Annotated in this window: 110 protein-coding genes, 17 tRNA genes and 1 pseudogene (1 of these 128 only partly in view); 44 read left to right on the forward strand and 84 right to left on the reverse strand. The window is 37.1% G+C overall.

The genetic code is table 11. The annotated features are described in order from the left end of the window. Positions 1 to 162: 162 nt before the first annotated feature. Positions 163 to 678 (forward strand): shikimate kinase, encoded by a 516-nt coding sequence (locus ACE3RB_RS05530; protein WP_374463334.1) that lies wholly within the window; start codon positions 163 to 165, stop codon positions 676 to 678. An 18-nt stretch (positions 679 to 696) separates the two neighbouring features. Here the strand turns inward: ACE3RB_RS05530 and ACE3RB_RS05535 are convergent, their stop codons facing one another. Next, the gene (locus ACE3RB_RS05535) at positions 697 to 1,134 is read right to left on the reverse strand and encodes an RNA-binding S4 domain-containing protein (RefSeq protein ID WP_374463335.1); all 438 of its coding nucleotides are present in this window, start codon (positions 1,132 to 1,134) and stop codon (positions 697 to 699) included. Between the two features lie 55 nt (positions 1,135 to 1,189). Here ACE3RB_RS05535 and ACE3RB_RS05540 point away from each other — a divergent pair, with 55 nt between their 5' ends. Beyond that, positions 1,190 to 1,942 (forward strand): hypothetical protein, encoded by a 753-nt coding sequence (locus tag ACE3RB_RS05540; protein WP_374463336.1) that lies wholly within the window; start codon positions 1,190 to 1,192, stop codon positions 1,940 to 1,942. 77 nt (positions 1,943 to 2,019) lie between these two features. On the opposite strand, the gene ACE3RB_RS05545 is transcribed toward ACE3RB_RS05540, so the two are convergent. From ACE3RB_RS05545 to ACE3RB_RS05565, 5 genes are all read right to left on the reverse strand, one after another. Then, a complete protein-coding gene (locus ACE3RB_RS05545) occupies positions 2,020 to 3,537 on the reverse strand; it encodes an FMN-binding glutamate synthase family protein (RefSeq protein ID WP_232722284.1) in 1,518 nt (505 codons plus the stop codon). Positions 3,538 to 3,590: 53 nt separating this feature from the next. After that, positions 3,591 to 4,937, reverse strand: a complete 1,347-nt coding sequence (gene mtaB, locus ACE3RB_RS05550) for a tRNA (N(6)-L-threonylcarbamoyladenosine(37)-C(2))-methylthiotransferase MtaB (RefSeq protein WP_374463337.1) — start codon at positions 4,935 to 4,937, stop codon at positions 3,591 to 3,593. A 66-nt stretch (positions 4,938 to 5,003) separates the two neighbouring features. Beyond that, positions 5,004 to 5,594, reverse strand: a complete 591-nt coding sequence (locus ACE3RB_RS05555) for a DUF1572 domain-containing protein (RefSeq protein ID WP_374463338.1) — start codon at positions 5,592 to 5,594, stop codon at positions 5,004 to 5,006. 83 nt (positions 5,595 to 5,677) lie between these two features. After that, positions 5,678 to 7,780, reverse strand: coding sequence for a T9SS type B sorting domain-containing protein (locus ACE3RB_RS05560; protein ID WP_374463339.1), 2,103 nt, complete (start codon positions 7,778 to 7,780; stop codon positions 5,678 to 5,680). Positions 7,781 to 7,978: 198 nt separating this feature from the next. After that, positions 7,979 to 8,776, reverse strand: coding sequence for a hypothetical protein (locus ACE3RB_RS05565; protein ID WP_374463340.1), 798 nt, complete (start codon positions 8,774 to 8,776; stop codon positions 7,979 to 7,981). A 206-nt stretch (positions 8,777 to 8,982) separates the two neighbouring features. Between ACE3RB_RS05565 and glgP the strand changes: the two genes are divergently transcribed. Then, positions 8,983 to 10,647 (forward strand): alpha-glucan family phosphorylase, encoded by a 1,665-nt coding sequence (gene glgP, locus ACE3RB_RS05570; protein WP_374463341.1) that lies wholly within the window; start codon positions 8,983 to 8,985, stop codon positions 10,645 to 10,647. A 62-nt stretch (positions 10,648 to 10,709) separates the two neighbouring features. Here the strand turns inward: glgP and ACE3RB_RS05575 are convergent, their stop codons facing one another. After that, the gene (locus ACE3RB_RS05575; protein ID WP_002984739.1) at positions 10,710 to 10,898 is read right to left on the reverse strand and encodes a DUF6496 domain-containing protein; all 189 of its coding nucleotides are present in this window, start codon (positions 10,896 to 10,898) and stop codon (positions 10,710 to 10,712) included. 11 nt (positions 10,899 to 10,909) lie between these two features. Next, a complete protein-coding gene (locus ACE3RB_RS05580) occupies positions 10,910 to 11,383 on the reverse strand; it encodes a hypothetical protein (protein WP_374463342.1) in 474 nt (157 codons plus the stop codon). Between the two features lie 120 nt (positions 11,384 to 11,503). On the opposite strand from ACE3RB_RS05580, the gene ACE3RB_RS05585 reads away from it, so the two are divergent. Continuing rightward, positions 11,504 to 13,633, forward strand: a complete 2,130-nt coding sequence (locus ACE3RB_RS05585; RefSeq protein ID WP_374463343.1) for a S9 family peptidase — start codon at positions 11,504 to 11,506, stop codon at positions 13,631 to 13,633. Positions 13,634 to 13,699: 66 nt separating this feature from the next. Here ACE3RB_RS05585 and ACE3RB_RS05590 read toward each other — a convergent pair whose 3' ends face one another. Beyond that, the gene (locus ACE3RB_RS05590) at positions 13,700 to 14,497 is read right to left on the reverse strand and encodes a GLPGLI family protein (RefSeq protein WP_374463344.1); all 798 of its coding nucleotides are present in this window, start codon (positions 14,495 to 14,497) and stop codon (positions 13,700 to 13,702) included. Positions 14,498 to 14,586: 89 nt separating this feature from the next. After that, positions 14,587 to 14,760: a hypothetical protein gene (locus tag ACE3RB_RS05595; protein ID WP_374463345.1), complete on the reverse strand. Its 174-nt coding sequence runs from the start codon at positions 14,758 to 14,760 to the stop codon at positions 14,587 to 14,589. A 266-nt stretch (positions 14,761 to 15,026) separates the two neighbouring features. Between ACE3RB_RS05595 and ACE3RB_RS05600 the strand changes: the two genes are divergently transcribed. The 6 genes from ACE3RB_RS05600 to recG all read left to right on the forward strand — a co-directional run bounded on the left by ACE3RB_RS05600 (position 15,027) and on the right by recG (position 23,971). Beyond that, a complete protein-coding gene (locus tag ACE3RB_RS05600) occupies positions 15,027 to 16,682 on the forward strand; it encodes a peptide MFS transporter (RefSeq protein ID WP_374463346.1) in 1,656 nt (551 codons plus the stop codon). A gap of 132 nt (positions 16,683 to 16,814) precedes the next feature. Further along, the gene (locus ACE3RB_RS05605) at positions 16,815 to 18,569 is read left to right on the forward strand and encodes a peptide MFS transporter (protein ID WP_374463347.1); all 1,755 of its coding nucleotides are present in this window, start codon (positions 16,815 to 16,817) and stop codon (positions 18,567 to 18,569) included. Positions 18,570 to 18,630: 61 nt separating this feature from the next. Continuing rightward, a complete protein-coding gene (locus ACE3RB_RS05610) occupies positions 18,631 to 19,623 on the forward strand; it encodes a YhcG family protein (protein WP_374463348.1) in 993 nt (330 codons plus the stop codon). 19 nt (positions 19,624 to 19,642) lie between these two features. Then, positions 19,643 to 21,154, forward strand: a complete 1,512-nt coding sequence (locus ACE3RB_RS05615; protein ID WP_374463349.1) for a peptide MFS transporter — start codon at positions 19,643 to 19,645, stop codon at positions 21,152 to 21,154. Positions 21,155 to 21,195: 41 nt separating this feature from the next. Beyond that, on the forward strand, positions 21,196 to 21,729 hold the full coding sequence (locus tag ACE3RB_RS05620; RefSeq protein WP_374463350.1) for a thioredoxin family protein: 534 nt from the start codon (positions 21,196 to 21,198) through the stop codon (positions 21,727 to 21,729). A gap of 154 nt (positions 21,730 to 21,883) precedes the next feature. Continuing rightward, complete coding sequence (recG, locus tag ACE3RB_RS05625) at positions 21,884 to 23,971, forward strand: ATP-dependent DNA helicase RecG (RefSeq protein WP_374463351.1); 2,088 nt, start codon at positions 21,884 to 21,886, stop codon at positions 23,969 to 23,971. Positions 23,972 to 24,574: 603 nt separating this feature from the next. Here recG and ACE3RB_RS05630 read toward each other — a convergent pair. The 4 genes from ACE3RB_RS05630 to dapA all read right to left on the reverse strand — a co-directional run bounded on the left by ACE3RB_RS05630 (position 24,575) and on the right by dapA (position 27,386). Next, a complete protein-coding gene (locus ACE3RB_RS05630) occupies positions 24,575 to 25,021 on the reverse strand; it encodes a response regulator (RefSeq protein ID WP_374463352.1) in 447 nt (148 codons plus the stop codon). Continuing rightward, a complete protein-coding gene (locus ACE3RB_RS05635) occupies positions 25,014 to 25,595 on the reverse strand; it encodes a helix-turn-helix domain-containing protein (protein ID WP_374463353.1) in 582 nt (193 codons plus the stop codon). Before ACE3RB_RS05635 ends, ACE3RB_RS05630 begins: the two co-directional genes overlap by 8 nt. 385 nt (positions 25,596 to 25,980) lie before the next feature. After that, complete coding sequence (locus tag ACE3RB_RS05640; RefSeq protein WP_374463354.1) at positions 25,981 to 26,394, reverse strand: N-acetyltransferase family protein; 414 nt, start codon at positions 26,392 to 26,394, stop codon at positions 25,981 to 25,983. Positions 26,395 to 26,513: 119 nt separating this feature from the next. Next, positions 26,514 to 27,386 (reverse strand): 4-hydroxy-tetrahydrodipicolinate synthase, encoded by an 873-nt coding sequence (gene dapA / locus ACE3RB_RS05645; protein WP_374463355.1) that lies wholly within the window; start codon positions 27,384 to 27,386, stop codon positions 26,514 to 26,516. A gap of 105 nt (positions 27,387 to 27,491) precedes the next feature. On the opposite strand from dapA, the gene ACE3RB_RS05650 reads away from it, so the two are divergent. The 4 genes from ACE3RB_RS05650 to recO are packed head-to-tail and all read left to right on the forward strand — an operon-like array spanning position 27,492 to position 32,152. After that, complete coding sequence (locus tag ACE3RB_RS05650; protein ID WP_374463356.1) at positions 27,492 to 28,250, forward strand: 5'-nucleotidase C-terminal domain-containing protein; 759 nt, start codon at positions 27,492 to 27,494, stop codon at positions 28,248 to 28,250. Then, positions 28,250 to 29,200, forward strand: coding sequence for a bifunctional UDP-sugar hydrolase/5'-nucleotidase (locus ACE3RB_RS05655; RefSeq protein ID WP_374463357.1), 951 nt, complete (start codon positions 28,250 to 28,252; stop codon positions 29,198 to 29,200). The genes ACE3RB_RS05650 and ACE3RB_RS05655 overlap by 1 nt, the downstream gene beginning before the upstream one ends. 1 nt (position 29,201) lies before the next feature. Beyond that, entirely contained in the window at positions 29,202 to 31,466 is a 2,265-nt protein-coding gene (locus tag ACE3RB_RS05660) for a hypothetical protein (protein ID WP_374463358.1), read from the forward strand. After that, a complete protein-coding gene (gene recO / locus ACE3RB_RS05665; RefSeq protein ID WP_374463359.1) occupies positions 31,466 to 32,152 on the forward strand; it encodes a DNA repair protein RecO in 687 nt (228 codons plus the stop codon). The genes ACE3RB_RS05660 and recO overlap by 1 nt, the downstream gene beginning before the upstream one ends. A gap of 21 nt (positions 32,153 to 32,173) precedes the next feature. Here the strand turns inward: recO and ACE3RB_RS05670 are convergent, their stop codons facing one another. The 5 genes from ACE3RB_RS05670 to ACE3RB_RS05690 form a co-directional block, all read right to left on the reverse strand. Then, positions 32,174 to 34,843 (reverse strand): glucosidase, encoded by a 2,670-nt coding sequence (locus tag ACE3RB_RS05670; RefSeq protein ID WP_374463360.1) that lies wholly within the window; start codon positions 34,841 to 34,843, stop codon positions 32,174 to 32,176. Between the two features lie 119 nt (positions 34,844 to 34,962). Further along, positions 34,963 to 35,772: a glucose 1-dehydrogenase gene (locus tag ACE3RB_RS05675; RefSeq protein ID WP_374463361.1), complete on the reverse strand. Its 810-nt coding sequence runs from the start codon at positions 35,770 to 35,772 to the stop codon at positions 34,963 to 34,965. A 73-nt stretch (positions 35,773 to 35,845) separates the two neighbouring features. Continuing rightward, on the reverse strand, positions 35,846 to 36,319 hold the full coding sequence (locus tag ACE3RB_RS05680; RefSeq protein ID WP_374463362.1) for a GNAT family N-acetyltransferase: 474 nt from the start codon (positions 36,317 to 36,319) through the stop codon (positions 35,846 to 35,848). A 6-nt stretch (positions 36,320 to 36,325) separates the two neighbouring features. Further along, entirely contained in the window at positions 36,326 to 36,589 is a 264-nt protein-coding gene (locus tag ACE3RB_RS05685; protein ID WP_374463363.1) for a DUF1684 domain-containing protein, read from the reverse strand. Between the two features lie 20 nt (positions 36,590 to 36,609). Beyond that, positions 36,610 to 36,942: a DUF1684 domain-containing protein gene (locus tag ACE3RB_RS05690; protein WP_374463364.1), complete on the reverse strand. Its 333-nt coding sequence runs from the start codon at positions 36,940 to 36,942 to the stop codon at positions 36,610 to 36,612. 130 nt (positions 36,943 to 37,072) lie between these two features. On the opposite strand from ACE3RB_RS05690, the gene ACE3RB_RS05695 reads away from it, so the two are divergent. Beyond that, positions 37,073 to 38,659, forward strand: coding sequence for a GMC family oxidoreductase N-terminal domain-containing protein (locus ACE3RB_RS05695; RefSeq protein ID WP_374463365.1), 1,587 nt, complete (start codon positions 37,073 to 37,075; stop codon positions 38,657 to 38,659). On the opposite strand, the gene ACE3RB_RS05700 is transcribed toward ACE3RB_RS05695, so the two are convergent. The 4 genes from ACE3RB_RS05700 to ACE3RB_RS05715 form a co-directional block, all read right to left on the reverse strand. Then, positions 38,656 to 39,522, reverse strand: coding sequence for an AadS family aminoglycoside 6-adenylyltransferase (locus tag ACE3RB_RS05700; protein WP_374463366.1), 867 nt, complete (start codon positions 39,520 to 39,522; stop codon positions 38,656 to 38,658). The genes ACE3RB_RS05695 and ACE3RB_RS05700 overlap by 4 nt on opposite strands. Position 39,523: 1 nt before the next feature. Further along, on the reverse strand, positions 39,524 to 39,925 hold the full coding sequence (locus ACE3RB_RS05705) for a hypothetical protein (RefSeq protein WP_002984777.1): 402 nt from the start codon (positions 39,923 to 39,925) through the stop codon (positions 39,524 to 39,526). 42 nt (positions 39,926 to 39,967) lie between these two features. Then, positions 39,968 to 41,473: a malate dehydrogenase (quinone) gene (gene mqo, locus ACE3RB_RS05710; RefSeq protein ID WP_374463367.1), complete on the reverse strand. Its 1,506-nt coding sequence runs from the start codon at positions 41,471 to 41,473 to the stop codon at positions 39,968 to 39,970. Positions 41,474 to 41,720: 247 nt separating this feature from the next. Beyond that, positions 41,721 to 42,761 (reverse strand): NAD(P)H-dependent glycerol-3-phosphate dehydrogenase, encoded by a 1,041-nt coding sequence (locus tag ACE3RB_RS05715; RefSeq protein ID WP_374463431.1) that lies wholly within the window; start codon positions 42,759 to 42,761, stop codon positions 41,721 to 41,723. A 225-nt stretch (positions 42,762 to 42,986) separates the two neighbouring features. Here ACE3RB_RS05715 and ACE3RB_RS05720 point away from each other — a divergent pair, with 225 nt between their 5' ends. After that, entirely contained in the window at positions 42,987 to 44,015 is a 1,029-nt protein-coding gene (locus tag ACE3RB_RS05720) for a M23 family metallopeptidase (RefSeq protein WP_374463368.1), read from the forward strand. A gap of 286 nt (positions 44,016 to 44,301) precedes the next feature. Here ACE3RB_RS05720 and ACE3RB_RS05725 read toward each other — a convergent pair whose 3' ends face one another. The 5 genes from ACE3RB_RS05725 to ACE3RB_RS05745 form a co-directional block, all read right to left on the reverse strand. Then, positions 44,302 to 45,474, reverse strand: coding sequence for an MBL fold metallo-hydrolase (locus tag ACE3RB_RS05725; protein WP_374463369.1), 1,173 nt, complete (start codon positions 45,472 to 45,474; stop codon positions 44,302 to 44,304). Between the two features lie 17 nt (positions 45,475 to 45,491). Continuing rightward, the gene (locus ACE3RB_RS05730; RefSeq protein WP_374463370.1) at positions 45,492 to 46,145 is read right to left on the reverse strand and encodes an NAD(P)-dependent oxidoreductase; all 654 of its coding nucleotides are present in this window, start codon (positions 46,143 to 46,145) and stop codon (positions 45,492 to 45,494) included. A gap of 56 nt (positions 46,146 to 46,201) precedes the next feature. Beyond that, the gene (locus tag ACE3RB_RS05735; protein ID WP_374463371.1) at positions 46,202 to 46,612 is read right to left on the reverse strand and encodes an Rrf2 family transcriptional regulator; all 411 of its coding nucleotides are present in this window, start codon (positions 46,610 to 46,612) and stop codon (positions 46,202 to 46,204) included. A gap of 65 nt (positions 46,613 to 46,677) precedes the next feature. Next, positions 46,678 to 47,628 carry a hypothetical protein gene (locus ACE3RB_RS05740; RefSeq protein WP_374463372.1) on the reverse strand — a complete coding sequence of 317 codons (951 nt, stop codon included), beginning with the start codon at positions 47,626 to 47,628 and terminating at the stop codon, positions 46,678 to 46,680. A gap of 142 nt (positions 47,629 to 47,770) precedes the next feature. Beyond that, positions 47,771 to 48,205 (reverse strand): FKBP-type peptidyl-prolyl cis-trans isomerase, encoded by a 435-nt coding sequence (locus tag ACE3RB_RS05745; protein WP_126358771.1) that lies wholly within the window; start codon positions 48,203 to 48,205, stop codon positions 47,771 to 47,773. Between the two features lie 296 nt (positions 48,206 to 48,501). Between ACE3RB_RS05745 and ACE3RB_RS05750 the strand changes: the two genes are divergently transcribed. Then, entirely contained in the window at positions 48,502 to 49,509 is a 1,008-nt protein-coding gene (locus tag ACE3RB_RS05750; RefSeq protein WP_374463373.1) for a catalase, read from the forward strand. Positions 49,510 to 49,664: 155 nt separating this feature from the next. On the opposite strand, the gene ACE3RB_RS05755 is transcribed toward ACE3RB_RS05750, so the two are convergent. The 9 genes from ACE3RB_RS05755 to ACE3RB_RS05795 all read right to left on the reverse strand — a co-directional run bounded on the left by ACE3RB_RS05755 (position 49,665) and on the right by ACE3RB_RS05795 (position 56,955). Beyond that, on the reverse strand, positions 49,665 to 50,078 hold the full coding sequence (locus ACE3RB_RS05755; RefSeq protein WP_374463374.1) for a DUF1348 family protein: 414 nt from the start codon (positions 50,076 to 50,078) through the stop codon (positions 49,665 to 49,667). 3 nt (positions 50,079 to 50,081) lie between these two features. Then, positions 50,082 to 50,609 (reverse strand): TetR/AcrR family transcriptional regulator, encoded by a 528-nt coding sequence (locus ACE3RB_RS05760; RefSeq protein WP_374463375.1) that lies wholly within the window; start codon positions 50,607 to 50,609, stop codon positions 50,082 to 50,084. Positions 50,610 to 50,952: 343 nt separating this feature from the next. After that, positions 50,953 to 51,996: a TerC/Alx family metal homeostasis membrane protein gene (locus tag ACE3RB_RS05765; RefSeq protein WP_374463376.1), complete on the reverse strand. Its 1,044-nt coding sequence runs from the start codon at positions 51,994 to 51,996 to the stop codon at positions 50,953 to 50,955. An 85-nt stretch (positions 51,997 to 52,081) separates the two neighbouring features. Next, positions 52,082 to 52,690: a TerD family protein gene (locus ACE3RB_RS05770; protein WP_374463377.1), complete on the reverse strand. Its 609-nt coding sequence runs from the start codon at positions 52,688 to 52,690 to the stop codon at positions 52,082 to 52,084. Between the two features lie 76 nt (positions 52,691 to 52,766). Then, the gene (locus ACE3RB_RS05775) at positions 52,767 to 53,714 is read right to left on the reverse strand and encodes a hypothetical protein (protein WP_374463378.1); all 948 of its coding nucleotides are present in this window, start codon (positions 53,712 to 53,714) and stop codon (positions 52,767 to 52,769) included. Further along, positions 53,666 to 54,904 carry a toxic anion resistance protein gene (locus ACE3RB_RS05780; RefSeq protein WP_374463379.1) on the reverse strand — a complete coding sequence of 413 codons (1,239 nt, stop codon included), beginning with the start codon at positions 54,902 to 54,904 and terminating at the stop codon, positions 53,666 to 53,668. Before ACE3RB_RS05780 ends, ACE3RB_RS05775 begins: the two co-directional genes overlap by 49 nt. 2 nt (positions 54,905 to 54,906) lie before the next feature. Next, positions 54,907 to 55,464, reverse strand: coding sequence for a TerD family protein (locus tag ACE3RB_RS05785; protein WP_374463380.1), 558 nt, complete (start codon positions 55,462 to 55,464; stop codon positions 54,907 to 54,909). Further along, a complete protein-coding gene (locus ACE3RB_RS05790; protein ID WP_374463381.1) occupies positions 55,454 to 56,278 on the reverse strand; it encodes a phosphoribosyltransferase family protein in 825 nt (274 codons plus the stop codon). Before ACE3RB_RS05790 ends, ACE3RB_RS05785 begins: the two co-directional genes overlap by 11 nt. An 8-nt stretch (positions 56,279 to 56,286) precedes the next feature. Next, positions 56,287 to 56,955, reverse strand: a complete 669-nt coding sequence (locus tag ACE3RB_RS05795) for an HAD family hydrolase (protein WP_374463382.1) — start codon at positions 56,953 to 56,955, stop codon at positions 56,287 to 56,289. Positions 56,956 to 57,568: 613 nt separating this feature from the next. Between ACE3RB_RS05795 and fusA the strand changes: the two genes are divergently transcribed. Next, entirely contained in the window at positions 57,569 to 59,635 is a 2,067-nt protein-coding gene (gene fusA, locus ACE3RB_RS05800; RefSeq protein ID WP_374463383.1) for an elongation factor G, read from the forward strand. A 157-nt stretch (positions 59,636 to 59,792) separates the two neighbouring features. On the opposite strand, the gene ACE3RB_RS05805 is transcribed toward fusA, so the two are convergent. Continuing rightward, positions 59,793 to 61,331 (reverse strand): SulP family inorganic anion transporter, encoded by a 1,539-nt coding sequence (locus tag ACE3RB_RS05805; protein ID WP_374463384.1) that lies wholly within the window; start codon positions 61,329 to 61,331, stop codon positions 59,793 to 59,795. Between the two features lie 604 nt (positions 61,332 to 61,935). Here ACE3RB_RS05805 and ACE3RB_RS05810 point away from each other — a divergent pair. From ACE3RB_RS05810 to ACE3RB_RS05820, 3 genes are read left to right on the forward strand one after another with little or no spacing between them, the layout of a single operon-like run. Continuing rightward, complete coding sequence (locus ACE3RB_RS05810) at positions 61,936 to 62,364, forward strand: transposase (RefSeq protein ID WP_374463385.1); 429 nt, start codon at positions 61,936 to 61,938, stop codon at positions 62,362 to 62,364. Between the two features lie 11 nt (positions 62,365 to 62,375). Beyond that, on the forward strand, positions 62,376 to 62,714 hold the full coding sequence (locus tag ACE3RB_RS05815) for a helix-turn-helix domain-containing protein (RefSeq protein WP_374463386.1): 339 nt from the start codon (positions 62,376 to 62,378) through the stop codon (positions 62,712 to 62,714). After that, positions 62,701 to 62,850 carry a hypothetical protein gene (locus ACE3RB_RS05820; RefSeq protein WP_374463387.1) on the forward strand — a complete coding sequence of 50 codons (150 nt, stop codon included), beginning with the start codon at positions 62,701 to 62,703 and terminating at the stop codon, positions 62,848 to 62,850. Before ACE3RB_RS05815 ends, ACE3RB_RS05820 begins: the two co-directional genes overlap by 14 nt. 843 nt (positions 62,851 to 63,693) lie before the next feature. Here ACE3RB_RS05820 and ACE3RB_RS05825 read toward each other — a convergent pair. Continuing rightward, a complete protein-coding gene (locus ACE3RB_RS05825; protein ID WP_374463388.1) occupies positions 63,694 to 64,221 on the reverse strand; it encodes a DUF6584 family protein in 528 nt (175 codons plus the stop codon). 131 nt (positions 64,222 to 64,352) lie between these two features. Beyond that, positions 64,353 to 65,870: a TROVE domain-containing protein gene (locus tag ACE3RB_RS05830; RefSeq protein WP_374463389.1), complete on the reverse strand. Its 1,518-nt coding sequence runs from the start codon at positions 65,868 to 65,870 to the stop codon at positions 64,353 to 64,355. Positions 65,871 to 66,298: 428 nt separating this feature from the next. On the opposite strand from ACE3RB_RS05830, the gene ACE3RB_RS05835 reads away from it, so the two are divergent. Continuing rightward, positions 66,299 to 66,736: a VOC family protein gene (locus tag ACE3RB_RS05835; protein ID WP_374463390.1), complete on the forward strand. Its 438-nt coding sequence runs from the start codon at positions 66,299 to 66,301 to the stop codon at positions 66,734 to 66,736. A gap of 122 nt (positions 66,737 to 66,858) precedes the next feature. Here ACE3RB_RS05835 and ACE3RB_RS05840 read toward each other — a convergent pair. Both ACE3RB_RS05840 and ACE3RB_RS05845 read right to left on the reverse strand, forming a co-directional pair. Beyond that, positions 66,859 to 69,561, reverse strand: a pseudogene (locus ACE3RB_RS05840) (DUF6493 family protein). Positions 69,562 to 69,778: 217 nt separating this feature from the next. After that, positions 69,779 to 70,045, reverse strand: coding sequence for a hypothetical protein (locus tag ACE3RB_RS05845; protein WP_374463391.1), 267 nt, complete (start codon positions 70,043 to 70,045; stop codon positions 69,779 to 69,781). 355 nt (positions 70,046 to 70,400) lie between these two features. Between ACE3RB_RS05845 and ACE3RB_RS05850 the strand changes: the two genes are divergently transcribed. The 4 genes from ACE3RB_RS05850 to ACE3RB_RS05865 are packed head-to-tail and all read left to right on the forward strand — an operon-like array spanning position 70,401 to position 72,502. Continuing rightward, a complete protein-coding gene (locus ACE3RB_RS05850; protein WP_374463392.1) occupies positions 70,401 to 70,826 on the forward strand; it encodes a MarR family winged helix-turn-helix transcriptional regulator in 426 nt (141 codons plus the stop codon). A 6-nt stretch (positions 70,827 to 70,832) separates the two neighbouring features. Next, positions 70,833 to 71,171, forward strand: coding sequence for a GIY-YIG nuclease family protein (locus tag ACE3RB_RS05855; protein WP_374463393.1), 339 nt, complete (start codon positions 70,833 to 70,835; stop codon positions 71,169 to 71,171). A 55-nt stretch (positions 71,172 to 71,226) separates the two neighbouring features. After that, complete coding sequence (locus tag ACE3RB_RS05860) at positions 71,227 to 71,616, forward strand: DUF1330 domain-containing protein (RefSeq protein ID WP_374463394.1); 390 nt, start codon at positions 71,227 to 71,229, stop codon at positions 71,614 to 71,616. Then, the gene (locus tag ACE3RB_RS05865; protein ID WP_374463395.1) at positions 71,597 to 72,502 is read left to right on the forward strand and encodes an alpha/beta fold hydrolase; all 906 of its coding nucleotides are present in this window, start codon (positions 71,597 to 71,599) and stop codon (positions 72,500 to 72,502) included. Before ACE3RB_RS05860 ends, ACE3RB_RS05865 begins: the two co-directional genes overlap by 20 nt. Before the next feature lie 49 nt (positions 72,503 to 72,551). Here ACE3RB_RS05865 and ACE3RB_RS05870 read toward each other — a convergent pair whose 3' ends face one another. The 28 genes from ACE3RB_RS05870 to ACE3RB_RS06005 all read right to left on the reverse strand — a co-directional run bounded on the left by ACE3RB_RS05870 (position 72,552) and on the right by ACE3RB_RS06005 (position 87,688). Then, positions 72,552 to 73,103, reverse strand: a complete 552-nt coding sequence (locus tag ACE3RB_RS05870) for an exonuclease domain-containing protein (protein WP_374463396.1) — start codon at positions 73,101 to 73,103, stop codon at positions 72,552 to 72,554. 93 nt (positions 73,104 to 73,196) lie between these two features. Continuing rightward, on the reverse strand, positions 73,197 to 74,213 hold the full coding sequence (locus ACE3RB_RS05875; protein WP_374463397.1) for an RNA ligase, Rnl2 family: 1,017 nt from the start codon (positions 74,211 to 74,213) through the stop codon (positions 73,197 to 73,199). A 6-nt stretch (positions 74,214 to 74,219) separates the two neighbouring features. Further along, a complete protein-coding gene (locus tag ACE3RB_RS05880; protein ID WP_374463398.1) occupies positions 74,220 to 74,783 on the reverse strand; it encodes a DinB family protein in 564 nt (187 codons plus the stop codon). Then, positions 74,783 to 75,154 (reverse strand): cyclic-phosphate processing receiver domain-containing protein, encoded by a 372-nt coding sequence (locus tag ACE3RB_RS05885; RefSeq protein WP_374463399.1) that lies wholly within the window; start codon positions 75,152 to 75,154, stop codon positions 74,783 to 74,785. The genes ACE3RB_RS05880 and ACE3RB_RS05885 overlap by 1 nt, the downstream gene beginning before the upstream one ends. 59 nt (positions 75,155 to 75,213) lie before the next feature. Continuing rightward, a complete protein-coding gene (locus ACE3RB_RS05890) occupies positions 75,214 to 75,699 on the reverse strand; it encodes a ribonuclease H-like YkuK family protein (protein WP_002983458.1) in 486 nt (161 codons plus the stop codon). A gap of 138 nt (positions 75,700 to 75,837) precedes the next feature. Beyond that, positions 75,838 to 75,909 (reverse strand) — tRNA-Gln (locus tag ACE3RB_RS05895). 82 nt (positions 75,910 to 75,991) lie between these two features. Continuing rightward, positions 75,992 to 76,067: transfer RNA gene (locus tag ACE3RB_RS05900), tRNA-Leu, on the reverse strand. Between the two features lie 364 nt (positions 76,068 to 76,431). Beyond that, a tRNA-Glu gene (locus ACE3RB_RS05905) sits at positions 76,432 to 76,503 on the reverse strand. A gap of 78 nt (positions 76,504 to 76,581) precedes the next feature. Continuing rightward, positions 76,582 to 76,668, reverse strand: a tRNA-Tyr gene (locus tag ACE3RB_RS05910). Positions 76,669 to 76,878: 210 nt separating this feature from the next. Then, positions 76,879 to 76,960, reverse strand: a tRNA-Cys gene (locus ACE3RB_RS05915). Between the two features lie 218 nt (positions 76,961 to 77,178). Then, a tRNA-Asn gene (locus tag ACE3RB_RS05920) sits at positions 77,179 to 77,250 on the reverse strand. Between the two features lie 4 nt (positions 77,251 to 77,254). Further along, positions 77,255 to 77,328 (reverse strand) — tRNA-Ile (locus ACE3RB_RS05925). Between the two features lie 2 nt (positions 77,329 to 77,330). Continuing rightward, a tRNA-Glu gene (locus ACE3RB_RS05930) sits at positions 77,331 to 77,405 on the reverse strand. A gap of 3 nt (positions 77,406 to 77,408) precedes the next feature. Then, a tRNA-Pro gene (locus ACE3RB_RS05935) sits at positions 77,409 to 77,483 on the reverse strand. 66 nt (positions 77,484 to 77,549) lie between these two features. Beyond that, positions 77,550 to 77,623 (reverse strand) — tRNA-Arg (locus ACE3RB_RS05940). An 8-nt stretch (positions 77,624 to 77,631) separates the two neighbouring features. After that, positions 77,632 to 77,705: transfer RNA gene (locus ACE3RB_RS05945), tRNA-Lys, on the reverse strand. Between the two features lie 74 nt (positions 77,706 to 77,779). After that, positions 77,780 to 77,853: transfer RNA gene (locus ACE3RB_RS05950), tRNA-Ile, on the reverse strand. A gap of 8 nt (positions 77,854 to 77,861) precedes the next feature. Next, a tRNA-His gene (locus tag ACE3RB_RS05955) sits at positions 77,862 to 77,929 on the reverse strand. Between the two features lie 62 nt (positions 77,930 to 77,991). Next, a complete protein-coding gene (locus ACE3RB_RS05960) occupies positions 77,992 to 78,117 on the reverse strand; it encodes a hypothetical protein (protein ID WP_374463400.1) in 126 nt (41 codons plus the stop codon). Positions 78,118 to 78,506: 389 nt separating this feature from the next. Continuing rightward, entirely contained in the window at positions 78,507 to 78,635 is a 129-nt protein-coding gene (locus ACE3RB_RS05965) for a hypothetical protein (RefSeq protein ID WP_047428305.1), read from the reverse strand. A 281-nt stretch (positions 78,636 to 78,916) separates the two neighbouring features. Continuing rightward, positions 78,917 to 79,936, reverse strand: a complete 1,020-nt coding sequence (locus ACE3RB_RS05970; protein WP_374463401.1) for a hypothetical protein — start codon at positions 79,934 to 79,936, stop codon at positions 78,917 to 78,919. Next, on the reverse strand, positions 79,929 to 81,623 hold the full coding sequence (locus ACE3RB_RS05975) for an APC family permease (protein WP_374463402.1): 1,695 nt from the start codon (positions 81,621 to 81,623) through the stop codon (positions 79,929 to 79,931). Before ACE3RB_RS05975 ends, ACE3RB_RS05970 begins: the two co-directional genes overlap by 8 nt. Continuing rightward, positions 81,613 to 83,991, reverse strand: a complete 2,379-nt coding sequence (locus tag ACE3RB_RS05980; RefSeq protein WP_374463403.1) for a hypothetical protein — start codon at positions 83,989 to 83,991, stop codon at positions 81,613 to 81,615. Before ACE3RB_RS05980 ends, ACE3RB_RS05975 begins: the two co-directional genes overlap by 11 nt. Then, positions 83,982 to 84,725 carry a hypothetical protein gene (locus ACE3RB_RS05985; protein ID WP_374463404.1) on the reverse strand — a complete coding sequence of 248 codons (744 nt, stop codon included), beginning with the start codon at positions 84,723 to 84,725 and terminating at the stop codon, positions 83,982 to 83,984. The genes ACE3RB_RS05980 and ACE3RB_RS05985 overlap by 10 nt, the downstream gene beginning before the upstream one ends. Continuing rightward, positions 84,698 to 85,831 carry an AAA family ATPase gene (locus tag ACE3RB_RS05990; protein ID WP_374463405.1) on the reverse strand — a complete coding sequence of 378 codons (1,134 nt, stop codon included), beginning with the start codon at positions 85,829 to 85,831 and terminating at the stop codon, positions 84,698 to 84,700. Before ACE3RB_RS05990 ends, ACE3RB_RS05985 begins: the two co-directional genes overlap by 28 nt. A gap of 11 nt (positions 85,832 to 85,842) precedes the next feature. Beyond that, entirely contained in the window at positions 85,843 to 86,424 is a 582-nt protein-coding gene (locus ACE3RB_RS05995; RefSeq protein ID WP_374463406.1) for a DUF4919 domain-containing protein, read from the reverse strand. Continuing rightward, entirely contained in the window at positions 86,411 to 87,067 is a 657-nt protein-coding gene (locus ACE3RB_RS06000; protein WP_374463407.1) for a hypothetical protein, read from the reverse strand. Before ACE3RB_RS06000 ends, ACE3RB_RS05995 begins: the two co-directional genes overlap by 14 nt. A gap of 228 nt (positions 87,068 to 87,295) precedes the next feature. Further along, on the reverse strand, positions 87,296 to 87,688 hold the full coding sequence (locus ACE3RB_RS06005) for a VOC family protein (protein WP_374463408.1): 393 nt from the start codon (positions 87,686 to 87,688) through the stop codon (positions 87,296 to 87,298). Between the two features lie 262 nt (positions 87,689 to 87,950). Here ACE3RB_RS06005 and deoD point away from each other — a divergent pair, with 262 nt between their 5' ends. Continuing rightward, complete coding sequence (deoD, locus tag ACE3RB_RS06010) at positions 87,951 to 88,661, forward strand: purine-nucleoside phosphorylase (protein WP_374463409.1); 711 nt, start codon at positions 87,951 to 87,953, stop codon at positions 88,659 to 88,661. A gap of 130 nt (positions 88,662 to 88,791) precedes the next feature. Here deoD and ACE3RB_RS06015 read toward each other — a convergent pair whose 3' ends face one another. The 7 genes from ACE3RB_RS06015 to ACE3RB_RS06045 form a co-directional block, all read right to left on the reverse strand. Beyond that, on the reverse strand, positions 88,792 to 89,577 hold the full coding sequence (locus ACE3RB_RS06015) for a TatD family hydrolase (protein WP_374463410.1): 786 nt from the start codon (positions 89,575 to 89,577) through the stop codon (positions 88,792 to 88,794). Positions 89,578 to 89,692: 115 nt separating this feature from the next. Then, a tRNA-Asp gene (locus ACE3RB_RS06020) sits at positions 89,693 to 89,766 on the reverse strand. 3 nt (positions 89,767 to 89,769) lie between these two features. Further along, positions 89,770 to 89,841: transfer RNA gene (locus ACE3RB_RS06025), tRNA-Gly, on the reverse strand. Positions 89,842 to 89,848: 7 nt separating this feature from the next. Then, positions 89,849 to 89,920: transfer RNA gene (locus tag ACE3RB_RS06030), tRNA-OTHER, on the reverse strand. 9 nt (positions 89,921 to 89,929) lie between these two features. Beyond that, the gene (locus tag ACE3RB_RS06035; protein WP_374463411.1) at positions 89,930 to 91,294 is read right to left on the reverse strand and encodes an SDR family oxidoreductase; all 1,365 of its coding nucleotides are present in this window, start codon (positions 91,292 to 91,294) and stop codon (positions 89,930 to 89,932) included. 144 nt (positions 91,295 to 91,438) lie between these two features. Then, a complete protein-coding gene (locus tag ACE3RB_RS06040) occupies positions 91,439 to 92,089 on the reverse strand; it encodes a hypothetical protein (protein WP_374463412.1) in 651 nt (216 codons plus the stop codon). 3 nt (positions 92,090 to 92,092) lie between these two features. Beyond that, entirely contained in the window at positions 92,093 to 92,806 is a 714-nt protein-coding gene (locus ACE3RB_RS06045; protein ID WP_374463413.1) for a DUF434 domain-containing protein, read from the reverse strand. Positions 92,807 to 93,089: 283 nt separating this feature from the next. On the opposite strand from ACE3RB_RS06045, the gene ACE3RB_RS06050 reads away from it, so the two are divergent. Further along, entirely contained in the window at positions 93,090 to 93,929 is an 840-nt protein-coding gene (locus ACE3RB_RS06050; RefSeq protein WP_374463414.1) for a DUF4822 domain-containing protein, read from the forward strand. A gap of 167 nt (positions 93,930 to 94,096) precedes the next feature. Here ACE3RB_RS06050 and ACE3RB_RS06055 read toward each other — a convergent pair whose 3' ends face one another. The 3 genes from ACE3RB_RS06055 to ACE3RB_RS06065 form a co-directional block, all read right to left on the reverse strand. Next, positions 94,097 to 95,146, reverse strand: a complete 1,050-nt coding sequence (locus tag ACE3RB_RS06055; RefSeq protein WP_374463415.1) for an MBL fold metallo-hydrolase — start codon at positions 95,144 to 95,146, stop codon at positions 94,097 to 94,099. A 148-nt stretch (positions 95,147 to 95,294) separates the two neighbouring features. Continuing rightward, positions 95,295 to 95,933: a hypothetical protein gene (locus tag ACE3RB_RS06060; RefSeq protein ID WP_374463416.1), complete on the reverse strand. Its 639-nt coding sequence runs from the start codon at positions 95,931 to 95,933 to the stop codon at positions 95,295 to 95,297. A 154-nt stretch (positions 95,934 to 96,087) separates the two neighbouring features. After that, complete coding sequence (locus tag ACE3RB_RS06065) at positions 96,088 to 97,839, reverse strand: alkaline phosphatase (protein ID WP_374463417.1); 1,752 nt, start codon at positions 97,837 to 97,839, stop codon at positions 96,088 to 96,090. Between the two features lie 222 nt (positions 97,840 to 98,061). Between ACE3RB_RS06065 and ACE3RB_RS06070 the strand changes: the two genes are divergently transcribed. Beyond that, positions 98,062 to 98,568 (forward strand): hypothetical protein, encoded by a 507-nt coding sequence (locus ACE3RB_RS06070; RefSeq protein WP_374463418.1) that lies wholly within the window; start codon positions 98,062 to 98,064, stop codon positions 98,566 to 98,568. Between the two features lie 115 nt (positions 98,569 to 98,683). On the opposite strand, the gene ACE3RB_RS06075 is transcribed toward ACE3RB_RS06070, so the two are convergent. Beyond that, on the reverse strand, positions 98,684 to 98,878 hold the full coding sequence (locus ACE3RB_RS06075) for a hypothetical protein (RefSeq protein ID WP_374463419.1): 195 nt from the start codon (positions 98,876 to 98,878) through the stop codon (positions 98,684 to 98,686). Positions 98,879 to 99,350: 472 nt separating this feature from the next. Here ACE3RB_RS06075 and ACE3RB_RS06080 point away from each other — a divergent pair, with 472 nt between their 5' ends. Then, positions 99,351 to 99,659, forward strand: a complete 309-nt coding sequence (locus ACE3RB_RS06080) for a DNA methyltransferase (RefSeq protein WP_374463420.1) — start codon at positions 99,351 to 99,353, stop codon at positions 99,657 to 99,659. 613 nt (positions 99,660 to 100,272) lie between these two features. Here the strand turns inward: ACE3RB_RS06080 and ACE3RB_RS06085 are convergent. Both ACE3RB_RS06085 and mce read right to left on the reverse strand, forming a co-directional pair. After that, positions 100,273 to 100,346: transfer RNA gene (locus ACE3RB_RS06085), tRNA-Ile, on the reverse strand. A gap of 62 nt (positions 100,347 to 100,408) precedes the next feature. Next, on the reverse strand, positions 100,409 to 100,807 hold the full coding sequence (mce, locus tag ACE3RB_RS06090) for a methylmalonyl-CoA epimerase (protein WP_374463421.1): 399 nt from the start codon (positions 100,805 to 100,807) through the stop codon (positions 100,409 to 100,411). A gap of 93 nt (positions 100,808 to 100,900) precedes the next feature. Between mce and rbfA the strand changes: the two genes are divergently transcribed. The 7 genes from rbfA to ACE3RB_RS06125 all read left to right on the forward strand — a co-directional run bounded on the left by rbfA (position 100,901) and on the right by ACE3RB_RS06125 (position 108,808). Continuing rightward, complete coding sequence (gene rbfA, locus ACE3RB_RS06095) at positions 100,901 to 101,260, forward strand: 30S ribosome-binding factor RbfA (protein WP_002983518.1); 360 nt, start codon at positions 100,901 to 100,903, stop codon at positions 101,258 to 101,260. Between the two features lie 3 nt (positions 101,261 to 101,263). Then, positions 101,264 to 102,469 carry an ABC transporter permease gene (locus tag ACE3RB_RS06100; RefSeq protein ID WP_374463422.1) on the forward strand — a complete coding sequence of 402 codons (1,206 nt, stop codon included), beginning with the start codon at positions 101,264 to 101,266 and terminating at the stop codon, positions 102,467 to 102,469. A 79-nt stretch (positions 102,470 to 102,548) separates the two neighbouring features. Further along, positions 102,549 to 104,339 carry an endonuclease gene (locus tag ACE3RB_RS06105; RefSeq protein WP_374463423.1) on the forward strand — a complete coding sequence of 597 codons (1,791 nt, stop codon included), beginning with the start codon at positions 102,549 to 102,551 and terminating at the stop codon, positions 104,337 to 104,339. A gap of 62 nt (positions 104,340 to 104,401) precedes the next feature. Beyond that, the gene (locus ACE3RB_RS06110; RefSeq protein WP_374463424.1) at positions 104,402 to 105,139 is read left to right on the forward strand and encodes a shikimate dehydrogenase; all 738 of its coding nucleotides are present in this window, start codon (positions 104,402 to 104,404) and stop codon (positions 105,137 to 105,139) included. Positions 105,140 to 105,213: 74 nt separating this feature from the next. Then, complete coding sequence (locus ACE3RB_RS06115; RefSeq protein WP_374463425.1) at positions 105,214 to 107,016, forward strand: DUF349 domain-containing protein; 1,803 nt, start codon at positions 105,214 to 105,216, stop codon at positions 107,014 to 107,016. 64 nt (positions 107,017 to 107,080) lie between these two features. Continuing rightward, positions 107,081 to 108,127 carry a bifunctional diaminohydroxyphosphoribosylaminopyrimidine deaminase/5-amino-6-(5-phosphoribosylamino)uracil reductase RibD gene (gene ribD, locus ACE3RB_RS06120; RefSeq protein ID WP_374463426.1) on the forward strand — a complete coding sequence of 349 codons (1,047 nt, stop codon included), beginning with the start codon at positions 107,081 to 107,083 and terminating at the stop codon, positions 108,125 to 108,127. 75 nt (positions 108,128 to 108,202) lie between these two features. Beyond that, positions 108,203 to 108,808 (forward strand): YigZ family protein, encoded by a 606-nt coding sequence (locus ACE3RB_RS06125; protein ID WP_374463432.1) that lies wholly within the window; start codon positions 108,203 to 108,205, stop codon positions 108,806 to 108,808. Here the strand turns inward: ACE3RB_RS06125 and ACE3RB_RS06130 are convergent. Then, positions 108,805 to 109,515, reverse strand: a complete 711-nt coding sequence (locus ACE3RB_RS06130) for a zinc metallopeptidase (RefSeq protein ID WP_374463427.1) — start codon at positions 109,513 to 109,515, stop codon at positions 108,805 to 108,807. The genes ACE3RB_RS06125 and ACE3RB_RS06130 overlap by 4 nt on opposite strands. A gap of 104 nt (positions 109,516 to 109,619) precedes the next feature. On the opposite strand from ACE3RB_RS06130, the gene ACE3RB_RS06135 reads away from it, so the two are divergent. From ACE3RB_RS06135 to nuoE, 7 genes are all read left to right on the forward strand, one after another. After that, a complete protein-coding gene (locus ACE3RB_RS06135) occupies positions 109,620 to 110,750 on the forward strand; it encodes a GNAT family N-acetyltransferase (protein ID WP_374463428.1) in 1,131 nt (376 codons plus the stop codon). Between the two features lie 43 nt (positions 110,751 to 110,793). Beyond that, positions 110,794 to 110,970, forward strand: coding sequence for a hypothetical protein (locus tag ACE3RB_RS06140; RefSeq protein ID WP_374463429.1), 177 nt, complete (start codon positions 110,794 to 110,796; stop codon positions 110,968 to 110,970). A 264-nt stretch (positions 110,971 to 111,234) separates the two neighbouring features. Then, a complete protein-coding gene (locus ACE3RB_RS06145; RefSeq protein ID WP_002983537.1) occupies positions 111,235 to 111,606 on the forward strand; it encodes an NADH-quinone oxidoreductase subunit A in 372 nt (123 codons plus the stop codon). A 98-nt stretch (positions 111,607 to 111,704) separates the two neighbouring features. Beyond that, a complete protein-coding gene (locus tag ACE3RB_RS06150) occupies positions 111,705 to 112,265 on the forward strand; it encodes an NADH-quinone oxidoreductase subunit B (RefSeq protein ID WP_002983540.1) in 561 nt (186 codons plus the stop codon). A gap of 5 nt (positions 112,266 to 112,270) precedes the next feature. Then, complete coding sequence (locus ACE3RB_RS06155) at positions 112,271 to 112,765, forward strand: NADH-quinone oxidoreductase subunit C (protein ID WP_002983541.1); 495 nt, start codon at positions 112,271 to 112,273, stop codon at positions 112,763 to 112,765. 62 nt (positions 112,766 to 112,827) lie between these two features. Beyond that, the gene (gene nuoD / locus ACE3RB_RS06160) at positions 112,828 to 114,051 is read left to right on the forward strand and encodes an NADH dehydrogenase (quinone) subunit D (RefSeq protein WP_002983543.1); all 1,224 of its coding nucleotides are present in this window, start codon (positions 112,828 to 112,830) and stop codon (positions 114,049 to 114,051) included. 102 nt (positions 114,052 to 114,153) lie between these two features. Continuing rightward, positions 114,154 to 114,618, forward strand: the 5' portion of a protein-coding gene (gene nuoE, locus ACE3RB_RS06165) for an NAD(P)H-dependent oxidoreductase subunit E (protein ID WP_002983545.1). 45 nt of this gene lie beyond the right edge of the window; the window shows 465 of its 510 coding nt (coding positions 1–465); the start codon lies at positions 114,154 to 114,156; its stop codon lies off the right edge, out of view.

Consider the following 114,618-nt stretch of genomic DNA (forward strand, 5'->3'; position numbering starts at 1 on the left):
CCCATACATTAAAAGTGTATTGCTCTACCAGCTGAGCTACCGAGTCGGCCACTTATTATAACAAGTTTTCATTTAAGTAATGTCCCTTGTTTTAAGTGGTGCAAAGATATGACTTTTTTCTTTATCTCAAAACTTTTTCGCAAATTTGTTTAAAAAAAATTCATGGTAATTTCATTGATCGGATACATGGGAAGTGGCAAATCACACATTTCCAAAATATTAAGCGAAAAAATCGGTTTTAAACTGATCGATCTCGATAAAGAGATTTCCAGACGAAATAAATTAACCATCCCTGAGATTTTTGAAAAAAAGGGAGAGATTTACTTTAGAAAGCTGGAAAGGGAGGCTCTGGAAGAGATATTGGCTTCTGAAGAAAATGTGGTTTTAAGCCTTGGCGGAGGAACTCCTGTGTACTATAATAATATGGAGATCATTAACCACAATTCTAAGAGTGTTTTTTTAAGAACAGGTGTAGGAACACTGGCAGAAAGGCTTTCAAAACAGAAAGAAAAAAGACCGCTGATAGCCAATATATCTGATGAAGACCTGCCGGAATTTATTGCCAAACACTTATTTGAAAGAAATCAGTTTTACAGTAAGGCACAGTTCACAGTAGGAACTGACTCCCGGGAGCCAGAAGATATTGTTAACGAAATAATAGAAAAGCTCTATCTCTAGAGCTTTTTTACTTTTATATTAATCTTCGTTTTCGTCTTCACTGTCTGTCTCTCCAAAGAAATCATCCCAGTCTGTAAAATCTGAGTCGATATCATTTCCTACATATTCATCCATTTCTCTTCTGTCTTTTTTGGTAGGTCTTCCCTCACCTTTATTTCTATAGTAATCCTGTGACATCTTACGAAGTTTCAGCAATTCGTATTGTTCTTTATCCGTCACATCCTGGATATGAAGCGGTACCAGCTTGGCTCCTATCCTGCTCTTTGGAATTTGAATTACCTTTATTTTATAATCAATCTGATTTTTACGGATTTTAATTGTATCTCCTTCCTTTACCTCTTTAGATGACTTTACGGCAGACGTTCCTATAGAAACTCTGTTCTTTTTAATCTCCTCTGCTGCAATACTTCTCGTCTTATAAAAACGAATGCTCCATAAAAATTTATCTATTCTCATATTTTTTTATACTTTTGCCGTTATATTATTTGTAAAGTAATTAAAGTTTTTTGAAATGAAAAAAATATTTTTATATATCCTTGCAGGATCTTTGTGTTTTTCTGCTTGTAAGAAAGATGATGATGTATCAACGTATGTAGAGCCGGAAGATGTTGCTACACAAAACACATATGATGATCAGGCCATTAAAAAATTTATGGATGAGAATTATCTGGACGCGCAAGGTAATATAAAAGCTTTCAGTTCTACAGATACTTCGGATGATACTGAAAAGAAGCTGTCTGAACTGAGTCCTGTAACACTACCTTCAGGAACGATCTATATTGTCAGAAGCGGAGCTCAGCCTACACCGGCTGATTCTGCAAAAACCATTAAGGATGATGATATTATCAAAATTATGGGAAGAGCATACTCTTACCTGGCCGTTAATTCTGACGGAAACACTTCATTTACGTCAAAAACTGCATTTTTAAATACCATTGACGGAACAGGTGTTCCTGTTATTGACCCGATGTATTATTATGTAAAGAAATCAATACTAGAGGCTGGAACAACTGATGCAGCAAAACAACCTGGTTATTATCAAATATCAGGTTTCAGAGAAGCTTTACAGAAATTTAAAGCATTTAATAACCTTACCAGTGAGACACCTTATAACTTACAGGGGGTCATTATTGTTCCTTCCAGAGCTGCTTTTGCAAGAAACCCTCATTATCCGTATTTAAACATGTCTTACAGAAACAGATCTTTTGTATTCAACTTTCAGATTTATGGAAGAGCAGACAGACCTAGCGGAGAAAAACAGTAACAATACTATATAATAACAATAAATAAAATAGCCCCAAAATGATGATTTTGGGGCTATTTTATTTATATCAATGCAAATTACGATCTCGCTTTCTGTTTTACATTTCCTAAAATATCCGGGAAATAAAGGTCTGCAAGATGGTCAAACTCATCTCCCCTCATGAACATGGTGGCATCTACTTCTTCATAAGAACTTCTTCCCGCAGCAGCAATAAGTTCATTGCAGGTGTGAAGGGTATTTTTATGGAAATGATATACTCTTTCTGCCTTATCCGTTACATCAAGTCCTTTAATAAGCATTTTATCCTGTGTTGCTACTCCTGTAGGGCAGTTGTTTGAGTTACATCTCAACGCCTGGATACATCCTAAAGAGAACATAAACCCTCTGGCATTGTTACACATATCCGCCCCCATTGCAATGGCCCTCAGGATATCAAGACTGGTAAGAACCTTACCGCTGGCGATCACTCTTAATTTACTTCTTACATTATAGTTGTTAAGCGTCCTGTTCACAAATATTAAAGCTGGCTCCAATGGCATTCCTACCCCGTCAGAAAACTCCGGTGGTGCTGCTCCAGTTCCTCCTTCTGCTCCATCTATAGTAATAAAGTCCGGATAGATCTTCAAAACGTTCATTTGCACACAGATATCTTCAAATTCTTTGGTATCACCGATACAAAGTTTAAAACCGACCGGCTTTCCTCCTGAAAGATCTCTCAGCTGCTGTACAAACCTCAACAGTCCTGCAGCATCAGAGAAAGCGGTATGTGATGGTGGAGAAATAACGGTCATTCCTGGTGTTACGTGACGAATTGCTGCAATTTCCGGAGTATTTTTCACTCCTGGAAGCACTCCTCCATGGCCTGGTTTTGCACCCTGTGACAATTTGATCTCAATCATTTTCACATTAGGAAGGGTTGCATATTTGGTGAATAATTCAGGATTGAATTTTCCTTCATCATCACGGCACCCGAAATATCCGGTTCCGATCTGCCAGCATAAATCTCCTCCTTCCAGATGATAAGGCGAAATCCCTCCTTCTCCTGTATTATGATAAAAGTTTCCTTTTTTAGCCCCTCTGTTCAGAGATATCTGCGCTCTGTCACTCAATGCCCCGAAACTCATTGCTGAGATATTGAATAAGGAAGCGTGGTAAGGCTGTGTACACTGCTCACCGCCAACCCATACTCTGGGAAGTTCTTCTGATGGTGACTTTGCGTAAATAGAATGCTTGATTCCTTCATATTTTCTGTGGTTGACTTCCAGCTGTGTCCCGAAAGCTACCGTATCACTTAAATTTTTTGCACGTCTGTATACTGCAGAACGCTGGTTTCTTGGAAACGGTTTCCCGTCTGTTTCCCTTTCAATAAAATATTGCTGCATTTCGGGTGAAATGCTCTCGAAAAAATACCTGAAATATCCCAATACAGGAAAGTTCCTTAAAATAGCATGTTTCGATTGGTAAGCATTGTAAACACCCAATGCATAAATTGCGGATAACAGCGTCGGTATCCAGTAATGCGCTCTGATCAGTATTGCTATAATCCATGTAGCAACTACTAATACAATTCCCCAAGATAAAAACTTATCTCTCATGAATGTAGTATTTAAAGTTTAAAAATAAATTTAGTAGAATTTTTGCAAAGAGCCTATGCTTTTGCTAAAAAATTTTGGTAGGAAGATTGCACAGAAACCGTGCCATCTGACAGGATTTTTTCTAAATTCAGAAATTCGATTTGATTTACGGATGCAGGATCAAAGTCTTTCTGGACTCTCACATAGTTTTCTGTGAAGCCAAACATTTTCCCGTCTTTATTTTCGTGCTCCCAAAGAACAGGAAGCGTTTTTCCAAGTTGTGTCTGATAAAATGCCATTTTCTTCTTTTCAGAAAGAATTCTCAGCATTTTATTACGTTTTTTTCTTTCCGCTACAGGAACTACTCCGTCCATTGTTGCAGCTTCCGTATTTTCTCTTTCAGAATAGGTAAATACATGAAGATAGGTAATAGGAAGCTCATTCAGGAAATTATAGGTTTCCATAAATCTTTCCTCTGTTTCTCCCGGAAATCCTACAATAACATCTACACCAATAGCCGCATCAGGCATAACCTCGCGGATCTTGTTCACTCTGTCATTGTAAAGTCTGGTCAGGTAACGGCGTTTCATTTTTTTCAAAAGATCATCACTTCCGGATTGTAACGGGATATGAAAATGCGGAACAAAGCTTCTGCTTTTAGAAACCAGTTCAATACTCTCATCTTTTAAAAGATTGGGTTCAATAGAAGATATACGGATTCTTTCTATCCCTTCTACTTTATCCAGCTCTGAAATAAGATCAAGAAACGTATGTTCATGTCTTTTATTTCCAAACTCACCTTTACCGTAGTCACCGATATTTACTCCTGTAAGAACAATTTCTTTGATGTCTTTAGCAGCAATTTCCTTAGCATTTCTGAGAACATTTTCAATGGTATCCGAGCGTGAAATTCCTCTTGCTAACGGAATGGTACAGTAGGTACATTTGTAATCACAGCCATCCTGCACTTTGAGGAAAGCTCTGGTTCTGTCACCAATAGAATAGCTTCCGATAAAAAAGTCTGTTTCTTCAATTTCACATGAGTGTACTATACCTTCGTTCTCAGATTTCTCCAAATCATCAAGGTAACTCAGAATATTGAATTTTTCTTTTGCTCCCAGAACGAGATCAACGCCTTCAATCTGTGAAATTTCTTCAGGTTTCAGCTGTGCATAACATCCGACAATTACTACCAGCCCTTCCGGATTGGCTTTCATTGCTCTTTTTACGTGAAGTTTACATTCACGGTCAGCATTTTCTGTTACGGAACATGTATTGATAACGTACACATTCGCTTTTTCATCAAAACTTACCTTCTCATAACCTGCATCTGTTAATTGACGGGCAATAGTAGATGTTTCTGCAAAGTTCAATTTGCAGCCCAGTGTATGAAACGCGGCAGTTCTGTGAAAAGTAGACATTTGTTACTCCTGAATTTTATGGGTGCAAAGATAGTAATTTTAATAAGAATGCAAGATTGATTCAATCTATTGTTTATATTCGTCCCTCACTTCAGGACTGTTTTGAAAGCAGACAGGTGATGAATTGTTTTCCTGATCTGAACTTGAAAACCTGGTTTTCATTTCTGTATTAAACTGTCGGGAACGGTTTCTGGCAATAGAAAGTGTATTCCAGTCTTCATTTTTTATCATTTTGGCGATATAAACGATCTGGCCGATATGGTACGGATAATGAGCCAACTGACGAAAAACTGCATCCATCACGGAATGCCCCTCTCCTCTGATATATATTGTTGAATAAAGATTCTCATCATTTATTTTGTTAAGAGCATTAAAAAAACAGGTCCAGCCTTTTTCCCAATACTCAAGAACTTCTGCTTTAGTTGTAAAAGAGTTGACAAACTCGTCATCACGGTTACGATAAGATTTTTCTCCGTCTTCAGTAAGGAAATTGGTCCATCTTGAAAGCATATTTCCGGCAATATGCTTCACTATTACAGCAATAGAATTACTTTCTTCATTATACTGCAAGAATATCTGCCCGTCTGTGAGCTGATCAAAGGTTTTATCCCCAAGTGATTTATAGTATTCAAAACGTTTTATGAACAGGTCTTTCATGCTTTCTATTTTGCTGCCTAAATTAAAAACTTTAAAAATAAAACCACTTCAAAATGAAGTGGTTTTTTCTATCTGTTTTATTATTATTCTCTGTTTTTCACCAGAACCCAGCCTGTATATTTAATGGCTGTATTCTTTTTATCATTTTCATTCCATGTGATAGAATACCAGTAGGTTCCTGTAGGCACTCTTCTTCCGCCCTGGGTACCATCCCATTTATAACCATTTGATCTGTCTGCCTGGAAGATCTTATTTCCATACCGGTCAAAAACATTCATGATCAGATTTTGTTTGTTAGCCAGTGCAGAATAATCAATCACATCATTTATTCCGTCTGCATTAGGGGTAATTACATTGATCAGATTAGGCACAACGATGCCGATTTCTATCGGATCACAGTCATAGGCATCCTTTACATATACTTTGTGGTCTCCTCTTGAAAGGTTATTGAAAACATTGGAATCCTGCCAAGTGATATTATCTATGGAATATTTATAAGCCGGAGTTCCTCCGATTACGGATACTGTGATAGTATTATTCAAAATATCAATACCGGAAACAACCGGCTGCTCGGAAGGAAGCACTTTTACAGTCTGTGTCGTAATACATTCTCCTGTTTTAAGTTTCACCCAATAAACTCCTATCCCTGCTTTGATGGTTTGAGTTGTAGCTCCTGTGCTCCACTCATAACTTTTGAATCCAGGTCCTGCATCCAGCGTTGTCTGATCTTCGGCACAAATCGTCACATCTTTAAGTTTATCAGAATATACCGGTGGAATAACGACCAAAGTAATTCTGGCGATTGTATAACATCCCTGGGCATTCGAAACCCTTACATATACAAATCCATTAGGCGCAATATAATTATTGGCATTCAGGATCTCATTAGTTTGATTAAGAGCATCTGTCAATGAAGGATAATATTTTTTTGTCGGGTTGGTTTGTCCTGTTACTGAAGCATTGACAAGGTTGAAAGAAGCTGTGGATGGACTGGATTCGATGAAGCATGATCTTAAGGTTGCTTCATTTACTACCACAACCGGATAAAACTTCAGGGTAATCTGTGCTACAGCGCTACAACCGAATTCGGATATCACCTTCACATAGATAACGCCTTCTGCAGAAACAAATGCCATTGGATTGGTAATCTCATTAGTACCGGCATTAAGATCTGCCATCGTATGATAATACTTTTTGGTGACATTCGGGTTTGCGATAACGTCGGCTGTAGTCAGATCAAATAAAGCTGTACCTGCATTATTGTTGTTACACTCTGTCAATGTTACATTTTTAACTGTTATAGCTCCATTTTTGAATTTAAATGTTCCTACCTGCTTACACTTATTAAGCGGATTGGAAGCATTTGTAGGATCGGTATAACTGATACTGTAATAATAAACAGTGGTTGTATTGACAGTGATAGGGGTTGTAATCGGGTTATTCCCTGTTAAGGCATCATTCTGGCTCACATGGTAACTTACCCCAAAGTTTTGATTCCCGTTAAGAATTCCTGAGGATAATGTAGAAAAATCAAATAAAGCTGTAGGAGAACATATTACCACTTCTCTCGGATCAGCAGGATTGGCTGCCGGAATTCCGGGAGGATTAAATGGCTGAGTCTGGATACTTGGATCTGTGAACGGTGAAGCCAGTGTTGCAGTTCCGCCCCATGTTAAAGAAAACGGAGCCGTGGTAGAACTGGTGCTGCTTACCCAGTTATCAATAAACAAATAATAAGTCTGTCCCGGCAAAACATCAAGATACTTGCAATAAGGGGTCAGTGAACCTCCTGCTGCACTTAAAAGTGTACTTGTCATATTCAGGCCTGTAGCAGGACCAGGCCCGATAACCGTTGCAGCATTACAACGTATTGGCGAACCTAAACTTCCACAGGTTACATTAGGACCAAAAATTGCCCAGTCATAATCGGCATCAGGGTTGTTCGGGACGAGGTCGAAAGTAAGTGTTCCTCCTGTAGCAATGGTGATTTTATACCATATTGAGTTGTGCTCTCCGGTAAAGTCTATACAGCTTCCCGAGTTGACCAATTCTTTTATATTACCATATCCTGTGGGACTGTAAGTGATATTTGAGTTTCCGCAAACGGAAAGTGCAGTAGCACAATCGGCCTGGGCATAAAAAGTATGAGAGAGGCATAGAAGTATGAAAAGTAAAATTTTTCTCATAGATTATATGTTTATGGTTATATTAGTTATACATCACATTGATAGTCAATGCACACCAAATATACCTATATTTTAATTACAAACAATAAAATCTCAATAATTTTAAACTATTACAAATTAAAAAATGAAATAATTTAAAATTATTTATATTATTTTCAATTAAAACACAAAATAACTAAACATATAAAAACACTCACTTTATTTGATACTTGTAATATTTCCACAAAGATTTTCAAGGTGGAATATTTTATGGAAAGGGCTTTTCACTTCCTTCAGATGTTCTTTATCCTGAATGAAAGTATATCGCGAAGCAATGGAATTCATGTCTGAAACAATAACCAGCCAGCATTCATCCACAGAAGTGTCATAGTAAGGAAATTTTTCGTTCTTTTTTTCAATGAGTTCCAGAATCTTTTCCGAACAGAGCTCATCAAACAGGTTCATGCTGTACTCATGGGTGATAAAAACATTCCTGCGATGGAAAGATTTTCTCAGACTTTTTACGCAGCCTACGGGTTTATTTTTTTTAATGCTTTTGTAAATACTGATAATGTTTTCCTGCTGTACTTCCAGATTATCAAATTTAGTTGCCGGATGGAATTCTAAAAAATAAACACCACGATATTTCGTAGTGTCTTCATGTTCTAATAATATTTCTGCCTGACGGAACATTTTATTCAAAGTGCTTTCCACTTTTTTCATTTCCAGATGGTTGATAACTTCAGTAAGTTCTATTCCGATTTTTTTGTCGTTTAATTTTACGATAAAGTCCGGGCTCTCGCAGGTAAGGTTTTCAAATTTCACTTCGGGGAAGTGATGCATGAAAGAGTTGAGAAGAAGAATCTCAGATTTCTTTCTGTATTTTTCACGGTCATGCAGCGGAGATTCGTCTATGGTACGATGATACTTCTCTATAGGCTTTTTTTTCAAATGCCTGTTCAGGTAATATAAACTCAGATTCTTGATCAGATCTTCATCAGAAAATGTCTTTTTCATGTGTGATTTTTTTTATTTAATTAAAGAACACATGCAGCCATTGGCTTTCATCATTAAAAGTTTTTGATAATCAAAAATTTACACTCTTAAAGATAAGTAAAAAAACAATTCAATACTTAGTTTTTAAATTAATTTATCTATTAATTAATGTAAAGTTTATTTTCATTATTTATACCTTTGCTTTTTTAAACACAAACCTACATTTTATGGATTTTAGGAATTTCAGAATACCCTACAATATCAATCCTCAATATTCCAAAAAAACTGTTTATTTCTCAATGGAGTTTGCTCTTGAGCAGGTACTCAAGATATATTCGGGAGGACTTGGCTTTCTGGCAGGATCTCACATGAGAAGCGCTTACAATCTTAAGCAGGATCTTATAGGCATCGGGATCTTATGGAAGTTCGGTTATTATGACCAGGCAAGAAATCACGATCAGACCTTACAGCCGATATGGACAAGAAAAATGTACAGCTTTCTTGAAGACACCGGAATTAAATTCCAAATCGAAATCCACAGTGCTCCGGTTTGGGTGAAAGTATGGTACCTTGACCCTGAAATTTTCAATACGGCACCCATGTTTTTCCTTTCTACAGATGTTCCGGAAAATGATCATGTTTCTAAAACAATCTGTCACAAATTATATGATGCCAATGAATCCACAAAACTTGCCCAATATATTTTATTAGGAAAAGGAGGTGCCAAGTTACTGGATGAAATGAATATTGAAAGAGAGGTTTATCACCTTAATGAAGCTCACGGACTGCCTGCAGCTTTTTATCTTTTAAGAAAATATAACGGAGATCTGAATAAAGTTAAGGAAAAACTCGTTTTCACCACCCATACTCCGGAAGAAGCAGGTAATGAAAAGCATAGCTTCAGATTATGTTATGATATGTCTTATTTTTCAGGATATAGCATGGAAGAAGTGAAAAAGATTGAAGGATCTGATGATGACCGTTTCAATCATTCTCTCTGTGCATTAAGAATTGCAAGAATGGCCAATGGGGTTTCCCGGCTTCATGGTGTAGTATCCAGAGCAATGTGGAATAAATATCCAGGAATCTGCGAAATTACCTCTATTACAAATGCCCAGGAGTTTAAATACTGGTCCGATAAACCTTTATACAATGCAAAAGATGAAAATGATGCAACTGCTTTTGACTTCCGTAAAAAATATTTAAAGAAAAAGCTGTTCAGCATTGTCGCAGATCAGACAGGGAATTTATTCAATCCTAATGTCTTTACCATTGTATGGGCGAGAAGATTTGCCGGTTATAAAAGAGCAGAGCTTCTTTTACATGATAAAGAAAGATTCTACAGACTCCTGAATAACCCAAAATATCCCGTACAGATCATCTGGGCAGGAAAGCCTTATCCAATGGACTACTCTGCGATTTCTACATTCAATACGCTGGTTGAAGAAAGTAAAAATCATAAAAATATGGCTGTTCTTACGGGCTATGAACTTTCTTTAAGCAAATCTCTGAAACAGGGTTCTGATGTGTGGCTTAATAATCCAAGAGTTCCAAGGGAAGCTTCAGGGACTTCGGGAATGACGGCTGCAATGAACGGTTCCGTTAATTTATCCACAGATGACGGCTGGATCCCGGAATTTGCAAAACATGGAGAAAACTCTTTTGTAGTTCCCAAAGCAGATTATCTGAATATGAGTATTTATGAGCAGGACAATTATGATCTAAACAAATTATATGAAATCCTGGAGAACGAAATACTTCCCACCTATTATGACCGACCTGACGAATGGAGAAAAATCCAGCATAATGCAATGAATGATGTGAAAGATCATTTCAACAGCGACAGGATGGCGGATGAATATTACAAAGTACTTTATACTGAAGTGAAATAGCCATCTGCTATTTAGCTTATCATAAAAATGCCCGGAAAAATTTCCGGGCATTTTTATCAGGTTTATTTACTTTTTTTCTTTGAAGGCACTTTAAGGCCTTTTTCCCTCGCTTCAGAAATACCGATGGCTACGGCTTGTTTTCTGCTTGTCACTTTCTTTCCGGAAGAAGATTTCAGTTTTCCTTCCTTGAATTCGTGCATAACTTTTCCTACTTTGTCCTGAGCTTTTTCTGAATATTTAGTCTTGCTCATGATAAGATTTTTTAAGATTTTGGCAGGGATACCCCTAATTCATAAACACAGGCATGTTTCAAATATTTTGAACGCTCTCTCGATGTTACCGACTCAAAATGATCATTCTTGATCACAATGATCGGGTCTTCCGCATTTTCAATTTCAAAATTAGCTAAATACCTTTCATCCGGCGGAGACTGCTGTTGTTTTGCTTTAATTTTCTGCAGTTCATCCGCATATTTTCTGAATCCCGGGTCTGAGGAATGGATAAATTTATATTCATCGCCTGCATACACATAGTAATGAAGTTTTTTCTCTATCAAACCCGCTTCATCATTGATTTCGGGATTATCATTCCCGTCTCTGAATACGACTTCCACCAATGTTCCTCCTTTTTTACGGGCGCATTCTTCAGCGTCTTTAAAACTGGAAAAACCTGTATAAACGATCTGATCATTCATTACATAACGGTTCAGTTTCTGGTTGTATGCATTCGTTTCCATAATTATTATTTGATTTGATTATAGTTAATGATATTCAATTTTTTTGCCAAAAAGCTTATTTGAAAAGCTTTTTTACACATTTAATAAAATTATTATCTTTGAAATCCATTAATGTTAGAAATGAAAAAACTACTCTTAACTCTTACTGTGGCGGCAGTATTTCAAAATGTATCAGCGCAGGAAATCACTTTAGATAAAATTTATTCAGGATATTACCATGGAAAGGGGATTGCAGGAATCACTTCCATGAAAAACGGGGAAAACTATCTTGTTATTGAACCTTCAGGAATTGCCAAATATTCTTACAAAACTTCACAAAAAGAAGGGAATCTTGTAGATGGAAAGTTTGAAAGCTATATTTTTTCTGATGATGAATCTAAAATCCTTTTACAGCTGGGAAGCCAGCCTATTTACAGGCATTCTTTCCTTGGGAAATTTGATGTTAAAGATTTAAAATCCGGGAAAGTAATCAGCCTGAATGAAGGAAAACCGGTTCAGGAACCTACATTCTCTCCTGATGCAACGAAAGTAGCCTTTATTTCTGACAATAATCTGTTCTATCAGGATCTTGGTTCAGGAAAAATCACACAGATTACTACCGATGGTAAAAAGAATTCAATCCTGAATGGTCTGACAGACTGGGTGTATGAAGAAGAATTCGGGCACGCAAGACAATACGAGTGGACCAAGAATTCTGATGCGATCGTATTTGTAAAGTCTGATGAAAGCCAGGTTCCGGAAATCTATATCCCGATCTACGGAAAAACCCTTTATCCGACTGAAATGCGTTATAAATATCCGAAAGCAGGCGAGAAAAACTCTGTAGTTTCCGCACAGCTGTACCGCCTTGACAACGGAAAAACAATGCAGCTGAACTTAGGTTCTTTCAAAAACTATTATATCCCGAATGTCTTCCAGACCGCAAAACCGGATGAAATCGTTTTAATTACTTCCGAAAGAATCCAGAATGCTTCAGACATTTTAAAAGTAAATACCAAAACAGGAGCCGTTCAGAAGTTGTTTACTGAGACGGACGAAAAATGGATCGAAACAGACAGCCCTACTCTGGAATTCCTTGAAGACGATTCATTCCTCTGGGCTTCTGAAAGAGACGGAAACCGCCACCTTTACTGGTATGACAAAGACGGCAAGCTTAAAAAGCAGATCACAAAAGGAAACTGGGAAGTAACCGATTATTATGGATTTAATCCAAAATCTAAAGAAATTTACGTTCAGACAACCGAGAAAGGAAGCATTAACAAAGTAATTTCCAAAGTAAATATCGAAAACGGAAAAACCCAGCTGATCTCCAATGCGGAAGGAAACAATTCTGCCAATTTCAGTAAAAACTATAATTATTTCATTGAAACCTCTTCCACTGCCTCAAGACCTTATACTTATGTTTTAAAGGATGGTAATGGTAAAACAGTGAAAGAACTTCAGAACAACAACGAACAGTTACAGAAGTTAAAAGCTGATAATTTTGTTGAAAAAGAATTCATCACGATTCCCAATGCTGTTGGTGATCAGATGAATGCCTGGATCATGAAGCCTAAGAACTTTGATCCGAATAAAAAGTATCCTTTATTTATGTTCCAGTATTCCGGACCGGGATCTCAACAGGTGGCGAACTCATGGGATAACGGAAATGCAATGTGGTTCAATCACCTTGTACAAAAAGGATATATTGTAGCCTGTGTTGACGGTCGTGGAACGGGTTATAAAGGAGCAAAATATAAGAAAGTAACCTATATGAACTTAGGAAAATATGAGATTGAAGATCAGATCACTGCAGCAAAGTGGTTTGGAAACCAATCTTATATTGATAAAAGCAGAATCGGAATGTTCGGATGGAGCTTCGGTGGATATATGACCAGCCTCGCAATGACTAAAGGAGCTGATGTTTTCAAAGTGGGAATTGCTGTAGCACCGGTAACCAACTGGAGATATTATGACTCAGTATACACAGAAAGGTTTATGAGAACGCCTCAGGAAAATCCTGATGGATATGATAAAAACTCTCCTACAGAATATGCCAATCTGTTGAAAGGAAAATTCCTGTTAATCCATGGAACGGCCGATGACAACGTTCACTTCCAGAACTCTATGGAATTCTCTGAAGCTTTGATTCAAAATAAAAAACAGTTTGATTTCATGGCTTATCCTGATAAAAACCACGGAATCTATGGCGGACAGACAAGACCACAGCTGTATCAGAAAATGACGGATTTCATTTTGAATAACTTATAAGAATCATATTTGTATCTCAATAAAAGACCTTTCAGAAATTCTGAAAGGTCTTTTATTGGTTTTTTGTTAAGGATATTTTATGGCTTTGTCCAACTCTATGAGGTTGTTATCTTCTTTCATCTGCTTTTGAATACTTTCTGTCATTTCTTTAAAACTTATATTGACAGGGTTTCCATTAGCATCTCCAATTCTTGTTTTAACATTTCTGGCTTTTATTTCAGCAAATGGATCATTGTAATAATCAATTTGTAATTTCTTATAAACATCCCAGGTTATTTCTTTTCCTTTCCGTAAATAGAACATATTATTTTTATCAGATTTTTTAATTCTGATAAGCTTAAAATCAAAATCTTTCTGTTCATCCGAAAGCTCAACAATTAAACCAGGAAGTCCATAAAATATATATGGACCCTCTTGTAGCGGACTTGCACCATCAAACCAGGCAAACCATTTGCGTCCACCATATTCTGCTATAGCTTTCTGACATTCCACGTCACCTATTTTCATTTTATCAGACAGAATCTGCCATTGTAGCTTGTTATTAATATTAATATAATATAAATCATAAAAGGCAGGATGTGTGACACTTTTATAAACTGTATTACTTATTAAGTTTTTGAATGAATATATACTTTCAAAAGTAGGTTTGCGACTCTGCCAATAACCATTTTTTTGCATCAGCGAATCTGCTTCGCGTGCTTTCTCTGACCTGAAAACAGATTGCTTCCCCAGAACATCCAAATAATAATATTCTTGTCTTACATTTTTTTTATCAGTCCTTAAAGTGAGCTCATATATAAAAGTAATATTCTGTGCAGTCAGAATATTCGCTACAAATAATAAAATAAAAAGTAATGGTTTCATGAAGGAATAAATAATATTCAGTATTAAAAAATAGAGAAAAGAGATACAAAATGTATCTCTCTAAAAAACCTGTAACTGATTCAACATCATTACATACAAGCATTATGGGACTCAATCACCTGCCCATTTTGTATCGTATACCAAAAACCACATTCTAATCCATATTGTGCACATATATCACCAGCTCCCGGCTGACAAAAATCTTTTACACCTCCTTGAACATTTTTTAAATTCTCTCTTGTAAGTCTTTTTAATTTTTTCATAATAAATGTTTTTTTTAATTATATGTCACTCCTGACATCCCGAAACTAAAAAACAAATATTACATGAAAGCAAAATAAACTTGCATATCTATTGTATATCAATAATTTACAAAATGTACACAATTTGTACAAATTAAATTCAGTAACTTAAATTACTCTTTACACTTAAAATTTTATATTTATTTCATTAATCACTTAAGCAAGTATTATTTATTTTATCAATTAAAATTAAAAACCTATTTTTGGGAAATTTGAAAATTGATTATATGAAGACTAAACATCCTAAAGGGCTGCCTTATCTGTTTTTTACAGAAATGTGGGAGCGTTTCGGGTACTACCTGATTCTTGGAATCTTTGTTCTGTATGTTATTGAGCCTACGGGTATGAAAGGCGGACTTGGACTTCCGGATAAAACTGCTGATGACATTTTCGGAACTTACATTGCCTTAACTTATCTGACTCCATTCATCGGAGGATTCCTGGCAGACAGGGTTTTAGGGTATATTAAATCTATTTATCTCGGTGGCTTTTTAATGGCTGCAGGATATATAGGAATGGGTGTTTTTAAGGATTTACCTTTGTTTTATACCTCTCTGGCGTTAATTATTATCGGAAACGGTTTCTTTAAGCCTACTATTTCAACGTTATTAGGAAACCTTTATTCTGAAGAACCTTATAAAGCTAATAAAGATTCCGGGTATAATATTTTCTACATGGGAATCAATATCGGGGCATTTATCTGTAACATTATTGCGGCTTTCATGCGTAATAAATTCGGTTGGGGTGAAGCTTTTATCACTGCCGGAGTAGGAATGCTTATCGGGATGGTTATATTTACTGTTGGAAGAAAGCATTATATCCACGCAGCACAGATGAAGCCTGTACAGGAAGGTGATACAAAACTTTCAGAAATTCTGGTTAAAGTATTTGTTCCTGCTATCATTGCCGGAGCAATAGGCTGGTTTATTCCTGATAATATTTTTGGAAGCGACAGTACGGATGCCTTTATTTTTGCATGTATCCCTGTTATTTATTTCTATGCTTCCCTTTACTTTAAAGCGAAACCTGATGAAAAAGCATCTATCGGCGCACTGCTTTCTGTATTTCTGATCAGTATGTTCTTCTGGGCTGTTTTCAAACAAAACGGTACAGCTTTAACAAGATGGGCCAATTATTATACGGACAGAAGTGTTCCGGCTTCTCTTGAAAAACCATTGGAAGGTATTTATATGGTAGATGGGAAAAGCTATGAAGATAAAGAAACTCCTGTATATGATAATCAGTTCCGCTCTCAGAAAGATGATAGCGGAGAGACTAAAAAGGAAATGGGAAAAGATGTTTATTTTAAAAACATATCTCCCGAACAACGTGCTGCTCTCGAGAAAAATCCTGAAAATAAAGTATATTTATACAATACAGAATTGTTCCAGTCTATCAATCCGTTCTGGGTTATTGCTTTGACGCCAGTTATTGTAGGATTCTGGGCATTATTGAGAAGGAAAGGAAAAGAACCTTTAACACCTACCAAAATTGTTTTAGGATTATTTATTTCCGGACTTTCCTGTCTGGTAATGGTTTTGGCAGTACTGGCGGGAGATAATGGTGCTGTAAAAGTATCTCCGTTATGGCTGGTTGCCAGCTATGGAGTAATCACTGTTGGTGAGCTCTGCCTTTCTCCCATGGGACTTTCTTTCGTTTCCAAGCTTTCTCCTGCAAGAATTACAGCCTTGATGATGGGAGGTTTCTTCCTGGCCAACTCTGTTGGAAATAAGCTTTCAGGAATCCTTGCAAGCACATGGTACAATTATGAAAACAAGACGAATTATTTCCTTGTGAACTTCGCTTTGTTAATATTTGCTACACTTTTAGGTCTTTCTATGCTGAAAAGACTGAACAAAATTATGAAGGAAAAAGGACATTAATCCCTGATATTATACAGATTAGCAAGCTGCGGAAGTGTTCCGCAGCTTTTTTATTTAAAAATAAAATTAAAACCTTGCCAAAAAACCAAAATAAACTATATTTGTCAGTCTTAACAAAAATTAACAATAGAAATGGATAATATTGAAGCATTGAGTCCGAAACCGGATGAATTTGTAGAGAATAAGAGTTCCAGGCATCCTAAAGGATTATGGGTTCTTTTCGGAACAGAAATGTGGGAGCGTTTCAACTTTTATGGGATGAGAGCACTTTTGACGCTCTTCATGGTAAATTCCTTATTAATAAAAGAAGCTGATGCAGCGATCATCTATGGTGGATTTCTAGCTTTATGTTATTTAACACCTCTTTTGGGAGGATTTATTGCTGATAAATATATCGGAAACAGATACGCTATCATTATTGGTGGATCGTTAATGGCTATCGGCCAGTTCCTTTTATTCATCAGTGCCTCTACGTTCTCCGCAGATATCAGCAGTGCTAAGCTTATCATGTGGCTGGCATTATTCGTGATCATTTTTGGTAACGGATTCTTCAAACCGAATATTTCCTCAATGGTAGGAAGCCTTTATCCAAAACAGGAAAAGTCTAAGCTGGATTCTGCCTTCACTATTTTCTATATGGGGATCAACATCGGAGCGTTCCTGGGGCAGTTCATCTGTCCATACGTAGGAGACGTAAAAGATGCTGCAACAGGAGTAAGAGATATCTTTGCTTTCAAATGGGGATTCTTAGCGGCTTCTATTGCAATGGTTATCGGAACGGTAACATTCTTTATCCTTAAAAATAAATATGTGGTAACTCCGGAGGGAAGACCTATCGGAGGATTGCCAAAAAATAATACAAGTGCTGATTTTGAAGAAGGAGAAACGCAGACTGCTAAATTCTCAGGTCAGGCATTAGGAATCACTGGAGGAATATTTGTTATTTTATTCTTTGTATTCAGATACCTTCTTGTAGGTGAGTTTGGATTCAATTCTGTAGAAATGGGGCAACTGATCAAAGGAATCATTTATCCGTTCATCTATTCAGCCGGTATTTCACTTGCCTTCCTAATTATGTCTTCTGCTGAAAATAAGGTGGAAAGACAGAGAATCTGGGTAATCTATATTGTATCTTTCTTTATTATTTTCTTCTGGGCAGCGTTTGAACAGGCGGGATCTTCATTAACATTTATCGCGGATAACCAAACTGACAGAAACATTTTCGGATGGAATATGCCGCCTTCAATGGTTCAGATCTTCAACGGAATCTTCGTTGTTATTCTGGCTGTTCCTTTCAGTTTAATCTGGGATAAATTAAGAGCTAAAGGAAAAGAACCGGTATCTCCGTTCAAACAGGCAATGGGTCTGGCATTGATCGCTCTTTCTTATTTCATTATTGCTCATAACGTAAAAGACCTTGGAAACTCAGGTTTATTAGCCATCAAATGGTTAATGTTACTATATTTCATCCAGACATGTGGTGAGCTTTGTCTTTCTCCGATTGGTTTATCATTGGTTGGTAAGCTGGCTCCAAAAAGATTTGCTTCATTACTGTACGGTGTTTTCTTCATTTCTAACGCCGCAGGTTATGCATTGGCAGGTTCATTGGGAGCACTTATCCCTGCAACAGGTGACAAATTCAAGAAAGCTGAAGAAATGGGTATTAATCTACAGGATGTTTTAGATAAAAAAGTAACCCTTACAGCGGATCAGGCAGCTGCTTTCGATAAAGCTCAGTTACCATTACACAACCCTACTTTTGTAGGATTCGAAATCCATAACTTATTTGAATTCTTCATGGTATTCGTAGTACTTTGTGGTATTGCTGCTGTAATCTTAGGTTTAATTTCACCTATCTTAAAGAAAATGATGCACGGTGTAAACTAATTGTATCAACAAAATATTATAAAACCTCTGCCAAGTCAGAGGTTTTTTTTATTTTCGTACGATGGAAATTTCCGAAGATTCTTTATTCCAATCCGTAAAGGAAATCATTAGGCAGTCGCGCGAAAAAGTTTTTCGGATAGCGAACTCTACTCTACTGCTTACCTACTGGCAGATTGGAAAACTTATTGTTGAAGATGAACAACAGGGAAAAGAACGTGCAGAATACGGAAAGTATACGCTGAAAAAACTTTCTCAGAAGCTTACCTTAGAATTTGGAAAAGGGTTTGATTATACAAACTTGTCTAATATGCGAAAGTTTTACACAGCGTTTCCAATTGTTGACACATTGTCTCAACAATTGAGCTGGTCCCATTACAGGCTGCTTTCAGCCCAGGATAATAAAGACAAAAGACATTATTACCTGAATGAAGCAGTACAAAACAACTGGAATGTAAGAGATCTTAAAAGACAAATCAATTCTCTGGCTTATGAACGTGTTTTAGAACATAAAAAATCTTCATCAGAAAGTATTCACAGTGTTTTAAAAGATCCTTATATTTTTGAATTCCTTGGTTTAAAAGCTGATGAACAATTCTCTGAAAAGGAAATTGAAACAGCTATTATTGATCATATTCAAAAATTTTTACTTGAATTTGGAAAAGGGTTTGCTTTCGTAGCGAGACAACAACATATTTCTACGGATACATCAGACTTCTACATCGATCTTGTCTTCTATAATTACATCTTAAAATGCTTTGTCATTATTGATCTGAAAACCGGAGAACTCTCTCATCAGGATATCGGACAGATTGATATGTATGTAAGAATGTATGATGATCTGAAACGCGGTGAAGGAGATAACCCAACCATCGGAATCTTACTATGCTCAGAAAAGGATGAGACTATTGTAAAATATTCCGTTTTGAATGATAAAAACAATTTATTTGCCAGCAAATACCTGCTGTACCTCCCAAAAGAAGAAGAATTAAAACAAATTATTGACCAGGACAGAATCCGTTTTGAGCTGGATCAGGAAAATAAAAACCCTAATTAGAACTTAATCATATATCATTATGAGCTTAACTTTAGATGAAATACAAAATTTCAAAGGAAAATATCCCAGACAGATCTGGAGCCTGTTTTTCTCTGAAATGTGGGAACGCTTCTGTTTCTACGGAATGCGTGGAATGCTGGTCTTCTTCATGATCTCACAGCTTAATTTCCATGAAAAAGAAGCCAACCTTCAATATGGTGCCACGCAGGCATTCGTATATGCCTTTACTTTTGTAGGCGGCCTTTTTGCCGATAAAATTTTAGGATTCCGAAAATCCTTGTTCTGGGGAGGTCTCCTGATGATCGTGGGAAGTTTAATCCTTGCTACAGATCCCCATAAATTCTTTTTCCTCGGAATAGCATTCACCGTAGTTGGGACAGGTTTTTTCAAACCAAATATTTCATCTATGGTTGGACAGCTTTACAAACCGAATGACTCAAGAGCTGATGCCGGTTTTTCACTTTTTTATGCGGGGATTAATCTTGGCGCATTGCTGGGTGGTTATTTATGTATTGCCATTGGTAAAGGAGAATTTTTAAGCAACATTATTGCGGAAGAAATGAGATGGCATATTGCTTTTGGACTGGCTTCAATCGTAATGGTAGTAAGCTTAATTAACTTTGTATTTACGCAAAGAACATTAGGTACTATCGGATTACAGCCGGGGCACCCTTTAGCAGAAGTAAAAACACCTCCAATACCAAAATGGAAAGAATACGGAGTATATGTGCTGTCATTGGTTTTTGTGCCTATCATTATGACAATGGTTGCTAAAACAGAATATACGGATTATTTTATGTGGACAATCGGGCCACTGACTTTAATCTATTTATTCTATGAAATGTCTAAAGTAACAGCTTCTGAACGTAAAAAACTTTGGGCTGCTTTGGTTTTCATTATTTTCTCCATCATATTCTGGGGTATTTATGAGCAAAGCGGTGGCTCTTTAAGCATTTTTGCGGCTAAAAACCTGAACAAAGACCTTTTCGGACTAGATCCTAATGGCGTTAATAACTCGGGAGGAGCCTTCTTCATTATTTTCCTTGCTCCGCTTGTAGGCCTTCTCTGGATCTGGCTGAACAAAAGAAAGATTGAGCCTAACACCATTATCAAATTCGGATTAGGATTTATTTTCCTGGGATTAGGATATTATGTCTTATTTGCAACCAGACTATTTGCAGATCTTCAGGGAATTACTTCATTAAACTTCTTCACGCTGGCATTATTAATCATTACCCTTGGAGAATTATGCCTTTCTCCTATCGGGTTATCTATCATGACAAAACTTTCTACCAAGAATCTTCAGGGAATGATGATGGGAATGTGGTTCCTTGCTTCAGCGTATGGACAGTATGTTGCAGGGATTATCGGGGCCAGCCTTGCGACATCAAAAGAAGGTTCCAGCAACTATGATGCTTTGATCACTTATACTGATGGATATAAACAATTGGGATTGTATGCGGTAATTGCGGGAGTGGTATTAATTTTGATATCTCCGTACGTGAAAAAATTAATGCAGGATGTAAAATAGAAAATAAGTAATTATGCTTATTTTTACCTAAATATCACAATATGAAGAAAATTTTAAGCATAGTTCTCTTACTTCTATTAAATTTTCACTTTGCCCAGGTAAAGTGGATGACCATTGAGGAAGCTTTAAAAGCTCAAAAAGAAAATCCCAAAAAGATACTTATTGATTTTTATGCGGACTGGTGTGGCCCCTGCAAGATTATGGATAAGAAAACATACGGGCATTCTGTAATTGCACAGAATCTGAATGAGAATTACTATCCTGTAAAGTTTAACGCAGAAGAAAAAAAGAGTATTGAGATCTTTGGAAGAACATTTTCCAATCCAGATACTGAACATAAAAAGGGAAGAAATTCTCTGCATGAGTTCACACAATATATGAATGTAGGCGCTGTTCCAAGCACTGTATTTCTGGATGAGCATGGAGATCCTATCACCATTCTTCAGGGGGAATTGTCTGCCAAAGAATTGGAACCTTACCTGGAACTGATCTCAAAAGATTTATTCAAAAAGATTAAGACCAGGGAACAATGGGAGGATTATCAGAAAAAGTTCAAATCCAAAATCAAAGATTAATTCAGAATGTAAGCCTGTCTTTTCAGGTTCAATTCTAAAAATTCGCCATACAGACTTTCAATTTTTTTGGAAGTCTTTTTTATTTTACCGAAATTCGGACCTTTGTTTTTTCATATAGATCTGGAGATGTTGAAATCAGATCACAAATCAAAAAATGACTTTAGAAACTTCCATAGAATACGTAAAAGGAATAGGTCCGGAAAGAGCCAAACTCATTAAAAACGTGTTGGGCCTGTCTACTGTAGAAGATATGCTGAACTTCTATCCTATCCGCTATCTGGATAAGAGTAAGATTTATAAAATATCCCAGCTTCAGGAAGAAAGCAGTCAGGAAATACAGCTGAAAGGAAAAATCACCCAGGTGCAGGAAATCCAGACGGGCAAAACCAAGAGATTATCTGCAAAGTTCAATGATGATACCGGCAGTATGGATCTCGTATGGTTTCAGTATTCCAAGTGGCTGAAAGAACAGCTTCCGATCAACAAGGAGGTTTATATTTTCGGAAAGATCAATGTTTTCAACCGCCAGTTTTCTATGCCGCATCCGGAAATAGAAGCTGAAGAAAAAAAAGAAGGCGATACCCGCCTGAAACCGATATATCCAAGCTCTGAAAAACTGACAAAAAGAGGATTAAATCAAAGATTTTTTCAGAATGCTTTAAGAAACATCTGTAAAGAAATTCCAAGTCTTATTGAAGAGAATTTTCCGGATTATCTGATGAAAACATTCAAGTTCATGTCAAGACAGCATGCTTTTCTGAATATTCATTTTCCAAAAGATCAGGAACATTTTGATAAGGCTGATTACCGGCTGAAATTTGAAGAATCATTTTTCTTTCAGTTAGGATATGGTTTAAAAAAACTTCATCACAAAACACAGTCTCATGGTAATCCTTTTCCTATTATCGGAGATCATTTCAATAATTTTTATGAAAATCACCTTCCCTTTGATCTCACCAATGCCCAGAAAAGAGTTTTAAAGGAAATCCGTATGGATATGAAAAGGCCTATCCAGATGAACAGGCTTTTGCAGGGAGATGTAGGATCAGGAAAAACAATGGTGGCACTTCTTACCATGCTTATTGCAATGGACAACGGCTTTCAGAGCTGTCTGATGGCTCCAACGGAAATTCTTGCCCAGCAGCATTATAATGGAATTAAGGAACTGCTGGAAAAAACAGGAATCAATATCCGGCTTCTGACAGGTTCCACCAAAACTGCAGAAAGAAGAATTATCCATGAAGAACTGGAAAATGGGACCCTTTCTATTTTAGTGGGAACCCATGCTGTTTTAGAGGATAAGGTTAAATTTAAAAATCTCGGATTAGCCATTATTGATGAACAACACAGATTTGGAGTTGCTCAACGGGCTAAGTTATGGGCTAAAAATAAAATTCCGCCTCATATTCTGGTGATGACAGCCACTCCTATTCCAAGAACTCTGGCCATGAGTTTTTATTCTGATCTGGATGTTTCTGTGATTGATGAAATGCCGGTAGGAAGAAAACCTATTATTACCGCTCATCGCCGGGAAAAAGACAGATTGTATGTCTATAATTTCTGTAAAGATGAAATTAAAAAGGGGCGCCAGGTTTATTTTGTATATCCGCTTATTGAAGAATCCGAAACGTTAGATTATAAAAACCTGATGGAAGGTTTGGAGCATGTCATGGATTATTTTTCAGAATATAATGTGACCATGCTTCACGGAAAAATGAAACCGGATGAAAAAGACGCTGCAATGGCTTATTTTGCATCAGGAAAAGCTGAAATTATGGTCGCAACAACAGTAATTGAAGTTGGGGTAAATGTTCCCAATGCTTCTGTGATGGTAATTGAAAGTTCTGAACGATTCGGGCTGTCACAGCTTCATCAGCTGAGAGGGCGTGTAGGAAGGGGCGCTGAACAGAGTTACTGTATCCTGATGACTTCCGATAAATTATCTAAGGAAAGCAGAACCCGTATCAGGACAATGACTGAAACCAATGATGGTTTTAAAATTTCAGAGGTTGATATGCAGCTTCGCGGCCCGGGAGACATTCTGGGTACGCAGCAAAGTGGCGTGGTGGATTTTAAAAGATTAGATCTCATTAATGATTCAGCGATCATTAAAACAACAAAAAATACGGTAGAAAAAATACTGGAAGCGGATCCTCTGCTGTCCAGACCTGATAATCAGATCATCAAAAATTATTACATCAGATATTACAAAGGAAAAAATAAGTGGAGTAAAATATCATAAAAAAACCGCAGAAAAAGATTTCCTGCGGCCCCCTTATAAAACTGTTATTTAGAAGAAATTACTTTTTGTTCTCTGTAAAAAATTTATTTTAATAGTTTAGACTTAATATTTTGTGATGTGGTGTGAAAATATTTATATAATAATGATGTAGTCAAAGCCACAACTATTAAAATAAATTATAAAAAAACAAAATGAATTATTTTTTCCAACTTGCTTATTATAAAAACTAACTGTGTTTCGATGGAGATGAGGGAATGAAACGAATAAAAATACCTCCAACTACTTATTGAGTTTTCATGATTGTACCGTTTTGTTTAAAGATCTTCTGTGCTTAAAATTGGAAAATTATTATAATTCATTTTGTTACTAACATCGTGATTTATATAATTTTGTTATAGAAACAATTACTCTTCATTCATCTGTATCTTCCACTTTATAATGAAATTTGTGTCTGAGTTTACTTTTACAAATGTCAGTATATTAATCCGGATCCTTTTTATATTATTTTAATGATTAGTTATAAAATTTTCACCTATTTGTGAATAGCATGCATTAAATACGATTTTAAATCTGTTCACAATAAGTTAACAAATCCTTTATTCATCATACTTTCAGTATAAAATTATCCTTATTCAATCCTGAAGTATGATATTGCCAATTGATCGTAATAATTTCTGTAAGCACCTTTTTCAGCTTCTCAAAACATTCAGGTTTTTTCATAAAAATATTGGCTCCTTTTACAAAAATATCTTCAATTTCATTTTCAGGAATCGGTTCAGAAAAAATTGCAGTCACCATATTATTGAATTTTGAATTTGAGTTAATTTGTTCCAGACATTCCATGCTGTCTTTTCCGGGAATTGTATAGTTTATAAAAACAATCTCAGGAACTACTGCATCGTCATTATTCAGGTATTCCATCAGATTTTTCCCGTTATTGAAGCATTGGACTTTTATAGAGATTTTCAACTCTTTCAAAATACTTTTAAAAAAAATTAAGGTGTTTTCATCGTTATCCGCTACTATTACTTTCAGAAATTCTTTATTCATACTGCATTTTAGGGTTTATTGCCGTGCTTTGTACTCTTCTTCGTCTGCCAATAATCTTTTGAAACTGAGATGGAGTAATTCCTGTTGTATTTTTAAATTGGGTACTCAAATGCGCCACACTGGAATAATTCAGTTTATGGGCAATTTCTGTGAGGCTCTGCTTATTTCTTATGATTAATGCTTTTGCATGTTCTATCTTTTGCAGAATAATAAAATTCTCAATAGAGGTATAGGCAACCTCTGAAAACAGGTTGGAAAGATATCCGTAACTGTGGTTTAGTTTCTCAGAAATATAGATAGATGCTTTTACGGGAATAATTTCATCAGAAAAGACAAGCTCCACAATAGCATCTTTTATTTTCTGTACAAGAGCGGTTTTCTGGCTTTCTATGATCTCAATCCCATAATCTTCAAGGTTTTTCTTAAAAAGATTGTGCTGTTCCTGGGTCAGGGGCTCATAGAATTCCACCTCGCCGAAGTTCAGCAACCTGTACTTCAGCCCGTGTTCTTTAAGTTTTTCGTCCAATACCTTTTTGCAGAGGGCATTGAAATCAAATTTAACATACATTTTCATCCTAGTATATATAAAGCCAATTTTATTTAGTAAATATAGCAAATTATTTCATTTAAAAGTGAAATAGGTGTATATTTTTAAATTTTGTTTATATACGAAAAAACTCCTGTATTGTTGAATACAGGAATTTAAACACTAAGGATGAAAAAAATATACTGATAAAAAGCTGAGTCAGCTCAAAACCAAGCATATGAATGTATTGTTAAAAGTGATTTGGTTCTGAAACAAAGATGAATTAAAAAAAGAACTCACCTGTTATAGAATTACAGGATAAAGTTACAAAATTTTAAGTCAATCAATTGTGAATTAGGAATTCCATCAGATAATCATCCATTACAAAACCGTTCCCGATATCAAAAACCCCTTCGTCATAAACCCTGTATCCCTAGGATTCGTAGAAGTTTCTGGCAGAATTATATTTGTTCACATTCAGAATTATCCTGTTGTTTCCGTTTTCAGAAACTTTCCCATTCAGAAACTGAAGCGCAGCTTTCCCAAATCCTTTCCCTTTACTTTCGGGAACCAGATAAATACGGTGCAATTTGGTTGTATTTTCCTCATAATTATGCTCATATCCGATAAAGCCTTCATAGCTGTCATTAAGCTCATCCTGAATAAGATAATAATGATAATGTGGGTTTTGAAGATGACTCAGAATCTCAGATTCAGAATACATTTCGGAGAGCATAAACTTCATTTGCTCCTTCGAAAGAATGTCTGCATATGCATTTTCCCATGATCTTTGTGCAAGATCCTGAATCAAAGGAATATCTGCTGCTGTTGCCTGTCTTAATTTCATGATTGGTTATATTATCGTGATTAAAAAAAGTGAAAAGCCTAGACTTTCCACCTTTTGTATTATTGAATGACAGTTGATGAATTTTAATACATAGTCAAAATTCATTTTCCCGTTTCTTATTAAATATTTGCCATTTCAGCCTTAATTTTTGCATGAAGGCCTTCTGATGCTTTTACCAAAGGAAGTCGCAGATAGTTTTTAATGATTCCTTTCTCTGCAAGAATTACTTTGATACCGCAAGGGTTTCCTTCAGCAAAAATCAAACGGGTAATATCTACCAGCATGTTGTGGATTTCATAAGCTTCTTTTACTTTTCCTTCAAAAGCCAGCTGTACCATCGTTGAGAACTCTTTAGGATACGCTTGTGCAATTACAGAAATCACTCCGTCCCCTCCTGCCAATGTTACGGGCAAAGTATACTCATCATCTCCGGATACTAAAGAAAATCCTTCAGGTTTCTTTCTGAGAATATCAAAATACTGTAAAATATTCGGTGCCGCTTCCTTAATCAAAAATAAATTAGGGAATTCTTTTGCAAGGCGAATTGTTGTATCCGCTTCTATATTCTGTCCTGTTCTTGAAGGGACATTATAAATGATAATATTTTTCCCTGTAGAAGCCAGAGCTTTATAATGCTGATAAAGTCCTTCCTGATTGGGTTTATTGTAATATGGAGATACTGAAAGTACTGCTTCAAATGCAGAAAGATCAGCTTCTTCAATCTGTTTCTTGACCTCAAGAGTATTGTTGCCGCCAATTCCTAAAACCAAAGGAAGACGTTTATTATTCACCTTAATGATATGCTCAATTACCTGTTTCTTCTCCTCTGCAGAAAGCGTTGCGGCTTCTGCCGTAGTTCCCAATACTACTAAATAATTGGTTCCGTTTTCGACATTATAATCAACCAGTTTTGTTAAACTGTCGAAGTCAACGGATAAATCTTCATTAAAGGGTGTCACCAATGCAACACCTACTCCTTTTAAAATGCTCATCTGTTAGAATTATTTTTGCCAAATTTAATCATTTACAGTAAGAATTTGTAATAAATAATAATGTTTTATTATACATATAGTTATATTTGCATATACTAAAAGATTATGAAAAATAAATTCTTGTTATTAGGAATTGCCCTGGCGTCCCTTACTGCATGCAAAACGGCCTCTGCGCCGCAGCTTGTGAATGTAAAGACCCAGAAAAATATTTCTATTAATAATGAGCTAAAAAATGATGAGGAATTTGTAAAATTTATTGAGCCCTACAAGCAGAAACTGGACAAAGAAATGAACCAGAAGATCTCCCACACCAGTGTAGATCTTACCAAGCAGGGCGATAACAGCAATCTGGGAAATCTTTTAGCTGACTATACGTTTGAAGGAGGTAATGAATGGATTAAAACTCATCTTAAGCAAAACGTAGACGCTGCACTGATTAATATCGGAGGAATCCGCACCACAATCGGAAAAGGAGATATTTTACTGAAAAATGTATTTGAGGTAATGCCTTTTGAAAATGAAGTGGTGATTGTAAAAATGAAAGGAGCAGATTTACAGGGACTTTTTGAGTATTATGCAAAAACGCAGGTCAACAATCCTGTTTCTCATTTATATATTGAAACAAAGAACGGACAGGTAATCAAATCGTTAATCAATGGTAAAACAGTAGATCCGGCTAAAGATTATTATATTGCCACTTCAGACTATCTTGCACTGGGAGGAGACAATATGAAATTTTTTGCCAAGGGAGAATCCATTGCAACAGGGATTAAAATGAGAGACTTATTTATTGATTATTTTAAAAAGTCTCCTGAAGTTGTAACCAATTCAGATGTTCGTTTAAATTTTATCGGGAAGAAATAATGGATAGAAAAAGTTTTTTAAAAGTAATAGGAGGCGGATCTTTAGCAATGGCTTTAGCTCCCAATATGATGATGGCGGAAGAATTAAAAATTCTTGATGTAAAATCCGCAAATAAACTGACTATTCTTCATACCAACGATCAACATAGCAGAATAGAGCCTTTTGACTCAAGTTATACAAAAAACCCTAATCAGGGAGGTTTTGCCAGAAGGGCGAGCTTAATTCAGCAAATCAGAAGTCAGGAAAGCAATGTGCTTCTTCTTGATTCAGGAGATATTTTCCAGGGAACTCCTTATTTTAATTTCTTCGGAGGAGAACTGGAATTCAAATTAATGTCCATGATGAAATATGATGCATCCACTATGGGAAATCATGATTTCGACAATGGTCTGGACGGATTTTTAAAAGTGCTTCCCAATGCGAAGTTTCCTTTTATCTGTTCCAATTATGATTTTAAGAATACGGTTCTGGATGGGAAAACTTCCCCTTATCAGATATTCAACAAGAACGGAATCAAAGTTGGAATTTTCGGAGTGGGAATTCAGCTGGATGGCCTGGTAGGTAAAAAACAGTATGGAGAAACCGTTTACTCCAATCCGATTGATGTAGCCCAGCATTATTCAAATTTCCTGAAAAAAGAACAGAAGTGTGACCTGGTAATTTGTCTTTCACACATCGGCTACGATTACAGAGACGAACCGGATAAGATAAGTGACAAAATTTTAGCGGCTAACACAGAAAATATTGATATTATCCTGGGAGGCCATACGCATACATTCTTACCGGAACCTCAATCCTTTACCAACAGACAGGGCAAAAATGTCCTTGTCAACCAGGTAGGATGGGCAGGTCTCCTTTTGGGCAGAATAGATTTTTATTTTGATACAAACAAAAACGTACAGCATATTTCCTGGAACAATCAGGTAATAGATAGCAGCATAACCGCATAATATGAAAAAACTCTCTATAATTTCTCTTGGTATTTTAGCATCCCTGCAGCTGACAAAAGCTCAGGTTATTTCATCCAAAAAGTGGGCAGATCTGTTTTCCTACAACAAGATTCTGGCAATGAAAGAAGACAATGGAAAAATCATTGCAGCCACAGAAAACGGAATATTCTATTATACAATGTCAACGGGAGAAATTACGAAGTTGTCCAAAGCCAATGGTCTGCACAATATCGGGATCACGGCTTTTGATTATAATCCACAGACTAAAACAGGTCTTATCGGTTATGAAAACGGATCTATGGATGTTATTACCCCACAGGAAATCAAGTATATTGTTGATATTCCTATTGCTACGGGTTATAACGGAAATAAAAAAATCAACCACATTTCTATAACCGGAGATCAGGCTGTCATTTCTGTAGGGTACGGAGTTTCCATATTTAACCTGCAAAATAAAGAATTTGGCGATTCTGCATTTTTCCTTACCGGCGGGGCTTATCAGGCCAGTAATGAAGCTACGATATTCGGGAATAAAGTATATTCCGTAACCGATACAGGATTGAAAAGCCATCAAATGAACACTACTTTCCCGGTATACTCTACCTGGACAACCGAAATACCCGGAGCTTTTAAACATATAGATTCAGAATCAGAACTGGTTTATTCAACTGCAACGGCGGCATATGTTTACAATAATGGTGCCCCGATACAGCTTCCGACAACTTTCGAGAATATACGTGATGTTGTGATAAACTCCAATAATGTTGTGGTTACAGATAACAGGGTTTATACTTATGGTATCAACGGAGTGTCACAAAATGCAGTAAGCCTTGGTGAGGAATGCAATACTGCCATAACAGCTGGAGGAAAAATTTTAGGAGGAACAGTATTATCAGGGATAAAGGATGAAAGTAACAATACTTTTAAACCTTCCGGACCTTACTTCAACTACGCCTATAACATTAACCTTTTCGATAATAATCAGCTTCTGGTTTCTTCCGGTGCCAGAGCCAATAATTATAACCACCCGTTTATTCAGCCACAAGAGCCGGGGTTTTATTATTTTAACGGTACAGAATGGATTTATCCTTCTTTTTTCAATAAAAGCAATCCAAATCGCCCAACCTTTGTCAATGTACTGGATGCTATTATAAGTCCTTATAACAGTAACGAAGTTCTATTTACCAATTATACAATGTTGGCTAATGGGGTGTATAAAATGAAATATAATGCTACAAGCAAAGATTTTGAACTTGTAAAATATTATAACCTTGGGGCACAGCCTTATTACAGACGTCCTGTAGGATTTGCCGTAGATCCGCAGAATAATCTATTTGTTTCTTTTGGATTCAACGATGGAAGCCCATCAATCGGAATCTACGATAAAGCCAGTGATGATTTTCTTATCAAGAAAATAGTTCTTGCCAGTGATGGAATACAAAAGACTGTTTATTATGAAAATATGCTATGGACTCCTCTGCCAAGATCCAATAATTTCTGGGTATATGATTATAAGAACGCATTGAACCTTTCTGATGATACGGATTATATCCTGGACAGTTCTAATGGGTTTAACAGCTCGGGAGGAATATTATCAGTAGCATTTGATAAGTCCGGTGATGCCTGGATTGGAACAGACGAAGGTCTAAGGATCATGCCAAACGCGGCATCAGAAATAAAAAGTGCCCAGCCTAAAGTAGAGCCTATAGTTATAGAGCAGAATGGTTTGGGTGAAGAGCTTTTCAGAGAATCAGCAATTCTTCAAATTGCAGTGGATGCTGGTGATTATAAATGGGTATCTGTTGACGGTGGTGGTGTTTACTACCTGTCTTCGGACGGCCAGAGAACCATAAAGCATTTTACAAAGGAAAATTCACCTCTTCCTACAAACAGTGTTACTGATATAAAAGTTGATAAAAAAACAGGAAAGGTATATTTTGTAACGTATAACGGTATTGTGACCTATCAGGGAGATGTAGCAGATGTGACATCCAATTTCGGTGATGTTGTAGTGTATCCTAATCCTGTTGTTTATTCTAACTTCAAAGGAAAAGTTACCATTAAAGGTCTTGCGGAAAAAACCAATATAAGAATTGTAGATGCTGCGGGAAATGTAGTGCATTCTGCTGTAGCCAGAGGAGGATATTATGAATGGGATCTGAACAATCAGAAAGGGACAAGAGTAGCTTCAGGGATTTATTTTGTCCTGATGACCAATGAAGACGGATCTGACAAAGCTACCGCCAAAATAGGAGTGGTTAATTAATGAATTCACAAAACGGATTTTTACTTTCATTTATAAAATACGGAGAAAATGATGCTGTATTGCATTGTTTTACAGAAGAAGAGGGTTTTCAGAGCTATTTTCTGAAAGGAATTTATGCTAAAAAGAATAAGAAAAAAGCCCTGTTACAGCCGCTGAGCCAGCTCAATTTTTCTGTCAATCCATCACGGGGCAACGGAATCCCGTCTGTTTCAAAGTTTGAATTGGTAAAAAACAATGACATTTATACAGATATAAAGGTCAATACTGTTATTTTCTTTATTTCGGACTTTCTGAGTCATATCCTTAAATATGAGAATAAAAACATTCCGATCTATTCCGGTATTGATGATTTTGTGAGTGAACTGACCAACAAAAATTATCAGGCACACCTGCTTTTTTTACTGGCTGTTTTAAAAATACAGGGAGTTGCTCCATTATTAAGTGAAGGAAAATTTCTAGATCCGGAAACCGGAACTTTTTCTCCGGGAATGTGCCATCAGCTGTTCAATGAAGAAATTTCCACATTATGGAAAGAAGCACTTTGTACAGAAGATTTTTATGCCACAAAAATCCATTCTTCATTAAGAAAAGATTTTCTGGACAGTCTTTTAGTGTACTATCACTATCATATTACAGACTTCAAAACTCCGGCTTCATTGGAAATTATCCAGCAGATATTTGAGTAGCCTATAAAACAGATCTGCTGTTTACTTCTCTTTTGTTTTTTCAGCATCCTCCGGCATTTCAGTTTCCGATTCTGCAATCTCCTTTTTGGAAAATCTTGGCTGCAGGATCTTGGCAATAAGTCCTGTCCATCCTGTCTGATGGGAAGCCCCCACTCCACGGCCGTTATCTCCATGAAAATATTCGTAGAAGAGGATATAATCTTTAAAATCAGGATCGGTTTGAAATCTTTCATACTGACCGTTAACCGGCCGTTTTCCGTTTTCATCTTTTAAAAATATCTTCGAAAGTCTCTTGTTTAAAGCATCTGCAATCTGATCAAGGTTTGAATAATTACCGCTTCCGGTAGGATATTCGACTAAAAAGTCAGGGCTGTAATAGAAGAAAAAACGCTGAAGGCTATCGATAATCAGGAAGTTGATAGGAAACCACACCGGGCCCCGCCAGTTGCTGTTTCCACCAAATAGCCCACTATCACTTTCTGCAGGAGTATATTTTACGGTATAATCTGTTTCATTCAAAGTTAAAGTATAAGGATTATTTTCGTATTCTTTTGATAAAGCCCTTACCCCATAATCACTCAGAAATTCATTCGGGTTCAGCATTCGGTTTAAAAGTCTTTTCAGACGATGACCACGAAGCAAAGATAAAAGGTGTTTGGAATCATGGCCTTTGACCTCCCATCTTGAAACCAGAGCAGCCAGTTCAGGCTTATTATCCAGTACCCATTTCATTCTTTTCTTGAAATTGGGAAGGTTTTCAATCATTTCATCATCAATAACCTCAACGGCAAACATCGGAATCAGCCCAACGACAGTTCTTAATTTCAGGTACATATGAGTTCCGTCACTGGAAGTAATCGCATCATAGAAAAATTCGTCCTGTTCATCCCAAAGACTGAAATTCTCATCTCCCATATTATCCAATGAATGGGCAATCGACAGGAAATGTTCAAAGAACTTCATCGCCATTTCTTCATATACTTTATTGTAAAGAGCCAGTTCAAGGGCAATTCTCATCATATTCAGAGCAAACATGGCCATCCAGCTTGTTCCGTCCGACTGTTCCAGCTGTTCCCCATTGGGCAAAACAGAATTTCTGTCAAAAACACCGATATTATCAAGTCCCAGAAATCCGCCTTCAAAGATATTATTACCGTTAAGGTCTTTTTTGTTAACCCACCAGGTAAAATTCATCAACAGTTTTTGGAAAGCACTTTCCAGAAATTCCAGGTCAGGCTTATCTTTTAAATATTCATCAATTTTAAACACCCTGAAAACCGCCCAGGCATGTACAGGAGGATTCACATCACTCAGGTTCCATTCATAAGCCGGAAGCTGCCCGTTGGGATGCATATACCATTCAAACAGGAAAAGTTTCAGCTGATGTTTGGCAAAATCCGGATCTATCAGTGAAAAGCTGATGGTATGAAATGCAAGATCCCACGTTGCATACCACGGATATTCCCATTTATCAGGCATGGAAATAACATGTTCGTTGTTAAGATGCTTCCAGTCGAAGTTTCTTATGGTTTCCCGGGACTTTGGCGGCGGCATTTCGGAAGGGTCGCCTTTCAGCCATTTTTCCACATTGTAATGGTAAAACATTTTATTCCACAGCATTCCGGCAAAAGCCTGTCTTTGTACCAGTTTTTCATCGTCCGAAGAAATTCCTTTCTGGATCTCCGCATAAAACTCATCTGCTTCTTTCTGCCTTTCCTGAAAAAGTATATCAAAATCTTTAAATGGCTCCCGTAAATCTTTGTCTGACAACCTCAATTCAAATATTTTAGTTTCTCCGGCTTTAAAATCTTCATCAATAAAGAAAGAAGCCTTGGTACCTGTATTTTGAGGATTCACTGACTGGGAATTTCCTGTCATCACAAAATTATTGATCCCGTCTTTACAATATTTTGATTCATTAGAACATTGATAAAGCTTTTCATTATTGGTTTCATTATTACAAAACAGGGTCTTTAAAGACTGTTTTGCATACACATTTTTAATGTCAATATCCTGATGATTTACTTTAATATGGTCAGCATCTTCAGCAGACAGTTGAGGCTTATAGTCATCATATCCCCAGTTCCAGGTGTTTCTGAACCAAACCGTCGGAAGAATTACGAGAGAAGCTTCTTTTTCAGATTTGCTGACAACCGTTAATCTGGCCAGAATATCATTCTGGCTTTCCTTTGCATATTCAATAAAAATGTCAAAATATTCATTGGTATCAAAAATCCCTGTATCAATCAATTCATATTCCGGATCGTCTTTTCCTCTCTCCGCATTGGTTTTTACCAGATCTTCATAAGGGAAAGCATTCTGAGGATACTTATACAGCATCTTCATGTAAGAATGTGTAGGTGTGGAATCCAGGTAATAAAAATACTCCTTTACATCTTCACCGTGGTTTCCTTGTCCGTTGGTCAGTCCAAAGAACCGTTCTTTCATCATTTTATCCTTTTTATTCCAGAATCCTACAGAAAATACCAGCTTCTGAAGATCATCACAGATTCCGCATATTCCTTCTTCACCCCAACGGTATGTTTTGGCTTCTGCTGTTTCGTGATTGGTATAATTCCAGGCGTCTCCGTTTTCACTGTAGTCTTCACGGACAAGTCCCCATTCCCGGTTGCTGACATAAGGCCCCCATTTTTTCCATGAAATATCTGCGATTCTCTGCTGTTCTGACATATGTGTAGTTATGAGTAATGAGTAATAAGCAATGAGTAATATTTGGTATTGTTCAAAGCAATGAGAGCAACCTCAAAACATTAAACTTTAAACTTTGAACTGTTAAACCTTGAACTGCACTATCCTCCCGTAGAAAAACTTTCAAATGTAGTCATTCCGCCATCTACAAAAATGCTTGTTCCCGTAATATAATCGGCAAGATCACTGGCAAGGAAGGCGGCTAAATTGCCGATGTCCTGCGGCTGTCCGATCCGGTTGTAAGGAATAAGGGTAAGAAGTGAATTGAGGGCCTCCGGCGTATCCCACGCATTCTTGTTAATCGGAGTCTGGATAGCTCCGGGACAAATAGAATTAACACGGATTTTATTCGCACCATATTCCTGGGCAAGTGTCTGCATCAGCATTCTGATTGCCCCCTTACTAGATGCATAGTTAGCATGTCCGGCCCATGGGATGATTTCATGTACTGAACTGATGTGGATGATCTTCCCGCAAGCGATAGAACGGGATGTATCTATTCCGCGTCTTAGAAATTCTTTAATGGCTTCTCTTGCACACAAAAACTGTCCGGTCAGGTTTACTCCTATGACAGCGTTCCATTGATCCAGCGTCATTTCTGTAAACTTTGCGTCCTTTTGGATTCCGGCATTATTGATCAGGATATCTACGGTTTGATATTCAGCAACTACATCCTGAAACATTCTCACTACCTGATCTTCCTTTGAAACATCACATTGATAGGTCATTCCTTTTCCGCCGGCATCAGTTATTTCTTTCAAAACTGCTTTGGCTTCTTCTGTAGATCTTTCTGAAGAATGGTTGACAATGATCGTTGCTCCTGCCGAAGCTAATGATTTTGCTATTCCGGAACCGATTCCGCTGGAAGCTCCTGTAACCAAAGCCACCTGATTTCGAAGTGATATTTCCATGTTTTGTAATTTGATGTTACTCAAAGTTATGGAAAGATATCAGCAGATGAAAAATTATGATTTTAAAATTTTATTAAAGTTTCTTGTACATCAGATATTGAGGTCCGCTTCTGCCAATTCTGGTTTTGCCATCATAAATGTACCCTGCCTTAAGATAAATATGATAAGCTGAATCATTTTTCTGGTTGACGGCCAGTACAATTTCGTCACAGTGGCTAAAACGGTCTCTGACAAAATCTCCTACTTTCAGCATGGCTGCTTTCCCGATTCCTTTGCCCTGCATTTGGGGATTAACGGATAAGGAACGTAACAAAGTTGCGTTTTCATTATCAGTAAGCTCAAATTTATCTTTTCCAAAATCAAGTACAAAGAAGCCTGCAGGCTGATCATTATAAAATATAGTCACGGGAAATGCATTGTTATCATCCCGCTCACTGATACTTTGTAAGGCCTGCTGAGCAGTCGCTGTAAATCTCATCTGATTTTCATCGAGAGCATAACTGACTGCGGAAAGATCTTCTGTTTTAAAGAATTCTAAATGTATCATATCCTATTAGTGATGGTAAATATCTTCATACATTACGCCTGCACGGATTTCCACAGGAAGTTTATTTTCCTCCGGAACAACAGGACAGTTGTAATCGTAAGCATTATAAGCGCAGAAAGGCTGATAGGATTGATTAAAATCAAGAACAATCGTGTTCCCTTTAGGAATCTTCAGATCCATATATTTTTCTCCTCCATAGGTTTCTTTTTCATTGGTAGCATCACGGAAAGGAAGGAACAGATAGTCTTTGTATTTTTCCTGCTTAATCAAAGCCAAACTTTGGTATAACGTTACAGTATAAGGCTTACCATCCAGGTAAATGTTGCTTTGCCATACTCCTGATACGTCTTTGTTTTCCCTGAAGAAGTAGGGAGTTCAAAGGGTTTTGTATCTTTTGACTTAACAAATTCTGCGGTTATCCTGTATTTGGTATTAAAGGGAAAAAATGGATGTCCCTTGAAGTTTTTAAAATTATCACCTCTTAGCGGGGTCTCTTTTGGATTAAAATATTCAGCGTTAAGTTCCTTCTGAAATTTCTGTACCTCTTTCTCTTCCTTTGAAATCTTTTTCTGGGAAAAAGCCCATAACGGAAGGAGTAAAAAGAGTACTATATATTTTTTCATGAGTATAAATTATAAGTAAAGCTATGAATTTTCATAACAACAAAAAGTTAAAATTATAATAAAAAGTATAATCTGTTCTAAATACCATAACCGTTCTCCGATCTAGCATACTTTTTGAAAAATAAGGGTCATGGACAGAAAAAAATTCATTCAGACAAGTGCTATGGCCTTAGCAGGTTTTTATTTTCTTCAATCCGGATTATTTCATGCTGCAGAAAGAAAAAATAACCGGTCAGGAGAAATTATTGATGCACCGGTTGTGATTATTGGCAGCGGATACGGAGGAGCGGTATCTGCACTGCGTCTTTGTGAAGCGGGGCAAAAAGTAATGATGCTTGAAATGGGTCTTAACTGGGAAAAAGCAGGAATACCGTTTTCCAATCTGCTGAAGCCCGGAAAAAGCTCTGCATGGCTGAAAAAGAAAAGCATTGCCCCTTTTATGAATATTTTTTCTCTGGCTCCTTTTACCGGAACATTAGACCGTCTGGATTTTGAGCACATCAATATCTGGGTAGGAAGAGGTGTTGGTGGAGGTTCTCTTGTAAATGGCGGAATGGCTGTTACTCCTAAAGAAAGCTATTTCAGAGAAGTTTTTCCGGATCTTGATGCCGAAAAATTTTACAACCATTACTTTCCACTGGTGCGGGAGGAACTCAAGGTAAATGTTATTGATGAACAATTTCTGAAAGACTGTCCTTATTATCAGTTTACAAGAGTAGGTGAAGAAGAGGCTCATAAAGCAGGCTTTAAAACAATGAGGGTACCGAACGTCTACGATTTTAAGTATATGGAAAAAGAATTCAGGAATGAGGTTCCCCGTTCTGCTCTTAATACGGAAGTGATTTATGGTAACAATTACGGGAAGAACAGTCTGGACAAAACTTACCTGAGAAAAGCTCTTGAAACCGGAAACCTGGAAATTCTTGATCTTCACCGCGTAGAAACACTTAAACTTAATGATGATAAAAGCTACACATTAAATGTCCAGCAGATTGACACTTCAGGATCTCTGATTGCTGATAAAGTTTTCAACTGTAAAAAACTGATTCTTTCTGCAGGAACCATGGGTACTTTACAGATTCTGTTACGGTCCAATGCAGAAAACGGATTTCCTATCCATGAAAAAACCGGCAAAAACTGGGGAAACAATGGAAACTTTATGACGGGAAGAAACTGGGTAAAACCTTTATCCGGCGGTACAGGTGCAAAGCAATCCACAATTCCGGTGGGAGGAATTGACAACTGGGATGATCCGGAACATCCGTTTTTCACGGAAATAGCTCCACTGCCTATGGGAATGGATGTTGCAACAGCCTTATATCTGCTGATCAACAGGGTTGATAAAAAGGGAGAAGTTACTTATAATAAAGCCAGCCAATCCTTGACACTGAACTGGGATGAAAGCAATACCGCTAAAATGAAAGAAAATGCCCAATACTTTATCCGTAAGATGAATAAAGCGAATGGAGGAACCAGAAGCCACTTGCTTTTCAATAATGGTTTCGGAGCTGATATCTGTTATCATCCGCTTGGAGGATGTGTATTAGGCGAAGCTACCAACGAATATGGAAAACTGAAAGATCATGAAAATCTATATGTGCTGGATGGATCATTAATTCCTGGAACCATCGGTGTAAATCCCTTTGTTACCATTACAGCGATTGCTGAATATTGCATTGAAAACCTGATCCGGCAAAATGAATTTAACCTGCATTAAGGTATTGATTGTATTTCGGTAAGATAATTCCTGATATCGTTTTCCAGCTTTTCCGGATAGATAAAGTTAAGCTTTTCGGCTAAAGAAGTGCCCATTTCATGTACCAGATCAGCATAAGCAAACAGTGCTGACCAGTTTTCTTTGATATTACTTCCTGAAAAAGTAGCTTCTGCTTTATGCCAGAGTTCCGGAGATAAATACTGTTTAAAGAGCCGGCCGTGTTTATTGGCAGTTATATTGTTCCAGTGATGATTTTCTGCAATGTACCATTCAATCAGAGGGACAAGATAATCTGTTCTCAGGACATTTTCAGACATAAACTTAGCATAAAAAATATCACCGCGTTTTAAACATTTTGCTACATACGTGGTATCCCACCAGAAGTCATTCATCAGCTGCTGAAATTTTTTTTCAGTTGGTTTCTGAATCATGATTGACTGGTACGTAGGTGGTTTCAGATTTTTGGTCAGTTCATCTTTATCGATCAAAATTTTATATCCTACATCCCAATCCTCGGGAAGATCTTCTTCATTAACCTCCTTAATAAATTCCGTGACCTGATACAGTTTAAAGTCAACTTTCACATGATCTTTATACAAAACCATTTTCATGGCATGTTTTCCGTCAAACACACTGTCATCTTCCTCAATCATCGAGATAGGATCGCCAAAAAGACTTATCCATTCGTTGTCCGATTCATAAGGTGTTTTGTTTTTAAAGACAAGTTCTACATCCAGATCACTGAAATCATCTACAGGTGCATAAGGGTTTACCAATGAACTGGCCAGAAGAACAGCACGGATATCAGGATTGTTTTCAGCCCAGTGAATAATCTGCTCCAGCTTTTCTTCCCTTATTTTCATATTAATAGGATTCTGATATTTTTACACGATACACGTCAGAGGAATTCCTTTTGATTGATTCCACAAAAAAGCCGCCTTCTTCAGGAATCACTTCTTTCAGATCAAAGCTTTTGCAGTCTTTGGGAAGACCGGAAAAAATCAGGGTAAACCAAAAGTCTTTCATAAAAGGAACCGGTGTCCAATACGGTGAAATAGAAATATTTTCTGCGTGGATCAGCTTACTTCTATGATCAGACTGATTGTCAAAAAGATAGGTTGAATGCCAGATCCTGATCAGGTTCCCCAAAAACGGAGAAGCCGGGAAGCAACAGTGCACAATAACCTGCTTCTCCTCTTCTGTTTTCGCCTGAAGAGATTCCAGGATTTCCTTTGCAATGACCGGTTTTACAATTACTTCTTCCACCTTTTATAAGTAATCGTGACTACTTATTGCTTATTGCTGATGTTAATATTCTAATTCTAATTTTTCTTTTGTATAATTTCTTACTTCATGGGTCAGTTCAGGATTTTCCGCCAGTTTCTGCCCGTAGGACGGAACCATTTCCAGCAGTTTTGCTTTCCATTCTCCATGAAGTTTTTTCGGGAAGCATTTTTCAAGCACATTCAGCATGGCATAAACTGCTGTAGAAGCACCCGGAGATGCTCCCAGAAGAGAAGCGATTGTTCCGTTTTTGTTCACAACTACTTCAGTTCCGAACTCAAGTTTACCTCCTTCTTTTTCATCTTTTTTGATGATCTGAACTCTCTGTCCTGCTACCTTCAGTTCCCAGTCTTCTTCTTTGGCATCTTTGATGAATTCTCGTAAATGCTGCATTCTCTGGGATTTTGTCATGGCAACCTGCTGGATGAGATATTTCGTCAGAGGAATATTGTGCCACCATGCTCCGAAAAGTGATCTTAAATTTTTGGTATTAACACTTTCAGGAAGATCAAGATAGCTTCCTTCTTTGAGGAATTTGGTTGAGAATCCTGCAAAAGGTCCGAAAAGAAGAGCTTTCTTACCATCAATAATTCTAAGGTCAAGGTGTGGAACAGACATTGGCGGCGCATCTACCGTTGCCTGTGTATATACTTTAGCCTGATGTTTTTCTACCAGTTCCTGATTATGACTTACCAGCCACTGCCCGGAAACCGGGAAACCTCCGTATCCTTCACTTTCTTTAATATCCGAACTGTCCAGTAACGGAAGCGCATATCCTCCGGCACCAATGAATACAAAGTCGGCAACCACTTCCTGTTTATGGTTGTTGATTCTGTCTTTTACCTTCATTTCCCATTGACCGTTCTCTCTGGCATCAATATCTTTTACCTCATGGTACAGGAAAACCTCTACATTGGAATCTTCCAGGAGATGTCTTCCCATCTTTCTTGTAAGTGTTCCGAAGTTTACATCAGTTCCCATATCCATCTTCGTGGCAGCCATTACTTCAGACTGGTTTCTTTTGCTCATCACCAATGGAATCCATTCTCTCAGTTTATCATGGTCTGTAGAAAATTCCATTCCTGAGAACAGAACAGATTCCGTCATTTTATCGTGACGCTTTTTTAGATATTCTGCATCTTTTTCCCCGAATACAAGACTCATATGCGGGCATGAATTGATGAATTCTTTCGGCTGATGAATATATCCCTTGGTAACCAGATAAGCCCAGAATTGTTTTGAAATTTCAAACTGTTCCGCAATGCTTTCTGCCTTGGTGATATCAATAGATCCGTCCGGCTTTTCCGGAGTATAATTTAGCTCACAAAAAGCGGAGTGCCCTGTTCCGGCGTTGTTCCATGCTGCTGTACTTTCTTTGGCAAACCTTCCTAGCCTTTCGAAGATTGCGATTTCAAGATTTGGATCAAATTCATGAAGCAGCGTTGCTAAAGTGGCGCTCATGATTCCGCCGCCTATCAGTACAACGTCATATTTAGGTTTCGGTGTTCTGCTTGTAAGCGATTGTGACATAATTTTAAATTTTACTTCAAATTTCGGGAAAAGTTTTAAAAACCGGAACGCGTTTAACGATTTTAACACGTTATTTTTTGAATCAAAAACACTTCTTTAGTACGCAACAAAAAACCATCGAAAATTTCAATAAAGTGCTATTGAAATCATTGATGGTTCTTATATCAAAATGAACAAAAAAACTTAAGCACCGGGATGCTTAAGTTTTAATTATTTTTATAAACAAGATTTAGTAATAAACCCCGTTTTAATTCAGTTTTGCCGTCAGTTTTTTAAACTGCTTCTCAGCATTTTTACCTTCATAAAGGATAGCATATACCGTATCAATAATCGGCAGCTTAAGATTTTTTTGTTTTACCGTTTTATAAATGGAATCCGCAGCATAATATCCTTCCGCAACCATGTTCATAGACTGAATGGCAGATTTCACCGTGTAACCCTTTCCAATCAGATTTCCAAGGTTTCTGTTTCTTGAGAAAAGTGAGTATGCCGTTACCAGAAGGTCACCGAGATATGCACTTTCATTCACATCTCTTGGTGCTTCATAGATGGCTTCAAGGAAAGTTTCCATTTCACGGATCGCATTGGAAACAAAAACGGCCGTAAAGTTATCTCCATATCCTAATCCGCTTGCAATACCCGCTCCTATCGCAAAAATATTTTTAAGAATAGCACTGTATTCATTTCCTAAAATATCTTTGCTTGTATGAACTTTAATAAAATCTGAGCTGAAAATTCCTTCAAGCTTATCAGCAGTTTCATCTTCTGCCGCTGCAATGGTAAGGTAAGAAAGTCTTTCCATAGCAACCTCTTCGGCATGACAGGGCCCTGCGATAACCGCCTGGTTTCTGAAACCGATTTTAAATTCATCGCGCAGATAATGGGCTACCACATCATTTACTTTTGGAATAATTCCTTTAATTGCAGAAACAAAGATTTTATCCGAATAATCACACGTCATCTTATCCAGTGTATCAGACAGATAGATAGACGGAGTTGCCAGAACGATAACGTCACAGGCAGAAACCAGTTCATTAATATCCGTTGTCAGCTTTAAACTTTTAAGATTAAAATGGGCAGCCGTAAGATAAGTAGGGTTATGCCCACGAAGCTCAATAGCTCCTTTTACAAATTCATTTCTTACGCACCAGTGTACTACTTTACAGTTTTCAACAAGCATTTTTACAATAGCGGTTGCAAAACTTCCGCTTCCTACAACTCCTACAGAGATATCCTTTTTATTCTTTTTTGGATTCGAAGATTCTGAAATAATTTTCTTTTTAGCCATAATTGGAATGTGAACTGCAAAGATATTAAAACAAAGACGGAACGCAGGCTTTGAAACCATGATAAAAGCCATTTTCTGAAAAAATTAACACTTCAACACAATTAAACAGCTAATTAACCGTTAAATACAGAAAAAACTGAATTTTAATTAAAAATAACCCGCAAAGCTTATTTTTAATTAAATTTGCAGCTTCAAAACCGTTTTAAATTTACTAAGAGAAGAAATATGAAAAAATTTCTAAACAGCAAGAAGAACGTAAACATTCTCCTGGGAGGGCTTTTATTAGTAGTTTTTGCACAAGGTGTCTTCATAGCAAAGCTCTTTTCTGAAAGAGATGACAAAACCTATGAGGTGAATCTTGTAAAAATAAACACTGAAAAAGACAGTGTAGATTATCTGAAAATGAAAACTGATCTTACTCTTGTAGATCAGACCATTGCACAGCTCAACTCCTTCCTGAAGTCCAAAGACATTACCAACGAAAAACTGATGATGCTTAATCAGGACAGTATTTCAAATTCTATTTATCTTTCCAAACAAGCTAACCGATACAGCCAGTACCTGATGGATCTTCAGAAAAAACTGATGCAGGTACCATTAGGAATGCCTACAGATGGCTATATTTCTTCTAATTTTGGTGTAAGAAAAAATCCGATTCCGTTCAAAACGGTTTTTGCTTCGGTAAGATCGGGCGCGCCGGCAGAAGCTAAATCAGCAGTCACAGCAGCACCAAAACCTGAAGTAAAAGCTGAACCTGTTGAAAAAGTTATAGAACTTACAGACAGCTACGGAAATAAAAGAGAAGTAAAAGTGATGGTTACTCCAAAAGCTACTCCTGTAGCTTCAACCTCATCTCCAGCAACTACCAAAGCTGCCGCGGGTACAACTACAACGTCAACAGCTGTTGCTGAAAAAAACAATCCACCTGCTGAAGCTGATCAGATGCAGTTTCACAAAGGACTCGATATTGCCGTTGCTTATGGTTCTGATGTAAGAGCTGCCGCTGCCGGAACTGTTATTTTCTCAGGGCAGAAAGGCGGTTATGGAAACTGTGTGATCGTTTCCCATGGTAACGGATTGGCTACGTTATACGGACATTTATCTGAACTTATCTCAAAAGTGAATGATAGAGTAAAAGTAGGGCAGGTCATTGCCAAATCCGGAAATTCCGGGCGTTCCACAGGACCTCATCTTCATTACGAAGTACACAAAAACAATACTCCGGTGAACCCGAAATTGTTTATGAATCTATAAAAAGAAAACTGTCTCTCACGAGGCAGTTTTTTTGGCTTTAAAGATGGAGTTCATAATTTTTTTTAAACACAAAGGAGCACAAATAAATGCACAAGTATCACGAATAATTCTCATGCCAGATCGTGAAATCTGTGAGAGGTTATTTTAACGCAAAGTTTTTAATTTGCTTTCTTTTGATTCTAAGGAGGCAAAGTTGGAATCAGCAAGCTGATTTGATGAGCTCTGGTGATATTTTATTGTTAACTATTATGATACAAAAAAGACAGCTGCCAATGCAGCTGTCTTTTTATTTTAACATTTTAAGCGTTCCTTTCGGATGGGTAAATGTACCATCGGGACCGGCAATATTTGAATAGACAATATTTTTATTATAATCCTGAATATGAGTAACATTGAAACCAAGATGAGGCTCATGCCAGTATACCATAAAAACATTCTTTGCTACTTCTACAGCAGTATATTCTACAGTGTCAGTACTGTTTTTTGAACTTCCTGCTGTTCCTGTAAACGTCATGGTTTTATTGTCTTTAAAATCCAGAAGGAATTTTACACCTCCAAAATCCACTTCCACTTTATGTCCGATGGCCGGGTATGGTGATTTTAAATCCCATTCCATTTCTTTAAGGAAAACCTTTACTCCCATCTCCAGCTCTTCTTTTCCCGGAAGATCAGGATACTTTTTAACCATAAAATCAACAATGGAAGATGAAGTTTTGTTCTCTGTCACTGCTTTTTTATAATTTTCCAAATAGTTCTTCACAAAATCCAGAGATTGTGGAGATGTAGACGGTTTTGCAAAATGGGAAGGAATGACCTGCTCCGGATTTAATGCTTTCATGGCATCAATCTGTCCTATCCACTGATCAATTGCTTTTACGTTCTGAGTATCTGCCATCCATAGATGTGAGTCTACAGAAACTGAAATGCCACCGGCAATGGTTTTAATGGAAGGGATCCAAAGAAAGCTGTGGGCAGGATCTTCCGGATTCTGTCTGATCTCAATTTTGTTTCCTTCAAGATCAGGAATTGAAGCAGCTGCCACAGGAACTATAATTTCTGACGGAGCGTCCGCTTTCAGCTGCGGTTTCCATACACCCATTTTATCATCTTTTGAAGCTGATATCAGGTAAGCTGTTTGCGCCGTTGAGATAATTTTAGCATTAGGAAAGGCTTTTTTAATCACAGCCAATCCGAAATAAAAATCAGGATCACTGTGCGAAATGAAAACGGTTTTCAGGTTTTTTCCTGTTGCCTTTATTTCTTTCACCAGCTTTTCAGCATATTGTTTCTGAAACTGGGCATCCACCAGTATGGCATCTTTATCACCATAAATAATGGTAGAAGTAATCGGGAAAATAGCTTTGGTTCCCGGATTATATACTTTTACTTTGAGGTTTCCCGCAAATATGCTGATAAAGCCCAGCAGTGCGAATAACGACCATAATTTCTTTTGTATCATTTCTGTTCTTTTATATATTAGTATGCTGCTGTGAAACGTTCACGGATGTGGTTGTTCTGTTCCAATTCATCTACCAGAGCTACAGCTACATCTTCTACAGACAGACGGCTTCTTCCGTTTTCATCAAATACCGGAGTTTCCAGTGAAGTTCTGTATTTTCCTGTTCTTTCTCCTACATTGGCCTGGTTCATCTCTATAGCAGGACTGAAGAATGTCCAATCCAAAGTATTATTTTCCTTGATTTTGTTTAAGTAATCTCTTGCTGCTGTTGCTCCGGGTTTGTAAGCTTCAGGGAAATCCGGAGTATCCATAATCTGAACATTATCCGGTGTGTAAAGGCTTCCTGCCCCACCCACTACGGTTAACCTTTTAACACCTGACTGTTCCACTGCTTTCTCAATGTTCTGAGAACCGTTTAAGAAGTCATTGTAAAGATTAGGATTTGTCCATCCTGCATTGAATGTACTGATTACAGCATCATTTCCTTTCAGTGCTTCTGCTAATTCATCTACATTGTTTACATCAACACTTTTAGCGGTTACATTTTCCTGTGTTTTTACCTTCGATGCATCTCTTACCAATGCTTCTACAGCATATCCTCTTTCTGTCAATTCTGTTACTACGTGTGCTCCTACAAATCCTGTTGCACCAATTACTGCTACTTTTTTCATAATGTTTTATTTTTTAAATTGTAATAAATTTTATTACATTTAAGGTTAAAAAAATTTTATTCGAACTGATCGGTAAATTCCTGTAATGATTTGTCTCCTAAAAAATTGATAACCAAATGATCTGTTTCTTCAAATAAGGTATTTAAATGAATATTTATTTCCTTCCCGACACTGCATGCAGGATTGGGATTCTGATTTTTCTTTCCTAATACTTCCGTATTTTTCACTGCTTTATAGATCTCAGAAATTGTGATCATATCTGCATTTTTTGCAAGCTGACTTCCTCCTTCTTTTCCCTGTCTGCTGATAATCAGACCTGCTTCTCTCAACACGCTGATCTCCTTTCGGACGACCACCGGATTCACATTGATACTACCGGCCATCCAGTCTGAAGTAAGCCACTCCTGAGGACTCTTGGCCAATAATGTCATTATATGTACTGCCGTAGCAAATCTTGTATTGTTCATTGTAATTACAGGGCAAAGATACACATTTTTTAAATGTAACAAAATTTATTACAGTTAAATTTTTCTTAAAGGATTAATTTGTCCAGATCAAGCAGCAGATAATTGATGTTCTGATTAATGGTACGTGTTGCCGACTGCATCTGATTGAGCATGGCCGCACGGTTGTGAAGATCATCTGCTCTGTAATACCCGCCATCACTGAAAATAACAGACTTGTCTGCCGCTTCTTTATTGTCATCAAACTGGTAGTGAAGCCATCTCATTTTCATATTCCCGATGATGGAATGTTCTTCCCTGTTGGAAAATTTTTTCTCGGTATACATATACCAGATAAAAGGTGGAAAATTGGGAGATTCCAGCTTTTCTTTCCAGATATCTCGCAAAAGATTTCTCTGATGAATAAACTCTACTTTTTTTCCTTTGGGATTAAGGGTTGCCAAACCAAAACCCGCTCCCAGAACCCCTCCTCCGATATCAATCGCATTGCTCCAGCCCTGATCATGAACAATTCCTCCGGCTATAGAAGCTGCTGCTCCGGTAATAATGGAATAAAGGATGAGCTTATTATTTTTTGATGAGTTCAGGTTATCCACATAATTTCCGATCTGGGCTACTCTTTCTCCTTCACAGTCAAATTCTGCGGCTACAGCATCCAGCTCGGTCAGTGCAATCGTGATTTTACTGTTTATTTTTGTTTTTAACTGTAAAACTTTAACCTGTGAAGCAAGGGATGAGTCTTTTTTAAGGTCAATAATTTCATGAACCTCATCCAGATTATCCAGTGCATTCAATATCAGGATACTCTGATCGGAAAATATCTCTTTCAATTCTTTATTGGCAGCCAGGATAGAGTCTGCGTTATAAGATGGAATTTTATTGCTGTAGTTATACTTGAAAGGTGCTTTGCAATAGCTGTCTTTCAGCGTAAGTATATTCTGCTGAATAGCCTGATTCTTCTTTGAGACACAAGAAGTAAGAAGCCCGAAAACAATCAAAAGGTAAAAAAGTTTTTTCATTCAGTCGTTTTTTTGTGCCTTATTGATAAATTGCAGCCAAGATGCAATCTCCTTCAGTCTTACAATTTATCAATACGAATATAGCACAAATAAAAAAAATTACCTGAAATCAGGTAATTTTTTAATCTATTTTTAAGAAGGATTACTTAATATCCAGTAATTCAACTTCGAAAACAAGGGTACTGTTTGGCCCGATTTCTTTGCTGATTTCCTGATCTCCATATGCCAGATGCGGAGGAATGATCAGTCTCCATTTACTCCCAACAGACATCAGCTGAAGGGCTTCCGTCCATCCTGAAATTACTCTGTTCAAAGGAAAAGATGCCGGAGTACCTCTTTTCACAGAGCTGTCGAATACTTTTCCGGAAATGGTTGTTCCATGGTAATGGCATTTTACAGTAGACTTAGGACCTGGTTTCGGGCCGTCACCTTCTGTAATGATTTCATATTGCAAGCCGCTTGGTAACTGCACAACGCTTTCTCTTTTACCATACTCTTCCATATATTCTTTACCATCTTTCAGGTTCTTTTCTGCCAATTCTTTTTTACGTTTAAATAACATATCTGCTACTCCCATATTATAATTTTTTACAAAGATAAGGCTTTTTAAGGTTGGAAGATGGGAGTATGAGGATGGAAGGTTACAATTCAAAATATTTATATATCCCCCCTATTTATTTTAAATCATAGTTATTTAAAAACAATTATATATTTAATAGTCAATAAGTTAAATATTTTATTCATTCTAATTCAACAATCATATTATTTTACATTTATTACCTTAAAAGGTCTTTTCAACAAAATTCAAACAATTGTAATACTTGCTTAACACAGATTTCGAAACTTGGCGTTATAATTGGATTTAAAAACTAAATGCCAAATCCAATAAAATATAATAAGAAGTTTGATGAACTGAATGAAGAGGAAAAAAAGCTTCTGGAAATCAATAAAAAAACAATAGCAGATTTTGTTGAACAATCTTCTTCCATCAGTGATGTCAATTATGCTACGAGGAATGCTCATGCCAAAACCTATGCGGCAGCAAAAGGCAAGTTCGTGATAGAGCCTGATCTCCCGGAATCACTACAGCCTTTCTTCGACAGGGAAAAATTTGATCTGTTCATACGGTTTTCCAATGCCCAACTGAAAATCAAAAATTCGGGAAAAGATATTCCTGCCTATGGTTTTGCGGTACAGATCAAAGATGAAAACGGAGGATTACTGGCCAATTATCCACTGGTCAATTTCCCGCTGTTTCCTATGAATTCTGTTTCAACTTTTTTGAAACTTTTTACTGCTGTCAATAAGTTTTATATGAAAAAATGGAGCAGCCTTCTGCCAATGCTTTTTCAGGCAGTCAAAATGTTTCCTTACGTATGTACCGGCGATATGATCCGTAATATGATAAAGCTCTTCAGAAAAAGAAATGACTTTATTCTGTCGTTTGATTATTACTCGATAGGTGCTTATCGTCTGGGAGATCAGATCATTAAAATAAAGCTTTCTCCTCAAGCTGTGGATAAAAACACAGGAAGAAAGCAAAAGATTAATGATGCTTTAAAAAATTACCTGCAGACACATGATTTTAAAGCTGATGTTTTAATACAGATCTGTTATGACCTGAAAGATCAGCCCATCAACAGACTGAATGTAGAATGGAAAAACTCTCCTTTTATTAAAATCGGTGATGTCAGAATCTACAAAAATTCTTTGCTGGATGCGCGGGACTGTACCAATGAATTGCTTTCATTCAATCCTTTTGAAAGTAAAATACTTTTTCAGCCTGTAGGAAAAATACAGAAGCTGCGTGATGAAGCTTACAAAATTTCCGTGCAAACGAGAAGAAAAATCAATAAGCTGCTGCATGGGAAGAACAGTTAGATTAATGATGAATTATAAATGATGAGTGATGAATTTCTGAACGCAAAACATATCATTGTTTATCATTAAGATTCTTCCTTCGTCAGAAATCGAAGATTCGACGTAGTCAATGACAAAACCAAATAATTTGAGTTTTGAAATAATATCTTATTATTTCATCTGAATTTTCTTTCTTCTTCTTTGATCGCAAGATCATTAATACTCGCATATCTTTTTGCCATCAGACCGTTTTCATCGAACTCCCAGTTTTCATTTCCATAAGCCCTGAACCAGTTTCCATCTTTCGTCTGATATTCATATTCAAAGCGAACAGCAATTCGATTATCGGTGTGTGCCCAGTATTCTTTCCTAAGTTTATAATTGAGTTCTTTTTCCCATTTTTTCTGAAGAAATACGACGATCTCTTCTCTCCCGTTTACAAATGTATCCCTGTTTCTCCATTCGCTGTCAATGGTATATGCTTTGGAAACCTTTTCGGGATCCTGACTGTTCCAGGCATCTTCTGCCATTTGAATTTTTTCAAGCGCCGTTTCAAAAGTGAAAGGCGGAAGCGGATGTTTCTGTTCCATAACTTATTGTATTAGATTGGTAACTATTTTCTTTGATTTTTCAATCAATTCATTGGATTTGAAAAGCTGGCTTTCTATAATACTGCTCTCAAAAAGCATGTAGATATGATCTGAAAGTTCATCATTATTAAGCAATTCTAAAAAGAAGTTTCTGAGATCTGCCTTATGAGATTGGATGACACTAAGGATTTTGACATTATCCATAGGGATTTCCGATAAAATATTCAGGAAACTGCAACCCCTGAAATTCTCTTTGGCATTCATGTAGACCAGAAAATCAAAAGCTTTGATGGTTTTGGATTTTGGATCCTCTTCTTTTGCTAAAAAGCTATTGAGCTCATGGAACCAATATTGATGTCTCACCTTCAGAAATTCTACGCACAGGTGTTCTTTGGATTTAAAATGCTGATAAAAACTTGCTTTGGCTACTTCTGCTTCGGAAATAATCTGATTGATACCGGTAGAATTATATCCTTGTCTGGTAAACAATTGAAACGTAGTTTCTATAATTCTTTCTCTTGGAGATTTCATTGCTTTTCTTTTATGGAACAAATGTATGAAAAAAAACAATACACAGACAAGTCTGTCTTTTATTTTTATTTTGGATAATTTATTTGTGAAATGTTGGAAAAAACGCAAAGGCGCTAATTTTTATGGAAGATAATGTGTTAAGGCGCAAGGATTTTTATCTCCGATAAAATTTAATATCGCTAAAAAGAGAATAATTATTGTTGAAAGTCTTTGATTTTCTTGCGCCTTAAAAACGACACAGTGCTTATCCTTTTTGCGCCTTTGCGCTTCCCAACAAAAAGCTTCATCAACAAAAAAGCCCCTAGAGCTATACTCCAGAGGCTTTCATTTATTTTAATTATGATTATTTTTCTTCCAGCTCTTCTTTCTTCTCTTCTTCTTTTTCAGGGAAGATGATGGATAAAAGAACTGAGATCACCAGCACTCCCCCTACAATTCCCAATGAAACCGGAGACGGAATATGAATCCATGGTGCAATAAGCATTTTAACTCCAATAAAGGACAGGATAATAGCCAATCCGTATGGAAGTTTGCTGAACATATGAATAAAGTTTGCCAAAAGGAAATATAATGATCTTAATCCTAAAATGGCAAAGATATTTGATGTATAAAGGATAAACGGATCATTTGAAATCGCGAAGATCGCAGGAATAGAGTCTACCGCGAAGAGAACATCCGTAAATTCGATGACACCCACTACCACTAAAAGAGGAGTCGCCATTTTGATCCCGTTCTGAATGGTGAAAAATTTATCTCCGTCATAGTTATCGGAAACTTTCCAGAAGCTTTTAATCAGCCTTGCTCCTGCTGTATTGCTGTAGTCTTCATCGTCATCATCGTCACCGTCTCCCCATGATTTAATCCCTGCATAGACAAGGAACAATCCGAACAGAGTCATAACAACGTTGATTTTCACTGCTTCCCCAAAGATATTCATTTCAGGAAGATAGGTAAGATTAATCAATCCTACTCCTGCAAAGATAAATATGGCCCTGAAGATCAGTGCACCGATGATTCCCCAGAAAAGGACTTTATGATGAAGGTATTTCGGAACCTTGAAGAATCCAAAAACCAGGATAAAAACAAATAAGTTATCCACAGAGAGCGCTTTTTCAATCCAGTAAGCGGCCTGATACTGTGTGAATTTTTCTACTGCCAGAGCGTGACTTTCAGGGCTGCCGTCGGTATTGAATACCCAGTATACCACTCCTGAAAATACCATAGAAAGTGAGATCCATACAATAGACCATATGGTGGCTTCTTTAGAAGACACTTCGTGACTTTTTTTGTTAAATACCCCTAAGTCCAGAAGCAGCATGATAACGACCGTGACTGCAAATCCCCACACCAGACCAGGGTGCAGTTCTAAAATACTTTGATGTTCCACTTGAGTTATGTTATAATATGATAAAAGCAATAGATGTACATTGTACAAATATTGCTATTCTATTTATTTTCTGACTGACAATTGATTATAGATAATTCATCTGTACCGTCTGGATTGTCTGCTCCAGCTTTTTGTCTGCTGTAGGGTCTCCGATAGCATTGAATTTCCATTCTCCGTTTCTCTTATAGAAAACTCCCATTACCATAGCGACATGTCCTCTGAAAGAAGCATCGTTTGCAATGTCATATTTTGCAAAAACTTCTCTTACATTGGTAGGTGTTCCTTCATAAATCCGGATAGAAGCAAAAGGAATTGTTCCGAAATCCTGACCTCTGTAGCTGTTCAGCACCATTGCCACATGCTCTACATTGGGTTCCAGATTGCTGAAGTCTACCGTAATCACTTCATTATCCAGCCCGTCATCACCGTCTACATCACCGGTAAGATCATCTCCACTGTGTCTTACAGAGCCGTTTTTGGATTTAAGATTTCCAAAATAGATTACTTCCGTAACGTTTTTGTTAGAATCATATAAAATACAGCTTCCGTCCAAGTCTACTGCTTCTTTTTTAGTTCCGAAAAATCCTTTCTTTTCAATTGCTCCCCAGTTGATTCCTACGCAAGCCTGGGAAAGTTCAGCTCCATTTTCTTTTTTAAGGTTAATTCTCTGACCTTTTTGTAAGTTGATAGCCATCTTTTTATGTTTAGTTGTTATTTATTTTTTAACAAAAGGGCAAATTTGCGATTTTACTGTTTTGCAGTTTTGCCTCTTAATTATTATTCAAATTCAAATTAAGCATTGCCCGCAGGATATTCGTTTCTTCATCGAAATCAAATATCTTGCTCATGATATCTATATTTTCCAGGTTTCTGATATAATCTTTCAAAACAGTTTCCACTTCTGCCGGCAGGGCACGCTTTCTTTCGTTCATACCGTGTTCCAGCTGTTCATTTTTGCTTCTCAGCTGATCAATAATGGAACTCTGGTTAGACTGATTTTCAGAAATATCCAGCTTATCCAGTTCTTTGTCGAAAAGATACAATTTCTTTTCATCCACACTGAAAATAAAATAATCATCAGACTGAAAGATCTTGAAAAGCTCATAATCACGGGTTCCGATAAGGTAGCCACATACAAAACGGACTTTAAAACCCTGTATATTAAGCCTTCCCAGCAATTTTCTTTCAATAGAATAATCCTTGTACTGATAAGAAGGGAAAGAATCGGATTTCAGCAGTGCTTCGTCTGCATCCGTCCTGTAAAATTCCCGGGCATATTTTTTATGAAAGTACAGTACATTATCCCAATTGGCCGTAAAGCGGTCTTCCGTAAGATCCTGATACACGTTTTTCAGATGTTGGGAAAATACACCGCTGTACATTTTCCTGTCGGTCTGAAAGCTGTCTACCCGTCTTTCTTCAAACCCTGAAATATATTTATTGTTGATGTTAATTTCGTTAATAACCGCCAGCATATCATTTTCTTTCTGTTTTTTAATTTTAGTCAGAAGTTCTATGAGACTGTCGGTATACTGCAGGTGGAAAAGTTCCAGTTTATTGTAATCTAAAGCCGTATTTTCCTGGAACAGATTGTGGATAATATCAGTTTTGATATAAATTGATATGATGTCAATATGTTCAAAAAAATTAGCGAGAAGCTTAAGCCTGGTTAACCTTCTTTTGCTTTGTGACAATATGGTTGCTGCATCATCTCCCACCTTTGTATCCTATAAATTAACCTTACATTAGCTTTAAGTTCATGCTCCAATGTCTGAAGATCCTGATCCAGTTTTCTCCTGTTATCTGCGCCCTGTTTCTGGATTTGTTTCACTTCATTCAATGTATTGATAAGCATTGATGTTGTTTCTCTCAATGTTTCCACAGATACGATAGTCTGCTCGTTTGCTCTGGCAACATTTACAGAATTCTGGCCAAGGCGTTCTGCATTCTTTCTTAAGATTTCTTCTGTAGTGGAAGAAACTTTCTGCTGGATTTCAATATTCTGCTGCTGTCTGTACATTGCCACAGCCAGTGAAAGCTGGTTTTTCCAGACCGGAAGTGTAGTGGTAAGAATCGTCTGAGCTTTCTCAGCAATAGAAACGTTATTATTCTGTACCAGCCTGATCTGTGGAAGTGACTGCATCATGATGACGCGCACCACCTTAAGATCCGCCATTCTTCTGTCTAGTCTTGCAATGAAGTCTCTCTTATCTGCAATCTGATAATCCTGATAGTTCTGCGGATTGGCCTCCATTACAGCAAGCTCACCTGCAGCTCTTTCCATTCTGATATTTCCTGCGATAACAAGCTCTTCAATCTGTTTGATAGAATTTACATTGCTCTCAAAAATAGTCTGAAGCACTGCATTGTCTTTTGTAGAAGTGATGATTCCTGCATTTACTTTATAAGAGATCTGCTCGATATTGTTGATGATCTTATCGTATTTTGCAAATAAGTTCTCTACCTGGGTCATTACCTTTTTCATGAATGGCAATTTGCTCAGGAAGCTTTTCACTTTATTTCCGTTAAGCTCATCTACATCTACATAATTAAGCTCCACCAAAAGATCATTGATAAGTCCTCCTACTTCTCCTGAGTTTGATCTTCTTACATTCCCCAGAAAGCTGTCACTCTGGTTGGATAATGTTTTCTGAAGCTCAGCTCCGAAATTCACAATAGAACCCGGATTGGTCTCATCAATAGAGTTGGCAAGAACTTCATATTTCTGGCGTTCTTCTGACTGCAGCTGCGTCAGGTTTACATTTCCATCTCTGTCCACAAGAACTCCCGGCGCTGCATTCTGAACAGGCTGGGCAGGAGTTGGCGGAACCATTGGAGTAGGTTCAAAGGTTTTAAGAGGTTCTATTGATCCTAGCGGATCTATGGGTTGATTTTCCTGATTGTCCATGATTACTTCTGATAAATTGATACAAATTTCTCAAGGCCCTCTCTCTGTCCTGCACCTACAGCCTCAAATTTCCATTCTCCGTTTCTGTTGTAGATTCTTCCGAATTCTACAGCGGTTTCGATTGAGAAATCTTCGTCTAATTCATATTTTAAGATTTCCTCATTGGTATCTGTATTGAAAATTCTGATGAAAGAATTTCTTACCTGTCCAAAGTTTTGCTTTCTTGAATCTGCTTCATGAATTGTTACAACTACTGTAATTTCTTTGACCGCATTATCAATTTTTGTAAGATCAATTTTGATCTGTTCATCATCACCTGCTCCTTCTCCTGTAAGATTATCTCCCGTATGGATTACAGATTTATCCGGAGATTCAAGGTTATTATAAAAAATGAAGTGATCATCTGAAATTAATTTCTTGTCCTCTCCAAGCAAAAATAATGATGCATCAAGGTCGAAAGATGTTCCTGTAGAAGTATTATTGATATCCCATCCTAAACCTACAGTAAATTTAGGTGCGTTGATATTTTCTCTTTGTCCTTTTTGTAAGTTAATAGCCATAATATAATTCCGTTTGTATTAAAGTATTGATGTTGTTTTCGTATTCTTTTATTAAATGATAATTGTTACTGATGGCCAGCTCCAGGAGAAGATCCATCTGTTCCTTTTTTACTTTAGACGTAAGATAATCAAAATTACCTGAATCCAGGCCTAAAATATATTTCACAATCCTTGTATTAAACTGAAAACTCTCTTTATTCATCACTTCTGCTACGTGCCTTACATTTTTTACTGCATAGTAATTGAAAAAGTTTTCAATCTTAGGGTCAAGGTCAAAATTCATCAGCTCCGCATAATACAGAAACATGAAGTCTGCCTCAACTTTATATTCATCAAGAATTCTGTTTACGGTATATTCATGGCTTCCGGTAATTTTTATATCGTCTATAAAAATACAAAGTTTTCCTCTCAAAAAATCCTTGTCGATATAATAGGTATCATTGGCAATCAGATTTTTGCGGTCTTCAAAATTAAGGTTGCCATAATCTGTGATATACGTATGATTACGGTTGATTTTCGATAAAATACTTGACTTCTTTCCTTGTTGAAACAGATAAAAGTCCAGATGCTTTTTAAAGTAAAAGCATAAAAAATTAGAAGCCGTAGGAATCGCCATATAAGGACTTGGAAGCACTACAATTTCTTTATCAGTCTTTAAAAGCGTCTCATTTTCGGAAATAAATCCGTCGAATAATTCTCTTGCAAATTTTTCAGCATACGACTTATCGCCATATTTGAAATAACTGTATTCCGCAGGTGAAAATGTAAACTCATCCGCCGAATGAATGTGGTGTAAGCTGTATCTTTTGTTCATGTTTATAGTTAGTGTTTAAGTAAATGTGCACTGAAGCCAAAGTCCTTCGCTCCCTGATAATCTGCTACCAGATTGTCACCGATATGCAGGATCCGGTTCATAGGCAAATCCTGATCTTTAATATTCTTCTTCACTTCCTGGAAAATAAGCGGATTGGGTTTGGAACAATTGATTTCATCAGAATAGATATGGAAATCTATGTACTGATCCAGGTTTTCATGAATCAGAAATTTTCTCATTGTTTTCCCTTTAATAAATCCTGTATTGCTCAGAATATTAATAGTCTTCCCCTGATTTTTGATATCTTCAAAAAAATCGTGAATATTTTCAAAAATCACAACGGGCTTATATTCCAGAAATAGCTCTTCACTTTTATTGTAAAACTCGTTGAGACTTTCTTTATCCAACTCTTTTACATCTACATCCAAAGCACTAAGAATCATCAGGTAGATCTCAAAAGTATCAATATTCCCTCCTGTTACTTCATTGATGGAATTACAAAGATCGTCATAATACTTTACGGTTTTCGCAACTTCGTCTATTGACTTACCCACATTGAAGAATGAGGAGAACAGCTCAACTCTTTTTGCTTTAAATTCAGGATGAGATTTGATTAAGGTGAGCCACAGGTCAAAGGAAAAATGACAGTGGTTGTGAATGTCGATATCTGTTTTCAATAGTTTTAAGTTAAAAGTTTTTATTTAGCTTCTTGAAAAAGATTTAAAATTTTCTAATCATCAAAAAGTGTTTACGATACTATTCTTCCCAAAGATAAAATTTTTATCATAAAAGCATTATGTCTGTTGTCTGTTTTAAGATATTTTTATGAAAATCCATGGTTTTGATGGATTCGCAGAAGATGATTTATGAAGCGTTTTAAAAAAATGTTTTCAAAAATTCTTTGGAAATCGAAAAAAAATTATAATTTCGCAACCGATTAAAAATCAACAATGTCAACAAAAATGATAAATATTATAACTTTAAGCAATCCTGTCAGAGCTGTGTTCTTTGGCAGCACTGAATATTTATCTGAATAGCTTTAAGATCTTTATACTCAAAAATATATTAAAGACCTGTCTATTCGGATAGGTCTTTTTTTGCTGCCCTGATTTCAAACTTTAACCAATCAAACAACTTCTGTTATTTGTTAAGATCTCTGAAAATTTCCCTTTGATTCAAAATACAAAAATGTTTTGCCGGCTCTAAGAGACCGGAGTGCATTTTGTGTCCGTTTTTTTCAGAATCTTTTCTAATCACAGATCTATAAATCAACAATTTAAATCAAACAAAATGAAATATAACACACGAAATATAGGAATTATAGCACACGTAGATGTAGGAAAAACAACGTTATCAGAAAGGCTTTTGTATTACACAGGACTTATTCATAAAATCGGTAATGTAGATGATGGAAATACCACCATGGATAAAGACATCCAGGAAAGAAACAGAGGAATTACCATTTCATCGGCTGCCGTTTCTACCCAATGGAAAAAAGACAATGCTGTTTATAATATCAATATTATTGATACCCCAGGACATATTGATTTTGCAGTGGAAGTAGAACGCTCTCTAAGAGTTCTGGACAGTGTGATTGCAGTTTTCTGTGCTTCGTCAGGAGTTCAGCCACAGACAGAAAACGTTTGGTTCCAGGCCGAAAAACACGGAACCTCCAAGATTTGTTTCATCAATAAAATGGACCGAATTGGGGCAGATTTCTTTGCGGTTCTCTATGAGATAAAAACCAAACTAAATGCTGTTCCATTGACGATTCAGATTCCGATAGGAGCTGAAAATAATTTTGAAGGAGTGATTGATCTGGTCAAAATGAAAGCGTTATACTGGACGGATGAAAGCAGGGAAACCATTATGGAAAAGGAAATTCCCGGTCATTCTATTGCCGAAGCTGATGAATACAGGATAAAGTTAATGGAAACTCTGGCAGAAAATGACGAGATATTCTTTGATGTTTTTATGAACACTGAGCAAACAGTCACCATTGAAATGCTATCAGAAGCTATACAAAGAGTCTGCAGATCCGGATCAGCTGTTCCTGTTTTATGTGGTTCTGCCTTTAAGAACAAAGGTATACAGCCTCTTCTAGATGCGGTTGTCTCCTATCTTCCTGCTCCGGATCAGCTTGCTGACCTGCAGGGAAGAGATCCTTATATGGAAGAAACGGTAACACTGGAAAGAAATAAGGAAGCTTCTTTTTCAGGACTTGTTTTCAAAGTGGTAATTGACAAACATGTGGGAAGGCTGGCTATGCTTCGTATGTATTCCGGAAGAATCAAATCCGGAGATACAATATTGAATGTAAGAACTGGTGAAAGCTACAGGATTTCCAGAATTTTACAAATGCAGTCGGACAAAACATTATCGCTGGAAGAAGCTGAAGCAGGAGATATTGTTGCTTTAACAGGAATAAAGGATGCCAAAACCGGAGATTCTTTATCTTCTCTGGAGAAGCCAATACTTCTGGAAGCCATTACAATTCCAGCTCCTGTTATCAGAGTGGCTATTGAGCCGAAAACCAATGGAGATGAAAAATCGTTCGGTCTGGTTCTGGCAAAAATTCAGGAAGAAGACCCTTCGTTGGTGGTTGAGAGAGATCCGCAGACCGGAGAAACTTTACTGAGCGGACTGGGAGAACTTCATCTTGAGGTTACTTTGGAGAAAATCCGTCTGAACCACGGTATTGAAATCAATCAGGGAAAACCTAAAGTTTCTTACCGTGAGATTCTAACAGCAACCAAAACTCATAGGGAAAAACTGTCCAAACAGAATGGAGGCAGCGGCCAGTTCGCTGATATTACCTTTGAAATCGGGCCTGGAAATAATAATGAGCATGGATTAGAATTCATCAATATGATCAAAGGAGGAGTTATTCCTACTGAATTCATTCCTTCCGTTGAAAAAGGTTTCAGAGAAACTATGGAGTATGGCCCTTTGAATGGATATCCTTTGGAAAACATGAAGATTACCCTTCTTGACGGTTCTTTCCACGCTCAGGATTCTGCAGCATTAGATTTTGAAATTGCTGCAAGAGAAGGATTCAAAGCAGCGGCAAAAGGGTGCCATCCTAAACTGATGGAACCGATCATGCAAGTGGAGATCCAAAGTATTGATGAGTACACGGGAGCTGTCACAGCAGACATCAACAGAAGAAGAGGAATTATTACTTCTATTGATGAAAAATCGGGAAGAAAGATTTTTGCGGCAGAAGTCCCGTTGGCTTCAACTTTCGGATACATTTCTGACCTGAGGACACTGACAAGCGGTAGAGCCTCCATCAGTATGAAATTATCGCACTATGCATTAGTGCCTGATTTTATCGCCAATACATTAATAACCTAAACAAGCAAGGACTGTAGATTTTTCTTACAGTCCTTGTCTGGTTATGGGATGTCTATTGTGAATAGTCAATCATCAATACGCTCCGTTTGTCAATTCTTTTTGCGCTATAAAGAATTCACGATTCACTTGCGAAGCAAAATTCACTTATTGACTTCTTCTATTTTTCCGGCATCACCTTATACGTCGGGTCTTCCTGAATATTAATTTCTACTACAGCTTCTGCATTTTTCAGTATTTTCCGGCAATCCTCGCTGAGATGGCGCAGATGTACTGTTTTATTTTGCTGTTTATAACGTCTGGATAACTTGTCCAACGCATCTATAGCACTCATATCTACAATGCGGCTTTCTTTAAAATCGATAACCACTTGCTCCGGATCATTCAAAGGATCAAATTTATCTGTAAATGCCGTTACTGAACCAAAGAACAGCGGTCCGTATATTTCGTAAAATTTCACTCCATTTTCGTCAATATATTTTCTTGCACGGATTCTTTTAGCATTATCCCACGCAAAAACCAATGCTGAAATGATTACTCCAACCAAAACAGCCAAAGCCAGGTTATGTAAAATCACAGTAATCAATGCTACAGTAACTCCAACAAAGATATCAGACTTTGGCATTTTATTCACAATCCTGATGGACACCCACTGGAATGTACTGATGGCAACCATCATCATCACTCCGACTAAAGCAGCCATAGGAATTTTCTCTATCACGGGGGCTCCAACCAGAATGATTATCAAAATAAGCAGAGACGCTACAATTCCTGACAACCTTGCCCTGGAACCTGCATTAAGATTTACCAACGTCTGTGCTACCATCGCACAACCTCCCATTCCACCAAAGAAACCATTGGTAATATTCGCTAATCCCTGTGCTACTGATTCTTTGTTGGCGCTTCCCTTTGTATTGGTAATTTCATCCACCATTGATAAGGTCAGAAGAGATTCTATAAGACCTACTCCCGCCATAATCAAGGCATAAGGAAAAATAATCTGCAAAGTTTCCAGGGAAAAAGGAATCTTCGGAATATGAAAACCTGGAAGATTTCCACTGATATGCGCAATATCAGCAACTGTTTTTGTTGGAATATTAAATCCAAGAACAACAGCAAATACAATGATAATGGCTACGAGAGAAGCGGGAACGACTTTTGTAATTTTGGGAAAGAAATAAACGATGGCAATCGTCAGAGCCGTCAAACCAGCCATGATATACAAAGGTATTCCCTGCAGCCAGTTTACAGCTCCACTGCTATCTGTTATTTTGAACTGTTCAACTTGCGCCATAAAAATAATAATAGCCAATCCATTCAGGAAACCGTACATAACAGGCTGTGGGATAAGTCTCACAAATTTTCCCAGCTTAAAGATTCCTACCATCATTTGAAATATCCCGGCTAATGCAACTGTAGCAAAGAGATATTCTACTCCATGCGACTTTATCAAAGCAATCAACACCACGATGGTTGCTCCGGCTCCACCGGAAACCATACCAGGACGCCCTCCTAAAACTGCAGTCACAAGTCCCATCATAAAAGCGGCATACAAACCTGTAAGAGGAGACAGGCCGGCAAGAATAGCAAATGAAAGAGACTCAGGAATCATCGTCATTGCTACAGTAAAGCCTGCCAGCAGTTCATTTTTATAATTGATTTTTTTCGAAAACTCGAATAAGCTTAGTGTATTCTTCATTGATATGCAAAGGTATGTACTGTGCGGATGGTATACAATTTTTTCTTTTTATGATTTTATTATAAACAGGTTATCATTTTAAATAATTCACACATTAGCCCTTATAATATGTTAATTTTAATTAAAATAAATAGATAAAGTACAATTTTTATATTTATGACTGTTTTTACATTTTATTTTTGTCTACATTTGAAAGCAAATAAGCAATTATTTGGTACTAATTAAGATTCAATGTGTATAAAGCTGTTTGTCAGGTTATGTGCAGCTCTTACCCATAGAATTGTGTAAAAACCTTAATAGGTTATATATTATTTCACACAAATGGCAGGAAAAAGAAGTTTGAAAAAGAAGAAGAAAAAACCATTGAAAAGAATATATCAATATATTAAGGTAATCCCTACCGGCCTGTTTTATTGATAAGTTAAATTCATTTTACAGGATGAATAATTCCATCGAATATATTTAACTATTCTTTAATCATAATTATTATTTCTTATCAATTTCAAATTTTAACAGTTTAGTTCCTACCATATCAGAATAATATATATCACCTATTCTCGTTTTTTTATATATAAGTTTAAACAAAAGAATAATTTTCAGTAAAATGTTATATAAAGAAATCCATATTGGGAAATTTATTAAGGAAAGGGTTGATGAAATTGAAATAGCAATTGAGAGAATCTGCAAGTTTTTAAACAAAGATGAAGAAACGGTTGAAATGATGTATGAAAGCAGATCAATGGATACGGATCTTCTTTTAAGATGGAGTAAATTACTGGAATATGATTTTTTCAGGCTCTACAGCTCCCATTTGATTTTATATGCTCCACCTTCTGCCGTTAACAAAAACAATCAAAAGTCCGAAAAAACACCTTATTTCAGGAAAAATATTTATACTCAGGAAATCAAAGATTTCATTATGAAAAGGATTCTTTCCGGTGAGATGACTCAAAGTGAAGTCATTAAAGAATATTCTATTCCTAAAAGTACACTGCACAGATGGCTTCAGAAAAGTGATAATGTAAACGGATAAACAGATAAGACATGCGCCCCAATTACAAAAAAATTTACCTGGATATGCTCAGGATGGAACATCCTGAAAAACTTAAGGATCCAAAAATCAAAGAACTTCTTGAAAAGCTTAACACGAGTGAAGATGTCCTTAAATTCAATGAGAAACTGTTCAGGCAGTCCAGAGAAAATCAAAAACTCAAAACCTACTACAGGCAGACTATGCTAAAATTGCTTCAGTACCAGAAAAAGCATGGTCATTCCACAAGCTATATGTCGAGAAAATATAAAATAAGCAGAACCACGCTTTCGAAATGGAAAGTCATGTTTGAGGAAGAGCTTGAAGATACAATGAAAAATGCCGGTAAATAATTCACCGGCATTTTTTAAAGGTAATAATAAGGAAAAAACGGGCTGTACGTATGCCGGAGTCGAACCGGATAACCTTGCCGGAATTACCGGCTTCGCTATTCCTCCCAAAATTGTGGTACGAAGAACTTTTTCCTGACGACACTTCAAATTGATATAAAGAAGCTGGAAGTGGAAAGAAGAAAAATGGCAAGTCTGAGATTCCTCCGACTTAATAGAAAATTATGATACAAAGATCTTTCAACGTTCCACTTCCGGCTTCTATATGATGAAAGCAAGGCAATAAGCGAAAAATGCAGTCGTGCTCTAACCAGCTGAGCTACTCTTCCTATATAGACTGTGTTTTTTGGTTGTGGAAGAGACGGGATTCGAACCCGCGACCCCGTCGTAATGAGCGAAGTAACATTTTTCTACGGCACTTGTTTGTTTTTAAAATAAAAAAGAGGCTAAATACGAAAAGACTTTGACAAGAACACTTTCGTGATCTGTTATGGAGTCGAACCAATATTATACCGAAGTAAGCCTTCTCTACGGCACTCTTTTATGCAAATCAAGGTAATATTTTTCAGAATCTTCCGTGCATTTGCTCTACCCGCTGAGCTACCTCTCCTTTTCGAGGGAAAAGGCAGGATTCGAACCTGCGACACAATGTTTACTCAATCTCGAAGTATGATTCTAAAACGACACTTGATTTTAATTTTTCATAGTTATTAGTTTATTTTTTTTACAAATTTATATTCCTAGTACGTATTCTATTTACGCAGTTATTTTTTATTAAAAACCAAGCAATGAATTATAAGAGTCAATAATTTCAATTGGAAGTTGACGATGAAACTCTTATTAACGGCATTGGTTAGCTACTGGGCAATCCGGTGAAAGACTCTTTCATTTTGGAATCGAAGCAGGCCTTTCTAACGGCACCAGTATTATTAACACTGCAAAATTATATTGCTTGTACGCAATCTTTTTACGTAGTTTGATTTTATTGAGAAAATAATGATGAAATTATTTCAAAAAGTTTAACAATTCCTAATACAGGAATTAATATTATAACTCCAATTACTAAACAAGTTACTATTTTACTTAAAAAACCTGTTTGATTTTCTGAATAATTTCCTTTTTCTCTAGTCTTAGCCTTAAAAACAGGAATATGTTTTGTAACCTTGAAACTATCCTTTTCTAGTTCAGCGATTACTTTCAATGAATGTTCATCAAGCAGATTTTTATCTCCTCTGAAAACAATGTCTTTTAAAATGGCATTTCCTGAATTGCTTAAAGATTTTCTGTACATTTTAACCGCATTTTCCATTTCATTATTTTCTGGAATATTTAGAATCCAGAATTTTCCTGCTTCATCAAGAAATCCAGCTTCAAAATAAATCTGTCCTAGTCTTTTTCTCAGCGAAAGATCATTGGGAAACTGGTTAATCATATTCCTTAATCTATCACATGCTTTTTTCTTTCTGCCAGCTTTAAGATCCTGTTCAATTCTATGCATTAAATTTCCCATTGTTTATTTTTTAAATATTTGTTCGTTTTGCCTTGAAGCAAAAGAACCAAAAGTTCAAGACCTGGAAATTCCGGCTAACGTCTCCGTTTCCTATGCCATAATTCTGTCCTGTTTATTAAAAGCAGTGCCTGTTACAGCACTACTTTATGAATCATTTCTACAGCTGACTTTTTATCTTCCAATGCGTTCAGCACATCGAAAATTTTATCTGACCAGCCTGCAATAAGATGTACATCATTTTTTCTGATATCAAGCGGCTGTCTGCCATAACCTGCCAGATCAAAAATATACAGTTTCGCATGAGGAGTGATAGTTTTGTATTTATTCCACAGGTCTTCAAAAGAGTTTCTGTTTCCAGTACTGTCCCACATCTGAGTATCGGTGAATAACATTACTTTGTTCACTTTTTCATCTCTTTTGATCAGATCTTCAATCACCTTGTAGCCATTGGTAGCATATCCTACTTCACCTTCTCGTTTGTAGAAGGCATCCACATTCCTTAAAATACCATTTTTAGGCATTGGAACCCTCAACCAACGGTTTCCGAAGATACCTGTCACCACGTTTTTACATTGGGACTGAAGAATCATCGACATTAATAAGCCAATATCATACAGCAGTATTTTGCTTTTATGAGAAACCGGTTTCTGCATAGAGCCTGAGACATCCGCAGCAATCACCACCGAAGTATCAAAACCAAAGCCCTTAATATTTTTAGCACTCACTACAACAGCATCTTCCAGTGCTTCCAATACGGATGACAGATAAGGAGAATCTATAGTTTTCAATTCTCTGTATGCCGCCAGAAATCTGAATGGAAGCTGTTTTGAATGGGAGACAGCTCTTTCATCGGAAAGATATTTACAGACTTTATTCATTGCATCAGCAGACACTCCTGCATCCAGAATATTTCTCAGGTTTCGCATGGTTGCCATATAACCTAACTTATTGCTGAAAATCAGTTCTTCCCATTTGTTTTTGAAAGCAAACTTTCTTTCTGCATCATCAGCAAATTTTGTCTGTCCCAGAACAGAAAGTTCCACTTCCCAGGTATAAGGAGTTTCTAATGTATTACTTGCAATTTTATTGAAAACCATTTGCTGGTTTTCGTCTTTTGCTTTCGGGTGAACAAGGAATAACGCATCTTTCAGAGTTACTTCTGCTTTCCTGTTGTATTTCGCAAACTGGTATTCATCAAACTTGTTGAATGATTTCACCAAACCTTTCTGGATCTGTTTTGAAAGCCTGTTCAGTTTTTTAGTTTCCGTCCTTTTATTGGCAAGCTGGTAATAAGCCAGCAGTTCTGTGATTTCATCAGCTCTCTGAATGACTCCATCTACTGTTTTGCTCACCAGATCTGTTCCGGAAGCCTGCTTTGCCAGTTCAGTAGTCAATACCAAAGGAATGGAACGCAGGTACATATCTTTCCTTGCATACACCGCCAGTTTTGCTACAAATTCAGGATCATTTTTTTTGATCAGAGACCGGATTCTTTCCAATCTGTCATTTCCCTTTTCATAATTGACATCTGACAGTCCTGTTGTAACAACAGCACTATATAATTCTTCTGCAGGTGTCATCGCATAGGATTTTGCACCCTCGTAGTTCAGTACTACTTTATTTTCTTTTCTTAAAAAATTAAATTTCATGGTTACTGTTTTAACTGTTACACATGGAGAAGGATTGATGGTTCCTCTCTGATTTCTGATGCAAAGTAAATACAATATTGCGCAATGTTTTTGCGTAGAAAATTTTTCTTTGTTTTTTATTTTTAGTTTAGGCAGTTCAAATAAATCTCTCCGTTTGTACGCATTTTAAGTTTGGGTTAAAGCCTGATGGAGGATGCTGTCTGTAAGGCGGGCTAAAGCCCACCTCTATTGAATTCTAAATAGATTTTTTCTTACCGAAGATTTCACTGATTTACACAGATTTTGAGAAATACAGCCACATACATCATTTATAACCATAAAAACCTTCTATCATTGAATTTCATTTAAGAAATCGCCTGTACAGTTTTTTTCATGAACTGTTGTGTAGCTTTGTCTTATTAAAATTAAAGCTATGATTAAAGGACTATATGAAACTCATGTTCAGGGTGAGTGATCTGGAAAATGCGATACTGTTTTATACCCAAGTATTAGGGCTAAAACTGGCTCACAGAGATGAAACCAGGCCTATTGCTTTTCTATGGATTGGAGAAGGAAAAGAATTTATGTTGGGATTATGGGAACAGAAGGAAAATCTTCAAACCAGACATTTTGCTTTTTCCAGCAGTAAGGAGGATATTTTAAATTACTCAGTGAAATTTTTAGAAAATAAAAACTTAAAACCATACAATTTCCTGAAAAATGGCAGTGTCGAGCCTATGGTATTTGCATGGATGCCTGCGCTGGCTATTTATTTTAATGACCCGGACGGAAACCAGCTTGAATTTATTTCTATCCTTGAAGGAGAAGGTAAGCCTGAATTAGGAGTGCTTAGCTATGACGAATGGATGAAACAGGCAAAAAATTAATGCCAGAATTCTTCAGATCATACAAAACAGAGACGCAAGAACCCGATTAAAGCTTTCTTAAATAAAAACGAGTTTTTTGCGTCTTTGCATTGGTTAACAATAAGATATGCATCAAAAAGCTTTTACTTTTTCAGAAGGAGATTACAGATTTTTTTCAGACTGGAGTTTTCTTTCCAATTGTTAAGTTTCTCTATTACCTTGTGATGAGCTTCCGAATGATTCAGCGCAAGAACTTCATGATAGATTTCCAGAATTTTTTTCAGATTGGTTACAGGGGCATCCATTTGAATCAATATATTGAAAATCAACTCTTCCAAAGCAATATTATGATTTTTACTGACATTCAGCATATGATGTTGTATAAGATCCGTTAATCTTTTAACAGGCGCCTACTCCAATCTTTCATGCAGCCCGATCACCCTTCCTAAACGGGCGTTATCCATTATTTGACCGGCCACATGTTCAAGCCACATACTAGCCGCCACTCCGCGGATGGTTTTATCACTGTCAAGGAAAATAGTTCCCAGGAACAGGTACCCGATTTCATCCAGCGGCTTTTTGGTCTGATAAAGTGCGTTTGCCGTATTCAGCACCAGACTTCTTTCATAAACTTCAGCAATTCCCGAGTAGAAAAGACAATGTTTGATTACTTTTACCAGGGCATTTGCCGGAGTATTCGGAAAACACAGCATCAGGGCAGGTATTTCATTAAGCTCCTTCTGTTCTGCCACAAAGTATTCCATAAACAAGGGATCTTTCCTTTTTTCAAGGTGGTATTTCGGAATGGTAATGTTAAGCTCTGCAGGATAATAAGAATTTTTTCTGCTGTCAATAGTTCTCCACTTGTATTCTCCTGAAAAAAATTCTATAGGAATAGTATCATAACCAAATCTGCTGAACTCTTCAAACACAGTTTCCGGTGAACGTGTAATCCCCGCTGTCATCCACCATGAAGGATGTTTACATTCACCTTTGGGTTCAGCATTTTTGCCAAAGAAGAAAAGTAACAAATCTTTATATTCCCCTTTCAGTCTTTTCTCTGCCTGTATGACAGCTTCCGAAGTGTTATCTAAAGCACAGCGCTGCAATGCCAGCTGAATATCAAGATGATGCGGTTCAACATCAGCATTCTGATAAGCCTCCAGTCTTTCCACCAGTGTGACAGGAGAATTCCAGCATGGCGCATGGGTAATGGGAAACAGCAGAGGAATATTGTCTCCGGATTTAATTTTCTGAAAAGCATATATCGCAATCTCCTTAAATGCACTTCTGGCAGGACAATCTGCTCCGACATTTTCTATTGGACCCAGTTTTTTCTGATAATTTAAATAAGACTCTCTTTCCGATTCTTCTTCTTCCGTCTTCCGGTAGATTTTTTCCAGATTTTTAAGCTGAACAGGATATTGCTCAAGCAGAGCCAGGCCATAATTGATGATGGCATTGCACAACAGAACATTCAGAAAGGGAACCTCCCATTTAGAAATTGTTTTACAGGCTTTCAGGAATACTGGTTCTATTAATTTCACTGATCCGGCATCAACATCGCCAGCAAAACGGATAAATCCTGCCAGAGCAATATCACAATGATGGCTGTATGGGTCATCCATAGCCAAAGGTAGATAAAGCATCAGGTCTTCAAAATTCTGAAGTACTTTAACTGCATTTTCGTCTGTTGTCAAAGATAGTTTTTCCGAAGCTATCGCCTCCAGTTGCGGTTGTTTTTCTTCAATATATTTTGATAAAAGTGGGCGTATATTCGTCAGTATATTATCGGAATAATGTGAAAGTGCCCCAATCATATTTTCGGAAACAGGAATATATTTCAGGATAATCCTGGCTGCCTTTGACTGTATGCCGTCGTCTTTGCTCACAAATGCTGTACTTAAAGCCATTCCCAGCAGTTCCGGATTTACTTTCCTTCTCTGGAATATTTTTTCAGTAAGCACTAAGCTTGAAACGACTACTGTTTTCACATCTGAACTCAGTAGATCCGGAAGGTAATGTGAAAATTCCTCATTTTTGAAATCAGGAATTCCCACAATTTTTTTAAGATGTGATAATATGGTATTCACGGCTTTCGATTGGGGAGATGCCAGACCTGCAAGCAATTCTTCCTGCAGATCAGACAATTCTTCTTCCGTTGGCTTTAAGGAAGTAAATGCATCCATAAACCAGCCTGTGACATTTTTATTAAAATTTCTGTTAGAAGCCAGAAGACATTCTCTCAGAAATCTTTTTCTCTCAATTTTTTTGTCTGCAATCAGTTTCTGAACAATAGGAAGCCATTCTTTACGAAAAGGTAAGGATTTGGAAGGATATTCACACAGATACCAGAAATGGGTATTCAGGGTTTCAGGATAATGGTCCAAATCGGCTGGATAATTACTCAGGTGATGTCCCAGCAATTGAGGTTTCGGTTGTACATAGCCTTTTTCTGTCCATCCTAAAATATCCTTGTAATTAAATGCGGTAAAGTCAGCTTCCACAGATTCATTGATAAAGTCTGAAAACCATTCCGGACAGCCCCACTCCAAAATCTGTTCGGTCTGTTCTGCATTACGGAAAAGGCTCCAGTAATTTTTACCGAAGTTTTTCTTATCCATGCAGACAAATGAAGCAATATCAATAATAGAGTGCTGATTGACAGATCCTGCCGTGTGGTAAGAGTTTTTGGTCATTACGATCTTGCTGATCTCCCGGTCCATTTTCTTTATAGATGGTACCAGTGTTTTTCTTTCCTCAATGCTAAGCTGCTTTAGAAAAGGGATAATCTCATGTATTTTTTCCTCATTAAGGATCTCATAAAGTCTTTCTTTCATGTGCATTCAATTTGATATATAGTTGTTTTCAGGTTATTTTGTTTTCTGTTAAAGTTTCAAAGCCATACCGCAAAGTGCCCGTCTTTATTTAGCCGACTCATTTATGCATCAAAAAACGTATACTTTTTACAGGGTACGATATCATATCTGAAATATTTTGTTGCAAAACGGAGCCTGAAAATAAGGTATCTGATATAAGAACCTGATGAAATCACGATGATAATCATCCTGATAAGAATTGAATAAACTGTTCAAAAAAACAAAAATTTTCAAACAGAAATCTGCCGATAAAAAAATATCCATTTTCATTTTTACTCCCAGCCTGGGAAGCCGACAGTGAAATCACATTTTGATTCCGTTCTTTATTGACATATTTTTTGAAAAGAGCAATCGTTTCTTTTTTATCTTTTGGAAGGCTTTTTAAAAACGGCACAATCTCTTTTATTTTACAGTTTAAATATATTGCCCTAAAATCTCCATCAATAAACATAAATTCATTCTTATCAGCTAAATTAAAAAATATTGGCTGACAGACAGTAAATTATCCCTTAAAAGTGAGTTTTTAACAAAATATTAAGTTAATAAAACAACTGCTGCCATGACTCTGGTACTGCAAAAACAATTCCCTGTTTAAAGATATATCTATAAAAAGTGGTTTAAAGCCCTCTGCTTTGACATTTACACATCATTTGGTGTCTTATTTTTATAAATTATGCTTTTGTGTGGTAAAATTATTTTACTGTCCAGATTCGTTAATGTTTTTTAAAATAGTAGAATATGAATTGTAATTCATTAAATTTTATATATTTGCAAAATAAAATGCTTGACAAATCAAATACTTTTCAATGATAAGCAATGAATTATTATTTTTAATTAACCTCAATAAACTGCAATCTGTAATTGCCAGAAGGTTTGATTCTCTGGGGGCTCATGGTCTGGGCCTTAATGACTTTGTTATACTTTATATTCTCAATTCTTCTTCTCAGAGTAAGATGCGGAGGATAGATCTTGCTGAAAAAACAGGACTTACAGCATCAGGAGTGACCCGTTTATTGAATCCGCTTGAAAAGATCGGTCTGGTGACAAGGGAAACCAATGAAAGAGATGCCCGCGTCAGCTATGTTGTGATTACAGCTAATGGCAAAAAGATATTTGAAGAGACTAAACAAAGCGCCGAGCATATTACGAAAGAAATTCTTTCTACCAAGAAGAGTAAATCTTTAAAAACAGTAAATGAATTTTTATTTGATCTTGGAGGAAATATACAATAATCATCAATGAAAAATGCAGCAAAAAAACAGCTAAGGGAAAAAGCAAAAGACCATGCAACAACGATGGGAGTTCTTGCGGTTACCAATACTACAAATGGAAAACAGTATATCCAGGGATCTTTACATCTTGAAGCTTTGGTGAATAAAATGAAATTCCTTTTAAATGGCGGAATGTTCACCCATCCTCAGCTACAAAAGGAATGGACAGAATCCGGGAGTGAAGCTTTTATCTTTGAGTTTGTCACGATTGTTCCTGATCAGAACAATGAATATATCAACTATCGTCTGGAGATACAAAAGGCCGCACAAGCTTATATTTCCAGAGTCAGCACACCATTATACTAGAAATATGTCGGAAAAATATTTATCCCCAACTTTTGAAGCCGGAAAGCGTCTGTTCATGAAAAATATACAGGGGACAGTCATTAATCTGAATCTGATTAAACTAAAGAAAGAAGCAGATTATTCAGCACATCCTGAGCTGAAGCCTGATGAAAAAATCAGTGGATGGGATGCTTATTTTACTTATATCAGGGAAACCGAGCCATTTTTAAAAGAAAGTGGCGGCGAAATTTTGTTCATTGGGAAAGGAGATATGTTTCTGATAGGTCCTGAAAATGAGTATTGGGACCTTTGCCTGCTGATTAAACAGAAAAGTGTAACTGATTTTTTCAGCTTTGAACAGAATGAAGACTATATGAAAATTATGGGGCACAGAATTGCTGCTATTGAAGATTCGAGGCTTTTACCGCTGGAAGAAATACTGTTGAATGGAAGAGAAACAGATTAAAATGGAAACAGTCAGAATTGGTGATGTAAACCTTTGTTATGAGATCTTTGGTGACAAAAATACAGAAAATATAATCCTGATTTCCGGATTAGGAAGTCAGATGATCCGTTGGGATACTGCGTTCTGTAATCTTCTGGTTGAAAAAGGATTCAGGGTAATCCGCTTTGATAACAGGGATTCGGGAAGTTCGGTCTTTAATGCAAAACGAGAAATTCCTGCAGATAAAAGTATTGAAGAGGTCTTTGCTGCTTTCAGTAAAGAAAGTATTCCTTATTCATTAATGGATATGGCCAATGATGTGATCGGACTGCTTGATTATTTAAAGATTCAGAAAGCTCATATTACAGGACGTTCCATGGGTGGAATTATTTCACAGATTTTAGCCTCATATTACCCTGAAAGAGTTTTGTCATTAACGATTATCATGTCAACATCTTTGAATCCTTCTCTTCCGAAGCTGGACCCTGAAATTATGGCGATGATGACACAGGCATCTTCTGATCCGGATCTTCATAAAGAAGAATATTTCAGAGAGAAACTCCGTTTGGCAGAAAAAATATCCGGCTCAGGATACCTGTTTGATCCGGACCAGGAAAAAGCATTGCTTGAAAAGGAGCTTACCCGTTCAAGAACAAAAAACGGAATCATCCGGCAACTGCTGGCGATGGGTTCTTTTCAATATAATCCTGATATATTGAAAAAGATAACTGCTCCAACCATGATTATTCACGGGACAGATGATCTGATCTTTCACCCTGATTGCGGAAAAGATATTGCAGATTCTATTTCAGATGCTGAATGGATTCTGATAAATGGTATGGGACATTCTATTCCGGTCAAACTTTATGATTTTATCAGTAATAAGATATCTGATTTAACAAAATAAAAGACTGCCTCATTGTTTGAGACAGTCTTCATTATATATTTTGGATTATTTAATAATTCTTCAGGCACCAATGCAGAATTTTTGCAATATTCTTTGCATCATCTACTCCTCTGTGGTGTGTACCTTCCAATGTAAGGCCCAATTCTCCCAAAGCCCTTTGCATTCCTACACTTTTCCTGATGGTAGGATGAATTTCCCCGAATAATGTCTTCACATTGATGTGGTCATCACTCATCGGATAATCAGTATAGAATCTTCTTGCCTGATTCTGAAGCATGTTCAGGTCATAATTCCCGTAACTGGCCCATGTCAGTTCTTCTGAATCGTATTCTGCCCGCAGGATATCGAATGCATCATCCAGCATAATCCCTTCATGATCCAGCATATTCTGGGTAATGGTGGTAAGCTCGGTGCAGAACGGGCTTACTTTTGAATGCTGCGGTTTTATTAAAATTCCTTCACTTTTGGAGACCTTTCCGGTTTTTGCATTCATGATACATACACCGATCTCTATGATTTCACTTTCCTGGCCTCTTGGCGGACGGTTTTCCCAACACGTTGCTTCAAGGTCTACTATTAATATATTTTCTGTTGTTTTCACTTGTTTATAATTTAATTGTTAAAAGGTGGAAGATGGAATGGCTTTTACGGTTAAGCTTATCCATAAAAAAGTTTCGGTAAAATTTTACCGAAACTACACTTTAAGAGTCATCAACTCTTCTTTTATAAAATCAATGACTAAAGAATTCAACTTTTTGTTGATCCTTTTCTGCTCATCTTTTTCAATAGCTGTAAATGCTGCCGGGAAGTCTTTTACAAAGTCTTCTAATACATCCTGTGCAAAAAGGCCAATTACTTTCCCTATAATTTTGTGCTCGAATTCGCCAATCTTACTCACAACATTATTCAGCCTGTTGACTGTAACATATTTTTGGATTTCTTCCCATGTATCCTGAGCTTTTTCACTGAAGTGAGTCTGTTTCCAAACTGTTTTCTCCTGTTTTTTAACCATTTTGGATTTTTCGATCCATTTCTCATTCTTATTTTTCAGAATGATTCTGGCTCCGTTTCCAAAATATCTGGTTTTAAAAGTTTTTACAATGGTTCCTTCACACATATTGTCTTCCAATTCAGGTAATCCCAGCCAAACTGGAATTTGTGAATTGAAAACATTAGAGAATTTCAAAGCTTCTTCAAGAGTCCCCTGAAATAGGATTTTAGCATAGAAAAATCCTGTCTCTTCAAAAATATGATTAACAACTTCCGTATCCATGTAGGTAACCCCGTTCAACTTGATATCGAAAGCGTAAAATTCATTGTGAGGGGCATATTCAATACCCTTCTGTACTTTTACAGCATCTTTTACAGGTTCTACTTCTTTATGTTTGTAACCGCCACCGAACAGTTCACCGTAGATCACTACAGTTTCTACACCCGGATGGATGGTTTTCACTTTTTGGAATACTGCTATTACATTTTTTCTGTAGCGTTCCAAAATCTGATGGGCATTAAAAAATTTCTCATCTTTTTCGATGAAAGCAGTTCTTTTCGCGATTTTAATTTTCTTTCCGTCGGTAAAGAAAGAGAAATTAGCGCCGTGAACTTTTTCCTGTACTATGAAAACCTCATCCCCAAAACCCTGCATTCTGATCTGTTCGATCACGCGGGCCTGGTAAGCATTTTCTATAGAATTATATGTTTTGAAAATCATTTTGTTTTAGTTTTTAATCGTTTCTGATTCGTTTTTCTTCATCTGGGTAACGTGTCTTTGGGCATGGAGTGACAGAAAATAAATATATTCATATACATTGATTTTCCCCAGTTCATTCACTGTCATTGTAGTTTTATACAAAAGCCCTACCCCATTTTTCATCACTTCCAGATAGTGTAAACACTGCAGATATTGCTGGTTGATTAAATTTCTTATTTCACCCAAGCATAATTCTCCTTTCGGTTCCATATGTTCCGGTCTTATCCATTTAAAAGCACCATATTCTCCTACTTTATCAAATTTTTCTTTATTGAAACTGTAGTTTTCAATTTCAGATTCCAGATCAAGATCCTGAGAATTCTTCATTGCTTTTTTTGAACCTTTTTCAATAAGGATCAGCAGATAAAAATTCGTGAGATAAATGTGCTCTAAAATCTGCTGAATCGTCCAGCCTCCATTTGAAGGCTGATGATTCAACGTTTCTTTATCCTTTTTAAACCATCTGTCTACCTCAGCAAATGTTAGTTTCAGATGTATTTTTATATCTTCGATAAATCTAAAAATGTCCATTACAATTCTTTAAAGTTTTGCAGCAGGTTTAAAATATTTTCTTTTCCTACCGGATTCATAGAGTGACAATAAAATTCTGGCAGATCAAGGTAATTGTCCATACAATATTCTATCAGCCATTTGGCACAGTCATATCCTGTTTTTTCTGTAAATTCCTGAGAATCCTGTTTCAGATAATGTTCATCAGCCAGGTCATGGTCAAAAGAGATCATCTCCGGAAGTCCTTTTTCCAAAATCCTGTTGACAAACTGTTCGTAATTCCGAACGATATGCCAGTCGTTTCTGAGGAAAACATCCTGTTTGGTATAATGATAGGCCTCAATGGGATATCTTATATCATCCAGAAATAATAATCTTTTTGTTTTTTCCATTGTTTAATTTTTATAAACTCTTTACACTTCCAGCTTCCAACATCCCTCTTCAATCTTTATTACACCATCATATCAGCACAATTGGAACTTGCGAAAGCGTAAGGTTTTGCTTTAAACACATATCCCATGCCCAGAATATATCCCATGGCATCTTTCAGTGCCACATTGGATTTAAAATCCGGATCGGTATTAATGTCTGCGTGTACCTCCATTTCCACACCATAAGCATCCAGCACTGAGCAGATGGCGTATGCAATTTCAACGGATTTGTTGACCTCATTCAGCATTCGCTCCTTGATACTGATACTCTGTATTTCTCTTTCTTTTCTGATAAAGGTAAACGCTCCTTTTCCCTCACGAATAAACACTACTGCCGTAGCATAACTGATGGCATCTCCGTATACATGAGAGTCTGATCCCACACATACTTTCAGACGGTGCCCGTTGGCCTGTTCGCGAATGATGGCTTCTTCTACCAGCTGTGTGATAGAGTGCTGGAAAATTTTTCCACTCATATTCTGCCATGTTTGTTGTTGCGTTTCCATTTTTTCTACATTTTTTAATTCATAAATGATTGTTGATAATTGATAAATGATCACTAGCAGTTCTGTTTTTTAACTCTAGTTTCTACTTTCTATTTTTGCACTCTGAACCGGACTTGAACCACTATCAGAGTAAAATTGTTGATTCATTAGGACTCGAACCTAAACTCCAAGAATCAAAATCTTGTGTGCTGCCCATTACACTATGAATCAGATTAATTCATGAATAATAAGTAATTGGTAATGAGTAATTTTTTATCATTACTTATTGTTCATTATTTATTGCTTATATTTTTGGTACGGAAAGAGGGATTCGAACCCCCAAAAGCTTGATCCTAAATCAAGAGTGTCTGCCATTCCACCATTCCCGCAGCGTTTTTATGAGTAATGAGTATTTGGTAATAAGTAATTTTTATGCTGTTTAATTACTCATTATTCATTGTTTATTACTCATATCATGTTTAGGTTTGAGAAAGCTCTGTCTGTTTATAAAACTATGCCTGTTAGTGTTTGTAAAGATCTTCTGCGCTTGACAAACCTTTCTCATTTCCTAATATACTTTGTCATTAAAAAAGTAAAAGGCTGTCTGTTTTTATTGACTAAAGATCTTCTGCTCCTGACAGTCCTTTTCTCTTTTCTTCATTTTTTGTGTGAATGGTAACTGGCCAATTTTTTTAAAATCTGAACTTTCATGGTATTATATTCATTCAATATTGACCAGCTATTCACATCCAGTACTCCATAAGGGAATCGAACCCTTGTTTTCTGCTCGAAAGGCAGGCGTCCTCACCGTTAGACGAATAGAGCATTTAACCCACTAACCGGGAATCGAACCCGGACAACAAGAGTACAGTTCCTGCATGCTGCCATTACATTATCAGTGGTTGGTGGAAGTAGCAGGATTCGAACCTACTCAGCAATGAAGCAACAGATTTACAGTCTGCCCCGACTCTCCAACTTCGGCGTACTTCCGGATTTTTAAGAGCAATTAATCATGAATAACAAGTAATTCCTCATTTTTTCCCTTTTAAAAAGAAAAGGTCTGTCTTTATATTGAATGTTTGACTAAAGATCTTCTGCGCTCGACAGCCTTTTTCTTTTATTAATAAAGGATATTCTTTGTTGTAGGTGATAAAAGATCATTGATAAAAGATTCTTTATATCTCCTATAATTTTATATTGAGATGGTTATGGGATTCAAACCCACTCAGTGCACACAACGGTTTTGCAGACCGCCCCGACTCTTCCACTTCGGCGAACCATCAGATTAAAAAATAAAGTCTGTCTAAAATTATTTAACTAAAGAACTTCTGCGCTCAACAAACTTTATTTTTACCTAAAATTTATAAATGATATTTTTTAATTTTTAACTCATCCGGAGAGAAGAAAAGCCTGTCTGTATTTTCGTGTTTGGCGTAAAGATCTTCTGCTCTCGACAAACTTTTACTTTTTCTCCTGAAACAATTAACAATTAGTTACCTGCGATTTTGGAAAGACTCGAACTTTCAACTGCCGGTTTAACAGACCGGTGCTCTGCCATTGAGCTACAAAATCATTGTAATTCCGGAAGGACTCGAACCTTCAACCTTCGGTGTATCAGACCGATACTCTAACCACTTTAGCTACGAAATCATTGGTATTCCATAAGGGGATCGAACCCTTGTCGTTCGGTAGAAAGCCGAATGCACTCACCACTATACTAATGGAACAATTGGTCTGGAAAGCAAGATTCGAACTTGCGACCTCCCGCGTCCAAGACGGGTAAACAACCACCGTTATCTTTCCAGCTTTAGGGTTCACTCCTGTTTCTTCTCCGGGAGACAGCCGGATAGGAAAACTTCCATGAACCTTTGTGATTCCGAGAGGATTCGAACCTCTAACCCTGGGTTTAGAAAACCCATGCTCTCTCCAGTTGAGCTACGGAACCGTTTTTTGTAATCCCAGAAAGATTTGAACTTTCAACTCCCGGTTTAAAAGACCGGTGCTCTATCCGATTGAGCTATGAGATTGTTTTAATTTTGTGAATCGTCAATAATCAATTCGCTTCGCTTGTCAATTTTTAATTTTACAATTCACATTTTTGTAATCCCAGAAGGAATCGAACCTTCAACCTTCGACGTATCAGGTCGATGCTCTAACCAATTGAGCTATGAGATTGTATAGTTTGGGTATCTCCGGGGATCGAACCCTGTTCTCCGGTTCCACAGACCGGCGCTTTACCAAATAAGCTAAAGAAACCATAAAAAAAGCGCCTCTTTTCGGGAGGCGCTTCATATATTTTAACGTAAGAGATCATTAGCTGACCCACGTATATAAGCACCTTTCATCCACAATTCCACTTTCAAGAATACATGCAACACCTGTCGGCTCCTGTCCGAATAGTCTTGAATATTGATTGAATATGTTATGTAATTGTTTCATTTTATTTTTTGTTTGTTTCTAAATTATTTTTAACTGAATCCTGAAAACCTGTTGCTTTCAATTTTCGGTTGCAAAGTAAATATGAATTTTTTAAATCCGCAAATAAATTTTCAAATTAATTTATTGATAATCAGTTAATTAAATCTTAACTTTAGAATAGAAAATTTCTGTCCGCAATATTTTTGCAGATCTCTCAATTACCTAAATGACTGTCTCTCATCGGGTTGCCTATCACTCTATTTTATTGTATTAAAGTTTCATTGTTGATTAAAAAATTTTCATGTTTATGGTTATTTTTTTTCATTCTAAATAATTTCTGACCTAAAAAACAAAAAACGCCTCGAAAAATCGAGGCGTTTCTGTCGTATTTTGATTAATTTTTTACAAGTTTACAGTAAATAATTTCCAAAGTCAGCACATTTCGCCTCATTCCATATCACCTCATCATACCCGAATAATCCTTTGTTAGAAGGACTTTCGAATAGTTCTGCATTGATATGTGCTCTTTGTATTGTCATAATTTTCTGGCGCAAAGATAAATCTTTTTTGATATTATTTTATAATATTCACAAATACAGGGAGGTTTTTATATACGCAAAAACGCAAAATAATATCAAAAAATGGAGCTTTAAGGCTCAAGGATTTTATCTGCGATAAAATTTAATACTTTTTTTATGACGACTATATAATGTTACACCATTGTCCCTGACGAGGAAGAATCTCATGTAGGAATCAATTAAAAATTGATTTGATGAAGCAGCAGGGTTTTTAATATTTAAATTCTTCAATCTTTGAATATTTAATTCCTGAACATTTTATTTCTTCCGGTCTTGAATCTTGAAATATCTTTCAGGATTACCTGATCGTCTGGATTAAAATATTTCAGTTCATTGACAATTTCAGAGCGGGTCGCTACTTTTTCTGCAATGATTTCATAAGCGATATTCCTTGTGACCGTATGGAGCTTCGGATCCTTTTTGAATTCATATTTCATGGCATCCAGATACGTAATCTTTTTGTGAGCCGGCGCCTTTTCATACAGATCCTGTATTTCAGATTCCAGTCTTTTAATATCAACAATATTGGCAAAATAGTTATTCAGACAGTTGAATGCATCTTTGTCCTCTTCCCATCCTTTCAGCAGTACTTTCTGTGCCTCCTCAGGCTTTTCCATTTTGTTGCGGTATACCAAAGAAACTTTCACCATTTGATTATTTCCTGTATAGTCATCTGCTACGATCTGATAGTAATAATGGGCATTTTTAAGATCGTTGATTTCTTTATAGAGATCTCCTACTTTTTCTTTCTTCTCCATTTCTTTGTAAAGGTCGATTGCTTTTTTGTATTGTCTGGCCTTTTCATAACAAGCTGCTGCATCAGATTTATTGTGCAGCTTTTTAAGATATACTACGGCTGCTTCGTTGTAAAACCCTCCGTTTTCCAGGGTTTTCGCCCCTCTGTAATTATCCTGCAGGAGATTCATATAAACCCTTGCTGCTTTTTTGTAATCATTTTCAGCGATATATTTCTCGGCAAGTTCTTCGTATTTGCTTCGGATTCTGTCAAAAAGGGAGTTTTCGAGATAAAAGCTGCCTCCACTTCCTTTTCTTCCTGCCGCATTTCTCTTATTCTGTTCTTTATCTTTTAAAGAAGTAATCACAAGAAGAATGATGAAGGCTACAATTAAGAAAATACCTAATGTTCCCACCACACTCCAGAAACTTTCATGGAACAGCTGTGCAACAATTCCGATAACCTTAAACATCGCCAGCAGTACGAATGCTGCCATGAATTTGTCTATAAATTTCTGTTTATTCATCGTCATCAGATTTTAAAATAGTCTTATCTTCTCTGAAAAGGCGGTAAAGGATCAGCATCACTCCAATCACCAACACCCAAACAAACCAGTTGTACCCAAACATTTCTACCAATGGATAAAACAGGTATACCAGCATTGCTACAAGGATTGTAATGAGAATAAATTTCACCCAGACAGGTACATTATCTCCACCTACATTGAGGGATTTATTTTTAAACAGGAATGAATACAGTCCTACTCCGGCAATCATCAGGATTATCATATATAAAATATCTGAAACGGGCGCTTTTTCCTCCATCGGGGTTCCCTCTGTTCCTATCCCTTTTACTTTCGATTTGTCAATTGACGCTGAAGAAGGATCCACAATATCCAGGGTTCCATAGAGCTTCCCCAGAGAATCTGCCATCAAAGCCTTCTTCTTTTTCAGAAGATATTTTACGACATCACCATTTACCGGTTTTCCTTTGGTATACTGTTTCAGGGAATCTGAGATTTTACGTTTCAGCTTTTCCGTTTTCTGTTCAAGATGTTTTGTAATTTTTTTGGTATAAATAGTTTTTAGAGAATCCCTGCTTTGCTTTTCTTTGTTAACAAGCTTTTCAATATCTTTTCCTATTTCACCTACTTCTCTGCCGCCGGCTTTTTTATAGTTTTCTTTATCTTTTTTTGTTTTGGATTCTATAATGCCGGCATTGATAAGCTCTTTTGATAATCCTTTTCTCTCCTGATGATACATTGAATCAATCTTAAGGTCAATTTCCGAAGTTCCCGACTGAAAAGCAATCATATCAGAAGGTGCTTTTACTGCATTGTTCACAATTGTTCCTGAAGAAGGACCGGTTTCTTGCTGTTCATTACTCTTTTTATCTGAAGGCAAAGCAATCCTTAGCACAATAGCTGCAATAATGACCGCCCAGAACACTCTGCGAAAATTTCTTGTTCCCGCACTTTCTTTTTTTCCATTTGATCCTCCAAACAATCCTTCCAGCCAGGTAAATTTCCCGAAACCATCTCCTCTGGAAGTTCCCATAATATCAAGGGGAATACCTAATTCTACTGCCCGTTCAGGATATTTTTCAATATATTGTAAATACTTTTCTATTTCTTTTTTATTCCCTGCCATTACTTTTTTAAGGTCAAAAGGCAGGTTGTTCATCCATTCTTCTTCGGTTTGTTTGGACTGTAATGTTTCCATGACTTTTTCGTCATCCATTTCAACCGTATAGCTTTCTATTTTTTGAGGAATTGAAACCCCGTTCAAAGGTCTTCTGACACTTTTATTGATCATTCCGGGTTGTTGAATTACTGAAAGCCAGTCTATTTCTTCCGAAAGCTTTACCAATCCGAATTCAGGATGCATAATCAGGAAACTTGAATCCAGCTGTGCCCAGTCTTCCGGATTGATCTTAGGATAAAAAGTAGTGTTTTCAGGGATGAAAAGTCTGTCATCAACACATTGAAAGTAAGCGTTCCTTCCTATTTCCTGTGGAGCATAGTCATTAAAAATAAGAAAACAGCCATAAAGCACATTGGGACTGTTGGCCGGAATAGCGAAAGATCTTACCTGATTTAAATCAATACCCAATATTTCCATTTCCTGCAGCCATACCACCGGTGAGGAACCTCTGATCAGAAGTCCTTTTTTAGGATAGTTATTTTTCGGGAAAGGTTTTATTCTAAGCTCCATAATCCAGAATCTGTTCTATAAACGGTTTCAAAAACCTGTCACACATATCATCCATTGTTCTTACCTTCAGCAGTGAATGCTCCGGAAGATAATATTCTGATCCTCCAAATTCCGTATAGGAAGCCAGCGACAGGAAACCGCCAAGCGTAGAGGGAATAAAAAATTCCTCAATGCTCTTGTTACTGCTTCGGAAAGTCAGCATCCCGCGTGAATCTGTAATCATTTCACTTCCATCGGGAAATGTAAATTTATTTTTGTTCTGCTCGGCAAAAATTTGAAAATCATATTTATTTTTGGAAAACCCCAGCGTATTTTCAGAAGCACTGTACAATTCGTTACCGGAAATAACCAGATTTCCGTACTGATTGATCCCGATCTTATTGAAGTTATTGATAATCCGCAACCCGCTTCCTTTCAGTTTTGCAACTTCGGCTTCTGCTTTTACTGTATTTTTTTCCAGTTCTTTTTCTTTTGAAGTGATAGTCTCCACAGAGATATTCCCATCGATATTGATTTTATAATGGGTTGAATTATCCGGTTTATGCAGATAAAAGCTTCGTCCAAAATAAATTAGTTTATAAAACATCGGAATGTTCATCCCTGTAAGATTCTGTTCGGAATATTCTCCGGTATTGAGATTAAGCTTTGATATTAACCTCTTATCATACTGATACTGGCACAGAATAAAGTGCTGCTGTCTGTTTTTTGCCAGAGCAAACTGTCCTCTCGGTTTTATGGAAATCTTATCAAATAGCACTTCACAGCCATGATGTGTTTTATAATAATCGTAAGAGTGTCTGTCGTAATAGTTATCAGAAAGATAAGTCTTCAGCAATTGTTTTTTTGAGCTCAGAATAAAAAATTCTCCTTCATACAGAAACTCAGCGATCTTATTAACGGGCGCCGGGAACAGAATCGGATAGTTTTGCGGAAGGTCTGTTTTCTTTCCGTTGGAAGTATTAACACTTTGTTTTTGTTGCGGCGGATTCGCCCACAGCTCCTGCAATGGAAGTTTTATTTTCTGGATATGCTTTCTGGCTCCTTTGTGATGTTTGTAAAAATTAATCTCACCATCTGAGGTTGTAGTCACCAGAAACTTCAGTCTGTCTCTGTTCTGATGGATCACCCGCTGCATTTTTTCATCTTCCATGTTGTCCTGATGGGTAATGAAAAACACTTCAATATCCTTTTCTGAATGGTTTTCGTTAAAAAACTTCTCCAACGCAGCTGAAACTTCCAGTACGAAACTCACCTGGTTAAGACTTTCCACAACGTCTTCCACTTTATTAAGCGCAACAGGAACCGCTGCCTGCCCTAAGGTAAAAACTTTACACTCGGAATGGGTTTTCGGGTGTTTGATCACGGCTATGGCAGAGGCAAAAGCCAATACCTTTGGTGTTCCCCAGTTTCTGAGGGAAGTATCGATCAGGATAATTCTTTCAAAAATATTTTCTTCAGGCGGAATTTCCCTTTGAATATAAAGTGCTTCATTATTCGCTACACGGTTCATGAAGACGTCATCTTCGTTGGCAAATTCGGAAAGAAGCATTCTGTGAAAATCCCCTTTATTGGTCATATCAGAAATTCCTCCGACAGGCTGTTCTCCGGGAGAAAGATGACGCATCGGAATTTTCAGTCCGCTCCAGATTCTTTTGATCAGGCTTCCTACCTGAAATGTTTTGGGTTCTTCAATTAATTCTTTGATAAAGTCTTTATCTGTATCTGCTGTTGTTTCTTCTTCCAGCACCTCATTATCCAGTTCCGGTTCATCAATCAGGCCTTTCATGGCATCAATGATAGACTGTACTGTAGGAAATTTTTCATTCAGATTCAAAGCGCTCAGATCTTTATTCAGAACTGATGGGGTTGCCTCTTGTTTTTCTGCACTGGAAGCAAGTTCATGCGGTCTTTTATAATAAAACCTTAAGAATCCATCGGAAAAGCTTAGGGACAATCTGTTGTGTCCGTTTTCAAAAAGAGTCTGCAGCAATACAATTCTGTTCTGTTTCTGTTTATAAACTTTGGGAAGAGAATGTATTTTTTCAAGGAATTCAATTTGCTTTTCCACATTGAACTCAAAATCTTCACCGCTGTAAAACCCTGCTGTACGTCGTAAAGGTCCTGCGAAATCTGCATATGCGTCCTGCATTGCATACAGAACCATCAGCAATGCCCCGAACGGAGGCCAGCCCTGTGGCTGAAGCTCTTTCAGAATCTCCATGACATAAGGTCTGTAAGCAATGGCTCCTACTCCGGGAATGGAGAGGAGGTTGTTTTCATGATAACCGGAATCACCGGGAACATCTTCATCAGTTTTCCATTCCCAAAAGTAATTTTCATAGGACTGGAAATAATCCTTTAATTCCATTCTCTTGATTTTTCTGTGAGACGGAATGAGCTTACGGATAAAGTACGGAAATCAGCATCCTTTATTGAAAGGTAATTTCCGTTTTCATCCCACAGCAGCCATCCTTCCGGCTCATTATTATATTTTTGATGTAACAGTGTGCTTAGGTTTTTAAACTCAAAATCCAGACCTGCCGGTAGCAGATGCCTGTCTTTGGTCCAATAGGTTTTTCCGGGAAAGCTCAACAACGGAGTTCCCACAAACAGAGCTTTATCTTCCAGTACCGTCCATTTTATTTTTTCAAGCTTAAATTTCGGTAATACAATGATATTTTCCCTGATGTCGGCTATATTGCTCAACAAAGCGATTACCGGCTGCTCTTCATTACTTTCTTTTAATCTTACCTGAACCTGTTCCTGAATTCCGAAATAGTTTTGGTTGGAAGGAGGTAAAGTAAGCTGTAATGCTTTATCTATAGGTGCCCAAAGTAATGCTGTCCTTATTTTTTTGCTGGGAACCAAAGCTTCTTTCCTGAATAAAAGGCCATCCCGGAGCTCATACAGGATAAAATCCGGTAATTGCTGTATTTCCGGAGCTTCGGTCTGTTCATCAGTAAAGCCTTTGAGCCAGATGATATCTTCATCCACAGCAATCTGAACATTTTTCCAGTCTCTGATTGAGCCCAGAAAATCTTCATCCGCACGGGGAAGTTCCGCCCAGAATTCTTTTAAACGCTTTGAAGAATCTTCTGCCATAAGCTTTCAATTTCTTGCTGTATATACTGCTTCTGTTCCGGGTTTCTGATCCAGTCACAACGGGTCTGCAGGTATCTCAGTTTATCTTTTATTACATTCTGTTCTTCAAAGCTCAGCATTCCGCCATTCCATTTTTCCACCAGGATTTTTACGTCTTTCATAACTTCTTCTGGATTGGGTGTTTTGTTCTGCATCGCCTGTGGATGAGAATCCGGATGGTCATCTTTTTCAATCGTCCTGTTGATGATTCCTTCCAGAATTTCAATCTGTTCTTCTCTATCCCAGATATGCTTTAATACCCACAGATCGGAAAGCACGGCTTCTTTTCTTCCGCAGATCAGGGCACTTGCCGCAATGAGGTTCTGAAGCTTGACAGCTCTACGGTCTGAAATAGCAATTCCCGTATTCCTAAGGGTCATAACCGTATTCAGATACACTTCATAAATAGGTTTAAGATCTATGGTTCTGCACAGATTCTGGAGCTGTCTTATTTCATCAGCATGAATTTCAGGGATTTCCGTTTCTTCTTCGTTTTCCAGTTTTCTTCCGGCCAGAAGAACCTGCTGTAAAAGTTCGGGATTTACGTAATCGACATTAATTCTCACCAGAAAACGGTCAAACAATGCATTCAATGCTTCATCTTCCGGAAGAACATTACTTGCCCCTACAAACATCAGTGCGGGTAAGTGTTTGGTTTCTTTTCCTCTTTTAAAAATTTTTTCATTGAGTGCCATCAGGAGGGAGTTCAGAATAGCGGAGTTTGCATTGAAAATCTCATCCAGGAAAACCATGGAAGCTTCAGGCATCATTCCTTCCGTATTCGTCAAAAGCTCTCCTTCTTTCAGCTTTCTGATATCAAAAGGGCCGAAAATCTCGTTCGGTTCTGTAAAGCGGGTTAATAAATATTCAAAATTTTTCCCGTCTTTCACTGTTTTTGCAAGGGTTCTGACGATAGCCGATTTTGCAGTCCCCGGAGGTCCGTACAGAAAAGCATTTTCTCTTGCCAAAAGGCAGATTCCCAGCAGATCCACGACATCATTTTTACCTACAAAAGTATCTTTTACGTAGTTGAGGACTGTATTGAGTTGATTGATATTCTGATTCATTGATTTAAAAATTAAAATTTCCACCACTTTTTCTGCTGTGGTTTCTCTTCTGCTTTATTTTCTGCCTGTTCATTCCTTTTACTGAATGAAAAAGCAAGTCTCTGGTAAGGTACCCTGATATCGAAGTGCAGCTGTGTGCCATCATCCAACGTGAGTGCGTCCATCATCTTATCACCGTCCTTTACCAGACTTTGTGATACATCCTGCTTATTGAGGTGATGCCTGATCAGATCCCTTTCATCAGAAATTCTTGTGATAATATAAGGAGAATCCCTGGTTCCGTCTCCTGTCTTTTCAAGGCATTCAAAAATAATCTGCGTTATTGTCATTTCAATATTCCTGCCTTTTTCATCACCCAATTCCTTATAAGCAAAATATTTATAGATATGTGCTCTCGGGCTCAGCAGAATATTGACATTGACGTATTGCACAACTTCTTCAAATTTTCCTTCGTTGAGCAAATCCTGTAAGTTTTCAAGGTCTTCGGAATAAGGATCATATTCCGGATCACTGATGACCAACTCACGGCACTTCAGGAATGTTTCCTTTGTCGGGTCTGTTAAAAATTCAAATACTTTCTCATACGTTTTCATTGTTGTCTTCGGTTATAGTTTTTAGTTCTCGCCAGAATGCATCTTTGTGCATTCCGAATTCGGCTGTCAGCAGTTTATTTATAAACGGAATTTCTGCCAGTTTATAATCTCTTTTTTCAACAATTCTTTCCAGGTATAGTTTTCTGTAAGTATTGTCTGTCAGTTCTTCCTTCCAGTTTACATTTTTAAGATCAAGGTCATACCCTATTCCGGAATAGTGAAATTCCGTCAGAATATTTTCCAGCATAGCAATCAAAGGATCTTCAGGATCAACAGTATTTAATGCAATAATCACCTGTGGTAAAAACCTCAGCGATAAATCTGCAGATAAAATAGAAGAAATATCCCTTGTTCCTTTGAATGCGGGAATAAGTTTTTCAATATTCTTTTCTGTATTTTCCCTGATGAGATAAAGCTGTGCACTGTGATAGAGAACTTTAGCGGCCCAAACGGAAGCTTCTTTGTTGCAGATAAGCCGGTCAGATAAAAACTCAAGGCGTTCTTTTTCGAATTCTGTTTCAAAATAATCTCCTGCTTCCGCCTCTTCCTGGGGGGAGATTTGCTGTAAGCCTGAAAAAAGAGTAATGCATTCTTCCTTACGAAGCAAAAAGATCGTGTCTAAAAACGGTGACTTGGTTTCCATGATCTAACAAAAATAAAATTATTTCGCTGAGAATAAAATTTTTGTGGGAAAGATTCGTGTTAAATATGGATTCTTTAGCCGATTATAAGGTTGGAAAACGCAAAGGCACAAGAAAATCAAGGATTTTCAGCAAAAGTATGTGTTAAAACTAAACCTTATAGGTTTTAAAAACCTATAAGGTTTGACATTATGTATTCTTTACTATAAAAATTGCATCCTCGCTATGGCTTACTGTGATACGATTTCGATAATATTGTTTTCCGGATCAAGGATGACGCTTTCATAATAGCCGTCTCCGGTCGTACGGGGTTCTCCGGCAACTGTATAGCCGTCTTTTCTCAGTATTTCTGTAAGTTCATCTACTTTTTGTTTGTTATGCACAGAGAATGCGAGATGGATGATTCCATACTGCTGGGATTCGTAAGAGTTTCCGCTTTCTTTAATGTCCGGTCTGGTCATGATTTCAAGACGGCATCCGTTATCAAAGCTTAGAAAATACGATTGAAAATTTTTAACCGGATTGTGGTATTTCTCATTGGAAACCGCTCCGAAATATTTCTGATAAAATGTTCTCGATCTTTCAAGATCTTTCACCCAAATGGCAATATGCTCAATTTTCATATTTTAAATATTTACTGTTTGGCAGCCACAAATGTAGCCAACCTGTTTTCATGATACCTGCTCCCTATTATTATTTTATTGTTCTGTATTTACCGGATTACGTTTTGAAAAATGTAAAGGACTTCTCATATCATCTTATTTAAAACACTTATGGATAACATCTTATGCATTCTGATCATGATAAACTGCTTCATTGTTTACATTCCTGCAATGACTGAAACAATCTAAAAGTTATTATATTTGCCCCATTCAAAATAACATTATGAGTATTCACATCAGTGCAAAAAAAGGAGAAATTGCCAAAGTAGTATTGCAGCCGGGGGATCCGCTTCGTGCACAGTATATTGCTGAAAATTATCTGGAAAATGCCAAACTGGTAAGCAAAACCAGAGGTATCTTTTATTATACAGGACTTTATAAAGGTAAAGAAATTACTGTAGGAGCGAGTGGAATGGGCTTTCCAAGTATCGGAATCTATTCTTTTGAGTTGTTTACGGAGTATGAGGTAGACACCATCATCAGAATCGGGACTTGTGGTGCTTACAATACGGATCTTAAACTTTTTGATATTTTAAATATTGATAAAGCTGCCAGTGAAAGTACCTATGCCAAATATGCATGGGGAATTGAGGATGAAATCCTTTCTCACCAGGGAAATGTTTTCAATACTATTAATGAAACGGCTAAAGATTTATCCTTAAACGCAAAAGCAATCAATATCCACAGCAGTGATATTTTCTACAGAAAAGATCCTGCCACTCCGGAAATTGCTACAAAATATAACTGTCCTGCAGTAGAAATGGAAGCTTTCGGGTTATTTGCCAATGCACAGCATTTAGGAAAAAACGCAGCGACTATTCTTACCGTAACGGATATTATCCCAACACACGAAAAAATTTCTGCCGACGAGAGAGAAAAAGCTTTGAATCCAATGATGGAGCTGGCTTTGGAATCGGCAATTAAGAGTTTGTAAAAGGTGAAAGGGCAAAATGGCAAAAATGCGAATTTGCAATTTGTTTTTTAGCTATACAATATATCAGCCTTTTTGCGGTTTCGCAATTTTGCTAAAAAAAAGAGCTTTACTTCATCAGTAGAGCTCTTTTTTATAATCTGAAAAAATTCCTGGCTGTTTCTGTAGTTTCGTCAGCCACTTCGGAAATGCTGATCTTTTTTAAATAAGCAATTGTTTGTGCTACATAAGGTAAGAATGAAGGTTCATTCCGTCTGTTCTGCATTCTGGGCATATTTTTCGGAAGCATGAAAGGAGCGTCTGTTTCAATCATCATTCTGTCTAGAGGTGCATATTTTATAACATCTTCGAGATGTTTAAATCTTTTTTCATCACTGATGGCTCCTGTAAATCCTAAATAAAATCCTTTATCCAGATAGGTTTTTGCTTCGTTCAATGTCCCGGTAAAGCAGTGTACAACCGCTTCGGGTAATTGAGAAAGGAATTCATCTGTAATTTCATTAAATCTTTTAAATGCAGATCTTTCATGAAGAAAAAGCGGTTTATCAACTTCTACCGCAAGCTCCAGCTGAGCTCTATAACATTTTTCCTGTATGGACCTTGGAGAAAAATCCCGGTCAAAATCCAATCCGCACTCTCCTACTGAAACCACATGATCCTGTTTCAATAACTTCCTGAGCTCCCCAATACTTTCTCCATTAAATGATTTGGCATCATGAGGATGAATTCCGGCTGTTGAAAATAGAATTTCCGGATATTCTTGTGCAATTTCTGCAGATTCCTTGCTTCCCCTTACGCTGGTTCCCGTGAGAATCATATGTTCCACACCGTGATCTAAAGCACGGTTGATAATTTCATCGTGTTCGTTATAGAACTGTTTATTGGTCAGGTTAATGCCAATATCAATATAAGTGTTCATTTGTTTTTACTTTTTATATAAGTTATTTTAGGGAGATAAGCGTGATTCGAACACGCAACTATTCTGGGCAGGAATTATTTTTCCATTTAAACTATTATCTCCGTTATTTAAATTGGGAGTACAGCAGGACTCGAACCTGCAACCTCGTCCGTGACAGGGACGCATTCTTCACTGTTGAACTATGTACTCCTGTGAAACGGGCGGGAATCGAACCCGCAGCCTTTGACTTGGATGGTCAAAGCTCTTCCGTTGAGCTACCGTTTCTCTGGTTGGGAGATAAGCAGGAATCGAACCTGCAACTCATTTTAGCAAAATGTATTTTTCCATTATTACTATTATCTCCATATGGATTTTACCAGGTATGAACTTTATAATTTTTCAATAAAACTCCACTGAAGTAATTTCCTTTTATTCCTTCCATCACAGGATGCAGAATTCTCGCTGCACCATCCACAGAATCCAGTGGCGGGATGTATCCCATCTCAAGCTGTTTCTTTCTGAGGCTTTCTTTTGCTCCTGTAGAAATCCATCCCACGTCTACGGCACTCATATAGATCTGATCATTCTCAAATTCTTTTGCAGACGTCAGGGTCATCATATTCAAAGCCGCTTTTGTCATATTGGTATGAGGGTGGAAAATGGTTTTATTTTCGTAGCTGAAAATTCCTTCTGATGAGGTCACATTGATAATGAATCTTTCTTTAAACACTGAGTTTTTCATCAATGGCTTCAGTTCTTTGATCAGGAAATAAGGCGCAATATGATTGATGAGGTTCACTTCTACCAGCTCATACAATGAAACTTCTTCCAGCGTAGAATTCCAGCTCGTTTTTTCTCTGTTATCTACAGGCTGTCCAAAACGGGTGAGTGCCACTTGTGTTTCTTCATGATGAGCATATTCCAGTTTCGCAATTTCACTTGAAATTTCCGTCTGATTCGGGATCAGGGTATGAATATTTTTAAATTCTACCAGTTTTTCTTTTTCACGCTTTACTATCGGAAGGTAATATTCATCAGGATATTTTATGGTCTGTGCAGCATTATTGATCAGGATATCCAGCGTATCAAAATTGAATGTATAAAAATTGATAAAATCCTGAATTGCCTTTAGATTTCTCAGATCCAAACCGTATATCCACAATCTGTCTTTCCATTTGTCATAATCTGCTTCCTGCTGCATCAATTCCATCGCCAGTGCCGGAAAACGGGTTGTCAAAACCAAATTAGTCCCGCTTCTTAAAACCTTTAATGCGGTGGCAAAACCTACTTTCACCCTTCCTCCTGTAAGGATTACATTTCTACCGGTAAAATCTGTCGTTTCAAAACGCTTTTCATAGTTTTCTTCAGCACAGACTGGGCATAATCTGGAATAGAAAGAGTGTGCATACTGATAGCTCTGATTACAGCAGTAACAGTTTTTGGGAATCTGAAGTTTTGTAAATTTCACTTCTTCCTTTTCATCATCATAAAAAGCAGAAACCCCTGCCAATGCTTTCTGCATCAACACTGAATTGGAATTTACCGCCAGGTCATGGGACTTCATTTCTGAATAATTCTCATGACGGCTTTGTTTTTTGGCACTTTTATGAATTTTGGTAATCAGTCCTGAAAATGTTTGATTATCAGGATTCAGGAAAGGGTTTTCCTTCAAAGCATTCAAAACTTTGAGGCAGGTTTCCCATTCTTCATTTGAAAATTTTTGATCTGATTGATTCATAGCTTCTGTTTTATGTCTGCAAAACTAGAAGATCAGTGCGCAATCTTTTTACGTAGTTAGAAAAAGTAAAAAAAGCGAAAATGTAAAATCAGCAATCGTTTATATTTTCCCACGGATTTCACAGATGACACAGATGTTTGTGTTTTATTCATTGATAAATTTTTCCAGAAAACCAATCAGCTTTGTTCCTCCGTGGCTCCAGCGGATTCCGTGGCCCTGTTTTTCCCGGACTTCAAAAACCAGTTCATGTTTGTAATGGAAGAAAACGTTCCACCAGGTTCTATGGTCCAGAATTTCATGGATTTTTGCCATTACTTTTTCCTGCTTCTGCTGATTGTTCCCTTTGATTTCGCCCCAGAAGTTATCATCCATTCTTCCAATATGTTTTTCCCAGGCCCTCTGTGCAATGGTAATTTCACTATTAAATGGTTCTTCACAGGCATTGATCAGCATGGCTTTTAAAGGCGGAATAGCGCTTTCATCGCGGATGCTTGCAGAGGTTAATCTCTGTCCTAAAACATTCAGCCAATGTTCAAATGGAACTGCTTCCAGAAGTTTCGTTTTCACCTCATCTGAATTGTTACTTTCAAGAATGGTAACCAATTTTTCGAAACTTTCTTCCCGGTTGATTATTATTTCTTCGTTAAAATAAGGTACATCCAGCTCCAGAATATTCGTCTTAAACTTAAAGATATTTTCTTCCAGATTTTCCAGATGTTCTCTTTCTAAAATGGCTTTGTATTTACTTTTCCATGTTTCAGAAAAGAGGGAAATATAAGGTTCAAACAGATTCATATTTTACATCATTTTGATCAGGTTAACAGAGAGGTTTTCTTCTTTGATCAGATATCCGATCAGGTTAAACCATGCTTTACAGTGATCCAGAATCCACGCGTCGGAGGAAATAATGATTTCAGAACTTTCTGCCAGAATTTTATCCGGATTGTACGGCAGATCTGCTTCCCAATTAAGTTGTTGCTGTTCTGCAAAATCAAGGACAATCTGTTTAATCCGTCCGCTGTTGGAAACAGGTTTGTCAAAGATCCATACCACTTTCTCAATTTGATTTTGTCTGTAAAAAGAAGCAACCAGTTCCACTGCTCTCAGCGTTTGGTTTACTCTTTTATAGGTTCCATGAACTCCGGAAAGATCGCGGAAACAACCATCCATTCCTTCAAAAATATAGGCTTCGGAAAGCAGACTTTCCAGCAAAATCAAAACATTGAAACCGTCCAGGTATATGGTCTTACCTTTTAACATTGAAGCATCTACATGTTTCAACTGTCTGTTTTGAAGCTGTTCAGCAGAGGCAGATGCTCCCCGTAAAGCCTGTATCTGCCGGGTTTTAAGTCTGTACCTGTTTCCTACCAGTTCAGAAGCTGCTTTTTCCGGATAATCTCTGGTCAGCAGATACAGCATATCTTCAACAGCCAGTTTCAGCTTGCTGATCTGTTTCTCTGAACCGAACAGGGTGTCATCCCCTGTATTTTTCCCACGGTTTCTGTTATTCATGCTCAAAAATAGAGTTTTTATGGTAAGAAATAATTTTTATCTGAGAATATTAAACCACTCGTCAAAAATTCTTTGAATTTTCACCACCCCACCAAAGGAGGGGAATTGTGCCCATTCAATAGTAGTAATTATTTAGTAATGGTATGACTATGTAGAAATCAACCAATATCACTTCTTACATTCTAATTTATGATCTGTTATGTTTTCTACAACAAAAGAGATATTTTATACAATGCATTGATATTTATTAGGGATAAGTTTGCAAAGACTTAAAAATTCCCTTATGAATACACTGAAAAAATTATGTTACCTGTCTGCAGCTGTATTGCTAACAGCATCTTTCGTTTCATGCTCAAGCGATGATAATGAAATAAGTATTGAACAGCAGACTCCCTCACAGGTTCTGTCTTCTACTCCATGGGAAACTACCGGAGCAAAAGATAAAAATGGAAACAATGTAGCCCTTACTGATGCCAGCGTAGCCGGATATGTAGGCTTTGCTTACTTCAAGGCAGACGGGAAGTTTGCTATTTACAATCTGACCGACGTGCTGAGATCTATGGGAACATGGTCTGTGGATGCGCAGGGAAAAACAAGAACTATTGCAGCATTAAATCCGGATGGAACCATTATTTTCACCCGTGATGTTGAAATTCTTGTTTTGAACAGAAATGAGTTTACTTACAGAATTCATCCCAACCCGAGTGATCCTTCTCTGTATTATGACATTATCCATACAAGAACCTCCCATGCTGAACCTGCTAACGGACAGCTTACCCTTGCTTCTACTCCATGGGAAACTACCGGAGCTAAGGATAAGAGCGGAAATAATATTGCTTTAAGTGACGCCAGCGTTGCAGGTTATGTAGGATACTCTTACTTTAAAGCTAATGGGACTTTCAGAATTTTCGGATTAAACGATGTACTAAGATCTGAAGGAACATGGTCGATTTCTCCGGATGGTAAAAAGAGAACCCTTACTACACCTACTTTTACCCGTGTTGTGGATATCCTGGTCCTGAACGAAACCACGTTCACTTACAGAATTACTCCTGATGCCACCAACCCGTCCGTATTTTACGACATCATCCATACGAAGGTAAACCATAAGGAGCCTTTGTAGTGATTATTTTTTTATAATAAGGAAGAACCTGCTCAGTGATGGGCAGGTTTTTATATTAAATTTACAAAACCACAAACCTTTATTTAAAACACTTTAGTTTAGTTCGGTAAGTTTAAATGGTTAAAAATAATTGATGCGAAAATTTATAATAGCTTATGCCTAATTCATTATATATATTCTTCCCACCATTTTTTCCAGTTTGCTGATCCCAGCTGATCCAGATTTACTTTTTCTCCTATCATCGGGAGTGTTATCGGGATATTATTTTCTTCTGCATACTTTGATGCCAGTTCCAAAGGTTCATACCATGCGTGCTGTGCCAGCTTGAATTTGGAATTGTGTACAGGAATGAAATTTCCGGCTTTCAGTTCCTTTATTTCTGTTATCAATTGATCCGGCAAAGTATGAATGTAGGGCCACTTTTCATTATACTGTCCGTTTTCCATGATGGCCAGATCAAATGGACCATATTTGTTTCCGATTTCTGTAAAATGATTACCATAGCCGCTGTCACCGCCTAAAAACAGATTTCTTGTAGGCGTTTTTAACACAAAAGATGTCCAGAGTGAGATATTACGGTTCAGTAATCTTCCGGAAAAATGTCTTGCAGGAGTAAGAGTGATCCTGAAACCTTCAGCAATGTCTATGCTTTCCCACCAGTTTTTCTCGGTGATTTTATCAAAACTCCAGCCCCAGTATTCAAAATGCTGGCCGGTTCCCAACCCACAAATGACTTTACCCACTTTATCTTTTAATTCCTGAACAGTTTTATAGTCCAGATGATCCCAGTGGTCATGTGAAATAAGCAGGAAATCGATCTCCGGCATATGTTCAGGCTTATAATAATCGGCTCCCTGAAAAGCTTTTATGGAACCCGGCATCGGGGAAGCATTTCCACTGAACACAGGATCTATCAGAAATTTCTTTCCATCCACCTGAATGAAATATGAACTATGTCCGAACCAAACCAAAACATTTTCTTCAGGCTGAAGGTTTTTCAGATCAGTTATCACAAACGGAAGTGCCGTTTTGGGTGAGGTATTTTCTACTTTACACAAAGTATGGAAAAGTACTTTGGTCATGCTTTCACCTTCTAGCAGAGCAGGCGTCGGCAATATATTCTGAAATCTGCCATTGAGATAATTGGGAAGTGTACTGAAATATTCTTTTCTTTTTTCATCGGGGAACTGCCCGAGCTGCTTTTTTAAATCTTTCATGTATTTTATTTTAAATCCAGCCCCGTTTCTAAAGCAATGCTCTTTTATCTTATTGGCTGAGAAACCTTTCTATAAAATAAATATAAGCATAAGATTCTGAGATTTGAAAATAAAATGAAGAGGCTGTGGAAATTTTAATTTTCTATTCTTAAAAAATCCACTTAACAAGTCCAAGCATAATTACTCCTAACACTATGCAGCCTATCATCATGACAGCAAAAGTCAGTGCAAATTCTGTACGGTACTTTTTTTTATCGAAAGTAAAATCAGCAGGATAGATATAATAAACTTCATAAATCATAGGATTTATACGTAAATCTGGCCGGAAACGGACAATTCCCTGAATATATCTTCTTCGTAAAGCTTTTAAGTTTCCGAAATAATAGCAGTAACCGGCATCTGTTCCGTCAAAATCCACGTCTGCTGAAAAGCCCTTGTGCTTCACATTCAATACATACATCTTGTTTCTTGGGCTGAAACTTACATCATATACATCGGGAAGGCTATATTTTTCCAGATCATGATAAAGAATTTGATCTATCGTCCCATCGGCTCTTTCGTAATGAATTCCCTGATTATCAACCCTTATCTTTCGGATCACTTTCTTTCTAAGTCTCTTCTGATACCTAAAGAAACGGTATAAACCGAAAGCAAGAACCGGATAATATACCATTGCTACAATACTAAATATTGCCAGTTTATCACTCATCATAACGGGTAATCCCAATACCAGCAGAAATGCCACCAACAATAAAAGCCCACCAAAAGTCCTGGTTATCCAGGTCATGAACCACCGTGTTTCAGATGTTAATGGCAAAAAATCTTTTCTTACATCGTCTTGCATCTGTTCAAGATACTAAAAAAGTAAATAACATAAAAGAGTCATAGTAATACCATGACTCTTTGTACCCAATTGAAAATAAGATATAATTAAACTGAAACTATGAAATCGTATATGTTTTTTCTGTCGTTGTAGTGTAAGTATCGGAGATAACATTGTCTACAAACCTCCATTCTGCGACAGAACTGCCTGAAGTAAATTTCACATGCAGATATCCTCTTTTATAAAGATTGGTATATTCCAGATCATCAATCAGCAATGAAAATGCCTGTGCCAGCTCTATTGTTTTTGCAGGATCTGAAGTAATTCCCAGATATCCTTCTAAACCCGGAGAAGAAACGGAACTGCACGCCAGTTCGGTCCCGATAAATTTTCCCTGGGCATCGGTAAGTTTTCCTAACCATGCATTGTGCGTATCGCCTGCCAGCACTACCACGTTCTTTCCTGCAAGAACAGAATAAAGTTGCTCCCTTTCCATGAAATAGCCATCCCATGCATCCAGATTGTAAGGCAAGGTAGTTGTGATTCTGGCAATTTCCTGTGGCGTCAACGTAGGATCCTGCTGTTTGTATCTAGTTTTAAGAATAATCAGTTGGGTGATGGTACTCTGAAGTGCCTGCATCGTTGCCGGCTGTGCGCTTCCATGCTGTTTTATTTCTGCTAAAATCTGGTTCAGTAACATCAGAAGTTCCGCAGGAACCATCATTTTCGTCATTAAAATCTGTTGTCCCAACACTTTCCATTTTGCTGTATCGCCATTGACCTGTGAATTTAGCCATGACATCTGCTCGCTTCCGATCAGTCTTCTTCCTGTGCTTAGAAAATCTGTTTTAAACTGTATCTGATTAAAGTTCCCGGCTGCATCCAGATAATCTGAGTATTCCATCTGTTTATCTCTTGCTATCACTCTTGTATCCATCATGTAAAGTGAAACTATATTTCCGAAGTTGAAACTTCGGTAAATTCTCATATCCTTTCCCGTTTTAAGAGGAATATATTCACTATACGCCTGGAACGCTGCCATTTTTCTTGCCTGAAAATCACCTTCGTTCGGCTGGTGGTTTTCGGCTCCGGATTTATAGGTATCATTGGCAAATTCATGGTCGTCCCAAACACAGATGAACGGTTTTTTCTGATGAAGAAGCTGAAGGTTTTTGTCACCTCTGTATTGTCTGTACCGCTCTCTGTAATCAGTGAGGTTAAGAATTTCTTTTGCGGGTTGATGAGCTCTGCCCAACTGATTGGTGTAAGGATTTGTTCCATACTCTCCCGGAGCATATTCATAAATATAATCTCCAAGGTGCACCACTACATCAGCTTCAGATTTTGCAATGGCTCCATATACATTAAAAAGTCCTGCAGGAAAATTAGAACAAGACACTACTGCCATTTTCACTTCACTTACAGCATCTGATTTTGAAGGTAAAGTAAGCGTTTCTCCTGTTACACTCACGTCTTTGGTTTTACTGTTATAGAATCTGTAGTAATATTTTGTGTTGGAGGAAATATTCTGAACATCTACCGCTATTGTAAAATCATTTACTAGTGCAGCATATGCCTGACCTCTTCTCACTACTTCTGAGAAATTGCTGTTTTTACTGATTTCCCATGTAATCTCTGCATCAGTTCCTTTTGAATACCGGGTCCAGATAATAATTCCCGTTGCACTTGGGTCAAAACTCGCTACACCGGATTCAAAACCTCCGTTTTGGAGATTATCAGGCGCATTTCCGTTTTCAGTAAAATCGTCGCTGCAACTTTCGATTAAAGGAGCAATAAAAAATCCTCCTGCCGCTAATAGTGAATTTTTAAGAAATCTTCTTCTGCTGAATGGGTTGTTGTTTTCCATCATTACTTTTTTTGCAAAGCAACGGTATCTCAGGAAGAAGAATGTTAATTGTGTTTTAAATATCTTTTATCCTTTTTTAAACAAATGTTTAATGTTATGCATAGGAAACTGAAAGTTCAGAAATGTCTCTTTTTAAGAAAAATGAGAATGGAATTTATGTAAATGCTTTTAAAAAGTTGTTGTGTTTTTATTATATTCACAAGGCTGATCATTATGGTAAACTATATGACTAAAAAAATTATTCTTTCGCTATTACTTTTAATCCTGGGATACTTTATTTATAACCCACTGATACTATCGCCTGCAAATATAGAAGATCCTGAACCCATTAACTTTAAACGTGATCAAATATTTAAATTAAAAGATATTCCGGAGCTAAAGAGTTCTCGAAATATGGTTGTATATATTACTTTGACTCCGGAGGACCGAAAAAATTTAAACCAAATAATCCCCAAATGGAAAGTTTTAAAATCTGACAATACAGCTTTGATACATGATCTTCTTAATTGTGACTTCAGATATAACAATTCAGATGTTTCAACAACACAGAGTATGATGTATATCTATTCAAACAATACACTAGTTTTTGAAAGCGAAATTTCCTTAGATAAAAATAGTCTGGGACTTCAAAACAGATTAACAGGCTGGGCAACTCCGTTAGATAATAATCGTTTAATTACTATTATAAGCCAGTTTGACAGGTATAAACTACCAGTTTTGATTCTTAAGTGAATATTTTATGAAATAAAATCTTACTGGTTCCTGTACTCAGTATACATATCTGTGAAGAAGTACAATCACTTCTCCTGTGTCCTTAACAGTATACTCATAAGGTTCACATTCCTGTTTAATGATCTTCCTGCATTTGGGTTTCGATAAGAGCTTGACAAATGTTAAAGTGATGGAAGCCTTTTTTGTATGTAGCATAAAACGGATTGATAGTTTGGCTCATACCCATTTCAATTCCTCCCTGAACTTCCAGTACATAGAATGTAGAACCGTCTTCTTTTTGTCTTTTGGTGCAATTCGTAATCGTTATCATAGTCTTTTTTGATTTTAAGTTAATTGTTAATTAATGAAACAAGACACAAACCTTTATGCCCCCACTATTGCCTGGGGCTTAAAGGTTTAATGCCTGTTACCCCTTCACAAGTGAGGGTTATTCAGGAGTGTTGTATTATAAAAGAGAAAGATTGATATTCTCATTTCAGCCCAGGTTCAGTAGCGAAGTGTGATGAGTAGAAATCAGTATGGGAAGGTGCAGTGAAAGCACATTCACAAGAAAACACAGTGGTATCACAAGTAAAGGACTGGAAATGAAGTAACAATTGTTCTATCAAATAATATATCTCTGAATTTTTTTTAAGTTCTTAAAAGATGGGAGGGGATTCCATTAATGAGAAAGAGGACAGCACTGTTCAGGTGATATATATAAGCATATATCATTTTTTTGTCAAAAAAAATCAAAATTAAAAGAGGATTAATATCTTTGTAAATTACATGAAATTGTGATTTTGGATTATAAAAAAAATTTTGAAAAAATATTGGTTAGATATCAACAAGATAACGCGCCTATTTTTGTTGATTTTAGAGAATTAGTAGACTCAGTTAAATTTACAGAAAGAGCTACACATTCTATTCATTCTTATACTGCTAAACTATTGGCTAATATTCCATATTTCTTTTTAAATAATTCATATTTTGTCAAACCTAAGCAAAAAGTTTTAGACCCATTTTGTGGTTCTGGTACAGTTTTATTAGAAGCTAAACTTGCTGGTTTAAATCCATATGGTAGTGATGCAAATCCAACAACACATCTTTAGCTATTGTATTTAACGGGATACCATTGAGGAATATTTAGTTTCTGTTTTTTCAGCTTTAAGCCTGCTACTTTAGAGAAGGCTTAATGTGTCTTAGTTTGCCCATTTGTTGAATAAAACCATGCTTTCCTCTCCTACCTCCTTCCTTAACCCCCTCCAGGCAGTACAGCAACGGTCTCTACCCCCTTATACAAGTCCCGATCCCCCCTTACCCAAGGGGGTAAAGCCCCTTCATGAAGGGGATGGAGACCGTTCATGAAGTACCTCCGGACACTTATTGAACGGGCTGAAGGGGCTTCCGAAGGGCCTACGGGTATTTCTGAGCAGTATTGAGAGTGATTTAAAGGAATTTACGCTTTTCCGTAAGCAGATAATCGAAGTCTTTATTATTATTGCAGCATCGGATGAGTATATGGGTTATTATAAAATGGGCATGCTTTAAATAACACGACAGATGGGAAGGTCTTTTAATGTGGTACAATCTATCAAAAGAGGGGAGCGAAAAGGGGGACGATTTTATGACGAACCATGAAGAATGGTGACGAAACAAAGCATAAAAAAAGCCCCTAAAATAGAGGCTTTGTAATTTTTTGAAGAAATCTATTCTTCACTTTCGTGGTCCCACCTGGGCTCGAACCAGGGACCACCTGATTATGAGTCAGGTGCTCTAACCAACTGAGCTATAGGACCTCAAAACTTGGTTAAATTTTGTGTTTGCAAAAATAGTAAAATTTCTTTCACTACAAAATTTTTTATTGCTTTTCTTGGCAAAGTTCTACCAGCACACCGTTTGTAGACTTCGGATGAAGGAATACAACTAATTTGTTATCAGCACCTTCTTTCGGTTCTTCAGAGATAAACTGAAATCCTTCTTTTTTTAATCTTTTTACTTCTTCCAGGATATTTTCAACTCCAAAAGCCAAATGATGAATCCCTTCCCCTTTTTTGTCAATAAATTTTGAGATCGGGCTTTCAGGATTACTGGCTTCCAGCAGCTCGATTTTACTTTCTCCTGTTTCATAGAAAGATGTCACAACACCTTCTCTTTCCACTGTTTCTTTTTTGTAGGATTCTTTCCCTAACAGTTTCGCAAAAAGTTCATCAGAAACGCCTAAAGACTGTACGGCAATACCAATATGTTCTAGCTTCATAAATAGTAATCAATATAATTAAATCGTAAATTTGATACTGCAGTTGAATTTCAAAGTATCAATTCAAACAAAAGTACTAAATTTGCAGAAATTATGGAAAGTAACAGACAAAGAAAAGTAGCACAGATCATTCAGGAGGACTTCGCGGAGCTTTTCCGCAAACAGGCTGCAGAAAGCAAACAGAGCATATTGGTATCTGTTTCAGATGTAAAAGTAACTGCTGACTTAGGAATTGCCAAGATTTATTTAAGCATTTTCCCACAGGAATTCCGTACCGCTGTAATGAAGGAGATTGAAGAAAACAAACCTCAATACAGAAACTTCATTGGCCAGAAGATGGCAAAGCAGGTGCGTATTATTCCACAACTTAACTTTTACCTGGATACCGCTCTTGATGATGTTGAAAGACTGGAAAGAGAATTAAGAGGCGAAGGCGACAATCCTGTTTTATAGATCTTGAAGAATATTGCATTTTACATAGCATCCAGATACCTTTTGGCTAAAAAAGGGAGTACTGCCGTTACGTTCATTACGTGGCTGGCCGTGGGTGCCATGACGGTTGCTGTGGCTGCAATGTTCGTCATTATTTCTGTCTTTTCAGGACTTGAAGACCTGAACAAGGATCTTATTTCCAATCTGCATGCAGATCTTACTTTAAAAAGTACTTCCGGAAAAACTATCAAAAATCTGGATAATGTTACTCAAATTCTGAGTAAGAATAAAGAGATCAGCAGTTTCTCCCGTGTTATTGAAGAAAAAGTATACATCAGCTTCAATGGAAAAGGTGATATTGCCTATTTAAGAGGTGTTGATTCTGCTTATGTCAACGTAAATCCTATTAATAAAGAAGTATTCTACGGAACATATCCAAGTTTCAAATATTCTAATGAGGTATTGATGGAAAACAGTCTGGACAACAGACTTTCAATTCCTGTGGATTCTTCCAATCATTATGCAACCATCTTTATGCCCAAGCCGGGTACAGGAATCATCAGTAAGGAAGAAGACATTTATAATAAAAGAGATATTCTGGTAACGGGAGTTTTCCCTGGAAAAGATCAGCTGGACAATTATATTGTCTCTCCTATTGAACTTACAGAAGAATTACTTAGCCTTCCTAAAAAATCAGCTTACCAGATTGTCATTAAACTGAAAAATCCGGAAAATGCAGATGCAGTAAAACAAAGCTTGCTTTCTTCAATCGGAAAAAATATTGAGATTAAAACCAAGGAAGAAGAAAATGCGGCTTTCTGGAAGATGATCAACACTGAAAAACTTTTTATTTATCTGATCTTTGCACTGGTTATCTTTATTACCACCTTTAATCTTGCCGGAGCTATTATCATTCTTCAGCTTGATAAAAAAGAGCAGGCAAAATCATTGATATCACTGGGCTTCCCTTTAAGCCATTTAAGAATGACCTATTTCTACACCGGAATCCTGATTGTCATTTCCGGAGTCATCACCGGATTAATTATGGGAACAGCACTTTGCTATTTCCAGCTTTATACAGAATTCTTCAGAGCCAATGAGGTTCTACCATTCCCAGTGAAAATTGTTGGCAAAAATTATCTTATCGTAGCACTCACCGCTTCCCTGTTCGGAATCACAATTTCATGGTTCTTTTCAAAAATCAGCAAAGAATATATTACTAAAAACTAATATATTAACTTCACATATTACACACAATTAATATACTTCGGTTTCATTTTTTCGTACCTTTACGCCCCAATTTTAAAAAATGAAACAACTTTTATCTTTTTTTCTTGTAAGCGTGACATTTATAAGCGCTTTGGCACAGGCTCCGGCAGGATATTATAATCAATCGCCAGGATTAACAGGTGCAGCTCTTAAAACAGCTCTTAAAAACATTATCAGTAACGGACATGTAGACCATGGTTACAGCGGTTTATGGACTGGCTATGCAACAACTGACCGTGACTATTTTTACGAAAATGACGGAACCATTCTGGATATTTATTCTGAAAATCCCAACGGACCGGATCAATACAGCTATACATTAGGAACTAACCAGTGCGGAACATATTCTACGGAAGGACAATGTTATAACAGAGAACACGTTATTCCTCAAAGTTTATTCAACAGTGCTTCTCCTATGGTCGCTGACATTCACTTTATCCGTCCTACTGATGGAAAAGTAAACGGAATGAGATCAAATTATCCTTACGGAGTTGTTGGTAACACTTCTTTCTTATCTAAAAACGGATCAAAATTAGGAACATCTGTATCTCCGGGATATTCGGGCACAGTATTTGAGCCGATTGATGCGTTTAAAGGTGATATTGCCAGAATGATCCTTTATTTTGTGACAAGATATGAAGACAATCTTCCCAATTTTACTACCGGAGATATGCTTGCCAACACAGCATACCCTGGACTGCAGCCCTGGGCACTTAACCAGTATTTAGCATGGAATGCCATGGATCCTGTATCTCCTGAAGAAATTGCAAGAAATAATGCATCTTATACGTATCAAGGAAACAGAAACCCTTTCATTGACCACCCTGAATATGTTACTCAGATCTGGGGAACTCCGGTTGTTGACACACAGGCTCCTACAGCCGCAACAAACGTTGTAGCCAATAATCCTACTTCAAACTCTATCAATGTAAGCTGGACGGCTGCTACGGATAACATTGGAGTAGCATCTTATCTGGTTTATGCGAATGGTGCATTAAAAGCTACCGTATCAGGTACAACCACCTCTACTGTGATTTCAGGATTATCTCCACTTACTCAATATACATTCTATGTAATTGCTAAAGATGCAGCAGGAAATTCATCTCCGCAAAGTACAACCGCTACAGAGACAACCCTTGACGGGCCTGCAGGAGGCGGAAGCTGTGGAACGGAAGATTTCAGCACCATGCAGGATGGCTCATCTTTACCGTCTTCATACGCCACAAGAACGTGGACAAACAATAATATCACTTGGACAGCCACTCTGGCAAGAACCGACGAAACCATCAATGGTAAAGCTGTCTGTACCAATAAAGGAACTTTAACAAGTTCTGTTATTTCAGGCGGTGTTCAGTCTCTGACATTGACCACGCAGAGAAAATACAACGGTAACAACGGTAATCTGAACGTATTGATAAATGACGTTACTGTAGGAACTATCCCATACAGCAGCACTGTAACAACGACTACCATTAATGTAAATGTTAGCGGTAATGTGACAATTAAGATCGTAAATCCAAACAGTGGCGACAGGGTTGCAATGGATGATCTCAGCTGGACATGTTTCGGTACGTTGGCAACAGCTGAAACTCCAAAAAATAAATCAGAATTCACCATCTACCCTAACCCGACAAGAAATAATGAATTATCCGTAAAGGGAGAAAATCTCAGCAAAATTTCAAAAGCTGACATCTATGATCTTTCAGGAAAATTAATTGAAACAATTGCTAATCCTTTCAGACATTCAAACAAGATTAACCTTAAAGGTATGACAAAAGGAACTTATATCCTGAAAGCAGACGGTTTCTCTGCTAAATTTATCGTAGATTAATTATTAAAAAATATTTAAAACCAAAGGCCGGATTTGTCCGGTCTTTTTTTTATTTTTGATATATGGATTCCAACAAAAAATTAGGATTGATAGGACGAAATATTTCTTATTCATTTTCTAAAAAATTCTTCGAAAACAAGTTCCAGAAGCTCATGCTGAAGAACTTTTCCTACGACATTTTTGATCTGAACGAAATCAATGAAGTAGAAAATCTTTTTGCTTCTCCGGAGCTGTTAGGATTTAATGTCACCATTCCTTATAAAGAAAAAATAATTGATTATCTTGATGAATTAAGTGATGAAGCTGAGAAAATAGGCGCTGTTAACTGTGTTCTTATTCAGGACGGTAAAAAGACAGGCTATAATACGGATGCCTTCGGCTTTGAAAAGACGCTTCTTTTACACAGAAAACCTTCACAGGATAAAGCTCTGATCTTAGGAAACGGAGGAGCCGCAAAGGCAGTAAAGTATGCGCTGGATAAGCATAATATTCCTTCATTAACTATTTCCAGAAGTACAGAAATCAATTTTGAAAACCTTGATAAGGAAACGGTTTCAGAACATAAAATTATTGTTCAGTGTACGCCGGTAGGTACTTTTCCAAATGTTAAAGACTGTCTGAACTTTCCTTTTGACGGGCTTTCCTCAGATCATCTGGTTATTGATCTGATTTACAATCCCAACTACACCCAATTCATCCTCAATGCCTCTGAAAAAGGAGCAAAAACAGTAAATGGGTATTATATGCTTGAACAGCAAGCAGAAAAAGCCTGGGAAATTTGGAATTTTCAAAAAAAATAACATAAATTAGTGCTTTAATTGGCCTTACAGCTATATTTAAAGGATATTAACGCCACTCACATAAAAGATTTGCTATGACTACAGAAAACAATCTTTCTGAAAACGAAGAAAAGAAAAATCCTAACGAAGTATCTCAGGACACATCAGAAAACGCGGTTTCTCATGATGCAAACCCGCATGAAGATGATGCAGAACACCTGGAAGAACATGAAGAGGAAGAAATCTCTCTCGCCGATGCTTTAAAGGAAATGGAAAAAATCATCAACACTCCTAATGCCGGTGAAAACTTCAAAAGATTCAACCAACTGAAGGAAAAAGCAAGTCATTACATCCATGATGAAGTGGAAGACAAAAGACATGAATACATAGAAGCCGGAAACGCTGCTGAAAATTTCAGCTATGAGCATCCTTCTCAGGCTAAGTATTCTGCATTAGTCAATATTTTCAAGGAAAAACATGACGATTTCCAGAAAGGACAGGAAGAAGAACAGAAGAAAAACCTTGAACACCGCCAGAATATTATTGAAAGACTTAAAAATCTTTATACCAGCTCTGAACCGGGGATCAATCTTTTCAAATCCATCCGTGAGATAAAAGAAGACTGGTCAAAAGCCGGACAGGTTGCAAAATCTGAATTTAAAATTCTTAATAACAACTATTTCCACCACCTGAATCAGTTTTATCAGATGCTGGATCTGAACAAAGAATTTCTGGAGCAGGAATACAGCCATAATCTGGAAAAAAGAGAACACATCATTGCCCATGCCAAAGAACTGGAAAACGAACCGGTGATCCAGAAGGCGCTGAATGAGCTGCAATATCTTCATAAACTCTGGAAAGAAGAAGCCGAACCTGTAGCAGAAGAATTCCGTGAAAAAACATGGGAAGAATTCAAAGAAATCTCCAACAAAATTCACGAAAGGAAATCTGAGCTTTCTGCTTCTATTGAAAAAGAACAGAGTGAAAACCTTGAAAAGAAAAATCAGATCATTGCTGAAATTAAAAAGCTTTCCGAGCCTTCAGAAACACCTAACCACAACTACTGGCAAAATGCCATCAAAAGAGTGGAAGACCTGCGAGCTGACTTTTTGAAAACAGGAAGTGTACCAAGAAAACTTTCCAACCAGAACTGGAATGACTTCAAAACAACACTAAGAGCTTTTAATACAACGAAAAACAATTATTACAAATCGTTAAAAGGATCTCAGCAAGCCAATCTTGAAGAAAAACTGAAACTGATCCAGACCGCACAGGATAATATGAACAATGAGGAATGGGACATCTCAGTGCCTTTATTCAAAAAGCTTCAGGAAGACTGGAAAAAAATCGGGCACGTACCAAAGAGCATGACCAATAAGATCTGGGATGAATTCCGTGATGCATGTAACGCATTTTTCAACAATTACAGAGAGAAAAGCAATACTTCAACTGACAACTGGAAGGAGAACTATAAAAACAAAAAAGCTCTTCTTGATGAACTGAAGGAAGTTTCCAATGATGAAGGAAGCATCGAAAGAATTGAGCAGATCAAAACTTCATGGAATAATATCGGAAAAGTTCCAAGAGACAAAATTTCAATCAACTCTGAATTCAACAAAACATTACGAGAGAAATTGAAAATAAACAAGATCAATGAGCTTGAGCTGAAAGAAGAAGGCTTATCTGAAAACCAGCTTACCGACAAAGCGAGAAAGATCAAAAATCAGATCTCCGATCTTGAAGCAGAAATTGTAAAGCTGGAAAACAACCTGTCTTTCTTCAACAAGCCGTCAAGAGAAAATCCTCTTTTAAAGGATACTTACAATACCATTGATGAGAAAAAAGCTCATCTGGAAACGTTAAAACAAAATCTCCACAACATTATCAGCGGAGAATAATACATAACAAAATACATAAAGGCGGAGCAAAGTAATTTGTCTTCGCTTTTTCTTTTTATACAATATGAACAACGACGAACTTTATATCAAAAGATGTATAGAACTGGCCCGGAAAGCTCTTGGTAAAACATATCCCAATCCTCTTGTAGGAAGTGTGATTGTCCACAACGGGGAAATTATTGGTGAAGGATACCATCATAAGGCAGGAGAAAACCATGCTGAAATCAATGCCATCAATTCAGTTAAAAATAAAGACCTTATCCCTGAATCCACAATTTATGTCTCCCTGGAGCCTTGTGCACATTATGGGAAAACTCCGCCTTGTGCTTTAAAAATTAAAGAACTTGGATTTAAAAAAGTGGTGATCGGGGTAATGGATTCCCATGATAAAGTGAACGGCAAAGGAAAGAAAATCATTCAGGATGCAGGCATTGAAGCCGTTTCAGGAATTCTGGAAAAAGAATGTATCGAACTCAATAAAAGATTTTTCACCTATCATGAAAAGAAAAGACCTTATATCATTTTAAAATGGGCAGAATCCGGTGATGGATTTCTGGATAAGGATTTTAAACCAACTGCTGTTTCCAACTCGCTGGTAAATCAATTTGTTCATCAGCTGAGAGCCGACGAGCATGCTATTTTAGTAGGAACACAAACAGCTTTAAATGACGATCCAAGCCTTACTGTAAGAAATGCAGAAGGAGTAAACCCTGTCAGAATTTTAATCGACTTTGATCTGAAGGTTCCGGCTCATTACAATATTTACAATAATGCTGCAAAAACACTGGTTTTAAACTCTGTGAAAGAAGGCAATGAAAACCACATCCAATTCATAAAAACAAACAAGGACAATTTTCTGTCAGAATTGATGGATGCTCTGTATAAAGAACAAATACAGTCCGTCATCATTGAAGGTGGTCGTTTTACATTACAACAATTCATTGATGTCGGTCTTTGGGACGAAGCCATTGTAATTAAAAATGAAAACCTTAAACTGAAAAATGGAACCAAGGCACCTGACTTTGATTATACAGCCGACAGACTTGAAAATTTCAGAGATAATACAGTCTCATTTTACACAAACAAAAATAAAATTAAGCCGTCAGAATAGGCGGCTTAATGTATGATCATGACGCAAAATAGTAAAGCATTTAATACTTTTGCATCCATAAAGCCGGAATACACAATGACGTTTGAATACAAAACCATAGAAAAACCCATAGAAAACACTCTTTTAAAAGAAAAAGGAAGCAAGTTCATCGGATTTGCTTACCCTGTAAATAATGAAAAAGAGTTAAAAACAGCTTTGGAAAAGGTCAGGGAAGAACATCCGAAAGCGACCCACCATTGCTATGCTTTCAGAATAGGATTGAATGGTGAAAACTATCGGGCCAATGATGACGGCGAACCTTCCGGAAGTGCAGGATTACCTATCTACAATCAGCTTCTGGCGAATGAGATCACTAACGTGCTTGTAATTGTAGTCCGCTATTATGGAGGTACCAAACTTGGCGTTTCAGGATTGGTAAAAACCTATAAGGAATCTGCGAAGATTACATTGGAGGAAGCACATATCATTACCCGTGAGCTGGAAACAGAAGTCGAGATCCGGTTTAATTTTAATCAACAGAACACGATATTCACCCTGCTTTCGAAATTTGACGGCAAAGTCCTGAATTTCGACGCCAATGAAAACTGTATCCTTACAGCATCCCTGAAACTGGCCCAAAAAGAAAGCATCTCAGAAAAACTTTCCGAGATGCAGTATGTTTCATTTGAATTTAATGATTAATCCCTTCTTCCTCCAAGGAGCAAAGATGCCCAGTACAGAAGCTGTGCCAGTGAACCTAAAGCAGCTACCACATACGTTCTTGCCGCCCATTTCAGACTGTCCTGTACCCCAACAAATTCTTCTGCAGTTACTGTTCCTGTATCTTTAAGCCATTTCATTGCTCTGTTGCTCGCATCATATTCCACCGGAAGTGTTACAAAAGCAAAAAGCGTTGTCACGGCAAACATGGCAACTCCGATTGCAAGAATTGTCGTATTTCCATTTGGATTCTCAATCGTTCTTGATGCTGCCATTACAGCGATACCTGCAATCAGGACAAACTGCATCAGATTGGAACTTATATTAACAATAGGAACCAGTTTTGAACGTAAATTCAACATAGAGTATCCTACTGCGTGTTGTACTGCATGACCGCATTCGTGAGCTGCTACTGCCGCTGCCGCTGCGTTTCTCTGCATATAAACTCCTTCAGAAAGGTTAACTGTTTTATCTGCCGGATTATAGTGGTCCGTCAACTGCCCGGGTACTGATATTACCTGAACATCATTTATCCCGTTATCTCTCAACATCTTTTCCGCTACTTCTTTCCCCGAAAGGCCATTTCGAAGGTGTACATTGGAATAATATTCAAATTTCGATTTCAATCTGGACGAAACCCACCAGCTCACCAACATTGAAATACCAATAATGATATAATAACCCACCATTTTATATAAATTTTGTGTTTAATTTTACCCATAATCAAATAAAAACTGTGCCAAAGTATACGATATTATTATTTATATTTGTCCTTTAATTCTTCTCAAAAAACATGTCTACAATTTCAATTATTGAAGTAAAAACTGCGGGTCAGCTGAAGCAATTCGTAAGATTTCCAATGGATCTGTATAAAAACAATCCTTACTACGTTCCGTCCTTTATCAATGACGAAATCAACATTTGGAATGCTGATGAAAATCCTGCGCTTCAATATTCGGAGGCCAGACAATATCTTGCCTATAAGAACGATAAAATTGTAGGAAGAATTGCGGTTCTTATTAACCACAAAGAAGAGAAAGAGTTAGGAATTAAAAAAGTACGCTTTGGGTGGATCGATTTTATTGATGATGCTGAAGTTTCAAAAGCATTAATTCAAAAAGCAGTTGATTATGCCAGAGAAAAAAACATTGACAAAATTGAAGGCCCAATGGGTTTCACCAATCTGGATAAAGCCGGAATGCTGATAAAAGGGTTTGACCAGCTGGCTACAATGATCGGGATTTACAATCACGAGTACTATCCGAAACATCTGGAAAACCTGGGATTGACCAAGGAGAAAGAATGGGTAGAATTTGAAATTATCTTCCCTGAAACCCTGCCTGAAAAAATCCACAAATTTAATCAGCTTATTTCCGAAAAATACAAACTGAAAGTTTTAAAATTCAAAACAAAGGAAAAAATCATTCAGTATGTGGATCCTATGTTTGATCTTTTGGACGAAACTTACAAACACCTTTCCACCTACACTCCTATTTCTGACGAACAGCGTAAAACCTATAAAGAGAAATATTTCAAACTTATCGACAAAGATTTTATTGTATGCATTGCTGATGAGCACAATAATCTGATCTCTTTCGCGATTACAATGCCTTCATACTCCAGGGCCCTGCAAAAATCAGGAGGAAAGCTGCTTCCTTTTGGCTGGTGGCACTTTCTAAAAGCAGGAAAGAAGAATGACAGAGCCAACTTCTACCTGATCGGAATTCATCCGGACTACCAGAGAAGAGGAGTTACTTCTATCATTTTCAAAGAAATCTGGGATATATTCAGAAAAAAAGGAGTCAAATACCTGGAAACCAACCCTGAGCTGGAAGAAAACAAAAGCATTCAGCTGCTATGGCAGGATTATAATCCGGTAAACCATAAGAGAAGAAGAACCTATTCTATGGAAATCAATAACTGATGCTGTATTTTGTACTAAGTAATAATTTAAAATTTAAAAATTTATGAAACCACAGCTGATCATTTTTGCCATTTTAATAGCTGGATTTATTATTTACAATTTCTTTTTTCAGTCACCGGATGACAAAACAAATACGGTGATTAATATTCTTTTTGCCAGTATTCTTTTCGGGTATATTTCATTTATGGCTTATACTCTTTTGAAAAAAATGAAAAAATAAAATCAATCCCAACAGTGCTTTTAACAAGTTATCTTTATTTGTACTAAACATTCAAAATACCCCAAATGTTATCTGACAGAATGTAATTTTCCACATTCACTACAAAAAAGAGGGAAAACACAGCAAAAAAAACGAAGACAAAAAGCTAATTTTTATTGATTCTAAATTACTGATTTAACTCATTTTCATCCTACTTTTAAGCTGATAAATTTCATGCTTTCTTGTTTATTCGCTAAATTTGCAAATTGAGATAATAATGCAAAAATGAATTTACCTGAAAGTTATATTCCAATCCTTATCCAGGCTGGTGTAGCAGTAGGATTTGTAGCGGTTTCTTTGCTTGGTGCACATTTCTTAGGCCCACAGCAGAAAAAAGGAAACTCTGTAAAAAACCAAAGCTGGGAATGTGGGGTTCCTGTAGAAGGAAACGCCAGAACACCGTTTTCTATCAAGTACTTCCTGACTGCGGTATTGTTCGTACTATTCGATATTGAAATCGTATTCTTTTATCCTTACGCTGTAAACTTCAGAGAATTCGGCATGGAAGGATTCCTTGCCGTGCTTACGTTCGTAGCCATCTTTTTCATGGCGTTTTTCTATGTGTGGAAACGCGGTGCGTTAGATTGGGATAAATAAATTTTAATTAAAAGATTGAATGTATTTAAGTAATTTAAAGATTTCCAAGATCTTATTTTTTAATCTTTAAATATTTTAATCTTTAAATATTTACTAAAATGTCAGATAAAAAACCAGTAATAAGAACAGATGCACCTGCTCCTGAAGGCTATGAAGGAGAAGGGTTTTTCGCAACAAAACTGAGCAGTGTAATCGGGATGGCAAGAAAGTTTTCACTTTGGCCGTTACCATTTGCAACCTCTTGTTGTGGTATCGAGTTTATGGCTACCCTGAACCCTACTTATGATGCTTCAAGATTTGGGATGGAAAGAAACTCTTTCTCTCCAAGACAAGCAGATATGCTGATGGTTTGCGGAACTATATCAAAGAAATTGGGACCAGTCCTGAAAGAAGTGTACACTCAGATGGCTGAGCCAAAATGGGTGGTAGCAGTTGGAGCCTGTGCTTCCAGCGGTGGTATTTTTGATACGTATTCTGTACTTCAGGGAATTGATAAAATTATTCCGGTAGATGTTTACGTTCCGGGATGTCCTCCGAGACCTGAACAAATTATTGAAGGCGTAATGCAGGTACAGGCTTTGGCAGAAAGCGAAAGCATCAGAAGAAGAGACATGCCTGAGTATCAGAAATTATTAGATTCTTACAACATAAGCAACTAACGGAAATGACAAACGAATTTGTATTAGAAGCCATCACAAGAGAATTTCCGGAATCTGTCATTTCAAGCTCAGAGCCTTATGGAATGCTGACGATTGAAGTAAAAAAAGAAGATATTAAGAAAATCATTCACTATCTTAAAGATTCATCTCTGGAAATCAATTTCCTTACAGATATCTGCGGAATTCATTACCCTGAGTTCCCGGAAAAGGAAATAGGTGTTGTCTACCATTTACATAATATGATGACCAATTTCAGATTACGTCTGAAAATCTTCATGTCCAGAGAAAATATTGAGGTAGATTCCCTTACGGATCTATATGCGGGAGCAAATTGGATGGAAAGAGAAACGTATGATTTCTATGGGATTAAATTTAAAGGACATCCGGATCTCAGACCTATTCTGAATATGGAAGATCTCGGATACCACCCAATGTTGAAAGAATATCGCCTTGAAGACGGTACAAGAACCGACAAGAACGATAGTATGTTCGGAAGATAAAAAAGCGAATGGCCAATGGCAGCTAGCCAATAGCCAGAAGCAAATAGCTAAAAGCAATCATTATGAAAGATAACTCATTATCTAATATACTAAACCAGTACGAAAGTAAGGAACAGATTGACGGGCAATTATATACCCTCAACTTAGGACCTACCCACCCTGCTACCCACGGGATTTTCCAGAATATCTTAACGATGGACGGAGAAAGAATCCTTCACGCTGAGCAAACCGTAGGATATATCCACAGAGCATTTGAGAAAATTTCTGAAAGAAGAAACTATTCTCAGATCACTACCCTTACAGACCGTATGAATTACTGTTCTGCACCAATCAATAACTTAGGCTGGCATATGACAGTAGAAAAACTGATCGGCGTAGAAGTTCCAAAACGTGTAGACTATATGCGTGTTATCCTGATGGAGCTTGCCAGAATCGGTGACCACCTGATCTGTAATGGGGTAACCGGGATGGACTCAGGAGCGATTACAGGTCTTACCTATATGTTCATCGAAAGAGAACGTATTTATGATATGTATGAGCAGATCTGTGGTGCCAGAATGACAACCAATATGGGAAGAATCGGAGGATTTGAAAGAGATTTCACTCCTAAATTCCATGAGCTGATCAAGGATTTCTTAAAGACATTCCCGCCAAGATTCAAAGAGTTCTGTACTTTACTGGAAAGAAACAGAATTTTCATGGACAGAACCATCGGTACGGGAGCGATCTCTGCCGAAAGAGCATTAAGCTACGGTTTCACAGGTCCAAACTTACGTGCAGCAGGTGTAGATTACGATGTAAGAGTTGCACAGCCTTATTCTTCATACCAGGACTTCGACTTTATTATTCCTGTAGGAACTTCAGGAGATACTTACGACCGCTTCATGGTTCGTCAACAGGAAGTCTGGGAATCCATCAAAATTATCAAACAAGCATACGAAAACCTTCCGGAAGGACCATTCCATGCGGATGTTCCTGATTTCTATCTTCCTGAAAAGGCAGATGTATATCAGAAAATGGAAGCATTGATCTACCATTTCAAAATCGTAATGGGAGAAACTGATGTACCGAAAGGAGAAGTTTATCATGCAGTAGAGGGTGGAAACGGAGAATTAGGTTTCTATCTTGTGAGTGACGGAGGAAGAAGCCCTTACAGACTTCACTTCAGAAGACCATGTTTCATCTACTATCAGGCATACCCTGAAATGATTACGGGTTCTGTAATTTCAGATGCCATTGTAACGATGTGTAGTATGAATATTATTGCGGGAGAATTAGACGCATAACATTGTAAAAAGTACCATTGTAAAATGTATTCATGATTTTACAATGATCAAATAAATAAGTCATTAGTACATTGTACACTGTACAATAATACATTTAAAAAAATGAGCGAAACAATAGCTTTTAAACCGGAAAGTTTAGCACAGGTACACAAAATTATCGCAAGATATCCTGAAGGAAGACAGAAGTCTGCTCTTCTTCCTGTACTTCACCTGGCACAGAAAGAGTTTGGAGGATGGTTAGATGTTCCTGTAATGGATTATGTTGCCGGACTATTAAGCATCAAACCGATCGAAGTATATGAAGTGGCTACTTTCTATACGATGTTCAATATGAAACCGGTAGGTAAATACGTTCTGGAAGTTTGCAGAACAGGTCCTTGCATGGTTTGTGGAAGCGAAAAAATCCTGGATCATATCAGAACCAAGCTGAACATTAAAGACGGAGAGACTACTGAAGACGGTATGTTCACACTAAAACCGGCAGAATGTCTTGGAGCATGCGGATATGCACCGATGATGCAGCTTGGAAAATTCTTTCATGAAAATTTAACGATAGAAAAAGTAGAC

It is taken from the genome of Chryseobacterium sp., from assembly GCF_041914225.1.
In the GTDB taxonomy this organism is placed as follows: Bacteria; Bacteroidota; Bacteroidia; order Flavobacteriales; family Weeksellaceae; genus Chryseobacterium.

What these genes read in the sequence shown, in the direction of transcription:
- ACE3RB_RS05530 (WP_374463334.1), top strand. Translation starts at nt 163, where the DNA reads ATGGTAATTTCATTGATCGGATACATGGGAAGTGGCAAATCACACATT.
- ACE3RB_RS05535 (WP_374463335.1), bottom strand. Translation starts at nt 1,134, where the DNA reads ATGAGAATAGATAAATTTTTATGGAGCATTCGTTTTTATAAGACGAGA.
- ACE3RB_RS05540 (WP_374463336.1), top strand. Translation starts at nt 1,190, where the DNA reads ATGAAAAAAATATTTTTATATATCCTTGCAGGATCTTTGTGTTTTTCT.
- ACE3RB_RS05545 (WP_232722284.1), bottom strand. Translation starts at nt 3,537, where the DNA reads ATGAGAGATAAGTTTTTATCTTGGGGAATTGTATTAGTAGTTGCTACA.
- mtaB (WP_374463337.1), bottom strand. Translation starts at nt 4,937, where the DNA reads ATGTCTACTTTTCACAGAACTGCCGCGTTTCATACACTGGGCTGCAAA.
- ACE3RB_RS05555 (WP_374463338.1), bottom strand. Translation starts at nt 5,594, where the DNA reads ATGAAAGACCTGTTCATAAAACGTTTTGAATACTATAAATCACTTGGG.
- ACE3RB_RS05560 (WP_374463339.1), bottom strand. Translation starts at nt 7,780, where the DNA reads ATGAGAAAAATTTTACTTTTCATACTTCTATGCCTCTCTCATACTTTT.
- ACE3RB_RS05565 (WP_374463340.1), bottom strand. Translation starts at nt 8,776, where the DNA reads ATGAAAAAGACATTTTCTGATGAAGATCTGATCAAGAATCTGAGTTTA.
- glgP (WP_374463341.1), top strand. Translation starts at nt 8,983, where the DNA reads ATGGATTTTAGGAATTTCAGAATACCCTACAATATCAATCCTCAATAT.
- ACE3RB_RS05575 (WP_002984739.1), bottom strand. Translation starts at nt 10,898, where the DNA reads ATGAGCAAGACTAAATATTCAGAAAAAGCTCAGGACAAAGTAGGAAAA.
- ACE3RB_RS05580 (WP_374463342.1), bottom strand. Translation starts at nt 11,383, where the DNA reads ATGGAAACGAATGCATACAACCAGAAACTGAACCGTTATGTAATGAAT.
- ACE3RB_RS05585 (WP_374463343.1), top strand. Translation starts at nt 11,504, where the DNA reads ATGAAAAAACTACTCTTAACTCTTACTGTGGCGGCAGTATTTCAAAAT.
- ACE3RB_RS05590 (WP_374463344.1), bottom strand. Translation starts at nt 14,497, where the DNA reads ATGAAACCATTACTTTTTATTTTATTATTTGTAGCGAATATTCTGACT.
- ACE3RB_RS05595 (WP_374463345.1), bottom strand. Translation starts at nt 14,760, where the DNA reads ATGAAAAAATTAAAAAGACTTACAAGAGAGAATTTAAAAAATGTTCAA.
- ACE3RB_RS05600 (WP_374463346.1), top strand. Translation starts at nt 15,027, where the DNA reads ATGAAGACTAAACATCCTAAAGGGCTGCCTTATCTGTTTTTTACAGAA.
- ACE3RB_RS05605 (WP_374463347.1), top strand. Translation starts at nt 16,815, where the DNA reads ATGGATAATATTGAAGCATTGAGTCCGAAACCGGATGAATTTGTAGAG.
- ACE3RB_RS05610 (WP_374463348.1), top strand. Translation starts at nt 18,631, where the DNA reads ATGGAAATTTCCGAAGATTCTTTATTCCAATCCGTAAAGGAAATCATT.
- ACE3RB_RS05615 (WP_374463349.1), top strand. Translation starts at nt 19,643, where the DNA reads ATGAGCTTAACTTTAGATGAAATACAAAATTTCAAAGGAAAATATCCC.
- ACE3RB_RS05620 (WP_374463350.1), top strand. Translation starts at nt 21,196, where the DNA reads ATGAAGAAAATTTTAAGCATAGTTCTCTTACTTCTATTAAATTTTCAC.
- recG (WP_374463351.1), top strand. Translation starts at nt 21,884, where the DNA reads ATGACTTTAGAAACTTCCATAGAATACGTAAAAGGAATAGGTCCGGAA.
- ACE3RB_RS05630 (WP_374463352.1), bottom strand. Translation starts at nt 25,021, where the DNA reads ATGAATAAAGAATTTCTGAAAGTAATAGTAGCGGATAACGATGAAAAC.
- ACE3RB_RS05635 (WP_374463353.1), bottom strand. Translation starts at nt 25,595, where the DNA reads ATGAAAATGTATGTTAAATTTGATTTCAATGCCCTCTGCAAAAAGGTA.
- ACE3RB_RS05640 (WP_374463354.1), bottom strand. Translation starts at nt 26,394, where the DNA reads ATGAAATTAAGACAGGCAACAGCAGCAGATATTCCTTTGATTCAGGAT.
- dapA (WP_374463355.1), bottom strand. Translation starts at nt 27,386, where the DNA reads ATGAGCATTTTAAAAGGAGTAGGTGTTGCATTGGTGACACCCTTTAAT.
- ACE3RB_RS05650 (WP_374463356.1), top strand. Translation starts at nt 27,492, where the DNA reads ATGAAAAATAAATTCTTGTTATTAGGAATTGCCCTGGCGTCCCTTACT.
- ACE3RB_RS05655 (WP_374463357.1), top strand. Translation starts at nt 28,250, where the DNA reads ATGGATAGAAAAAGTTTTTTAAAAGTAATAGGAGGCGGATCTTTAGCA.
- ACE3RB_RS05660 (WP_374463358.1), top strand. Translation starts at nt 29,202, where the DNA reads ATGAAAAAACTCTCTATAATTTCTCTTGGTATTTTAGCATCCCTGCAG.
- recO (WP_374463359.1), top strand. Translation starts at nt 31,466, where the DNA reads ATGAATTCACAAAACGGATTTTTACTTTCATTTATAAAATACGGAGAA.
- ACE3RB_RS05670 (WP_374463360.1), bottom strand. Translation starts at nt 34,843, where the DNA reads ATGTCAGAACAGCAGAGAATCGCAGATATTTCATGGAAAAAATGGGGG.
- ACE3RB_RS05675 (WP_374463361.1), bottom strand. Translation starts at nt 35,772, where the DNA reads ATGGAAATATCACTTCGAAATCAGGTGGCTTTGGTTACAGGAGCTTCC.
- ACE3RB_RS05680 (WP_374463362.1), bottom strand. Translation starts at nt 36,319, where the DNA reads ATGATACATTTAGAATTCTTTAAAACAGAAGATCTTTCCGCAGTCAGT.
- ACE3RB_RS05690 (WP_374463364.1), bottom strand. Translation starts at nt 36,942, where the DNA reads ATGAAAAAATATATAGTACTCTTTTTACTCCTTCCGTTATGGGCTTTT.
- ACE3RB_RS05695 (WP_374463365.1), top strand. Translation starts at nt 37,073, where the DNA reads ATGGACAGAAAAAAATTCATTCAGACAAGTGCTATGGCCTTAGCAGGT.
- ACE3RB_RS05700 (WP_374463366.1), bottom strand. Translation starts at nt 39,522, where the DNA reads ATGAAAATAAGGGAAGAAAAGCTGGAGCAGATTATTCACTGGGCTGAA.
- mqo (WP_374463367.1), bottom strand. Translation starts at nt 41,473, where the DNA reads ATGTCACAATCGCTTACAAGCAGAACACCGAAACCTAAATATGACGTT.
- ACE3RB_RS05715 (WP_374463431.1), bottom strand. Translation starts at nt 42,761, where the DNA reads ATGGCTAAAAAGAAAATTATTTCAGAATCTTCGAATCCAAAAAAGAAT.
- ACE3RB_RS05720 (WP_374463368.1), top strand. Translation starts at nt 42,987, where the DNA reads ATGAAAAAATTTCTAAACAGCAAGAAGAACGTAAACATTCTCCTGGGA.
- ACE3RB_RS05725 (WP_374463369.1), bottom strand. Translation starts at nt 45,474, where the DNA reads ATGATACAAAAGAAATTATGGTCGTTATTCGCACTGCTGGGCTTTATC.
- ACE3RB_RS05730 (WP_374463370.1), bottom strand. Translation starts at nt 46,145, where the DNA reads ATGAAAAAAGTAGCAGTAATTGGTGCAACAGGATTTGTAGGAGCACAC.
- ACE3RB_RS05735 (WP_374463371.1), bottom strand. Translation starts at nt 46,612, where the DNA reads ATGAACAATACAAGATTTGCTACGGCAGTACATATAATGACATTATTG.
- ACE3RB_RS05740 (WP_374463372.1), bottom strand. Translation starts at nt 47,628, where the DNA reads ATGAAAAAACTTTTTTACCTTTTGATTGTTTTCGGGCTTCTTACTTCT.
- ACE3RB_RS05745 (WP_126358771.1), bottom strand. Translation starts at nt 48,205, where the DNA reads ATGGGAGTAGCAGATATGTTATTTAAACGTAAAAAAGAATTGGCAGAA.
- ACE3RB_RS05750 (WP_374463373.1), top strand. Translation starts at nt 48,502, where the DNA reads ATGCCAAATCCAATAAAATATAATAAGAAGTTTGATGAACTGAATGAA.
- ACE3RB_RS05755 (WP_374463374.1), bottom strand. Translation starts at nt 50,078, where the DNA reads ATGGAACAGAAACATCCGCTTCCGCCTTTCACTTTTGAAACGGCGCTT.
- ACE3RB_RS05760 (WP_374463375.1), bottom strand. Translation starts at nt 50,609, where the DNA reads ATGAAATCTCCAAGAGAAAGAATTATAGAAACTACGTTTCAATTGTTT.
- ACE3RB_RS05770 (WP_374463377.1), bottom strand. Translation starts at nt 52,690, where the DNA reads ATGGCTATCAACTTACAAAAAGGTCAGAGAATTAACCTTAAAAAAGAA.
- ACE3RB_RS05780 (WP_374463379.1), bottom strand. Translation starts at nt 54,904, where the DNA reads ATGGACAATCAGGAAAATCAACCCATAGATCCGCTAGGATCAATAGAA.
- ACE3RB_RS05785 (WP_374463380.1), bottom strand. Translation starts at nt 55,464, where the DNA reads ATGGCTATTAACTTACAAAAAGGACAAAGAGAAAATATCAACGCACCT.
- ACE3RB_RS05790 (WP_374463381.1), bottom strand. Translation starts at nt 56,278, where the DNA reads ATGAACAAAAGATACAGCTTACACCACATTCATTCGGCGGATGAGTTT.
- fusA (WP_374463383.1), top strand. Translation starts at nt 57,569, where the DNA reads ATGAAATATAACACACGAAATATAGGAATTATAGCACACGTAGATGTA.
- ACE3RB_RS05805 (WP_374463384.1), bottom strand. Translation starts at nt 61,331, where the DNA reads ATGAAGAATACACTAAGCTTATTCGAGTTTTCGAAAAAAATCAATTAT.
- ACE3RB_RS05810 (WP_374463385.1), top strand. Translation starts at nt 61,936, where the DNA reads ATGTTATATAAAGAAATCCATATTGGGAAATTTATTAAGGAAAGGGTT.
- ACE3RB_RS05815 (WP_374463386.1), top strand. Translation starts at nt 62,376, where the DNA reads ATGCGCCCCAATTACAAAAAAATTTACCTGGATATGCTCAGGATGGAA.
- ACE3RB_RS05820 (WP_374463387.1), top strand. Translation starts at nt 62,701, where the DNA reads ATGCCGGTAAATAATTCACCGGCATTTTTTAAAGGTAATAATAAGGAA.
- ACE3RB_RS05825 (WP_374463388.1), bottom strand. Translation starts at nt 64,221, where the DNA reads ATGGGAAATTTAATGCATAGAATTGAACAGGATCTTAAAGCTGGCAGA.
- ACE3RB_RS05830 (WP_374463389.1), bottom strand. Translation starts at nt 65,870, where the DNA reads ATGAAATTTAATTTTTTAAGAAAAGAAAATAAAGTAGTACTGAACTAC.
- ACE3RB_RS05835 (WP_374463390.1), top strand. Translation starts at nt 66,299, where the DNA reads ATGAAACTCATGTTCAGGGTGAGTGATCTGGAAAATGCGATACTGTTT.
- ACE3RB_RS05845 (WP_374463391.1), bottom strand. Translation starts at nt 70,045, where the DNA reads ATGTTTATTGATGGAGATTTTAGGGCAATATATTTAAACTGTAAAATA.
- ACE3RB_RS05850 (WP_374463392.1), top strand. Translation starts at nt 70,401, where the DNA reads ATGATAAGCAATGAATTATTATTTTTAATTAACCTCAATAAACTGCAA.
- ACE3RB_RS05855 (WP_374463393.1), top strand. Translation starts at nt 70,833, where the DNA reads ATGAAAAATGCAGCAAAAAAACAGCTAAGGGAAAAAGCAAAAGACCAT.
- ACE3RB_RS05860 (WP_374463394.1), top strand. Translation starts at nt 71,227, where the DNA reads ATGAAAAATATACAGGGGACAGTCATTAATCTGAATCTGATTAAACTA.
- ACE3RB_RS05865 (WP_374463395.1), top strand. Translation starts at nt 71,597, where the DNA reads ATGGAAGAGAAACAGATTAAAATGGAAACAGTCAGAATTGGTGATGTA.
- ACE3RB_RS05875 (WP_374463397.1), bottom strand. Translation starts at nt 74,213, where the DNA reads ATGATTTTCAAAACATATAATTCTATAGAAAATGCTTACCAGGCCCGC.
- ACE3RB_RS05880 (WP_374463398.1), bottom strand. Translation starts at nt 74,783, where the DNA reads ATGGACATTTTTAGATTTATCGAAGATATAAAAATACATCTGAAACTA.
- ACE3RB_RS05885 (WP_374463399.1), bottom strand. Translation starts at nt 75,154, where the DNA reads ATGGAAAAAACAAAAAGATTATTATTTCTGGATGATATAAGATATCCC.
- ACE3RB_RS05890 (WP_002983458.1), bottom strand. Translation starts at nt 75,699, where the DNA reads ATGGAAACGCAACAACAAACATGGCAGAATATGAGTGGAAAAATTTTC.
- ACE3RB_RS05960 (WP_374463400.1), bottom strand. Translation starts at nt 78,117, where the DNA reads ATGAAACAATTACATAACATATTCAATCAATATTCAAGACTATTCGGA.
- ACE3RB_RS05965 (WP_047428305.1), bottom strand. Translation starts at nt 78,635, where the DNA reads ATGACAATACAAAGAGCACATATCAATGCAGAACTATTCGAAAGTCCT.
- ACE3RB_RS05970 (WP_374463401.1), bottom strand. Translation starts at nt 79,936, where the DNA reads ATGAATAAACAGAAATTTATAGACAAATTCATGGCAGCATTCGTACTG.
- ACE3RB_RS05975 (WP_374463402.1), bottom strand. Translation starts at nt 81,623, where the DNA reads ATGGAGCTTAGAATAAAACCTTTCCCGAAAAATAACTATCCTAAAAAA.
- ACE3RB_RS05980 (WP_374463403.1), bottom strand. Translation starts at nt 83,991, where the DNA reads ATGGAATTAAAGGATTATTTCCAGTCCTATGAAAATTACTTTTGGGAA.
- ACE3RB_RS05985 (WP_374463404.1), bottom strand. Translation starts at nt 84,725, where the DNA reads ATGGCAGAAGATTCTTCAAAGCGTTTAAAAGAATTCTGGGCGGAACTT.
- ACE3RB_RS05990 (WP_374463405.1), bottom strand. Translation starts at nt 85,831, where the DNA reads ATGAATCAGAATATCAATCAACTCAATACAGTCCTCAACTACGTAAAA.
- ACE3RB_RS05995 (WP_374463406.1), bottom strand. Translation starts at nt 86,424, where the DNA reads ATGAAAACGTATGAGAAAGTATTTGAATTTTTAACAGACCCGACAAAG.
- ACE3RB_RS06000 (WP_374463407.1), bottom strand. Translation starts at nt 87,067, where the DNA reads ATGGAAACCAAGTCACCGTTTTTAGACACGATCTTTTTGCTTCGTAAG.
- ACE3RB_RS06005 (WP_374463408.1), bottom strand. Translation starts at nt 87,688, where the DNA reads ATGAAAATTGAGCATATTGCCATTTGGGTGAAAGATCTTGAAAGATCG.
- deoD (WP_374463409.1), top strand. Translation starts at nt 87,951, where the DNA reads ATGAGTATTCACATCAGTGCAAAAAAAGGAGAAATTGCCAAAGTAGTA.
- ACE3RB_RS06015 (WP_374463410.1), bottom strand. Translation starts at nt 89,577, where the DNA reads ATGAACACTTATATTGATATTGGCATTAACCTGACCAATAAACAGTTC.
- ACE3RB_RS06035 (WP_374463411.1), bottom strand. Translation starts at nt 91,294, where the DNA reads ATGAATCAATCAGATCAAAAATTTTCAAATGAAGAATGGGAAACCTGC.
- ACE3RB_RS06040 (WP_374463412.1), bottom strand. Translation starts at nt 92,089, where the DNA reads ATGAATCTGTTTGAACCTTATATTTCCCTCTTTTCTGAAACATGGAAA.
- ACE3RB_RS06045 (WP_374463413.1), bottom strand. Translation starts at nt 92,806, where the DNA reads ATGAATAACAGAAACCGTGGGAAAAATACAGGGGATGACACCCTGTTC.
- ACE3RB_RS06050 (WP_374463414.1), top strand. Translation starts at nt 93,090, where the DNA reads ATGAATACACTGAAAAAATTATGTTACCTGTCTGCAGCTGTATTGCTA.
- ACE3RB_RS06055 (WP_374463415.1), bottom strand. Translation starts at nt 95,146, where the DNA reads ATGAAAGATTTAAAAAAGCAGCTCGGGCAGTTCCCCGATGAAAAAAGA.
- ACE3RB_RS06060 (WP_374463416.1), bottom strand. Translation starts at nt 95,933, where the DNA reads ATGACCTGGATAACCAGGACTTTTGGTGGGCTTTTATTGTTGGTGGCA.
- ACE3RB_RS06065 (WP_374463417.1), bottom strand. Translation starts at nt 97,839, where the DNA reads ATGATGGAAAACAACAACCCATTCAGCAGAAGAAGATTTCTTAAAAAT.
- ACE3RB_RS06070 (WP_374463418.1), top strand. Translation starts at nt 98,062, where the DNA reads ATGACTAAAAAAATTATTCTTTCGCTATTACTTTTAATCCTGGGATAC.
- ACE3RB_RS06075 (WP_374463419.1), bottom strand. Translation starts at nt 98,878, where the DNA reads ATGATAACGATTACGAATTGCACCAAAAGACAAAAAGAAGACGGTTCT.
- mce (WP_374463421.1), bottom strand. Translation starts at nt 100,807, where the DNA reads ATGAAGCTAGAACATATTGGTATTGCCGTACAGTCTTTAGGCGTTTCT.
- rbfA (WP_002983518.1), top strand. Translation starts at nt 100,901, where the DNA reads ATGGAAAGTAACAGACAAAGAAAAGTAGCACAGATCATTCAGGAGGAC.
- ACE3RB_RS06105 (WP_374463423.1), top strand. Translation starts at nt 102,549, where the DNA reads ATGAAACAACTTTTATCTTTTTTTCTTGTAAGCGTGACATTTATAAGC.
- ACE3RB_RS06110 (WP_374463424.1), top strand. Translation starts at nt 104,402, where the DNA reads ATGGATTCCAACAAAAAATTAGGATTGATAGGACGAAATATTTCTTAT.
- ACE3RB_RS06115 (WP_374463425.1), top strand. Translation starts at nt 105,214, where the DNA reads ATGACTACAGAAAACAATCTTTCTGAAAACGAAGAAAAGAAAAATCCT.
- ribD (WP_374463426.1), top strand. Translation starts at nt 107,081, where the DNA reads ATGAACAACGACGAACTTTATATCAAAAGATGTATAGAACTGGCCCGG.
- ACE3RB_RS06125 (WP_374463432.1), top strand. Translation starts at nt 108,203, where the DNA reads ATGACGTTTGAATACAAAACCATAGAAAAACCCATAGAAAACACTCTT.
- ACE3RB_RS06130 (WP_374463427.1), bottom strand. Translation starts at nt 109,515, where the DNA reads ATGGTGGGTTATTATATCATTATTGGTATTTCAATGTTGGTGAGCTGG.
- ACE3RB_RS06135 (WP_374463428.1), top strand. Translation starts at nt 109,620, where the DNA reads ATGTCTACAATTTCAATTATTGAAGTAAAAACTGCGGGTCAGCTGAAG.
- ACE3RB_RS06140 (WP_374463429.1), top strand. Translation starts at nt 110,794, where the DNA reads ATGAAACCACAGCTGATCATTTTTGCCATTTTAATAGCTGGATTTATT.
- ACE3RB_RS06145 (WP_002983537.1), top strand. Translation starts at nt 111,235, where the DNA reads ATGAATTTACCTGAAAGTTATATTCCAATCCTTATCCAGGCTGGTGTA.
- ACE3RB_RS06150 (WP_002983540.1), top strand. Translation starts at nt 111,705, where the DNA reads ATGTCAGATAAAAAACCAGTAATAAGAACAGATGCACCTGCTCCTGAA.
- ACE3RB_RS06155 (WP_002983541.1), top strand. Translation starts at nt 112,271, where the DNA reads ATGACAAACGAATTTGTATTAGAAGCCATCACAAGAGAATTTCCGGAA.
- nuoD (WP_002983543.1), top strand. Translation starts at nt 112,828, where the DNA reads ATGAAAGATAACTCATTATCTAATATACTAAACCAGTACGAAAGTAAG.